105 protein-coding genes, 4 tRNA genes, 6 rRNA genes and 1 riboswitch (2 of these 116 cut by a window edge) are annotated in these 115343 nt (G+C 36.7%); of the genes, 22 read left to right on the top strand and 93 right to left on the bottom strand.

The window, feature by feature from the left end:
• A protein-coding gene (locus tag KIK00_RS18150) for a GNAT family N-acetyltransferase (RefSeq protein ID WP_255813726.1) crosses the window boundary here: on the top strand, positions 1–244 show its end. The gene continues 269 nt to the left of window position 1, outside the view; only the last 244 of its 513 coding nucleotides appear in the window; its start codon lies off the left edge, out of view; the stop codon is at positions 242–244.
• Positions 245–383: 139 nt separating this feature from the next.
• On the opposite strand, the gene KIK00_RS18145 is transcribed toward KIK00_RS18150, so the two are convergent.
• The 4 genes from KIK00_RS18145 to KIK00_RS18130 form a co-directional block, all read right to left on the bottom strand.
• Complete coding sequence (locus KIK00_RS18145; protein WP_255813725.1) at positions 384–1118, bottom strand: SIMPL domain-containing protein; 735 nt, start codon at positions 1116–1118, stop codon at positions 384–386.
• Between the two features lie 128 nt (positions 1119–1246).
• Positions 1247–2059 (bottom strand): carboxypeptidase-like regulatory domain-containing protein, encoded by an 813-nt coding sequence (locus KIK00_RS18140; protein ID WP_255813724.1) that lies wholly within the window; start codon positions 2057–2059, stop codon positions 1247–1249.
• A gap of 12 nt (positions 2060–2071) precedes the next feature.
• Entirely contained in the window at positions 2072–2884 is an 813-nt protein-coding gene (locus tag KIK00_RS18135) for a hypothetical protein (RefSeq protein WP_255813723.1), read from the bottom strand.
• A gap of 6 nt (positions 2885–2890) precedes the next feature.
• Positions 2891–3637, bottom strand: a complete 747-nt coding sequence (locus KIK00_RS18130; protein ID WP_255813722.1) for a hypothetical protein — start codon at positions 3635–3637, stop codon at positions 2891–2893.
• A gap of 183 nt (positions 3638–3820) precedes the next feature.
• Here KIK00_RS18130 and KIK00_RS18125 point away from each other — a divergent pair, with 183 nt between their 5' ends.
• Positions 3821–6961 carry an exodeoxyribonuclease V subunit beta gene (locus KIK00_RS18125; RefSeq protein ID WP_255813721.1) on the top strand — a complete coding sequence of 1047 codons (3141 nt, stop codon included), beginning with the start codon at positions 3821–3823 and terminating at the stop codon, positions 6959–6961.
• 120 nt (positions 6962–7081) lie between these two features.
• On the opposite strand, the gene KIK00_RS18120 is transcribed toward KIK00_RS18125, so the two are convergent.
• The 18 genes from KIK00_RS18120 to folE all read right to left on the bottom strand — a co-directional run bounded on the left by KIK00_RS18120 (position 7082) and on the right by folE (position 29539).
• Positions 7082–7591, bottom strand: a complete 510-nt coding sequence (locus tag KIK00_RS18120) for a ferritin (protein ID WP_047374012.1) — start codon at positions 7589–7591, stop codon at positions 7082–7084.
• A gap of 127 nt (positions 7592–7718) precedes the next feature.
• Positions 7719–8168 (bottom strand): hypothetical protein, encoded by a 450-nt coding sequence (locus KIK00_RS18115; protein ID WP_255813720.1) that lies wholly within the window; start codon positions 8166–8168, stop codon positions 7719–7721.
• Between the two features lie 186 nt (positions 8169–8354).
• Complete coding sequence (locus KIK00_RS18110; RefSeq protein ID WP_255813719.1) at positions 8355–9362, bottom strand: hypothetical protein; 1008 nt, start codon at positions 9360–9362, stop codon at positions 8355–8357.
• A 139-nt stretch (positions 9363–9501) separates the two neighbouring features.
• Positions 9502–12156: a 4-alpha-glucanotransferase gene (locus KIK00_RS18105; RefSeq protein WP_255813718.1), complete on the bottom strand. Its 2655-nt coding sequence runs from the start codon at positions 12154–12156 to the stop codon at positions 9502–9504.
• 126 nt (positions 12157–12282) lie between these two features.
• Positions 12283–13449 carry a T9SS type A sorting domain-containing protein gene (locus KIK00_RS18100; protein ID WP_255813717.1) on the bottom strand — a complete coding sequence of 389 codons (1167 nt, stop codon included), beginning with the start codon at positions 13447–13449 and terminating at the stop codon, positions 12283–12285.
• Positions 13450–14251: 802 nt separating this feature from the next.
• Positions 14252–14359: ribosomal RNA gene (rrf, locus tag KIK00_RS18095) — 5S ribosomal RNA — on the bottom strand.
• Between the two features lie 155 nt (positions 14360–14514).
• A 23S ribosomal RNA gene (locus KIK00_RS18090) occupies positions 14515–17272 on the bottom strand.
• 153 nt (positions 17273–17425) lie between these two features.
• Positions 17426–17499 (bottom strand) — tRNA-Ala (locus tag KIK00_RS18085).
• A gap of 83 nt (positions 17500–17582) precedes the next feature.
• Positions 17583–17656 (bottom strand) — tRNA-Ile (locus KIK00_RS18080).
• Positions 17657–17852: 196 nt separating this feature from the next.
• Positions 17853–19369 (bottom strand): 16S ribosomal RNA (locus KIK00_RS18075).
• 1320 nt (positions 19370–20689) lie between these two features.
• Positions 20690–20797: ribosomal RNA gene (rrf, locus tag KIK00_RS18070) — 5S ribosomal RNA — on the bottom strand.
• 154 nt (positions 20798–20951) lie between these two features.
• Positions 20952–23709: ribosomal RNA gene (locus KIK00_RS18065) — 23S ribosomal RNA — on the bottom strand.
• Between the two features lie 152 nt (positions 23710–23861).
• A tRNA-Ala gene (locus KIK00_RS18060) sits at positions 23862–23935 on the bottom strand.
• An 83-nt stretch (positions 23936–24018) separates the two neighbouring features.
• Positions 24019–24092 (bottom strand) — tRNA-Ile (locus KIK00_RS18055).
• Between the two features lie 197 nt (positions 24093–24289).
• Positions 24290–25806, bottom strand: a 16S ribosomal RNA gene (locus KIK00_RS18050).
• The 16S, 23S and 5S rRNA genes sit together here with 4 tRNA genes alongside, the layout of an rRNA operon.
• A gap of 1037 nt (positions 25807–26843) precedes the next feature.
• The gene (cysS, locus tag KIK00_RS18045) at positions 26844–28310 is read right to left on the bottom strand and encodes a cysteine--tRNA ligase (protein WP_255813715.1); all 1467 of its coding nucleotides are present in this window, start codon (positions 28308–28310) and stop codon (positions 26844–26846) included.
• Positions 28311–28435: 125 nt separating this feature from the next.
• Complete coding sequence (locus KIK00_RS18040; RefSeq protein ID WP_255813713.1) at positions 28436–28867, bottom strand: DinB family protein; 432 nt, start codon at positions 28865–28867, stop codon at positions 28436–28438.
• Positions 28868–28870: 3 nt separating this feature from the next.
• On the bottom strand, positions 28871–29539 hold the full coding sequence (gene folE / locus KIK00_RS18035) for a GTP cyclohydrolase I FolE (RefSeq protein WP_047376638.1): 669 nt from the start codon (positions 29537–29539) through the stop codon (positions 28871–28873).
• Between the two features lie 102 nt (positions 29540–29641).
• Between folE and KIK00_RS18030 the strand changes: the two genes are divergently transcribed.
• Together KIK00_RS18030 and KIK00_RS18025 are read left to right on the top strand one after the other, a co-directional pair.
• The gene (locus KIK00_RS18030) at positions 29642–30793 is read left to right on the top strand and encodes a hypothetical protein (RefSeq protein WP_255813710.1); all 1152 of its coding nucleotides are present in this window, start codon (positions 29642–29644) and stop codon (positions 30791–30793) included.
• A 91-nt stretch (positions 30794–30884) separates the two neighbouring features.
• The gene (locus KIK00_RS18025; protein WP_255813709.1) at positions 30885–31568 is read left to right on the top strand and encodes a hypothetical protein; all 684 of its coding nucleotides are present in this window, start codon (positions 30885–30887) and stop codon (positions 31566–31568) included.
• A 53-nt stretch (positions 31569–31621) separates the two neighbouring features.
• Here KIK00_RS18025 and metF read toward each other — a convergent pair whose 3' ends face one another.
• The 7 genes from metF to KIK00_RS17990 form a co-directional block, all read right to left on the bottom strand.
• Entirely contained in the window at positions 31622–32581 is a 960-nt protein-coding gene (gene metF, locus KIK00_RS18020; RefSeq protein ID WP_123320601.1) for a methylenetetrahydrofolate reductase [NAD(P)H], read from the bottom strand.
• A 7-nt stretch (positions 32582–32588) separates the two neighbouring features.
• Entirely contained in the window at positions 32589–35249 is a 2661-nt protein-coding gene (metH, locus tag KIK00_RS18015) for a methionine synthase (RefSeq protein WP_255813708.1), read from the bottom strand.
• Between the two features lies 1 nt (position 35250).
• Complete coding sequence (locus KIK00_RS18010) at positions 35251–36342, bottom strand: fatty acid desaturase (RefSeq protein ID WP_255813707.1); 1092 nt, start codon at positions 36340–36342, stop codon at positions 35251–35253.
• 82 nt (positions 36343–36424) lie between these two features.
• Entirely contained in the window at positions 36425–37435 is a 1011-nt protein-coding gene (locus KIK00_RS18005) for a homocysteine S-methyltransferase family protein (protein ID WP_255813706.1), read from the bottom strand.
• A 36-nt stretch (positions 37436–37471) separates the two neighbouring features.
• Entirely contained in the window at positions 37472–38632 is a 1161-nt protein-coding gene (locus tag KIK00_RS18000; protein ID WP_255813705.1) for an O-succinylhomoserine sulfhydrylase, read from the bottom strand.
• Between the two features lie 120 nt (positions 38633–38752).
• A complete protein-coding gene (locus KIK00_RS17995) occupies positions 38753–40291 on the bottom strand; it encodes an ACT domain-containing protein (protein WP_255813704.1) in 1539 nt (512 codons plus the stop codon).
• A gap of 5 nt (positions 40292–40296) precedes the next feature.
• Positions 40297–41235, bottom strand: coding sequence for an alpha/beta fold hydrolase (locus KIK00_RS17990; protein WP_255813703.1), 939 nt, complete (start codon positions 41233–41235; stop codon positions 40297–40299).
• 66 nt (positions 41236–41301) lie between these two features.
• A riboswitch (SAM riboswitch) is annotated at positions 41302–41408 on the bottom strand.
• A gap of 188 nt (positions 41409–41596) precedes the next feature.
• Between KIK00_RS17990 and KIK00_RS17985 the strand changes: the two genes are divergently transcribed.
• Positions 41597–44212 carry a glucosidase gene (locus KIK00_RS17985; RefSeq protein ID WP_255813702.1) on the top strand — a complete coding sequence of 872 codons (2616 nt, stop codon included), beginning with the start codon at positions 41597–41599 and terminating at the stop codon, positions 44210–44212.
• A 71-nt stretch (positions 44213–44283) separates the two neighbouring features.
• Here KIK00_RS17985 and KIK00_RS17980 read toward each other — a convergent pair whose 3' ends face one another.
• The 8 genes from KIK00_RS17980 to KIK00_RS17945 all read right to left on the bottom strand — a co-directional run bounded on the left by KIK00_RS17980 (position 44284) and on the right by KIK00_RS17945 (position 51584).
• Positions 44284–44703 carry an OsmC family protein gene (locus KIK00_RS17980; protein ID WP_255813701.1) on the bottom strand — a complete coding sequence of 140 codons (420 nt, stop codon included), beginning with the start codon at positions 44701–44703 and terminating at the stop codon, positions 44284–44286.
• Positions 44704–44793: 90 nt separating this feature from the next.
• Complete coding sequence (locus KIK00_RS17975; RefSeq protein WP_255813700.1) at positions 44794–46116, bottom strand: DUF58 domain-containing protein; 1323 nt, start codon at positions 46114–46116, stop codon at positions 44794–44796.
• A gap of 80 nt (positions 46117–46196) precedes the next feature.
• On the bottom strand, positions 46197–46502 hold the full coding sequence (locus KIK00_RS17970) for a four helix bundle protein (RefSeq protein ID WP_255813699.1): 306 nt from the start codon (positions 46500–46502) through the stop codon (positions 46197–46199).
• Positions 46503–46558: 56 nt separating this feature from the next.
• A complete protein-coding gene (locus KIK00_RS17965; protein WP_370647714.1) occupies positions 46559–47590 on the bottom strand; it encodes an AAA family ATPase in 1032 nt (343 codons plus the stop codon).
• A gap of 111 nt (positions 47591–47701) precedes the next feature.
• On the bottom strand, positions 47702–48859 hold the full coding sequence (locus KIK00_RS17960; RefSeq protein WP_255813698.1) for a hypothetical protein: 1158 nt from the start codon (positions 48857–48859) through the stop codon (positions 47702–47704).
• Positions 48860–48870: 11 nt separating this feature from the next.
• Positions 48871–49662 (bottom strand): DUF4129 domain-containing protein, encoded by a 792-nt coding sequence (locus KIK00_RS17955; protein ID WP_255813697.1) that lies wholly within the window; start codon positions 49660–49662, stop codon positions 48871–48873.
• A complete protein-coding gene (locus KIK00_RS17950; RefSeq protein WP_255813696.1) occupies positions 49655–50617 on the bottom strand; it encodes a DUF4013 domain-containing protein in 963 nt (320 codons plus the stop codon). Before KIK00_RS17950 ends, KIK00_RS17955 begins: the two co-directional genes overlap by 8 nt.
• Positions 50601–51584 (bottom strand): stage II sporulation protein M, encoded by a 984-nt coding sequence (locus tag KIK00_RS17945; protein ID WP_255813695.1) that lies wholly within the window; start codon positions 51582–51584, stop codon positions 50601–50603. Before KIK00_RS17945 ends, KIK00_RS17950 begins: the two co-directional genes overlap by 17 nt.
• 28 nt (positions 51585–51612) lie before the next feature.
• Here KIK00_RS17945 and KIK00_RS17940 point away from each other — a divergent pair, with 28 nt between their 5' ends.
• On the top strand, positions 51613–52362 hold the full coding sequence (locus tag KIK00_RS17940) for an RDD family protein (protein ID WP_255813694.1): 750 nt from the start codon (positions 51613–51615) through the stop codon (positions 52360–52362).
• Positions 52363–52505: 143 nt separating this feature from the next.
• Positions 52506–52796, top strand: coding sequence for a GNAT family N-acetyltransferase (locus KIK00_RS17935; RefSeq protein ID WP_223598580.1), 291 nt, complete (start codon positions 52506–52508; stop codon positions 52794–52796).
• Here the strand turns inward: KIK00_RS17935 and KIK00_RS17930 are convergent.
• From KIK00_RS17930 to smpB, 5 genes are all read right to left on the bottom strand, one after another.
• The gene (locus KIK00_RS17930; protein WP_255813693.1) at positions 52785–53756 is read right to left on the bottom strand and encodes a glycosyltransferase family protein; all 972 of its coding nucleotides are present in this window, start codon (positions 53754–53756) and stop codon (positions 52785–52787) included. The two genes, KIK00_RS17935 and KIK00_RS17930, sit on opposite strands and share 12 nt — an antisense overlap.
• Complete coding sequence (locus tag KIK00_RS17925) at positions 53757–54581, bottom strand: UDP-2,3-diacylglucosamine diphosphatase (RefSeq protein WP_255813692.1); 825 nt, start codon at positions 54579–54581, stop codon at positions 53757–53759. It lies immediately after the preceding gene.
• 57 nt (positions 54582–54638) lie between these two features.
• Positions 54639–55379 (bottom strand): YebC/PmpR family DNA-binding transcriptional regulator, encoded by a 741-nt coding sequence (locus KIK00_RS17920; RefSeq protein WP_047380661.1) that lies wholly within the window; start codon positions 55377–55379, stop codon positions 54639–54641.
• Positions 55380–55474: 95 nt separating this feature from the next.
• Positions 55475–56986 carry an OmpA family protein gene (locus tag KIK00_RS17915; protein WP_255813691.1) on the bottom strand — a complete coding sequence of 504 codons (1512 nt, stop codon included), beginning with the start codon at positions 56984–56986 and terminating at the stop codon, positions 55475–55477.
• Positions 56987–57063: 77 nt separating this feature from the next.
• Positions 57064–57522 carry an SsrA-binding protein SmpB gene (smpB, locus tag KIK00_RS17910; RefSeq protein WP_045501613.1) on the bottom strand — a complete coding sequence of 153 codons (459 nt, stop codon included), beginning with the start codon at positions 57520–57522 and terminating at the stop codon, positions 57064–57066.
• Positions 57523–57643: 121 nt separating this feature from the next.
• Between smpB and KIK00_RS17905 the strand changes: the two genes are divergently transcribed.
• Positions 57644–59266 carry an ABC-F family ATP-binding cassette domain-containing protein gene (locus KIK00_RS17905; RefSeq protein WP_255813690.1) on the top strand — a complete coding sequence of 541 codons (1623 nt, stop codon included), beginning with the start codon at positions 57644–57646 and terminating at the stop codon, positions 59264–59266.
• Positions 59267–59347: 81 nt separating this feature from the next.
• Here the strand turns inward: KIK00_RS17905 and KIK00_RS17900 are convergent, their stop codons facing one another.
• Positions 59348–60160, bottom strand: coding sequence for a M48 family metalloprotease (locus KIK00_RS17900; RefSeq protein ID WP_255813689.1), 813 nt, complete (start codon positions 60158–60160; stop codon positions 59348–59350).
• 108 nt (positions 60161–60268) lie between these two features.
• Between KIK00_RS17900 and recJ the strand changes: the two genes are divergently transcribed.
• The 3 genes from recJ to KIK00_RS17885 all read left to right on the top strand — a co-directional run bounded on the left by recJ (position 60269) and on the right by KIK00_RS17885 (position 63111).
• Positions 60269–61981: a single-stranded-DNA-specific exonuclease RecJ gene (gene recJ / locus KIK00_RS17895; protein ID WP_255813688.1), complete on the top strand. Its 1713-nt coding sequence runs from the start codon at positions 60269–60271 to the stop codon at positions 61979–61981.
• A gap of 134 nt (positions 61982–62115) precedes the next feature.
• On the top strand, positions 62116–62700 hold the full coding sequence (gene nadD / locus KIK00_RS17890; protein ID WP_255813687.1) for a nicotinate (nicotinamide) nucleotide adenylyltransferase: 585 nt from the start codon (positions 62116–62118) through the stop codon (positions 62698–62700).
• Between the two features lie 72 nt (positions 62701–62772).
• Positions 62773–63111 (top strand): DUF3817 domain-containing protein, encoded by a 339-nt coding sequence (locus KIK00_RS17885; RefSeq protein WP_255813686.1) that lies wholly within the window; start codon positions 62773–62775, stop codon positions 63109–63111.
• A gap of 52 nt (positions 63112–63163) precedes the next feature.
• On the opposite strand, the gene KIK00_RS17880 is transcribed toward KIK00_RS17885, so the two are convergent.
• Positions 63164–64945 carry a carboxypeptidase-like regulatory domain-containing protein gene (locus KIK00_RS17880; RefSeq protein ID WP_255813685.1) on the bottom strand — a complete coding sequence of 594 codons (1782 nt, stop codon included), beginning with the start codon at positions 64943–64945 and terminating at the stop codon, positions 63164–63166.
• A gap of 322 nt (positions 64946–65267) precedes the next feature.
• Here KIK00_RS17880 and KIK00_RS17875 point away from each other — a divergent pair, with 322 nt between their 5' ends.
• Together KIK00_RS17875 and KIK00_RS17870 are read left to right on the top strand one after the other, a co-directional pair.
• Positions 65268–67529 (top strand): outer membrane beta-barrel family protein, encoded by a 2262-nt coding sequence (locus KIK00_RS17875; RefSeq protein ID WP_255813684.1) that lies wholly within the window; start codon positions 65268–65270, stop codon positions 67527–67529.
• Positions 67530–67575: 46 nt separating this feature from the next.
• Positions 67576–69828, top strand: a complete 2253-nt coding sequence (locus tag KIK00_RS17870) for a TonB-dependent receptor domain-containing protein (protein ID WP_255813683.1) — start codon at positions 67576–67578, stop codon at positions 69826–69828.
• 141 nt (positions 69829–69969) lie between these two features.
• Here the strand turns inward: KIK00_RS17870 and KIK00_RS17865 are convergent, their stop codons facing one another.
• The 9 genes from KIK00_RS17865 to KIK00_RS17825 all read right to left on the bottom strand — a co-directional run bounded on the left by KIK00_RS17865 (position 69970) and on the right by KIK00_RS17825 (position 80054).
• On the bottom strand, positions 69970–71724 hold the full coding sequence (locus KIK00_RS17865) for a discoidin domain-containing protein (protein WP_255813682.1): 1755 nt from the start codon (positions 71722–71724) through the stop codon (positions 69970–69972).
• 27 nt (positions 71725–71751) lie between these two features.
• Positions 71752–72777, bottom strand: a complete 1026-nt coding sequence (locus KIK00_RS17860) for a hypothetical protein (protein WP_255813681.1) — start codon at positions 72775–72777, stop codon at positions 71752–71754.
• A gap of 10 nt (positions 72778–72787) precedes the next feature.
• Positions 72788–75868: a polyamine aminopropyltransferase gene (locus KIK00_RS17855; RefSeq protein WP_255813680.1), complete on the bottom strand. Its 3081-nt coding sequence runs from the start codon at positions 75866–75868 to the stop codon at positions 72788–72790.
• Positions 75861–76076 carry a DUF350 domain-containing protein gene (locus tag KIK00_RS17850; protein ID WP_045491052.1) on the bottom strand — a complete coding sequence of 72 codons (216 nt, stop codon included), beginning with the start codon at positions 76074–76076 and terminating at the stop codon, positions 75861–75863. The genes KIK00_RS17855 and KIK00_RS17850 overlap by 8 nt, the downstream gene beginning before the upstream one ends.
• 13 nt (positions 76077–76089) lie before the next feature.
• Positions 76090–76284, bottom strand: coding sequence for a hypothetical protein (locus tag KIK00_RS17845; protein WP_255813679.1), 195 nt, complete (start codon positions 76282–76284; stop codon positions 76090–76092).
• On the bottom strand, positions 76281–77738 hold the full coding sequence (locus KIK00_RS17840; RefSeq protein ID WP_255813678.1) for a DUF4178 domain-containing protein: 1458 nt from the start codon (positions 77736–77738) through the stop codon (positions 76281–76283). Before KIK00_RS17840 ends, KIK00_RS17845 begins: the two co-directional genes overlap by 4 nt.
• A gap of 3 nt (positions 77739–77741) precedes the next feature.
• Positions 77742–78101 (bottom strand): S-adenosylmethionine decarboxylase family protein, encoded by a 360-nt coding sequence (locus KIK00_RS17835; RefSeq protein WP_255813677.1) that lies wholly within the window; start codon positions 78099–78101, stop codon positions 77742–77744.
• Positions 78102–78122: 21 nt separating this feature from the next.
• Positions 78123–79046, bottom strand: coding sequence for a citrulline utilization hydrolase CtlX (gene ctlX / locus KIK00_RS17830; protein WP_255813676.1), 924 nt, complete (start codon positions 79044–79046; stop codon positions 78123–78125).
• 93 nt (positions 79047–79139) lie between these two features.
• Positions 79140–80054 carry a dimethylarginine dimethylaminohydrolase family protein gene (locus KIK00_RS17825; RefSeq protein WP_034694718.1) on the bottom strand — a complete coding sequence of 305 codons (915 nt, stop codon included), beginning with the start codon at positions 80052–80054 and terminating at the stop codon, positions 79140–79142.
• A 290-nt stretch (positions 80055–80344) separates the two neighbouring features.
• Between KIK00_RS17825 and KIK00_RS17820 the strand changes: the two genes are divergently transcribed.
• Positions 80345–80509: a hypothetical protein gene (locus KIK00_RS17820; RefSeq protein WP_156121012.1), complete on the top strand. Its 165-nt coding sequence runs from the start codon at positions 80345–80347 to the stop codon at positions 80507–80509.
• Between the two features lie 36 nt (positions 80510–80545).
• Here KIK00_RS17820 and KIK00_RS17815 read toward each other — a convergent pair whose 3' ends face one another.
• From KIK00_RS17815 to KIK00_RS17805, 3 genes are all read right to left on the bottom strand, one after another.
• Positions 80546–82720, bottom strand: a complete 2175-nt coding sequence (locus KIK00_RS17815) for a TonB-dependent receptor domain-containing protein (RefSeq protein ID WP_255813675.1) — start codon at positions 82718–82720, stop codon at positions 80546–80548.
• 80 nt (positions 82721–82800) lie between these two features.
• Positions 82801–83862 (bottom strand): AraC family transcriptional regulator, encoded by a 1062-nt coding sequence (locus KIK00_RS17810; RefSeq protein ID WP_255813674.1) that lies wholly within the window; start codon positions 83860–83862, stop codon positions 82801–82803.
• Between the two features lie 184 nt (positions 83863–84046).
• Positions 84047–84424 carry a helix-turn-helix domain-containing protein gene (locus KIK00_RS17805; protein WP_045491075.1) on the bottom strand — a complete coding sequence of 126 codons (378 nt, stop codon included), beginning with the start codon at positions 84422–84424 and terminating at the stop codon, positions 84047–84049.
• A gap of 85 nt (positions 84425–84509) precedes the next feature.
• Between KIK00_RS17805 and KIK00_RS17800 the strand changes: the two genes are divergently transcribed.
• Positions 84510–85328 (top strand): alpha/beta hydrolase family protein, encoded by an 819-nt coding sequence (locus KIK00_RS17800; RefSeq protein ID WP_255813672.1) that lies wholly within the window; start codon positions 84510–84512, stop codon positions 85326–85328.
• Positions 85329–85406: 78 nt separating this feature from the next.
• Here KIK00_RS17800 and KIK00_RS17795 read toward each other — a convergent pair whose 3' ends face one another.
• From KIK00_RS17795 to KIK00_RS17760, 8 genes are all read right to left on the bottom strand, one after another.
• Positions 85407–86693, bottom strand: coding sequence for a citrate synthase (locus KIK00_RS17795; RefSeq protein ID WP_255813671.1), 1287 nt, complete (start codon positions 86691–86693; stop codon positions 85407–85409).
• An 84-nt stretch (positions 86694–86777) separates the two neighbouring features.
• Positions 86778–88070, bottom strand: a complete 1293-nt coding sequence (eno, locus tag KIK00_RS17790) for a phosphopyruvate hydratase (RefSeq protein ID WP_105702132.1) — start codon at positions 88068–88070, stop codon at positions 86778–86780.
• 223 nt (positions 88071–88293) lie between these two features.
• Positions 88294–89442, bottom strand: a complete 1149-nt coding sequence (locus KIK00_RS17785; RefSeq protein ID WP_255813669.1) for a hypothetical protein — start codon at positions 89440–89442, stop codon at positions 88294–88296.
• Between the two features lie 12 nt (positions 89443–89454).
• Positions 89455–89769: a hypothetical protein gene (locus KIK00_RS17780; RefSeq protein WP_255813667.1), complete on the bottom strand. Its 315-nt coding sequence runs from the start codon at positions 89767–89769 to the stop codon at positions 89455–89457.
• 28 nt (positions 89770–89797) lie between these two features.
• On the bottom strand, positions 89798–89962 hold the full coding sequence (locus KIK00_RS17775) for a hypothetical protein (protein WP_255813666.1): 165 nt from the start codon (positions 89960–89962) through the stop codon (positions 89798–89800).
• Between the two features lie 88 nt (positions 89963–90050).
• Positions 90051–90839: a sensor histidine kinase gene (locus tag KIK00_RS17770; protein ID WP_255813665.1), complete on the bottom strand. Its 789-nt coding sequence runs from the start codon at positions 90837–90839 to the stop codon at positions 90051–90053.
• A gap of 633 nt (positions 90840–91472) precedes the next feature.
• Positions 91473–92261 carry a hypothetical protein gene (locus KIK00_RS17765; RefSeq protein WP_255813664.1) on the bottom strand — a complete coding sequence of 263 codons (789 nt, stop codon included), beginning with the start codon at positions 92259–92261 and terminating at the stop codon, positions 91473–91475.
• Between the two features lie 6 nt (positions 92262–92267).
• A complete protein-coding gene (locus KIK00_RS17760; RefSeq protein WP_255813663.1) occupies positions 92268–92900 on the bottom strand; it encodes a response regulator transcription factor in 633 nt (210 codons plus the stop codon).
• 444 nt (positions 92901–93344) lie between these two features.
• On the opposite strand from KIK00_RS17760, the gene KIK00_RS17755 reads away from it, so the two are divergent.
• Complete coding sequence (locus KIK00_RS17755; RefSeq protein ID WP_255813662.1) at positions 93345–93779, top strand: hypothetical protein; 435 nt, start codon at positions 93345–93347, stop codon at positions 93777–93779.
• Positions 93780–93936: 157 nt separating this feature from the next.
• Here KIK00_RS17755 and rplQ read toward each other — a convergent pair whose 3' ends face one another.
• From rplQ to KIK00_RS17610, 29 genes are all read right to left on the bottom strand, one after another.
• Positions 93937–94458, bottom strand: coding sequence for a 50S ribosomal protein L17 (gene rplQ / locus KIK00_RS17750; RefSeq protein WP_047376583.1), 522 nt, complete (start codon positions 94456–94458; stop codon positions 93937–93939).
• 6 nt (positions 94459–94464) lie between these two features.
• A complete protein-coding gene (locus tag KIK00_RS17745; RefSeq protein WP_255813661.1) occupies positions 94465–95460 on the bottom strand; it encodes a DNA-directed RNA polymerase subunit alpha in 996 nt (331 codons plus the stop codon).
• A gap of 33 nt (positions 95461–95493) precedes the next feature.
• Positions 95494–96102: a 30S ribosomal protein S4 gene (gene rpsD / locus KIK00_RS17740; protein ID WP_047096812.1), complete on the bottom strand. Its 609-nt coding sequence runs from the start codon at positions 96100–96102 to the stop codon at positions 95494–95496.
• Between the two features lie 19 nt (positions 96103–96121).
• On the bottom strand, positions 96122–96511 hold the full coding sequence (gene rpsK / locus KIK00_RS17735) for a 30S ribosomal protein S11 (RefSeq protein WP_047376581.1): 390 nt from the start codon (positions 96509–96511) through the stop codon (positions 96122–96124).
• Positions 96512–96523: 12 nt separating this feature from the next.
• Positions 96524–96901 (bottom strand): 30S ribosomal protein S13, encoded by a 378-nt coding sequence (gene rpsM / locus KIK00_RS17730; protein ID WP_002983260.1) that lies wholly within the window; start codon positions 96899–96901, stop codon positions 96524–96526.
• A 9-nt stretch (positions 96902–96910) separates the two neighbouring features.
• Positions 96911–97027: a 50S ribosomal protein L36 gene (gene rpmJ / locus KIK00_RS17725; RefSeq protein WP_007839480.1), complete on the bottom strand. Its 117-nt coding sequence runs from the start codon at positions 97025–97027 to the stop codon at positions 96911–96913.
• 62 nt (positions 97028–97089) lie between these two features.
• The gene (gene infA, locus KIK00_RS17720) at positions 97090–97305 is read right to left on the bottom strand and encodes a translation initiation factor IF-1 (protein WP_034684855.1); all 216 of its coding nucleotides are present in this window, start codon (positions 97303–97305) and stop codon (positions 97090–97092) included.
• 3 nt (positions 97306–97308) lie between these two features.
• Entirely contained in the window at positions 97309–98688 is a 1380-nt protein-coding gene (gene secY, locus KIK00_RS17715; RefSeq protein ID WP_047376580.1) for a preprotein translocase subunit SecY, read from the bottom strand.
• Between the two features lie 9 nt (positions 98689–98697).
• Entirely contained in the window at positions 98698–99147 is a 450-nt protein-coding gene (rplO, locus tag KIK00_RS17710; RefSeq protein WP_047376579.1) for a 50S ribosomal protein L15, read from the bottom strand.
• Positions 99148–99167: 20 nt separating this feature from the next.
• Positions 99168–99344 (bottom strand): 50S ribosomal protein L30, encoded by a 177-nt coding sequence (gene rpmD / locus KIK00_RS17705; protein WP_047376578.1) that lies wholly within the window; start codon positions 99342–99344, stop codon positions 99168–99170.
• A gap of 10 nt (positions 99345–99354) precedes the next feature.
• Positions 99355–99876 (bottom strand): 30S ribosomal protein S5, encoded by a 522-nt coding sequence (gene rpsE, locus KIK00_RS17700; RefSeq protein ID WP_047376577.1) that lies wholly within the window; start codon positions 99874–99876, stop codon positions 99355–99357.
• Between the two features lie 19 nt (positions 99877–99895).
• Positions 99896–100249, bottom strand: a complete 354-nt coding sequence (rplR, locus tag KIK00_RS17695) for a 50S ribosomal protein L18 (RefSeq protein WP_034694689.1) — start codon at positions 100247–100249, stop codon at positions 99896–99898.
• 15 nt (positions 100250–100264) lie between these two features.
• The gene (gene rplF / locus KIK00_RS17690) at positions 100265–100810 is read right to left on the bottom strand and encodes a 50S ribosomal protein L6 (RefSeq protein ID WP_047376576.1); all 546 of its coding nucleotides are present in this window, start codon (positions 100808–100810) and stop codon (positions 100265–100267) included.
• A gap of 17 nt (positions 100811–100827) precedes the next feature.
• Positions 100828–101226, bottom strand: a complete 399-nt coding sequence (rpsH, locus tag KIK00_RS17685) for a 30S ribosomal protein S8 (RefSeq protein WP_047376575.1) — start codon at positions 101224–101226, stop codon at positions 100828–100830.
• 146 nt (positions 101227–101372) lie between these two features.
• Positions 101373–101642, bottom strand: coding sequence for a 30S ribosomal protein S14 (gene rpsN / locus KIK00_RS17680; protein ID WP_047376574.1), 270 nt, complete (start codon positions 101640–101642; stop codon positions 101373–101375).
• A gap of 3 nt (positions 101643–101645) precedes the next feature.
• Positions 101646–102197, bottom strand: a complete 552-nt coding sequence (rplE, locus tag KIK00_RS17675) for a 50S ribosomal protein L5 (RefSeq protein ID WP_047376573.1) — start codon at positions 102195–102197, stop codon at positions 101646–101648.
• A gap of 11 nt (positions 102198–102208) precedes the next feature.
• On the bottom strand, positions 102209–102535 hold the full coding sequence (gene rplX, locus KIK00_RS17670; protein WP_047376572.1) for a 50S ribosomal protein L24: 327 nt from the start codon (positions 102533–102535) through the stop codon (positions 102209–102211).
• 21 nt (positions 102536–102556) lie between these two features.
• The gene (gene rplN, locus KIK00_RS17665) at positions 102557–102925 is read right to left on the bottom strand and encodes a 50S ribosomal protein L14 (RefSeq protein ID WP_002983226.1); all 369 of its coding nucleotides are present in this window, start codon (positions 102923–102925) and stop codon (positions 102557–102559) included.
• 2 nt (positions 102926–102927) lie between these two features.
• On the bottom strand, positions 102928–103182 hold the full coding sequence (rpsQ, locus tag KIK00_RS17660) for a 30S ribosomal protein S17 (protein ID WP_027371715.1): 255 nt from the start codon (positions 103180–103182) through the stop codon (positions 102928–102930).
• A gap of 12 nt (positions 103183–103194) precedes the next feature.
• Complete coding sequence (gene rpmC, locus KIK00_RS17655; protein WP_034694678.1) at positions 103195–103380, bottom strand: 50S ribosomal protein L29; 186 nt, start codon at positions 103378–103380, stop codon at positions 103195–103197.
• A 12-nt stretch (positions 103381–103392) separates the two neighbouring features.
• Positions 103393–103818, bottom strand: a complete 426-nt coding sequence (gene rplP, locus KIK00_RS17650) for a 50S ribosomal protein L16 (protein WP_029297776.1) — start codon at positions 103816–103818, stop codon at positions 103393–103395.
• Positions 103819–103916: 98 nt separating this feature from the next.
• A complete protein-coding gene (gene rpsC, locus KIK00_RS17645; RefSeq protein ID WP_034694675.1) occupies positions 103917–104666 on the bottom strand; it encodes a 30S ribosomal protein S3 in 750 nt (249 codons plus the stop codon).
• 7 nt (positions 104667–104673) lie between these two features.
• Positions 104674–105072 (bottom strand): 50S ribosomal protein L22, encoded by a 399-nt coding sequence (gene rplV / locus KIK00_RS17640; protein WP_047096818.1) that lies wholly within the window; start codon positions 105070–105072, stop codon positions 104674–104676.
• 2 nt (positions 105073–105074) lie between these two features.
• Positions 105075–105353, bottom strand: a complete 279-nt coding sequence (gene rpsS, locus KIK00_RS17635) for a 30S ribosomal protein S19 (protein WP_034678015.1) — start codon at positions 105351–105353, stop codon at positions 105075–105077.
• A gap of 2 nt (positions 105354–105355) precedes the next feature.
• Positions 105356–106177, bottom strand: a complete 822-nt coding sequence (rplB, locus tag KIK00_RS17630; RefSeq protein ID WP_034678013.1) for a 50S ribosomal protein L2 — start codon at positions 106175–106177, stop codon at positions 105356–105358.
• A 22-nt stretch (positions 106178–106199) separates the two neighbouring features.
• The gene (rplW, locus tag KIK00_RS17625) at positions 106200–106490 is read right to left on the bottom strand and encodes a 50S ribosomal protein L23 (protein ID WP_047376571.1); all 291 of its coding nucleotides are present in this window, start codon (positions 106488–106490) and stop codon (positions 106200–106202) included.
• Between the two features lie 3 nt (positions 106491–106493).
• Positions 106494–107123: a 50S ribosomal protein L4 gene (gene rplD / locus KIK00_RS17620; RefSeq protein WP_255813660.1), complete on the bottom strand. Its 630-nt coding sequence runs from the start codon at positions 107121–107123 to the stop codon at positions 106494–106496.
• Entirely contained in the window at positions 107114–107737 is a 624-nt protein-coding gene (rplC, locus tag KIK00_RS17615) for a 50S ribosomal protein L3 (RefSeq protein WP_047376569.1), read from the bottom strand. Before rplC ends, rplD begins: the two co-directional genes overlap by 10 nt.
• 249 nt (positions 107738–107986) lie before the next feature.
• Positions 107987–108751: a DeoR/GlpR family DNA-binding transcription regulator gene (locus KIK00_RS17610; protein WP_255813659.1), complete on the bottom strand. Its 765-nt coding sequence runs from the start codon at positions 108749–108751 to the stop codon at positions 107987–107989.
• A gap of 116 nt (positions 108752–108867) precedes the next feature.
• On the opposite strand from KIK00_RS17610, the gene KIK00_RS17605 reads away from it, so the two are divergent.
• The 6 genes from KIK00_RS17605 to KIK00_RS17580 form a co-directional block, all read left to right on the top strand.
• Positions 108868–110466 carry a glycerol-3-phosphate dehydrogenase/oxidase gene (locus KIK00_RS17605; RefSeq protein ID WP_255813658.1) on the top strand — a complete coding sequence of 533 codons (1599 nt, stop codon included), beginning with the start codon at positions 108868–108870 and terminating at the stop codon, positions 110464–110466.
• Positions 110467–110476: 10 nt separating this feature from the next.
• The gene (gene glpK / locus KIK00_RS17600; protein ID WP_255813657.1) at positions 110477–111973 is read left to right on the top strand and encodes a glycerol kinase GlpK; all 1497 of its coding nucleotides are present in this window, start codon (positions 110477–110479) and stop codon (positions 111971–111973) included.
• A 23-nt stretch (positions 111974–111996) separates the two neighbouring features.
• Positions 111997–112728, top strand: a complete 732-nt coding sequence (locus KIK00_RS17595) for an MIP/aquaporin family protein (protein WP_255813656.1) — start codon at positions 111997–111999, stop codon at positions 112726–112728.
• A 5-nt stretch (positions 112729–112733) separates the two neighbouring features.
• Positions 112734–113546 carry a hypothetical protein gene (locus tag KIK00_RS17590; RefSeq protein WP_370647713.1) on the top strand — a complete coding sequence of 271 codons (813 nt, stop codon included), beginning with the start codon at positions 112734–112736 and terminating at the stop codon, positions 113544–113546.
• A gap of 164 nt (positions 113547–113710) precedes the next feature.
• The gene (locus tag KIK00_RS17585; protein ID WP_255813655.1) at positions 113711–114136 is read left to right on the top strand and encodes a hypothetical protein; all 426 of its coding nucleotides are present in this window, start codon (positions 113711–113713) and stop codon (positions 114134–114136) included.
• Positions 114137–114401: 265 nt separating this feature from the next.
• Positions 114402–115343, top strand: the 5' portion of a protein-coding gene (locus KIK00_RS17580) for a hypothetical protein (protein ID WP_255813654.1). It continues 36 nt past the right edge of the window; 942 of the gene's 978 nt are visible here — the first part of the coding sequence; it begins with the start codon at positions 114402–114404; the stop codon falls past the right edge of the window.

Genomic DNA, 115343 nt, shown 5'->3' with positions numbered 1-115343 from the left:
CAATCATATCTCAGAAAACTATCCGGGCGTTATTTTAGAAATTGAGCCTGCAGATTTGAGTGAAGATGCTGCAAGACGTTATTCTTTTTATCAGAGAAATAATTTCAGTCTGATTGATGACACTCATATTCAGCCAAGTTATGGAGAAGGGAAAAAATCTTTGAATTTATGGCTGCTTGCTAATTACACTCCTGAAAATGTAGAAGAAACCAAAAAAGAAATTTACGATATTATTTATCGTTAAAATATAAAACGCCGGAACTGTTTTCCGGCGTTTTTCTTTTATATTTTTTGACCACAGATCTGCGCAGATTTTCACAGGTGCTTGTGTAATATTTTGGTTAAGCTTAAATCTTAATTCTGAAGCTGCCTAAACTTTTCTGTTAATTTACTTCGTACTCAAGTTTTATTGTGATACTGGCTTCTTTTTCTTTAGAAGAAGTATTGAAAGTTCCTCCATATGAATAGTCTTCATTAGAATTGGGAGCTGTAATCTGGATTACGCCCATTGTTGCTTTCTTTAGGTTTCCCAAACTGCTCCCTGAGTTTTCAGCAATTTTCTCAGCACGTTCTTTGGCATCTTTTGTTGCACTGGCAATCATTTCCTGCTTCACGGTAGCCAATTTAGTATAAAAATACGCTGGTGAAGAAGAGGTGAATTCAATTCCGCGATTGATAATTTCCGTAATATTTCTGGAAAGATTTTCTATTTTGCTAACTTCTTTACTTTCAATAGAAACTTTTTGGGTAAGGTTATAACCAGAGAATTCTCCTTGTACATAATTTCCGTTGGCATCATTATAACTTCTGAACTGTTTTTGGATATCTACGGAAGAAAATACAATCTCCTTCTGCTGTATACCTTTTGAAAGCAGGTAGTCATTGATTACTTTTCTGTCTGTCGCCAGTTCATCATAAGCTGATTTCAAATCAGCATTATTTTTGGAAAAACTTCCGGACCAAGTGATCAGGTCTGATGTAAACTGTTTTGTACCGAGCCCTGTTACGGAAATTGTATTTTCAGATTTGTTTCTGTTTTTAATGGCATTTCCTAAAAATCCTAGCCCGATTATGAAACCCAGCGCGGCTATAGCTATTGCAAAAATATTTTTATTCATAAAACTTGTGAATTGAGTTGTTGTTACAATAAAGATTGTATCAATTTCTATTCCAATATTTTAAGATTTTCTTAACATTTTAAAGAATGAAGAATTATTCAATCCGGATGAATATTTCTTTCTTTAAACTACTTTTCGTTTTCTTTCAATCTTTCTATAAAAAGGGGTGCCGTTTCTTCTAACCTCAGCATTACTCCTGAAAGATTTTTTGCTTTCACGTAAGTTCGTACCTGAGGCTTCGCTAAAAATGAAAACTGAATAAATTCTGAAATTCTATCGGCCGGGATTCCTGTTTTTACAAAGTACTCATCATCTATCCTATCCCGAATCCATACAATGTGTTCCTGGAGATCATCATATTTATACTGTCTTTTCTGCCTTCTGGCTTTACCGCTTATCAGATCATATACTCCCTGAACATTCAGGTTTCCTAAAAGTATGGGTAAAAGAACACTTTTCACTTCTGCAGGCTTCTCTCTCATTTTTCCAACCGGCTGCGGAAGTCCTACAGCATCTCTCACCTGTTCTCCTTTATCTACTTTTGCCACAATCCGGGAATCCACTTCCAAATCTCCGGTAAGCTTTTTTACGATCTTTACTTCTCCTACATCTCTCGGAATCTGATAAAGAGTAATGAATAAGGGAGGATTAATACCATTGATAAGAACTCTTCTGGATGTTCTGTTGAAGTCTTCTTTTACAAATCTCAGTTCATCATTGGGATTGGCTTCTATAGAAAACACACCTTCTGAATCAGAATATACTTTTTTGTCGGAAGACATGTTAATAACAATTACTTTACTCAAGTTTTCCCCATTATCATCCACTACTCGCCCGGTTACTGTCTGCTGAGAAAAAATAAAAGTACTGCACAGAAGCATAAGGAAAAGAAGAAATTTTCTCTGCCCCAATATTTCTATATTTTTAATGAAATAATTCAATTTTTATTAAAGTTATTCTTTAGTTCCTTCCAGTTTATTTGTTTTACTGTACTCTCCAAAGGCGATTTTAAGCTCATATTCTACCACACTTATCTGAAAATCCTTTCTGTATCTTTTTGCCAGTGAACGTGTTTTTTCCGCATAAAGAAGAAAAGCATCAATCTGTTCTTCATTCATTCCGTATTTTTTCAGAAAACTCAGATTGACCTGATTTTTTACTCTCTTAAGGAAATCCTGGGTTTCATTGTAATTCGCTTTGGTAATTTTTGGTTTTGTTGCTTTCTTTACCAAGCCTGATACAGCATTAAATACGCCAAACAGGTTTACCTGCCCCGCATTGTAATCATGTCCTGTAAAAGTTTTTGAAATGGTATTAGTAGGCAAAGGCTGATTAAGCGGACTTTTCATATACTCCTCCATATCAGATTTCAAAGACTGAAGCTTTCTGGATTCATTCAAATGCTGATTATCTTTCACTAAATTTCCTGTAGGTTTATAGGTAATTTTCACTTCAGGAATCTGGATTTCCATTCTTTTGAGAATGATATTCAATGGAGAATTCATCTCTTCTCCGGTAATCTTCTTATCAACACGGTAGTACCCTTCTCTGACAAATCTGATCTCGTCATTTTCTTTTGCTTCAATTTCAAATTTCCCGGACATATCACTTAGAATACTTTTGCCTTCTGAAATATTGACAATGAGTATGGGAGTTAAATCCAGTTCGTTCCCTGTGATCACTTTTCCTGATATTTTTTGCTGCGCCCACAATCCTGAAGCGATACAAAACAGCATCAGGAATAGAATCTTTCTGATATACTTCATCTCCATCTATTTTTGAGTTTGTGGAGCACGATAGGATGAAATTCTTGTCAGAACAAAACTTTGAAACCTGTTCAGATCTGCATCACTACAGAATCCGTATTTCAGTATTTTTTTTCTCTCGAAGCCACCTGCAAAAACATAGTAAATAAAATGGTCTATCAGAGGTTTTTCTATCTTAAGATTGGTAAAATAGTCATCTCCAAGACTTGCTCTGATATATTGCATCAAATCTACATCATCCCATTTGTTTTTCACTTTTCCAATAGAGAATCCCTGCCCTTTTGGCTGTACAAATTCCCCCGGTTTGGCTGCCAATATTCTTGGATCAGATTTCTGAGCAATATACCGATCTAGGTCTTTGATCAGTTTTTCAACCTTTTTAGGTTTGTTATAGAGTTTTGAATCTATTTTCAGGTTTCCGGTAAGCCCTTGCTTCACTTCCACTTCAGGAATTTGAATGGTTTGCCGAACAAGGCTTATATTCATAGGAGACTGTATATTTTCCTGAGAAACTTTTCTCATCAGCCGTTCGTACCCTGCTTTTATAAAACGTAATTCATCCCCTTGTCTTCCGGAAATCATAAAATGACCGTCACTGTTTGAAACTACTATTTCATTAGTCCGGATGTTGATTACATTCACATCCTGCATTTCAGCACCATCTTCAGTAGTAATCTTTCCGAATATATAACTTTGGGCATGGGTATGGATAAAAAAAATAAAGGATAAAAAAAAGAATAGTTTGAGTTTCACTGGCTGTTTTTTATAAAGCAAAGCTAAAATTATTTTTAATTTATACCATAAGTTTAACCACAGTTAACGCGTTTTAATATTTCTTTTTGATTTTTGCCTTTACAAACTGTTAAATAGCCCAATTAAATTGTTAAAATTTCTTTTAAATTTTAGCTAACTTGCAGTCTCAATTCTCTTTTTACAATGCAAAATTCTTACACAGTCATCAATGCTTCTGCCGGATCCGGGAAAACATATGCCCTGGTACAAAGGCTTCTGATGATCTGTCTCCGCTATCCTAATCAACAGCAGTCGATCAGGAATATTCTCGCTTTGACTTTTACCAATAAAGCAGCAAACGAGATGAAGGAAAGAATTTTATCATGGTTAGGAAATTTCTCTTCTAAAGATTATGTAGAGAATACGGATCTGAAAAATATCCAGAAAGCTTTTGAAGAAGAAGGGCTAAAAATTACAATTGATGAACTTCATCACCGTTCTAAGAAGCTACTGGATTATGTTCTCCACAATTATTCCACATTGAATATAGGAACCATTGACCGTTTTAATTCAAGGCTGGTAAGAAGCTTTTCTTATGAATTGGGATTGGCTAAAAATTTTAATCTTGAAATTGAAGCTGAACCCTTTTTGATAGAAGCGGTTGATAAAATGCTGGACCAGATCGGGGAAAATGAAACAATTTCCAATTCTTTCATGGATTATGTAGATTATAGTCTTGAAAATAATGAAAGAATCAATCTTAACAAAAACCTTTATGATTCGGCAAAAGAATTTGTAAAGGATATTCACTATGAACATCTGAAAAGCAATAAAAGTTTTGATGATGCAAATTATGAGAATATAAAGAATACCCTTCGTAAAGAAATTGTTCTCAATAAAAAACAGTCTGCAGAACTTGCGGCCAGTTCTATTGAATTATTCAAATCCAGAAATATTGATATTGAGGATTTTGCTCAGGGCAAAAACGGAATCGGAGGTTTCTTTACGAAGGTCATAGATTTTTACCAACAGAAAAGAACAGGTTTTCCTTTTCCTACCACTCAGGAAGAATCTGTCATCAACAATTACAGAAAAGGAGCATCATCCAAGTCAAAGCATAAAGAGTCTGAGATTTTTGAGATTCTTGACCAACTTCTTGATAACAGAATGAAACTCATTCTTCTGTACATTGAGACTCAAAAGAAAGAGAAAGTTTTGTCTGCTCTTCTTCCCTTAAAGGTAAATAAGGATATTCAGGATGAGCTTCAAAAAATTGAGGAGGAAAATGATCTTGTTCTTCTTTCTAAATTTAATATTCTGATCAATGAAAATCTTAAGAATGAACCTTCCGCTTTTATCTATGAAAAGGTAGGATCACAATTTCAACATTATTTCTTTGATGAGTTTCAGGATACATCAGAACTGCAGTGGCAGAATTTTGTTCCGCTGAGAGATCATAGTGTTTCTACGGAAAATACTTCATTTACATTGGTAGGTGATCCCAAGCAGAGCATTTATAGATTCCGTGGTGGAGAGAGTAAACTGATGCTGGATATTATCAACAAAAAGGAATTCTCACCTAAGGAAGCTGATCTTTTGGTATTAAAGGACAACTGGAGAAGTGCAAAAAATATTGTACAGTTCAACAATGAGCTGTATCGTTTCCATTCTGAAGGGCTTTTGGAAGAGCATAAAAATATTTTTGGGGAAGATGCTGAGCAAAGCCCAAAATCAAAGATTGACGGACGGGTAAAGGTGAACCTGATTGACAATCTTACCAATGAGGAGTTTTACAATGATACTTCAGAAAGAATGCGGAAAGACATCCAGGAATGCCTGGATAATGGTTTTAAGTTTTCTGATATCACTATCCTTTGTCGTGGAAATTTTGATATTTTCAGTTACTCTCAAAAACTGGGAAATTTAAAAGTTAAATATCACGGTGAGGAAACAAATATTAAAACGATTTCCGATAAAGGTCTTACACTGGAACTTTCCAATACGTTAAAAGCTGTCATTGAATTTCTGCGATGGGAACTTAATCCTAAAAATAAACATTGTCTGATCATGATGATGTATCATCTGAATACCTTGGGGAAAATTCAAATGCCGGATTTCACTTTAAACATGAAAGAAATTCTGGATATTGAAGGCCATGAAGAGATACTTCAGTTTATTCAGGAGAAATATTCACTGCAGCTTAAGCAGGATAATTTTCCGAGGTTTAATCTGTATAATTTCATAGAATATTACATCAACGAATTTTCTGTTAAAAACAAGGAAACTGATTTTTTACTGAACTTTCTGGAAATGCTTTTCAACTTTACCCAGAATGCGGGTGCCAGTACGAAAGAATTTTTAAAATATTGGGATGAAGAAGCTTCTTCCTACACCATTCAGGCTTCAGAAAATATTGATGCAATCCAGATCATGACCATCCATAAATCTAAAGGGCTGGAATTCCCTATTGTTTTTATTCCTATGATTAATAAAAACCGGGACAGCGAATTTACCAACTGGTTTGATACGAATGAGAATGAAGCTTTAAAATCCGTCAATATCAATCAGTTTAATAAGAACCTGGAAGTTTATGACGAGGAAATTTTGTTTTTCAACACCAAAAACTCTTATAAAAATATGATTGACAGGCTTTGCCTGCAATATGTGGCTACAACAAGACCTGTTGAACAGCTGTTTTTCTATCTTCAGAAAGCCAATAAGACTTCAAATAATCTTGAGCTTCTTGAATTCCTTCAAACAAAAAATCCGGAACAGGCTGATGAGTTTGATGTGTATGAAGTGAATCCTGAAATGCTGAAAAAATACTCGAAAGATAAAAGTTCATCTTTTAAAACACAGAATATTCAGGATCTTAAGAATGTTAATGAAAAAAGTACTTCTATCAAGATTGCTACTCCATCTAAAAACTATCAGGTAAGAAATGAAAAGGTAAGAATCGGGCTTTTTGTACATGAGCTTTTATCAAAGATCAATAGTGAAAAGGATATTTCAAAAGTGTTGGAAGGATATGCTTTGGAAGGTCAAATCACTTTGGAGGAAAAAAATGAAATACAGCTCACTTTAGAGGAGATCGTAAAAACTTATGCGGAATTTTTTGATGAAAAATGGGAAGTGATTAACGAAAAAGATATTATGATTTCTGAAAATGGGGAAAGTCATATCTTCAGACCTGACCGTATTTTAAAAGGTGAAGAGGGTTATATCATTGTTGATTTTAAGACTGGTGAACAGAAAGCCAAAGATGAGGCCCAGGTAGAAGGCTATAAAAATATTCTTGAGCGTCTAGGTAAAAAGGTTCTTAAAACTCAGATTATTTATCTGTAGATTTTCTAATCCTGCGTTACCACAAGGTTTAATTCTTTCGATTTTAATAGATTTTCAGATAAAAAAATAAAAACCGCTATCTCATTGGATAGCGGTTTTATATTTTTAGAAGTTTCAGTCTTAAGCTGTTGTAGCAGGAACAAATACTCTCTGAGATAATTCCTGGTCAAAAAGGTATAGTGCTGATGGATTATCACATACCATTTTGATTTTCGTAACATATTGAGAAGCGCTGGCTTCTTCTTCTACCTGTTCGTTAATAAACCACTGCAGGAATGACGTTGTTGCAAAATCTCCTTCATCGTTTGCATTTTTTACAATATTGAAAATACTTTTAGTTACTATTTTCTCATGTGCTAATGCTTTCTCAAAAATATCTGTTGCATTTTCGAACTCATGTGGAGGTTTTGGAATTTCTCCGATGATAATTTCCCCGCCTACATCGTTCAAATAATCAAACATTTTATCTGCATGCATCAATTCTTCCTTGCTCTGTACTCTAAAGTAGTTGGCAATTCCATCCAGATCTTTTCCAGAAAACCATGCAGACATTGAAAGATAATATTGAGCGGCGTATTGTTCGTGGGCAATTTGTTCGTTAATTAATTTTGCAATTTTTTCGCTAACCATAAGTATTAAATTTATAGTCAAAAATAGGGAATAAAAGCCCGAAATCAAAAGTTTTAAAGAAAATTAATACAAAAAGGATGGAAAAATATCCATCCTTAACACATTAAAAAACTAAAATTACAGGCTGTTATTTTACGTCAGCAGCTCCTGTATTCATCGGCTTTTTCATCATTCTTCTTTCTTTCATTGCCATCTTCATTTTTTCTGCTTTTGCTTTTCTGTCAGCCTGCCATTTATCATATTGTTCAGGGTTTAGAATTTTCTTCATGTCAGCATCCATTTGTGCTCTTTTGGCCATCATCTCCTGCATCTTAGCTTGTCTGTCTCCTTTATTTTTCTCGAACTCAGCTTTCCTTTCAGCGTTTCTTTTGTCCTGAAGGTCTTTTATCTGAGCTACCTGCGACTGGTTCAGATTAAGGTCTTTTTGCATTTCTGCAAGACGTTCCTGTTGTTTTTGTTCCATTCTCTGCTTCATTTCAACGGCTCTTGCCTGTCTGTCCTGTGGAGTTGTAGTTTGTTGTGCCATTGCAAAACTTCCCATTCCGATAAATGCTATTGCTAAAACTAATTTTTTCATCTTTTTAAAATTTAATTAATTGTTATTTTGTTGTTATACCTTTTTGATTATTAATTAAAACATAAGTTAAATTAACAAATTCATAAATAATGTTAAATTTTAATAAAAATAAATCAATAAACAAACAAAAAAAGGACAGATTATAAAAACCTGCCCTTCACACCACTTAAATATAATATATGAAAATTAATTCTTTACTAAGCAACCTCTAAAGCCTCCATTATTACCACGGTTGTGTTGGCTTGGAGCAGAACTTTCAGATCTTTGTCTGGAGCCACCGCCATTTCCTCTGAATCCGCCGTTATCTTCTCTTTTAGGAGTTTCTCTTCTCACTTCACTGTTTCCTCTGAAGCCGCCTCCGTTATTGTTTCTGAAACCTCCATTATTATCAGCATTTCCTCTGGTTCCGCCATTATCAGAATTCCCTCTGAATCCACCACTGTTATTACTTCTGAAACCTCCATTATTGTCAGTGTTTCCTCTGTTTCCTCCATTGCTATTTCTAAAGCCTCCGTTGTTATCACGGATGCCACCTGAGTTTTCTGAGCTTCTCGTATTTTTGAAACCATTTCCACCTCTGTTGTCTCTTCTGACAATATCAAAAGTTGGATTATCCATCCTACGGAATCTTGATCTGTCTACCCTGTAAATATTGATATTGATATTTCTATATCTTGGCATTACAGTATATCTCGGTACATAATATGATCTTCTGTAATTCTGGAAATATACAATAGGACTTGAACCTCTGTAATAGTTATTTTGAAAAACAACAAATACTCTTGGTCCTAAAATTCTTTCCAATGCGTAAAACCTGTCATAATACCATCTGTCTGGATTATATCTGTAGAAATTATCCCATGCTGTAAAACTTGCATACAGATTATTAAGCCTCATAATCTGATCCACCTGCCAGCGATTTAATCTGTTCTGTACGAAAAATCCGTTCCAGTCAATATTAATGATACTTCCTCTGTAGTCGTTATAATAGCTCTGATAATAATCACTTGGATAATAATCCTGAGGATAATTATAATAATAATCATCAGGGAAATAATTTCTGTCATCTTCATCGCTGTAATAACCATCTCCATTCTGATAATAACCATCATCACCCCAACCATTGTTCGGATACTGCTGAGCTGACGTCAAAACGCCCAACCCAAAAGCTAATCCTAAAAATATTTTTTTCATCTCTATAGTCGTTAATTGGTTAATATATAGCAGAATATCTTAATTCTATCTTTTTGATACAAATAAAAAAAAGAAGTTAAATCTTAAGATCAAACTTCTTTTAAATTATTTGTAACTAATTGAAAATCAATTGTTAAATTTACATTCTACCACTATCTTTTATCCAAAAAGCAATCTTTTCATTGAAAGATTCTTTCTTTTTAAGGTCTTCTAGCTTTATGTGCATTCTGTAGCGCCAATAATGTGGAAAAACTGCAGGATTATTAATTCTTTCATTGTCAATTTTCTTATTGGTAAGCTCAGCATCTGTTGCCAGAAATTCCTGAATCGGGAAAATAGCCAGCATAGCATCGTTATATAGATGCTGCTTCATAATAATCTCCGCAAGATGAGGATTCAGATCTGCAGGGGCTTTGCCATACTGTATGAGCTGCTGGTTGAAATATTTTTGTGTAAGAGCAGGATCTTCTTTCCACCATTGTCTCAAGGTTGAGCTGTCGTGTGAAGATGCTGTCACTACATTCATATAGTTTGCATGTTTAGGATTATAGAACGGAATATTTTCAGAAGGCATTCTTTGTACTTTAAGTGCTATAATGGCAAGCTCATCCATCACAACCGGTACACAGGCAGGAACCATTCCCAAGTCTTCTCCGCAGATCAGCATTTTGGTAGCGTTTAGGATAACGGGAAGTTTTTCCATTGCTTTTTCAGACCAAAGATGATCCTGTCTTCTGAAGAAATAATCGTGATACAGATCATAAATACTCTTCTGCTCCAATTCCGGAAGATGTTTGTAAGATTCTGTATTGTATACATTAAACCTTGGATGATAAACTGTTTTCCCGTTTTTCTCTTCTGTTAAAAACAAAACATTGGCACAAAGTGAAATTAATTGCTCTTCAAGCGGGCCATATGATTTTTTCTTAAAGAAATTAACCAGTTTTCTCTGGGTATCAAATTCTTCTTTGAAGAAATAGGTTCCGTCTGCATTACGGTTCATAAATTCGAGGGCTTTTCCGCTATCTTTTCCAAAATAATCCCATAAGATCTGATTGTTGATAAAAGGTTTACAATACCTGTCAAAATTAAACGGAATCTGCCATGCCTTAAATTCCTCCGCTACAATAGGAACAGCCGGATAAAAGTACCCTAAAATTCCTTGTACGGCTGAAACTGGCATTCTCCATATTCTGAAGAAACCAAGAATATGGTCAATCCTCATTGCATCAAAATACTGTTCCAACGCTTTGAACCTGTTTTTCCACCATCTATAATCATCTGCTTTCATAGCTTCCCAATTGTAAGTCGGGAATTCCCAGTTCTGTCCCAGTTCTGTAAACTGATCAGGAGGTGCTCCTGCCTGAAAATCCATCCCGAATAATTCCGGTTCTGTCCAGGCTTCTACGGAAAATCTGTAAATTCCAATCGGAAGATCTCCCTTCAACGAAATTCCCAGGTTATGGGCATAATCAACCGCATCTTTCAGCTGCACATGCAATTGATATTGTACCCAGGCATGAAGCATTGAGATATCATAATCTTTATTTTTCGTTGTAAAAAACTGTAAGATTTTTCCTGCAATATATTTTTTATGAGTTTTCCACTCGGTGAAATTGGGTGTTTTATATTTGTCCCTCAATACACAGAATGCAGAATAAGGAACAAGCCAATGTTCATTATCTTTGATGAATTTTTTAAAGTTTCTGTCTTTATAAATTTTATCTTTTTCTGCATAGAAAACGGCTGTAAGATATTTCCATTTACCTTCGATCATTCTTTCATAATCGATCAAATCCAGAGCGTTTAAATTCTCTTTTTCATCTGAATACGACTCAACTAATTCTTTAGGTAAAGAATAATCAAGCTTTTCTATAGAGATATATTGTGGATGCAGAGCATAGACAGATACCGCGGCATAAGGATAAGAATCAGTCCAGGAATAATTCGCTGTTGTATCATTGATCGGAAGAATCTGAATAATACCAAGATTCGTTTCTTTTGTCCAATCTGCTAATTTTTTAATGTCTGCAAATTCTCCTACACCGAAACCGTCTTCGCTTCTCAAAGAGAATACGGGAACAGCAACTCCGGCATCATGATACATCTGATATCCTTTAAATCTAAAATAATGATTGGAAACAATCTGCAGAACATCACTTAATGGATTAGCAACCGTAAATCTGTTCTCTCCCGTTTCTACATCAATGACTCTATTTTCTTTGGTATTATAAATACAGTATTTGAATTGGATAAATTCATTTTCCGGAATTTCTACAGAAGCTTCCCACATTCCGAAATCTGTCTGATACAGATGAATAACTTTTTCATAGCTCCAGTTTCCTAAAGATTCCGTACTTCCAAAGAGTACAATCCTCCAATCCGGATTATAAATAGGAGCTTCTATTCTGAATAAATGGGTATGTTTTTTTAAAACTGTTATTTTTTCGGGAACAAAATCATGCAGCTTATTGTAAAGAATCTTGTTGTTTAAATAGTTTTCAGGAAAATTTTTGTTATTCCATTCGTCAAAAACTATAAACTCCTTATAATTATGGGGAAAACTAAGATGATGCGGAACAAATTCCTCTCTTAATACATGGCCTTTCTCATTGACTACCCGGTATTGATATGAAATCGATTTTGAGAAATTGTCAACTTCACATTTCCACAATCCATTCTCAGCATAAAACATAGTATGGATATGTACTGCAGCTCCTCCCTCTTCTCCAATTACCAACTGCAAATTTTCTCCAGCCTTTACAATATATCCTACATTAAAGTATAGTTTCATCTATATTTTTTTATAAAAATACATTTTAATATTGAAAAATAAAACTTATTAAATATCAAATAATCATTAAAAAACCTTCTCAAATTGATTTGAAAAGGTCTTCCTATTTTTCATTATATTTTGTAATTATCTTGTTACGAGAATCTTCTTATTAAATATTGCTTTTCCGGATTCATCAGTAATATTTACAATATAAGCTCCACTCACCAATCCTTTAAGATATACTTTCTCATCCAGTGAAGCATCTTTTACAGATAGATCCTGAATCATCACATTCTTCCCTGACATATCGAAGATATTCAGTTTAATATTACCTTTCAGATTCTTATTAACATGAACGTAAATATAGTGCTCATCTACCTTTGTTGGATAAATATCCAGATTAGCTGCCATAGCATTGATACCGGAAGCCTTATCATTCACAAAATATTTACTTGCCAAATCATAAATATGCAATCCCTGTTCTCCCGGAAGCTGTTTTGCCTGTAAAGTTGTAAGGTCTACCTCATATAAGGCAGCACCTTTTGCACTTGCAATCACCGCTTTTCCTTGAGCATTTACAGCGGATCCATTAACAGAGTAATTCTCTGGAATCCCAGTGATTTTACCAACAAATTTAGCTTTTAGATCTTTTGTCAGAACCTTGAAAACATTTCCTGAAGCTGCGAAAACATAGAAGTTATTATCTGCATCAGCTATCATATCTCCACCAAACCCCGTTTCCATAGCTGTAAATGAATTTCTACCGTTAGATGGATCGTCCTTGATAATCCCAAGATCATTTACCACATATTGGCCACCATTTTTACTAATTTCCAAAAACTGTGTTCCGGCATTATTCACAGCATAAATATTACCATTATACCCTGTTGCCATTCTTGTAATATGAGAATTGATATCACACGAGGATACTCTTGCAACAGTATTTTCTACCAATGTAATCTCTTTAGTCTGTGGGTTTAAAACATAGATATTAGAAGAAAACATAGGCATATACACCAAATTGTTATTCGAAGAATCATAGGCAAGGGCAGCCAAAGTTGTTGCTTGAGAATTACTGTAAGTGTTTTTATCTTCAGCTACAATACCTCTTCTAGTCTGGGAAAATACTTTTGTTGAAGAATCGGCTGTAAAGACTTTTTCTCCGGAAGTTCCATTAGCTGCATCAATTGTGCGAAAATCATTGAAAGTAATACTCTGAGTCTCTTTTCCAGCAATCGCAAAGAAATCTTGCTGTGCTTGTGCATTCACACCGAATAACAATAAAAATAGAGGGAATAAATGTTTTTTCATAATATATATTTTTAGATTCGTAATCATTTTGATATTACTAAGTTACACAATTTTCAAACTAAAAAACAAAAATCCCGGATATTTGAATAAATTTGATGATAAATTAATGAATACACAGCTCTTATCAGTCATTACTTCCTCCTGCTTAATTAATTTATAAAAATAATTAATGCGATTAATTATAAATGATAATATAGGAGTAATAAGTGACTCATGATCTATTCTATTTCAGGAGCCTTCTCCCGCTATCCATTCATACTCCTCACGCCAGCGCTCTCCCGAGCTCCAACCACCTGCTCTCCCACACATGCTGCGGGGTAACCATTACTATCGGGGCTATAAGGAAGAGAATTATGAATGATAAGTTATGAATTAGGAGATCTGGATTTCAGGCTGCAAATGATCAACTTTGATTATTCTACATTTATGATATTCCATAGGTACGGGCTTTAGCCAAAACTTATGATTTGATGAGTTCTTAGAAAAGATAAAATACGGTTCCTGGATTGTATAGATATAGATTCGGAGTAAGAAGTTGGGGATAATAAACGGTAATAGTGACAGCAAAGAGGTATCAGCTAGTAAGATGAAGAATGGTTAATGAGAATGGATAATCAGTAACGGGCAATAATAGCGATCTATTTACATATTGATGATTGCTTATTATCTATTACTTATTGCTCATCATTTATCTGTAAGTTGGGCTGGGTTGGGTCGAACTGGGCTTAGCCGGATAGGTGGGGTTATACAACAAAAAAAAATCCTTTATCATAAGATAAAGGATTTTTAAAAATAAAATAAAAACTGGCGGCGGCCTACTCTCCCGCTTTCGCAGTACCATCGGCGCTGGTGGGCTTAACTTCTGTGTTCGGAATGGGAACAGGTGAGCCCCACCGCTAAAACCACCCTAAAGAAGGTATATAGCATCTGGCTTTTTGCTCATTGCTTTTGGCTTTTTGCCAATCGCTAACTGCTAGTTGCCAATTGCGTTTTTAAGCGATAAAAACTTTCACAAAGACAAAACCTTCAATGCACATAAAGCACCTGGTTTATATAGTAACCATAGACTATAAATCTACGGGTAATTAGTACTACTCGGCTATGACATTACTGTCTTTACACCTGTAGCCTATCAACGTCGTCATCTCCAACGACCCTTAAAAGATGTCTCATCTTGAGGCGAGTTTCGCACTTATATGCTTTCAGTGCTTATCTCTTCCAAACGTAGCTACTCAGCGGTGCACCTGGCGGTACAACTGATACACCAGAGGTTTGTTCAATTCGGTCCTCTCGTACTAGAATCAAGCCCTCTCAAACATCTAACGCCCGCAATAGATAGAGACCGAACTGTCTCACGACGTTCTGAACCCAGCTCGCGTGCCACTTTAATGGGCGAACAGCCCAACCCTTGGGACCTTCTCCAGCCCCAGGATGTGACGAGCCGACATCGAGGTGCCGAACCTCCCCGTCGATGTGAGCTCTTGGGGGAGACTAGCCTGTTATCCCCGGAGTACCTTTTATCCTATGAGCGATGGCCCTTCCATACGGAACCACCGGATCACTATGTCCTGCTTTCGCACCTGATCGACTTGTAGGTCTCACAGTCAAGCACCCTTATGCCATTACACTCTACGCACGGTTACCAAGCGTGCTGAGGGTACCTTTGAAAGCCTCCGTTACTCTTTTGGAGGCGACCACCCCAGTCAAACTACCCACCACGCAATGTCCTTCTAAAAGAAGTTAGGCTCCAAGTAAGTAAAGGGTGGTATTTCAACGTTGGCTCCACCTACACTAGCGTGCAAGCTTCAAAGCCTCCCACCTATCCTACACATTACTTACTCAAAGTCAATACGAAGTTATAGTAAAGGTTCACAGGGTCTTTTCGTCCCATTGCGGGTAATCGGCATCTTCACCGATACTACAATTTCACCGAGCTCGTGGCTGAGACAGTGCCCAGATCGTTACACCATTCGTGCAGGTCGGAACTTACCCGACAAGGAATTTCGCTACCTTAGGACCGTTATAGTTACGGCCGCCGTTTACTGGGGCTTCAGTTAATGCCTTCGGTTTAACCCTAAGCACCTTCCTTAACCTTCCAGCACCGGGCAGGTGTCAGACCCTATACAGCATCTTTCGATTTAGCAGAGTCCTGTGTTTTTGATAAACAGTCGCCTGGGCCTCTTCACTGCGGCCACCATTGCTGATGGCGTCTCTTCTTCCGAAGTTACGAGACTATTTTGCCTAGTTCCTTAGCCACGACTCACTCGAGCACCTTAGGATTCTCTCCTCGACCACCTGTGTCGGTTTTGGTACGGGTTGCTTCACTTCGGCTTTTCTTGGATCAGATTACACTACAGCAGCTTCGCCCGAAGGCTAGGCCTTGACTATTCCGTCAGTCTTTAGCAGCTACATCCAACCGTCCCCTTTTTAGTGTGAGCAAGTATGGGAATATTAACCCATTGTCCATCCACTACCCCTTTCGGGTTCGCGTTAGGTCCCGACTAACCCTCAGCTGATTAGCATGGCTGAGGAAGCCTTGGTCTTTCGGTGAGCAGGTTTCTCGCCTGCTTTATCGTTACTTATGCCTACATTTTCTTTTCTATCCGCTCCACAATACCTCACGATACTGCTTCGGCGCAAATAGAATGCTCTCCTACCAGATATATCTAAAATATAAATCCATAGCTTCGGTAATATGTTTATGCCCGATTATTATCCATGCCGGACCGCTCGACTAGTGAGCTGTTACGCACTCTTTAAATGAATGGCTGCTTCCAAGCCAACATCCTAGCTGTCAATGCAGTCCAACCGCGTTGTTTCAACTTAACATATATTTTGGGACCTTAGCTGTTGGTCTGGGTTCTTTCCCTCTCGGACATGGACCTTAGCACCCATGCCCTCACTGCCGTAGAACATTTATTAGCATTCGGAGTTTGTCAGGAATTGGTAGGCGATGAAACCCCCGCATCCAATCAGTAGCTCTACCTCTAATAAACTTATATACGACGCTGCACCTAAATGCATTTCGGAGAGTACGAGCTATCTCCCAGTTTGATTGGCCTTTCACCCCTACCCACAGGTCATCCGAAGACTTTTCAACGTCAACCGGTTCGGTCCTCCACTCTGTGTTACCAGAGCTTCAACCTGCCCATGGGTAGATCACAAGGTTTCGCGTCTAATCCTACTAACTATGCGCCCTATTCAGACTCGCTTTCGCTCCGGCTCCGGTACTTAATACCTTAACCTCGCTAGTAAAATTAACTCGTAGGCTCATTATGCAAAAGGCACGCCGTCACAGCTTAATGCTGCTCCGACCGCTTGTAGGCGTACGGTTTCAGGTTCTATTTCACCCTTCTATTCGAAGTGCTTTTCACCTTTCCTTCACAGTACTTGTTCACTATCGGTCTTTCAGGAGTATTTAGCCTTGGAGGATGGTCCCCCCATATTCAGACAGGATTTCACGTGTCCCGCCCTACTCATTTATCACTCAAATATGCCTTTCATATACGGGGCTATCACCCTCTACGGCCGTTCTTTCCAGAACATTCTATTAAACATATATCAGCTTTTGGGCTAATCCGCTTTCGCTCGCCACTACTTACGGAATCTCTTCGATTTCTTTTCCTCCGGGTACTTAGATGTTTCAGTTCTCCGGGTTTGCTTCCCCTAAGGGATGACTGGTCTTCAACCAGACGGGTTGCCCCATTCGGACATCTGCGGATCAATTCGTGTGTGCCAATCCCCGCAGCTTTTCGCAGCTTACCACGTCCTTCTTCGCCTCTGAAAGCCTAGGCATCCGCCATACGCCCTTAACGATTTCTTTCCTATTGGTTACTCAAGCGCTTTATGCGCTCGGTTTTCTCTTTGTGATGTCTTTACCGTTAATGTCAATGATCTTAATGTCTTCTTGTTCAACTGATGAACAGATGTTGTTTTTGGCTCCATCCGTAACTTTTAAATCAGTCTTCCAAAACTGTGGAGAATAAGGGAGTCGAACCCTTGACCTCCTGCGTGCAAGGCAGGCGCTCTAGCCAGCTGAGCTAATTCCCCCTCTAGGTGCTGTTGGCGATTTGCTCCTTGCTGTTGGCTTTATTGCCTTCAGCTATAAGCTATTTGCCAGCCGCTTTAATTAGTAGTCTCGGGCAGGCTCGAACTGCCGACCTCTACATTATCAGTGTAGCGCTCTAACCAGCTGAGCTACGAGACTTTGTATGAGTAATGATCCATGAGTAATAAGTAATCCCTTTTCCTCTTCTGCATTTCTCAATCTCTTTCCCTTTACTAATTTCTAGTGGGTTTTGTATTGTTAATATAACCAACCAAACAAAAAACTAAAGCTTTACTTTAAGTAAGTACTTTGTACTTGCGTACTAATTTTGTTTATCGTCCCTAAAGACGCTCTAAAATGAGATGATCCAGCCGCACCTTCCGGTACGGCTACCTTGTTACGACTTAGCCCTAGTTACCTGTTTTACCCTAGGCAGCTCCTGTTACGGTCACCGACTTCAGGTACCCCAGACTTCCATGGCTTGACGGGCGGTGTGTACAAGGCCCGGGAACGTATTCACCGCGCCATGGCTGATGCGCGATTACTAGCGATTCCAGCTTCATAGAGTCGAGTTGCAGACTCCAATCCGAACTGAGACCGGCTTTCGAGATTTGCATCACTTCGCAGTGTAGCTGCCCTCTGTACCGGCCATTGTATTACGTGTGTGGCCCAAGGCGTAAGGGCCGTGATGATTTGACGTCATCCCCACCTTCCTCTCTACTTGCGTAGGCAGTCTCACTAGAGTCCCCAACTTAATGATGGCAACTAGTGACAGGGGTTGCGCTCGTTGCAGGACTTAACCTAACACCTCACGGCACGAGCTGACGACAACCATGCAGCACCTTGAAAAATGTCCGAAGAAAAGTCTATTTCTAAACCTGTCATTTCCCATTTAAGCCTTGGTAAGGTTCCTCGCGTATCATCGAATTAAACCACATAATCCACCGCTTGTGCGGGCCCCCGTCAATTCCTTTGAGTTTCATTCTTGCGAACGTACTCCCCAGGTGGCTAACTTATCACTTTCGCTTAGTCTCTGAACCCGAAAGCCCAAAAACGAGTTAGCATCGTTTACGGCGTGGACTACCAGGGTATCTAATCCTGTTCGCTCCCCACGCTTTCGTCCATCAGCGTCAGTTGTTGCTTAGTAACCTGCCTTCGCAATTGGTGTTCTAAGTAATATCTATGCATTTCACCGCTACACTACTTATTCCAGCTACTTCAACAACACTCAAGACATGCAGTATCAATGGCAGTTTCACAGTTAAGCTGTGAGATTTCACCACTGACTTACACATCCGCCTACGGACCCTTTAAACCCAATAAATCCGGATAACGCTTGCACCCTCCGTATTACCGCGGCTGCTGGCACGGAGTTAGCCGGTGCTTATTCGTATAGTACCTTCAGCTACCCTCACGAGGGTAGGTTTATCCCTATACAAAAGAAGTTTACAACCCATAGGGCCGTCGTCCTTCACGCGGGATGGCTGGATCAGGCTCTCACCCATTGTCCAATATTCCTCACTGCTGCCTCCCGTAGGAGTCTGGTCCGTGTCTCAGTACCAGTGTGGGGGATCACCCTCTCAGGCCCCCTAAAGATCGTAGACTTGGTGAGCCGTTACCTCACCAACTATCTAATCTTGCGCGTGCCCATCTCTATCCACCGGAGTTTTCAATATCAAATGATGCCATCTGATATATTATGGGGTATTAATCTCCCTTTCGAAAGGCTATCCCCCAGATAAAGGCAGGTTGCACACGTGTTCCGCACCCGTACGCCGCTCTCTAGATCCCGAAAGATCTATACCGCTCGGCTTGCATGTGTTAGGCCTCCCGCTAGCGTTCATCCTGAGCCAGGATCAAACTCTCCATTGTATGTTTGTCTGACTCACTCAAAGTTTTTTAACGCTTTAGTTTTTCCTTACTTGGTTGTTATATTGTATGTCAATGATCTTTATATCTTTCGCTTTGTAACGAAGCACTCTCTTCTGTCAGTGGCGCTCCGTATTTGCGAGTGCAAAAGTAAAACTTTATTTTGATTTGACCAAATGTTTCTGAAGAAAATTTTAAAGTTTTTTAAGTAACCTTAATCCTCTTCCAAAACCTCAATCTCTATACTCCTGCGCTCCCTGTAATTGGGACTGCAAAGATACAAACTCTTTTTAAACCCGCAACTCTTTTTGTGAAAAATTTTGAAGTTTTTTTACCCGTCTCTTCTTGAAGTATATCAATGTTTTATGCTTAGCTAAAAGCTCCTCTGCGCTACTGTTATACTCTCGTTTTTCAGTGGGGCAAAGATAGAAACTTAACTACACACCACGCAACTTTATTTAACATAAAAATATACAAAGTGGATAACTATTCCTATATCTATTTAGTATTCAAATAATTAATTATAATTTATACTTATCCACAATGAGTATTTATAAATGTATATCATTAAAATAAATACATAAGATTTAATTCTAATATACAAATCTCCAAAATGATGACTTGAAAAACATTAAGTAATTACGTTATATAGACACTTATTATAGCAATGTGCTTTTAATCCAACATCTCAAAACAGACAAAGATCTTATAGAATATAATTTAATATTGGAAATATATTAACCTATAAATCTATTGGGTGCTAAGATTCAAACGTGAAATTAATTAAAGATAGATTATATACATTATAGAACGTATAGAACGTACTAGCAACGCAGCAATTATAGCATGTACAGAATATAGATAAAAATTTATGTGAGTCCTATGAGAAGAGGTATAATGATCTGGATTTCAGGCTGCAAATGATCAACTTTGATTATTCTACATTTATGATATTCCATAGGTACGGGCTTTAGCCAAAACTTATGATTTGATGAGTTCTTAGAAAAGATAAAATACGGTTCCTGGATTGTATAGATATAGATTCGGAGTAAGAAGTTGGGGATAATAAACGGTAATAGTGACAGCAAAGAGGTATCAGCTAGTAAGATGAAGAATGGTTAATGAGAATGGATAATCAGTAACGGGCAATAATAGCGATCTATTTACATATTGATGATTGCTTATTATCTATTACTTATTGCTCATCATTTATCTGTAAGTTGGGCTGGGTTGGGTCGAACTGGGCTTAGCCGGATAGGTGGGGTTATACAACAAAAAAAAATCCTTTATCATAAGATAAAGGATTTTTAAAAATAAAATAAAAACTGGCGGCGGCCTACTCTCCCGCTTTCGCAGTACCATCGGCGCTGGTGGGCTTAACTTCTGTGTTCGGAATGGGAACAGGTGAGCCCCACCGCTAAAACCACCCTAAAGAAGGTATATAGCATCTGGCTTTTTGCTCATTGCTTTTGGCTTTTTGCCAATCGCTAACTGCTAGTTGCCAATTGCGTTTTTAAGCGATAAAACTTTCACAAAGACAAAACCTTCAATGCACATAAAGCACCTGGTTTATATAGTAACCATAGACTATAAATCTACGGGTAATTAGTACTACTCGGCTATGACATTACTGTCTTTACACCTGTAGCCTATCAACGTCGTCATCTCCAACGACCCTTAAAAGATGTCTCATCTTGAGGCGAGTTTCGCACTTATATGCTTTCAGTGCTTATCTCTTCCAAACGTAGCTACTCAGCGGTGCACCTGGCGGTACAACTGATACACCAGAGGTTTGTTCAATTCGGTCCTCTCGTACTAGAATCAAGCCCTCTCAAACATCTAACGCCCGCAATAGATAGAGACCGAACTGTCTCACGACGTTCTGAACCCAGCTCGCGTACCACTTTAATGGGCGAACAGCCCAACCCTTGGGACCTTCTCCAGCCCCAGGATGTGACGAGCCGACATCGAGGTGCCGAACCTCCCCGTCGATGTGAGCTCTTGGGGGAGACTAGCCTGTTATCCCCGGAGTACCTTTTATCCTATGAGCGATGGCCCTTCCATACGGAACCACCGGATCACTATGTCCTGCTTTCGCACCTGATCGACTTGTAGGTCTCACAGTCAAGCACCCTTATGCCATTACACTCTACGCACGGTTACCAAGCGTGCTGAGGGTACCTTTGAAAGCCTCCGTTACTCTTTTGGAGGCGACCACCCCAGTCAAACTACCCACCACGCAATGTCCTTCTAAAAGAAGTTAGGCTCCAAGTAAGTAAAGGGTGGTATTTCAACGTTGGCTCCACCTACACTAGCGTGCAAGCTTCAAAGCCTCCCACCTATCCTACACATTACTTACTCAAAGTCAATACGAAGTTATAGTAAAGGTTCACAGGGTCTTTTCGTCCCATTGCGGGTAATCGGCATCTTCACCGATACTACAATTTCACCGAGCTCGTGGCTGAGACAGTGCCCAGATCGTTACACCATTCGTGCAGGTCGGAACTTACCCGACAAGGAATTTCGCTACCTTAGGACCGTTATAGTTACGGCCGCCGTTTACTGGGGCTTCAGTTAATGCCTTCGGTTTAACCCTAAGCACCTTCCTTAACCTTCCAGCACCGGGCAGGTGTCAGACCCTATACAGCATCTTTCGATTTAGCAGAGTCCTGTGTTTTTGATAAACAGTCGCCTGGGCCTCTTCACTGCGGCCACCATTGCTGATGGCGTCTCTTCTTCCGAAGTTACGAGACTATTTTGCCTAGTTCCTTAGCCACGACTCACTCGAGCACCTTAGGATTCTCTCCTCGACCACCTGTGTCGGTTTTGGTACGGGTTGCTTCACTTCGGCTTTTCTTGGATCAGATTACACTACAGCAGCTTCGCCCGAAGGCTAGGCCTTGACTATTCCGTCAGTCTTTAGCAGCTACATCCAACCGTCCCCTTTTTAGTGTGAGCAAGTATGGGAATATTAACCCATTGTCCATCCACTACCCCTTTCGGGTTCGCGTTAGGTCCCGACTAACCCTCAGCTGATTAGCATGGCTGAGGAAGCCTTGGTCTTTCGGTGAGCAGGTTTCTCGCCTGCTTTATCGTTACTTATGCCTACATTTTCTTTTCTATCCGCTCCACAATACCTCACGATACTGCTTCGGCGCAAATAGAATGCTCTCCTACCAGATATATCTAAAATATAAATCCATAGCTTCGGTAATATGTTTATGCCCGATTATTATCCATGCCGGACCGCTCGACTAGTGAGCTGTTACGCACTCTTTAAATGAATGGCTGCTTCCAAGCCAACATCCTAGCTGTCAATGCAGTCCAACCGCGTTGTTTCAACTTAACATATATTTTGGGACCTTAGCTGTTGGTCTGGGTTCTTTCCCTCTCGGACATGGACCTTAGCACCCATGCCCTCACTGCCGTAGAACATTTATTAGCATTCGGAGTTTGTCAGGAATTGGTAGGCGATGAAACCCCCGCATCCAATCAGTAGCTCTACCTCTAATAAACTTATATACGACGCTGCACCTAAATGCATTTCGGAGAGTACGAGCTATCTCCCAGTTTGATTGGCCTTTCACCCCTACCCACAGGTCATCCGAAGACTTTTCAACGTCAACCGGTTCGGTCCTCCACTCTGTGTTACCAGAGCTTCAACCTGCCCATGGGTAGATCACAAGGTTTCGCGTCTAATCCTACTAACTATGCGCCCTATTCAGACTCGCTTTCGCTCCGGCTCCGGTACTTAATACCTTAACCTCGCTAGTAAAATTAACTCGTAGGCTCATTATGCAAAAGGCACGCCGTCACAGCTTAATGCTGCTCCGACCGCTTGTAGGCGTACGGTTTCAGGTTCTATTTCACCCTTCTATTCGAAGTGCTTTTCACCTTTCCTTCACAGTACTTGTTCACTATCGGTCTTTCAGGAGTATTTAGCCTTGGAGGATGGTCCCCCCATATTCAGACAGGATTTCACGTGTCCCGCCCTACTCATTTATCACTCAAATATGCCTTTCATATACGGGGCTATCACCCTCTACGGCCGTTCTTTCCAGAACATTCTATTAAACATATATCAGCTTTTGGGCTAATCCGCTTTCGCTCGCCACTACTTACGGAATCTCTTCGATTTCTTTTCCTCCGGGTACTTAGATGTTTCAGTTCTCCGGGTTTGCTTCCCCTAAGGGATGACTGGTCTTCAACCAGACGGGTTGCCCCATTCGGACATCTGCGGATCAATTCGTGTGTGCCAATCCCCGCAGCTTTTCGCAGCTTACCACGTCCTTCTTCGCCTCTGAAAGCCTAGGCATCCGCCATACGCCCTTAACGATTTCTTTCCTATTGGTTACTCAAGCGCTTTATGCGCTCGGTTTTCTCTTTGTGATGTCTTTACCGTTAATGTCAATGATCTTAATGTCTTCTTGTTCAACTGATGAACAGATGTTGTTTTTGGCTCCATCCGTAACTTTTAAATCAGTTTCCAAAACTGTGGAGAATAAGGGAGTCGAACCCTTGACCTCCTGCGTGCAAGGCAGGCGCTCTAGCCAGCTGAGCTAATTCCCCCTCTAGGTGCTGTTGGCGATTTGCTCCTTGCTGTTGGCTTTATTGCCTTCAGCTATAAGCTATTTGCCAGCCGCTTTAATTAGTAGTCTCGGGCAGGCTCGAACTGCCGACCTCTACATTATCAGTGTAGCGCTCTAACCAGCTGAGCTACGAGACTTTGTATGAGTAATGATCCATGAGTAATAAGTAATCCCTTTTCCTCTTCTGCATTTCTCAATCTCTTTCCCTTTACTAATTTCTAGTGGGTTTTGTATTGTTAATATAACCAACCAAACAAAAAAACTAAAGCTTTACTTTAAGTAAGTACTTTGTACTTGCGTACTAATTTTGTTTATCGTCCCTAAAGACGCTCTAAAATGAGATGTTCCAGCCGCACCTTCCGGTACGGCTACCTTGTTACGACTTAGCCCTAGTTACCTGTTTTACCCTAGGCAGCTCCTGTTACGGTCACCGACTTCAGGTACCCCAGACTTCCATGGCTTGACGGGCGGTGTGTACAAGGCCCGGGAACGTATTCACCGCGCCATGGCTGATGCGCGATTACTAGCGATTCCAGCTTCATAGAGTCGAGTTGCAGACTCCAATCCGAACTGAGACCGGCTTTCGAGATTTGCATCACTTCGCAGTGTAGCTGCCCTCTGTACCGGCCATTGTATTACGTGTGTGGCCCAAGGCGTAAGGGCCGTGATGATTTGACGTCATCCCCACCTTCCTCTCTACTTGCGTAGGCAGTCTCACTAGAGTCCCCAACTTAATGATGGCAACTAGTGACAGGGGTTGCGCTCGTTGCAGGACTTAACCTAACACCTCACGGCACGAGCTGACGACAACCATGCAGCACCTTGAAAAATGTCCGAAGAAAAGTCTATTTCTAAACCTGTCATTTCCCATTTAAGCCTTGGTAAGGTTCCTCGCGTATCATCGAATTAAACCACATAATCCACCGCTTGTGCGGGCCCCCGTCAATTCCTTTGAGTTTCATTCTTGCGAACGTACTCCCCAGGTGGCTAACTTATCACTTTCGCTTAGTCTCTGAACCCGAAAGCCCAAAAACGAGTTAGCATCGTTTACGGCGTGGACTACCAGGGTATCTAATCCTGTTCGCTCCCCACGCTTTCGTCCATCAGCGTCAGTTGTTGCTTAGTAACCTGCCTTCGCAATTGGTGTTCTAAGTAATATCTATGCATTTCACCGCTACACTACTTATTCCAGCTACTTCAACAACACTCAAGACATGCAGTATCAATGGCAGTTTCACAGTTAAGCTGTGAGATTTCACCACTGACTTACACATCCGCCTACGGACCCTTTAAACCCAATAAATCCGGATAACGCTTGCACCCTCCGTATTACCGCGGCTGCTGGCACGGAGTTAGCCGGTGCTTATTCGTATAGTACCTTCAGCTACCCTCACGAGGGTAGGTTTATCCCTATACAAAAGAAGTTTACAACCCATAGGGCCGTCGTCCTTCACGCGGGATGGCTGGATCAGGCTCTCACCCATTGTCCAATATTCCTCACTGCTGCCTCCCGTAGGAGTCTGGTCCGTGTCTCAGTACCAGTGTGGGGGATCACCCTCTCAGGCCCCCTAAAGATCGTAGACTTGGTGAGCCGTTACCTCACCAACTATCTAATCTTGCGCGTGCCCATCTCTATCCACCGGAGTTTTCAATATCAAATGATGCCATCTGATATATTATGGGGTATTAATCTCCCTTTCGAAAGGCTATCCCCCAGATAAAGGCAGGTTGCACACGTGTTCCGCACCCGTACGCCGCTCTCTAGATCCCGAAAGATCTATACCGCTCGGCTTGCATGTGTTAGGCCTCCCGCTAGCGTTCATCCTGAGCCAGGATCAAACTCTCCATTGTATGTTTGTCTGACTCACTCAAAGTTTTTTAACGCTTTAGTTTTTCCTTACTTGGTTGTTATATTGTATGTCAATGATCTTTATATCTTTCGCTTTGTAACGAAGCACTCTCTTCTGTCAGTGGCGCTCCGTATTTGCGAGTGCAAAAGTAAAACTTTATTTTGATTTGACCAAATGTTTCTGAAGAAAATTTTAAAGTTTTTTAAGTAACCTTAATCCTCTTCCAAAACCTCAATCTCTATACTCCTGCGCTCCCTGTAATTGGGACTGCAAAGATACAAACTCTTTTTAAACCCGCAACTCTTTTTGTGAAAAATTTTGAAGTTTTTTTACCCGTCTCTTCTTGAAGTATATCAATGTTTTATGCTTAGCTAAAAGCTCCTCTGCGCTACTGTTATACTCTCGTTTTTCAGTGGGGCAAAGATAACAACTTATAACAACACAAAACAATTTTATTTAACATAAATTTTACCTTTATGTAATATTAAGCCCTAATCAACTGGAACGCAGTGAGAAAAATTTTAAACATTTGTTTGGACAGAGGGAGGGATGCGGGAGAGGCATGGAGAATGGGTAATGAAAGGTATACATATATATAATAGCTAATGCTGTTTTAAAACAAACATGCTTTATATAAGTTGGGGATAATGTTCCTTCTATTGAATAGAATGAACCCGGTATTTTGTAATCTGATCCTCATAACACGAACCCTGGATCATCATTCATAACTTATCATTCATAATTGGTCTCATACCCTAGCCCTGATAGAAATGATTACCCCGCAGCAGAGGTTAGAGAGATGATGCATGAAGTGCGGGAGAGCAAAGGCGCGAGGAGTAAAAATGAATAGCAGGATTAAGCTCCTTATAAAAGTTAGAGGGTTTGAAGGTGGAAGGATCAAAGAGTTTGGATAAGTGAGGGACTAAGGGAAGAGGTATGAAATTCTTATGTATTTTCTTAAGGGAATAAAAAAGACATTCCGTAAGAATCCTAAGTGTGGGACTCCTACGGAATGGTTTATAAAACGAAGTTATATTTTTAGTTCAGAACGTATGATGTTCCGTCTCTTCCATCTTTTAATTCGATTCCTTCTGCAAGCAGCTTGTCTCTGATCTGATCTGAAAGGTCAAAATTTTTGGATTTTCTTGCCTGATTTCTCAATTCGATCAAAACTTTTAGTGTCTGATCCAGCTTTTCATTGTTGTTTTCTTCTACAGTCTGCAATCCTAAAACATCAAAGATAAAGGCATTAAGTGTAGATTTTAAATCTTCAAGATCTGCAGTTGAAATTGTTTCTTTACCATCGTTTAAGGCAAAGATGTATTTCACAGCTTCAAACAGGTGAGCAATCAGAATTGGTGAATTGAAATCATCCGTCAAAGCTTCATATGCTTTATCTTTCCATTCTTTCAGACTGAAACCAGATGTTTTTGTATCATCAGGGGTAATTGAATTCAGTACTTTCACTGCTTCCATCAGTCTGATGAATCCTTTTTCACTGGCAATCATGGCATCGTTTGAAATATCCAGCACACTTCTGTAATGTGCCTGCAGGAAGCAGAAACGTACAATTGAAGGGTGGAAAGGTTTTTCAAAGAAGTCATTATCTCCGGTAACCAATTGCATTGGAAGGATATAGTTTCCTGTAGATTTGCTCATACGCTGAGAATTCATTGTCAACATATTGGCATGCATCCAGTAATTTACTGGCGCTGCATCATTGCAAGCTTTTCCTTGTGCTATTTCACATTCGTGGTGAGGGAATTTAAGGTCCATCCCTCCTCCATGGATATCGAAGGTTTCACCCAAATACTTTGTACTCATTGCAGTACATTCAAGGTGCCATCCCGGGAAACCTTCTCCCCACGGAGAGTTCCATCTCATGATGTGAGCCGGCGATGCTTTTTTCCACAATGCAAAATCCTGTGGGTTTTTCTTTTCTCCCTGCCCGTCAAGGTCTCTAGTATTGGCAAACAGTTCTTCTATATTACGTTTTGAAAGTTCTCCATAGTTCAATCCTCTTTTGTTGTATTCTAATACATCGAAGTATACTGAACCGTTGCTTTCGTAAGCAAAGCCTCTTTCAATGAGTTTTTGAGTCAACTCGATCTGTTCTACAATATGTCCTGTTGCTGTAGGTTCGATATTGGGTGGCAAAAGATTGAACATATCCAATACTTTGTGGAAATCTACTGTATATTTCTGTACAATTTCCATAGGCTCCAGTTTTTCAAGCCTGGTCTGCTTTACGAATCTGTCATTATCTACATTTCCATCATCTGTAAGGTGGCCCGCATCAGTAATATTTCTCACATATCTTACTTTATACCCCAAATGCATTAAGGTACGGTAGATAAAATCGAAGGAAAGGAAGGTTCTTACATTCCCTAAATGCACATTGCTGTACACGGTAGGTCCGCAGACATACATACCGACATTTCCGTCTAAAATAGGTTTGAATATTTCTTTTTCCGCTGTAAGGGAGTTATATATTTTTAATTGCATTTATTTTTAAGTTAAAAGATTCAATAATTTTAAAGATTCAAAAATTAGTTAAAAAATAATTCTGTCACAACAAATAATTGTTGTGATAAAAATTTTATCTGAAACTTTTTTAAATTTTATCATAATTAAATCGCTTTTAAATGATGCTGTAAATGATCTACATAATCATTAATAATAAACTCCAATGTAAAAACCTGAGGTTCCGTTTTGGTTGTATCACAAGTTCTCTGTAATGCTTCATCAGGGATATTTTCTACTACATGAACAATCTGGTAGTTCAAAGACTTCCACAGATCAATAAGATCCGAAGTAGGAACATTCTGATAGTTCTGAGCTTTTACCCAGATATTCTGATCATATACGATATTCTCGTTCTCTTTATATTGAGTGACAACAAATCTACGAATATTTGTAAAAGCGCTGTCACAAAGATGTCCTATAATTTCTTTTTTGGACCATTTTTCCGGAGAGCTTCTATATGACCATTCTTCTTCAGGGATGTTTTGAAATCTCTGAAGTTCGTTATCAATAATGTTTTTAAGGATTTGGTAGTTCATTGTTTAATAATCAAGTTTTGCGTGGCTTCCTACATAATGTAAGAATTCCTGTCTTGTAATAGGATTCGTTCTGAAAATACCACTTAATTCTGCGGTAATTGTAGAACTTGCAGTATCTTTTATTCCTCTGCAGTTGACACAAAGGTGTTTTGCATCAATGATACAAGCTACGTCTTTTGTTCCTAGAGCTTCTTTCAAAGCATCTACAATCTGCATCGTAAGTCTTTCCTGAACCTGTGGTCTTTTCGCATAATAATCAACAATTCTATTGATTTTTGAAAGGCCGATTACTTCTCCATTGGAAATATAAGCTACATGGGCTCTTCCTATGATAGGTAAGAAGTGGTGTTCACAGAAAGAATATACTGTAATATCCTTCTCCACAAGCATCTGACGATATTTGTATTTATTGGAGAAAGTGGAAATTCCTGGTTTATTTTCAGGAAGAAGTCCTCCGAAAATCTCGTTCACATACATTTTGGCAACACGTCTGGGAGAATCTTTCAGAGAATCATCTGTCATGTCCATTCCTAACGTTTCCATAATCTCACCAAAAAGCTCAGTAATTTTTTCTATTTTTTCCTGTGGCGATTTATCAAAAGCATCTTTCCTTATAGGCGTATGTTCTTTTCCAGTGAAAATATCATCGTCGTTATCAGTAAAATCAACCATTTTTATTTAATTTGCAGCAAAAATACGGATAATATCTATTTCTCTATTTCAAATAAGGTGAAAAACATTATCTTTTATAGCCATTTCTGATTAAAAACGCCTATGATAATTGTCGAAGAAGTACAAAACCGACTCCATAAAAGGGAATTTCTTGAATTCCCGGCACAACTTTATCAACGTGACAAAAATTATATACGCCCTTTAGATAAGCATATTGAGGAAATTTTTGAGCCTGAAAAGAATAAATTCTTTAAAAACGGTGAGTGTAAAAGATTCTTATTTAAAAAGAATCACAAAACGGTTGGTAAAGTAGCTGTTTTCATTAACCATTATTATGAGCAAAAGCAACCTACGGGAGGAATTGGTTTTTTCGACTGTATTAATGATCAGGAAACGGCCAATTTTATTTTTGACCATTGTAAAAACTGGCTTCAGGAAAAAGGAATGGAGGCTATGGATGGTCCTATCAATTTTGGGGAACGGGACAAATTCTGGGGACTTTTAATTGAAGGCTTTATTGAGCCTTTGTTTGGAATGAATTATAACTTCCCTTACTACAAAGAACTTTTTGAAAATTATGGGTTTCAGGTTTATTTTGAGCAGCTTTGTTTTACCAGACCTGTTTTTGCTGAAGTTTCGCGAATCTTCACAATTGCCCATGAAAAAAACAGAAGAAACCCTGCAATTTCAGCCCTACCTATGAAAAAGAATAATCTGGCCAAGTTTGCAAAAGATTTTACTGAAGTTTATAATAAGGCATGGGCTTGCCACGGGGAAGGAAAACATCTGGAAGAAATAAAGGTTCTGAAAATGTTCAATACCATGAAACCTATTATCAATGAACATATCTCCTGGTTTGTATATGAAAATGAAAAACCTATTGCCATGTGGATCAACATTCCGGACCTCAACCCGTGGTTTAAATATCTGAATGGAAAGTTCGGACTTTTTGAAAAACTCAAGTTCTTGTTTTTAAAACGATTTAAGAAGAATGAGAAAATGGTAGGGCTTGTTTTTGGTGTAGTTCCGGAATGGCAAAAGAAAGGTATTGATGGATATATGATTTGGGAAGGAACCCAGCATTTGAGAAAACATACAGATTTTAAGATTACAGAACTACAATGGATTGGTGATTTTAATCCTAAAATGATTAAGATTGCTGAAACTCTGGATACCACAGTAACGCGAAAGCTGGCTACGTACCGATATCTGTTTGACAGAAATAAAGAGTTTGAGAGACATCCCTATTTATAATTAAAGATCAATTATTTCTTTTCATTTAATTTAGTTGAATAGTTGTATTTTTGAAAGTAAATTTTTAGTAAACTAAATAAAACCATATACAATGAGAAAAATCATTATAAGTATCTTATTAGTATCATTCATTCCTCTTTCTGCACAGCAGATGACTACATTGAGTTATGATGGATCACGATTACTGAACCATACGTTTTATCAGAATGGAGATTCAACCGGTAAAGGAATCAGCTATGATGACATACAGGGTACTCCGTACTATGATAAAGCATTTTCACCTGCTAAATTTATTGTTGCTGATAGAGCTGAAACTGCTGTAGCACGTTATAATATGTACTTTGATGAAGTAGAGTTCAAGAAAGATGAAGAAACGTATTCTTTAGTTCCAGACAGCCCTTTTACAAGAATTGAATTTACAAGAACAAAAGAAGTATTGGTAAAACTTGATACTGGTGATGATCTAAAGGGATACTTTTTTGAACTTGTAGGTGGTAAAAATACACTTTATAAAAAAGTAAAAACAGAGTTTAAGAATGCTTTTACCGCCCGAAATTCATATGAAATGGATAGACCGGCGAGCTTTAATGCACTGGATCCTGTTTACTATATCAAAACAGAATCAGGATATATTAAAAATCCAAAGAAAATAAAAGAGATAACAGAAGCTTTTCCGGCGAAAAAAGATGATATTGAAAAATTCGTAAAATCAAATAACATTAAAATAAATAAAGAAGCAGACCTCATCAAACTGGTTAAGTTCTTAAATCAGTAAAAAATAAACCCCTGTGAAAATTCACAGGGGTTCCTTCATTTTTGATACTTTTATTAGAATAGCTCACCGGCTACTTTTTTGATGTTATCACTCTTTCCCATTGAGTAAAAGTGCAGAACAGGAACTCCGAAATCCAGAAGCTCTTTGCATTGTGCAATGGCCCACTCTACTCCGATCTGCTTTACAGCTTCATTGTTTTTTGCGTTCTCTACCTCATTGATGAGTTCTTCGGGAAGGTCTATTTTGAATACTTGCGGCAGGATTTTCAAATGTTTCTTTGTTGCAATAGGTTTGATTCCCGGAATAATCGGAACTGTAATTCCCATTTCTCTTGCTTTCTGAACGAATTCTATATACTTTTTATTGTCAAAGAACATTTGAGTAACAATATAATCTGCTCCGGCATCTACTTTTTGTTTCAACCATTTCAGGTCGTAATTCATGGAAGGTGCTTCCATATGTTTTTCCGGATATCCTGCAACACCAATGCAGAACTTATTCAATTCATCACAAACCTGCTCTTCATTATGAAGATACTTCCCTCTTCCAAGGTTATTGATCTGGTCCACAAGATCCATAGCACTAGCATGTCCTCCCTGAGTAGGCTCAAAATACTGATGTCCCTTCATAGCATCTCCTCTTAGGGCCATTACATTATCAATTCCAAGGTACATACAGTCTACCAAAAGATATTCTGTTTCTTCTTTCGTAAAACCTCCGCAAAGAAGATGAGGAACAGTATCCACATTATATTTATGTTGAATAGCAGCACAAATTCCTAAAGTTCCCGGACGCATTCTTGTAATACGACGTTCCATGAGGCCATTTCCTTTGTCCAAGTAAATATATTCTTCCCTTGATGTCGTAACATCAATGAAAGGTGGTTTGAACTCCATCAACGGATCTATATTTGTGTACAGGTCTTCAATCCCGATTCCTTTCTGTGGTGGAACAACTTCTAAGGAGAATAAAGTTTTTCCATTTGCGTTTTTAATGTGTTCTGTTATCTTCATGTCAATATTAATCTGCTAAATTGGGTGACAACCATTTTCTTGCTTCCTGGATGCTACAACCTCTTCTTGCTGCATAATCTTTAAGCTGGTCTTCTGTAATTTTTCCTAATCCGAAATATTTGGCATGCGGGCTTCCAAAATAGTATCCTGAAACAGATGCTGTCGGGAACATCGCAAGGCTTTCTGTAAGGAAAACGCCTGTATTTTCTTCTACTTTCAGAAGATCCCAGATGGTTTTCTTTTCCAGATGGTCTGGGCAAGCCGGATAACCTGGTGCCGGACGGATTCCTTTATATTTTTCGGCAATAAGCTCTTCGTTGCTTAAACTTTCCTGATTGGCATATCCCCAGTATTCTGTTCTTACTTTTTTGTGTAAAAATTCGGCATAGGCTTCTGCAAAACGGTCTGCCAGGGCTTTCACCATGATAGAATTATAATCATCATTGGCTTTTTCGTATTCATTGGACAGTTCATCGGTTCCAAATCCGGTTGTTACACAGAATGCTCCCACGTAATCTGTTTTTCCAGAGCTTTGAGGGGCGATGAAATCACTTAGAGCGAGATAATCTTTTCCTTTTGATCTCTGAGCCTGCTGTCTTAAGGTTAAAAACTTCGTCTGCTCATTATTATTTTCATCAAAAATTAATATATCATCAGATTCGTTGGAATTCGCTTTAAAAATTCCAAAGATTGCTTTTGCTGTCAATAGCTTTTCATCTAAAATTCTCTTTAGAATAACCTGGGCATCTTTGAATAATTCTTTCGCCTGAGCTCCTACTACCTCATCTTCCAAGATATTAGGATATTTTCCATGGAGATCCCAGCTTCTGAAAAACGGGGACCAGTCGATAAAAGGAAGAAGTTCATTCAGATCCTGATTTTCGATTACTTTTATTCCTACCATATTCGGAGTGAAAATATCTTCATTTTCCCAATCAATTTTAAAATGATTTTCTCTTGCCTCTTGAATGGATACATAATCTTTATCTACCTGTCTGTTCAGAAACTTTTCTCTGAAATCAGAATAGTCATTCTTTAGATCCGAAACATATTCTTTATTTCTGTCACCCAATAATGAACTTACTACGTTTACTGCTCTTGATGCATCATTCACGTGAACGACTGCATTTTTATATTTTAAATCGATTTTCACAGCGGTATGTGCCTTTGAAGTTGTAGCACCACCAATTAATAAAGGAAAATCTAAGTTTTGTCTTTCTAATTCTGAAGCGATATACACCATTTCATCCAAGCTTGGTGTAATCAGTCCGCTTAATCCTATTACGTCTACTTTTTCTGCAATGGCTGTCTGGATAATCTTTTCGGCAGGAACCATTACTCCAAGGTCAACAATTTCATAGTTGTTACAACCCAGAACAACGCTCACAATATTTTTTCCGATATCATGTACGTCACCTTTTACTGTTGCCATTAATATTTTTCCATTAGCCGGTCTTGATCCGTCTTTTTCTGCTTCAATGAAAGGCTGTAAATAAGCTACGGCTTTTTTCATTACCCTTGCAGACTTTACTACCTGAGGCAAAAACATTTTTCCACTTCCGAATAAATCTCCTACTACTCCCATCCCGGTCATCAGGTTAATTTCGATAACATGAAGTGGCCGCGCAGCTGATTGTCTTGCTTCTTCTACATCTTCTTCAATAAAACGGTCGATACCTTTTACCAATGCATAGGTAATTCTTTCCTGTAATGGATTGTTTCTCCATTCTAAGTCTTCGGTCTTTTCTTTTTTGACCGATTTGTGTTTTTCTGAATAGTCAAGAAGTCTTTCTGTAGCATCTTCTCTTTTATCCAGGATTACGTCTTCTACAAGCTCAAGTAATTCCTTATTGATTTCATCATAAACTTCCAGCATCGCCGGGTTTACAATACCAATGTTCATTCCTGCCTGAATGGCGTGGTAAAGAAAAACAGAGTGCATTGCTTCTCTCACAGTATCATTTCCACGGAAAGAGAAGGAAACATTACTCACTCCTCCACTCACGGATGCATAAGGAAGATTTTGTCTTACCCAGCGCGTAGCTTCAATAAAGTCGATGGCATTTCTTCTGTGCTCATCCATTCCCGTTGCCACCGGAAAGATATTCAAATCGAAAATGATATCTTCTGCCGGAAAGCCAAGCTGGTTGACTAAAATATCATAAGAACGTTTTGAAATTTCAATTCTTCGGTCAAAACTGTCAGCCTGCCCTACCTCATCAAATGCCATTACAATGACTGCAGCTCCGTATCTTTTAATTGCTTTTGCATGTTTGATAAATTCTTCCTCACCTTCTTTCAAGCTGATAGAATTTACCACACATTTTCCCTGAGCTACCTGAAGACCAGCCTCCAGAATTTCCCATTTGGAAGAGTCTACCATGATCGGGATTCTTGCGATATCCGGTTCAGAGGCAATTAAGTTCAGAAATTTGATCATGGATGCTTTTCCATCAATCAATCCATCATCAAAATTGACATCCAAAATCTGGGCACCTCCTTCTACCTGATGGCGGGCAATATCCAATGCTTCAGAGAATTTTTCCTCTTTGATCAGTCTTAAAAACTTTTTAGAACCGGCAACGTTAGTCCTTTCACCAACATTGATGAAATTACTCTCCGGCGTTATGATAAGAGGCTCAAGGCCTGATAATCTTAAATATTTCATTTTATTCTTCTAAAATATAGTAGGCATTATTGGCATTCTGCTTCAATAAATCCCTATGCTTGCTTAAAGCTGTAATCAACGGAAATCTTTTGTAAGCTAAACCATGTTCTTTAGCAAATTCCTCAATTTCCTCTGTGATCTCATTGTAATACATATAACTGTAATTGGGAAACAAATGATGGGCTACATGAAAATTGAAATTTCCCAACACATTTCTTACTAACCAGTTATTTTCTTTTAAATCATTGGTCACTTCAAACTGATGACGAAGCCAGCTGAATGGAAGACCTTTTTCTTTATTTAATTTCGGAAAGGCATTATCAGGAAGCGGATGCAAAGGCAGTAAAACAAACAATGCAAAAATACTTGCTGAAATTACCTGTAAAAACCACGCTCCTAAAGCCAATCCTATTGATACTTTAAAGAACACCACAGGAACCACAATCTGATAAAAGAAATAGAACAGCTTATAACTTATCATTTTCACTTTTTCAATAACGGGTATTTTCCCCTGGGTTTTCAAAATCACTCTTTCCTTATCAAAGAAGTCTCTGAAGTCTCTTATAAACATCCAATTGAACAAATACAACGGATATACTAAAAAGAAGAACTTATCCTGATACTTCTGTACTCCTTTCGCTTTGATCCATGGTACAATTAAAAGCAATCCGCTCTGTTCGATATCTGTGTCCCATCCGTCTACATTCGGGTAAGCATGATGGCTTGCGATATGTCTTTTTTTCCAGATATAGGAATTGGCTCCTATAAAATCAAAAATGTGAAGAACCAGCCCGTTCAGTCTTTTACTTTTATAGATATTGTTATGAGCTGCTTCGTGGATTAAGTTTAAATAAATTAAAACCAAAGAAATTCCCATTAAAACAAAACTCAGAATATAGATCCAATGTTTTTCGGCATTCACAAGAGCCAAAAAATATAAACCAATATAGACCAGCGGCAGAATAACCGCTTTGATCTGAATGTAGATATCTCTGTTCTCAGAAATGGTTTCTACTCTTTGGTTCACTTTCTTTCTCAGCTCATTAAATAATCTGACATCCTCCGAATTTTTTAAATAAATTGGCTTTTCCATATGTTTAACTTTGTGGTTTACTTAAAGTTAACATTTATATTTCAGCCTTCATTCTTGATTTTAATTAAAAAAATCTATCAAATCACACAAATTTCTTCAATTTTCTTGGCTCATATTTCTCTACCAGCTCAGCAATCGCTTTAATATGTTCAGGAGTTGTACCACAGCATCCTCCGATAATATTGATCAGTCCTTTTTCCACATATTCTTTGATCTGTCTTGCCATATCTTCAGGAGTTTCATCATATTTTCCGAAAGCATTCGGTAAACCTGCATTCGGATAAGCTGAAACGTAGAATTCTGAATTATGAGCCAGTGTTTCAAGATAAGGAGTCAGCTGATCTGCTCCCAATGCACAGTTGAAACCTACGCTTAATAAATTCAGGTGGGAAACTGAAATCAGGAAAGCTTCTGCTGTCTGTCCGCTCAATGTTCTTCCGGAAGCATCCGTAATGGTTCCTGACACCATGATTGGGATTTTTATTCCTCTTTCATCCTGCAGCTCATCAATGGCGAATAAAGCAGCTTTTGCGTTCAAAGTATCAAAGATGGTTTCTACCAAAAGGATATCTGAACCTCCGTCAAGCAGTGCTTCACATTGTTGTTTATAAGCTACTCTCAATTCTTCAAAAGTGATGGCTCTGTATCCGGGATCATTCACATCAGGACTTAAACTTGCCGTTCTGTTCGTGGGCCCGATAGATCCGGCTACAAATCTCGGTTTATCCGGATTTTTCGCAGTGTACTCATCACAGGCTTTTCTTGCAATTTTTGCTGACTCGTAATTCAGGTCATATACAAGGTCTTCCATATGATAATCTGCCATTGCGATTGTAGTTCCTGAAAACGTATTGGTTTCAATGATGTCTGCTCCTGCTTCCAGATACTTCTTGTGAACTTCTTCAATCGCCTGAGGCTGAGTCAGAGAAAGCAGATCATTGTTTCCTTTTACCGGATGTTCCCAGTCTTTGAAACGCTCTCCGCGGTAATCTTCTTCTTCGAATTTATATCTCTGAAGCATTGTTCCCATGGCTCCGTCAAGAATTAAAATTCTTTCGGATAAAGCTTTATATAATTTTTCTGAATTTTTCATTTTTATCTATTTTGGCTAAAGTCCTTTATTATTGAGTTAATCCAAAGCCTGCTTAAGATCTGCAATAATATCATCTACATTTTCCAAACCTACTGAACAGCGAACCAATCCTGCGGTAATACCTACTTCATTTCTTTCTTCATCTGACAGTTTGGAGTGTGTAGTGGATGCCGGGTGAGTAACGATCGTTCTTGTATCACCTAAGTTAGCAGACAGCGAACACATTTGTATCTTGTCTAAAAAGTTTCTTCCTCCTTCTATTCCTCCTTTTATTTCAAATGCTACGATATTTCCTCCAAGCTTCATCTGTTTTTTGGCTACTTCATAACTTGGATGGGATTTCAGGAAAGGGTATTTTACTAATTCCACGTTGGGATGGCTTTCTAAGAACTCAGCTACTTTCAATGCATTCTCACAGTGTTTTTCTACACGGATAGCCAATGTTTCAAGGCTTTTTGATAATACCCAGGCATTAAAAGGAGATAATGCAGGTCCTGTATTTCTTGCGAAAAGATAAATTTCTCTGATTAAGTCTTCTTTTCCTACTGCTATTCCTCCTAGCACTCTTCCCTGGCCATCAATCAGTTTTGTTGCTGAGTGTACAACAATATCTGCACCGTATTTGATTGGCTGCTGAAGATAAGGTGTTGCAAAACAGTTATCTACAATAAAGATAAGATTATGTTTTTTCGCGATCTGTCCGAAGAATTCAAGATCCAGAATTTCAATAGCCGGATTGGTAGGAGTTTCAAGATATAAGATCTTTGTATTGGGCTTGATGTACTGTTCTACATTTTCTGCATCTCCTGCTTTGAAGTAAGAAGTTTCAATATTCCATTTCGGGAAATACTTAGTAAATAAAGTATGTGTAGATCCGAAAACTGACTGGCAGCTTACGATATGGTCTCCAGCATTCAATAAAGCAGCAAATGTAGAATAAATAGCAGCCATTCCTGTAGCAAAGGCATATCCTGCTTCCGCACCTTCCATCTTAGCAATCTTATCTGTAAATTCTGTTACGTTTGGATTAGAGAAGCGGCTGTATAAATTTTTTGGTTTTTCTTCTGCAAAGCTTGCTCTCATGTCTTCCGCATCCTGAAATATAAAACTGGAGGTAAGATATAATGGTGTAGAATGCTCATCAAACTGGGTTCTTTCAGTCTGGGTTCTTATTGCTGATGTTTCAAAATTTTCCATATAGTTTTAATTTGTCAATTTACCAATGTATCAGTCTAACAGTGCAACAATGATATTCTTTGCTATGCTCAGAATGACAATAATCAATATTGGTAAACTGTTAGATTGTTACATTAAATATTATTTCGTTTCACTTACTCTTAAAATATCTCCGAATACTCCTCTGGCTGTTACCTGTGCTCCGGCTCCGGCTCCCATGATAACGATAGGATTTTCACCATAGCTTTCTGTGTAAATCTCAAAGATTGAATCAGAACCTTTTAATTGGCCTAAAGCTGAAGTTGCCGGAACAGAAATCAGTTTTACATCTAATTCACCTTTATCTTTCTGCAGATCACCATGCAAATCACCTACATATCTCAATACATGCCCAGGTTCCTGATTTTCTTTTATTTTCTGATACTCTTCGTCCAATTCTTCAAGTCTGGAAAGGAATTCTGATTTTGAAACCTCGAGCAGACTTTCCGGCACCAGATTTTGAATCTTTATATCTCCGAATTCATTGATTAAGTCTAATTCTCTCGCCAGAATCAATAGTTTTCTTGCTACATCATTACCTGATAAATCTTCTCTTGGATCAGGTTCTGTGTATCCTTTTTCTAATGCTTCGTTGATGATGGTTGAGAATTTATCCTCTCTCAAAGAAAAATTATTGAAAACGTAGCTCAATGTTCCGGAAAATACTCCTTTGATTCTTGTGATATTTTCTCCTGAAAGGTGTAATAATTTGATGGTGTCAATTAATGGTAAACCTGCTCCCACATTGGTTTCATACAAATAACGTCTGTTGTTTTTATTCAACGTATATCTTAGTTTTCTGTATTCTTCAATCGGAAGGGTATTAAAAATCTTGTTTGAAGAAACCAGATCGAATCCGTTTTCTGCCAACGCATGATAGTTTTTCACAAAATCCTTACTTGCCGTGTTATCTACAACGATAAGGTTCTCTAGTTGATTTTCATTTGAGAAATTAATTAGCTCCTGAACACTTGAAGGATGTTCTGCTGTCAAAACCTCATCACTCCAATTCGCATCAAATCCTTTTTTGTTGAAAGCTATTTTCTTTGAATTGGCTACTGCCACTACTTTAAGATCTATTTTCTTACGTCTTTTAATCTCTTCAGAAGATTCTAGTACCTGCTCTATCAGGGTTTTTCCTACATTTCCGTGTCCGATGATCGCCAGATGAACGGTCTTTGGCTTTTTGAAAATTTCAGATTCTATGATGTTTTTTGTTTTTTCATCCTGTGAAGAAGTTACTACGATGTTGACTCTGTTTTCTCCTGCCACCTGATTCAAAAGCAATGGGAAAACATTGTTTCTTGCCAGTTCAGCAAAGACTTTATTGAAATCTTCTGCTACAAAACCGATAACAGAAACATTATTGATACTGTAAATCTGGGAAACTTTTCCTGATTTTCTTTCTGCTTCAAATTCATCAATAAGACATGCTACTGCTTTTTCTGCATCATTTTCCTGAACCAGGATAGAAATTCCGTTCTCTACGGCTTGCTGGGAAATTACTCCTACACTGATGCGCGCTAAAGTAAGCGCTTTAAAAATTCGTCCGTCAATTCCGATTTCTCCCAGGAAATCTTCTCCTTCAAATTTGATGATTGATCTGTTCTTCAAAAATTTTATTTCGTTAGCATTTTTCATTACTTCTATAAAATGTTTTTAATGATATTATTTAATTGTTGATATTCCATTAGGAAGGCATCATGCCCGTGTATAGATTGGATCTCGTGATAAGAAACATCCTTATTTTTCTCTTTTAAGTTTTCAAAACACATTCGGATTTCAGAAGCCGGAAAGAATAAGTCTGTATCTACAGAGATCATGTGCATTCGTGCCTGTATGTTCTCCAGTGCTGTTTCATCAGCATTTATATTCATCAAGAGATGATTCATCAGCCTGTAAGCTTTTAAACTAAACCTTTCGTTTAGTGCGTTACCATGATAAATCAACCAGTCTTCTGATTCCAGGCGTTGTTTTTCCTGATTATATTGGTTTTGAAATCTGTCATTGAGCGACTGTGGCGTTCTGTAACAAAGCATAGCATGAATTCTTGCTTTCTGTAATGGTTCCTCTTTATCATTCAATAAAAATTTCTGAACCAGGCATTGTGCATGAAGCCAGTCGTGTGTTCTATAATCACAAGCTATGGGAATAAATATTTCTGCGAGGTCCGGCTGCTTGGCAAGCATTTCCCAGGCAATCCCTCCTCCCAGAGAGCCTCCAATAATGGCATATAGGTTTTTGATATGTAAAGCTTCAAGTCCTTTCAGAAATATCGCAGCAATATCCGAAGGCGTGAAATCTTCATAGTCTTCAATTAAAAAATCGTTATAACCGTTTCCGGGTATGTTGAAACACAGAACTGTATATTGATCAGTATCAACAATCTGCTTTTCTCCTACCAATTGTTTCCACCAACCTTTTTCTCCGGATACATCTGAGTTTCCGGTAAGTGCATGATTGATTAAAATAATGGGTGCTGTAAACAGATCTTTCCCAAAAAGCTGATAGCTTAACGGGATATGGTATTCCTTTTGGGAATTGGTTTGATACGAAAGATTTATATAGTTTAGTTCTGTTTTCAATTCTATTATATTTTAATACAAATACAATTGAAAATGCCACAGGAAATGGCTGAAAAGAACTTCAGTAAGTTATCTGTCCAAAATACTTTGGTAGAACGTAGCACCTTCTCTGCTTGCGCAAAGGGTTGCTAAGGTTTCATAGGGTCTAATCCCTCAACCTTTCTTGATAACATTTTCAATATTTGAATGAACGAATGGTGCAAAGGTAGTTCTTTTCTTTTAATTTCAAAAAAAAATTATTTTAATATTTAAAAAAGCCCTTAAATACAAGTATTTCAAAACCATATTAATAATTGTTCAGATGAAAAAAATTGGAATTATTTTTCAAAAAAACTAACTTCGTATGGAAAAATGATGAGATATGACCGCCGAAAAAGAAAGATTACAAGATTCCAAATGGAAAAACTGGGGACCTTATGTAAGCAACCGACAGTGGGGAAATGTACGTGAAGATTACAGCTCAAACGGGAATGCCTGGGATTTTACCAATCATAATAACGCCGAAAGCTATGCTTACCGCTGGGGAGAGGAAGGCATAGCTGGAATTTCTGATGTAAAACAGTTGTTCTGTTTTGCTTTTTCATTTTGGAACAGGAAAGATAAAATGATAAAAGAACGGTTCTTCGGATTGAGCAACCCACAGGGAAATCATGGTGAAGACATCAAAGAAATATTTTATTATCTGGATAATACACCTACTCATAGCTATATGAAAATGGTGTATAAATACCCAATCAATGAGTTTCCTTATGATGAACTTCTTACTGAAAACGGAAGACGGAGTAAAAAGGAGCCGGAATATGAGATTTTCGATACCGGAATTTTTGATAACGATGAATATTTTGATATTTTCATTGAATACTGTAAAGCTGATCACAATGATATTCTGGCCAGAGTAACTGTCTGTAACCGAAGCCAGCATGATGCTCCCATTGTAGTGGCTCCTACTGCCTGGTTCAGAAACAACTGGAAATGGGGATACAATACTTATAAAGGAGAACTGAATGCTTCTCATGACGGAAGTATTAACATTGGACATGACAGTATTTCTATCAAAAAAATCTATTCCCGAAACTCAAATGCACAAAGCATATTTTGTGACAATGAAACAAATACATCCAGACTTTACGGAACTCCTAAAACGGAGAATATGTATTTCAAAGATGGCATCAATAATTTCATTATTCGTCAAGGAAACACTGTAAACCCTGAAAAAAAGGGTACAAAAGCTTCTTTTCTGATTGATGAAATTGTAGAAGCAGGAGAATCTAAAATTTTTGAATTCAGATTATGTCCTGATGAAACAGATGAACCTTTTGAAAATTTTGATACTATTTTCAATACGCGACAAGCGGAAGCTGAAGAATTTTATAACGATATTCAGAATGATACCGTCAATGAGGATGAGAGAAATGTTCAGAGACAGGCTTTTGCCGGGCTTCTCTGGAATAAGCAATTCTATCATTACAATATTGGAAAATGGCTGAAAGGTGATCCTAACTTTGAAGCTCCGAGAAATTTCAATGAATATGTACGAAATACGGAATGGAACCACCTTCACAACAAGGATATTATTTCCATGCCTGATAAATGGGAATATCCATGGTATGCTACCTGGGATCTGGCATTTCACTGTGTACCTTTTTCTATCATAGATGCAGAATTTGCCAAGGGACAGCTTTTATTGCTTACCAAAGAATGGTACATGCATCCCAACGGACAGCTTCCTGCCTATGAATGGAATATGAGTGACGTGAATCCGCCTGTACATGCATGGTCATGTTTCCGTGTTTTTAAAATTGATGAAAAAAATAACGGAAAGCCGGATTTATTATTTTTAGAAAAGGTATTCCAGAAGCTGCTGCTGAATTTTACGTGGTGGGTGAACCGAAAGGATAAAAACGGTAAAAATATTTTCGGAGGCGGTTTCCTTGGTCTCGATAATATTGGAGCTTTTGACCGGAATATAGAACTTAAAGACGGTCAGCACCTCGAACAGGCAGACGGAACAAGCTGGATGGCCATGTATGCATTGAATATGATGCGAATTGCTATGGAACTTGCCCAGTATTATCAGGTGTATGAAGATATGGCGATCAAGTTTTTTGAACATTATCTTTATATCGCTGAAGCTATGGAAAACCTGGGTGAAGGAACGAAAGGCCTGTGGAATGAAGAAGACGGTTTCTTTTATGATGTATTACAGCTTGGAAACGGAGACAGTGTTTCTTTGAGATTAAGAAGTATTGTAGGTTTGATCCCATTATTTGCTGTTGAGATAGTGGACCATCGTCTATTGGAAAAGATGCCGAATTTCAGAAGCAGAATGGAATGGATTTTAAAAAATAAACCGGAGCTTACTAAACTTGTTTCTCACTGGGACGAGGAAGGCCATGGAAGAAAACACCTGATGAGCATCCTCCGCAAAAACAGACTGACAAAGGTTCTGACCAGAATGCTTGATGAAAATGAGTTTCTAAGTTCTTACGGAATCCGTGCCATGTCTAAAGTATATGAAGAAAATCCTTTTGTTTTCTCCGTGCATGGTAATGAAAATATGGTTTATTATACTCCTGCAGAAAGTGACAGCCGAATGTTTGGCGGAAACAGCAACTGGCGCGGACCTATTTGGTTTCCTATCAATTTCCTGATTGTGGAAAGCCTTCAGCGCTTTCATTATTATTATGGAAACAGTCTTAAAGTAGAACTTCCAACGGGTAGTGGAGATAAAAGAAATCTTGATGAAGTAGCTCAGAATATCAGCAAAAGACTTTGTTCGATATTTTTAAAGGATGAGCATGGGCAACGGGCTTTCAATGGAGGTAATCCAAAGTTCAATTATGATGAACATTTCAGAGATTATATTACGTTTTTTGAATATTTCCACGGGGATAACGGCCGTGGTGTAGGAGCTTCCCATCAGACCGGATGGACTGCCACTGTGGCAAAACTAATAAAACCAAGACTTACCTTCTAATGAGCAATAGGTAATAAGTAATAAAAAAGCCGGATGAATCATCCGGCTTTTTCTATGTTTTAAATAAGAGATTAAATTTTCTCTCCATTCACGTATACTTCATATCCGATTTCTACATTCGGTTCTAAAGTTTTTGATACGGAACAGTATTTTTCAAAAGATAATTCAGCAGCTTTTGATGCTTTTTTAGGATCAATTTCACCTTCTAAAAGAAATTTTACATTGATAGTCTTGAAAGGTTTCGCATCGTCTACCTGTACTCTCTCTCCTTCCACCTCTGCCTGAAAGCCTGTAATGTTCTGACGTTGCTTCTTTAAAATAGAAACTACATCAATTCCGCTGCAGCCTGCCACAGCCATCAGTACACTTTCCATTGGAGAAACTCCTTTTGCTCCCGGCTGGGAAGTATTATCCAAAAGAATAGAATTTCCCTGAGCATTTGTACATTCAAATAAAAAATCGTCGTTTATTCTGTTAAGTGTAATTTTCATTGCTTATTGCTTATTGCTTATTGCTTATTGCTTATTGCTTATTGCTTATTGCTTATTGCTTATTGCTTATTGCTTATTGCTTATGCAAAGTTATAAAATTCCTCTTGCTTTTATCTCCAGATATTTATTGATAACGTCAATATTCAAATTTTCCGGAAGTGTATATACGGTATAGATTCCATACTTACGAAGTTCCTGAATGATCAATTTCTTTTCAAACTCAAATTTTTCAGCAATGATCTCATCATAGATTTCCTGCATATTTTCAGGATTTTTGTTAATCAGCGTCTGCAGTTCAGAATTTTTAAAGAATACAACTACCAGCAAATGGTTTTTAGCAATTCCGCGAAGATATTTCAGCTGTCGGTTGAGCCCGTCCAGTGTTTCAAAGTTGGTAAAAAGCAGAATTAAACTTCTTTGATTGATGGAATATTTTACATCCTGATACAAACGGTTGAAATCACTTTCAAAGAAATCTGTCTTAATATTATAAAGTGCTTCAGAAATTTTCTTCAACTGTCCGGATTTGTTATCAGCAGCAATTTTATTTTCTGCTTTCTTGGAAAAGGTCATCATTCCGGCTCTGTCTCCTTTTCTTAAGATAATATGTGACAATGCCATGGTTGCATTGATGGAATAATCCAGTAAACTTAATCCGTTGAAAGGCATTTTCATGGTTCTTCCTTTATCAATCAGCATAAAAATACGCTGAGATTTTTCATCCTGAAACTGGTTTACCATCAGACGGCTGGTCTTGGATGTTGCTTTCCAGTTGATCGTTCTGATATCATCACCGGGAACATATTCTTTGATCTGCTCAAATTCCATAGTGTGTCCCAACTTTCTGACTCTCTTGATTCCGCCTAATAAAAATTCACTCTGAATGGCCATAAGCTCATATTTTCTGAGATGAATAAAGGATGGATAAGAAGGAAGCATAGCATCTTTCTGGAAAATAAATCTTTTTGAGATGAAGCCCAATGGTGATGATGCATAGACATTTAAACCTCCGAAATGATATTCTCCTCTTTCTTTAGGTTCTAATGAATATTGAAAGAAGGTATTCGCTCCTGAAACGATCTGTTTTTCGATCAAAAAATCTCTTTTCTGAAACTGGAACGGAATTTCATCAATAATTTTAGTGGCTATGGTAAAGCTGTAATTATTTTTAATATCAATTTTCACAAAATTCTCATCTCCGTTGGACAGTTTTTCCGGCAAAATTCTTTGAACCTGTAATGCATTCTTTTGATTAAAAAGCAACAGAAAATCTACCATTACCGCAAGAAAGCAAATCAGGAGCGCGATATGGGCTACCCACATCAGCACTGGAAAGAAAAATGTCAGGACATACAGAATCCCCACTCCGATGAGCGTAAAAAAGAAACGTGTATTGATGTATAAGTTTTTCATTGGTTAGGTTGCAGGTTGCAGATGCAAGGTTTTAGGTGGTCGTTCATTAGCTTTTTCACATTCATTATTATTGTAGGGAATTAATGAGCCCGTTCAACATTTTGGATATTTCTATAATTAAAAAAATTAAGATTTTTTGAAATAATTAATTGTGTTTCCACTTCTGCACAACTGCCTCTTGATATTTTTAAAAATTGCAGATAATCAGGTTTGCTTCTTCTCGAGTTTCCCTCAGCAATATTGGAGGGTATAGAAACAGCCGCCCTCCTTATTTGTGATATTAATCCGTAGATTTCGGTGTTGGGAAATGTTTCAGTAATCCTATAAATTTCAGTAACAAAAACAATAGACTTCTGCCAAACTAAAAGCTCTTTAAAATTTGCCATATGTAATATTTTGCACTAAATTAACTTAGAACCATTCATTAACTGCTACCTGCTACCTATCTCGGAATCTCTATTCCTTCTAAAATCTGCCGGATAATTTCATCTGCGGTAAGACCTTCCATTTCTCTTTCAGGAGATACGATTACTCTGTGTCTTAAAACAGCGTAGCTAGCTTCTTTAATATCTTCAGGAGTTACAAAGTCTCTTCCTCTTAGCGCTGCAAATGCTTTTGATGCTGTAAGAAGCGCCAGTGATGCTCTTGGTGAAGCTCCCAGATATAAGAATTGATTTTCTCTGGTATTGATGATAATTTTAGCGATATATTCCATCAGCTGAGCTTCCACAATAATTTCTTTTACCAGATGCTGGTAGTTTTTCAATTGTTCAGCTGTGATAACACGGTTTATCCCTTCTGTTTTATCTTCTTTTTTACTTTCGTGCTGATTTTTAATGATCGCTATTTCCTGCTCAAGATTAGGATATCCTACATTGATTTTGAATAAGAAACGGTCCAGCTGAGCTTCCGGAAGTCTGTACGTTCCCTCATGTTCAATAGGGTTTTGTGTAGCTATAACCAGGAAAGGCTCTTCTAAAATATAACGGGTACCATCCATGGTGATCTGTCTTTCTTCCATTACTTCAAATAATGCAGACTGCGTTTTGGCAGGTGACCTATTGATCTCATCAATCAGTATAAAGTTGGAGAAAATAGGTCCTTTTTTAAATTCAAATTCTGAATTTTTCACATTGAATATGGATGTTCCCAAAATATCGGAAGGCATAAGATCCGGAGTAAACTGAATTCTGCTGAAACCTACGTCAATGGTTTTGGCTAATAATTTTGCAGTAATTGTCTTCGCTACTCCCGGAACTCCTTCAATAAGAACGTGACCGTTTGAAAGTAATGCCGCCAAAAGATGCTCAATCATCTTCTCCTGCCCTACAATTACTTTTCCGATCTCAGATTTTACTTTCTCCAGGCTTGCACGAAGTTCAATCATATCTATTCTCGACTGAAACTGCTCTTCCTGTTTATTAAGGTTTATAGAGCTTGGGTTTTCTATATTAGGGTTATCAAAGTTTTCCATAATAAATTTTAATTTGCCGATCTAACAATGGGTGTCAATATAATAATTAAATCTTTTCCTTGGAAAAGTCATCATTAGCATTGGTAATTGTTACATCATTATATTGTTGTATTATTTAAATATTTCATCAAGGAGTTTATTGATCCTTGTAAGGTCATCCTTCATTACACTGGCGTAAGGGTCCTGAGCTTTTTTTACAAGCGTTATCGCTTCATTAATCATCTCCATGGTTTTCCCGGTTTTCAGCTGTAGTTTTTTTGCAAATTCTTCATCTAAATTCTGGGTATCTATCAACAGATCCATTCTCACTTTGTTCAGAAAATACTGAGCTTTCTTTGCCATCATATCATGAAAATCACCTTCCTGAAGATACAGATTTCCAATACTTTTTACAAAATCCAGGGAAGTATTCCTTAGTGGCTCTGTTACAGGTACTATTCTCTGTTTTCTTTTTGCATTAAAGAAAATAAAAAGAATAAGTCCACCCAAAAACACCCACCAAGCATACTTTAAAGCCGGATTTGACAATACAAATCTCATGAAGAAACGTGATGTTGAACTTTTTTTGGATACAAACCAAAGGGTTTCTCTATCCGGAAGATATGAAAACACATCCTGTGTATATTTTACGTTCCCGGGTTTCAGAAGATAATAATTGGTCAGAAAGAGGGGTTCAGTATGAGCGTAAATATATCCTTTCCCAAACTTCACTTTGATAAAGTTGGCTTGGTCAGTATTCTTTTTTTCCACAGTTTTTCCAAGTACTTCAACTTTAGGTTTAATGAATGAAAATCCTCTTCCTGACGGAAACTTATCTAACTTAATAAAATCATTCTGATATTTTTTGTCTGTAAGTTTCAGTACATTTTCCTCTTCAAAAGAGATTTCGGAATCATAATATCCTATACTGTCTGAAATTTCTTTAGGCATACGAGCTACCATTAAAAATGCATCAGAACCTTCAGATACCTGGGTCAGAATTTTATTCCAGGACTCTTTGTCAAGATTATTTTCAATAACAACAATATTGTGAGGATCCTTTTTATGCTGACTGTAGTATTCGTAAGGTGCCTGTTCAATCTTCTTAAGGTTATTTTTAAAAAGATTTTTAGCTTCATTATTAAAAACAAATAGTCCGAACGGAGACTTTTCATTAATGTCAAAATTCTTGCGCCAGTCTGTCGTTTCTTTTTTGTTAACTTCAAGCAATGCCAGAACAATCATCACAATGACGAAAATTACAGCATATGTTTTGAAAGTTTTATTCATGGTTACTATTGTTAGGGTTTAAATGCCTGATATTGGTTTTTAAATTTCTGGTAGCTCTGTTCTTCAATACTGAATTCTCCATACCAGACATAATCAAAAATATAAGAAAGATTAGAGAAGTCATTTTTCAGATGAGGAGCTTTCAACTCTGCAGCATAATCTTTATTGGTTTTTTCCGGATTCCAGTTGATCAGCTTTTTATCACTAAGTTTTTTAAGGATAAACAGAAATTGGTAACGAACTGCCGAACGATAATCTCCCGCCATCTCAAATTTTGCAATACTTTCAGGGAAATTGATTTCGTGGATATTCTCATGGAGTTCCTGCACATTGATATCCAGTTTTTTATTCTTTTTACCAAAAATAAAACTCCCGTCTTTTCCCATGACATATTTAATGATAAAATAAAGCAGAAAACCTACAAGAATGATAGCAAACAGCCGGATAAGGACCGTTGTAAATTCTGCTGACTTATTCAATGCAGTTTCCCCGAAAATCCCCTGTATAATCTGATTGAGCTTCCGCATCAGCTTTTGAAAGAAAGATTCTCTTGGCTTTGATACAGAATAGTCAAATTCATTTCCTTTATATCTTGATGGAATATTTTCTTTGAATGTTTTCGGATAGGCGGTGTTCTCCGATACCGGGTTTTTCATCAGTACAGAATCTGCGCGCAGCATATTTCTGTAATGCCCGGTTGTATACAGGGAATCCCCCAGATATTCATCAGCAGGATTATCGTCCTGAGCCTGAACCAGCCCAAGAGAGAGAAAAAGCAGTAAAAAAAAGAAAATTCTATTCATTGATTCCAATAGTGTCTATTTCTGCCAATTCTACTTTCTGGTGAAGATCTGTTCTGCTGTCATAATACATCAGTCCTGCATTCACATACATCAGGTTTGAAAGAAAAAATGAAATCAGCATTGAAACTCCATAAAATACAAAAAACAAAATTCCGGCAGTTCCGGTAAAAGGATTTTGCTCAAAATTTCCGTCTGGTGTAGAAGTAAGAAGTGATCCGTAAAAAAACATCATCGGGATCAATGTGAATATGGATGTTATCATATAAATAATAATAAACATCACAAATGCAGATCCCCAATATTTCCAGTATGGTGATTTTTCACTACCATTCGGGTAAGAAAACTGAGAACGTAAAGCATAGCTCAAGCTTCCCCAGAAACCTCTGTCCGAATTAAAATAATCATACATCAGAAATGTAGTAAAATTAAATATCGTTGGGTAGAGAAGCAGTATCAGAAACAATCCGATAATAATGAAAATGAGGATATAAGAAAATCCTACGACAAACAATACCATTGGAGTAACAATAAAAATCATTCCAAGGCACAGTTTCGCTATTCTCCCTGCATTGCTTTTAAAATCATTCAGAATCTCATCTGCTTTTATTTTTTCTGCACCTTCTGCAATTCTTTTTAAATAAAAAACAGGATACAGATAATTGACAATCATCAGAACCATGAAAAGCAGAAAAGTCAGTAATCCTACTGTAATCAGCATGCCGGCGTTATCCGAAAAATACTGTTCAAAATAATACGTTTCTCCTCCAAGATTAGACCCGAATATCTGCGAAAAGAGTTCTTTATATCCGAAGATCACAACGGTTACCATTAAGATCAAAAGCAAGCCATTGATCAGAATATAGTTCTTAAAATAATTCTTCCCATATAATTTGAAGAAATTAAAACTATCGCTGATAAAGTTTCCAAAATCTCTTTTTTTATAAAATTGTATCATTGATGTATTTATTAGTTTTTTTGTTGACAATAGACGGGTATACAAAATAATAGAATCCTATAATTGCCAATGAGCCAAAAATAATGACCAGGTTCAGAAACAAAGGCATCTTCAAAGCATGTCTTGTAACATAACCTTCTATAATCCCTGCACAGATGGTGAAAGGAATAGTACTTAAAAATATTTTAAATGAATCTTTAAATCCTTTTTTAAAAGAATTAAACCTTGAAAACGTTCTCGGAAATAAAATAGAAGCTCCCAGGATCAGTCCGCACATCGCTTCCACCACCATGGCAAAGATCTCAAAAACTCCGTGAAGCCATATTCCTCTGGCACTGTCTTTCAATGCTCCATAATCATAGAAAAAGTATTGGAAAGCTCCCAGCATCACACTGTTGGAAAGCAATGCAAACAATGTTCCTACTCCTCCTGCAATTCCGTAAATATACAGTTTCGCTCCTACCTGAATATTATTAAAAATAATCCCGATGGTACTTCCCCATGTGCTTCCACTCTGATAAACCCCTACAGCATTATTATTTTTAATATTTTCAACAGTTTCATTCACATATCCTTCACCCAGAATAATATTTACAAAGCCTTTATCATAGATTGCAGAAAGTACACCTATTGACGTAAACAAAATAAAAAAGAGAAAAGCATACATCAGATATCTCCTGTACTGATACATCAGCAACGGAACTTCCGTTTTGAAAAAATAAACAAGCCTGTTTTCCTCAACCCTTTTTGTTTTATAAATCTTTTGAAAAATCTGTGCAGATAGATGGTTAAGGTAAACAGTAGTGTTACTTTTCGGATAATAGGTCTGGGCAAAAGAAAGATCATTGATCAGGTTTATATATAACGAAGACAGGTCATCAGGATTTTTTTTAATTTTCCCTTGAATAACCTGTTCTATTCCCAACCATTTTTCTTTATTTTGTTTAATGAAATAAACTTCTCTCATAATTGTTAAGGCTAAAATAATAAAAAATATGTCTCAAATTGCGATAAATACCTCACAAAATGTAAATATTAATTTTAATATTGCAGGCGTAGGAGAAAGGATGCTTGCCTTCATTATTGATCTTCTGATCAGGATAGCTTATGTAGTGATTACCCTGTATTTGTTCTTCAATATTTTTGACTTGGGATATTTATTAGACGGCCTTGATGAATGGTCTATAAGAGCTGTATATCTTATCCTTACTTTTCCTATTTACATTTATCCGCTTGTATTGGAAAGTTTAATGGAAGGCCAGACACCCGGCAAAAAGCTGATGAAAATCAAAGTGGTAAAGATTGACGGTTACCAAGCCAGTTTTGCAGATTATATGATCCGCTGGGTTTTCAGAATTGTTGATGTTTCATTCGCCGGAGTTATAGGACTTATCTCTATGATTGTTTCTAAAAACAACCAGCGCTTAGGGGACATTGCTTCCGGAACCGCTGTCATTTCTCTCAAAAACAACATCAATATCTCGCATACAATCCTGGAAAATATCCATGAAGATTATATCCCTTCTTTTCCGCAAGTCATTGCTTTGAGTGATAATGATATGAGAATCATCAAAGATAACTACACCAAAGCGTTAAAAGTAGACGACCGCCAGATTATCAATAAACTATCCAATAAAATTAAAAGTATCCTGAAACTGGAAATAGATGCTACTAAAATGACGGAAAGGCAGTTTATCAATGTAATTATCAAAGACTACAACTATTACACCGGAAAAGACAATTAAAAGTCAATCGTCAATTTTGCTTCGCAAGTGAATTGTCAATCAGAATCGACCATTCCCGATTGCTTATTGCTTATTGCTTATTGCTTATTGCTTATGTAAAGCTCGGTGCAATTTTTGTATATTTATTATTAAAGTCCTGAATCATGAAATTTGAAAACAATAAATCCGGAAACGGCGGAGTTCTTACCCTAAATAATGAAATAAAAGAAGTAGGCAGGCTTACCTATACTATTTTTCCTGAAGATCATAAACTGATTATCTCTTTTGTATTGGTACACCCTGAATTTGAAGGCAGAGGAATGGGAAAATTCTTAGTGGAAGAAGCCATCAAATTTGCAAGAGAAAACAACTGGAAAGTATACCCACACTGTTCTTACGCAAGATCTGTAATGATGAGAATGAGCGATGTGGATGATATATTTTTAAAGAATTAAAACCTCATTCAATAGAATATCTTCAATATCATCCGGGTAATCTACTCTGAGATGATGATCAGAAGCAACCCATTCCATAATTTCCTGAAGATTTAAAACCTTGGAGTTGGGTATTCCCATTTTGTCAAGAGCACATGCATTACATTCCTGTTCATATTGATTATGGATGGGAATCACGAACAGTTTTTTATCCATAAACAATGCCTCTGCAGGAGATTCGAAACCTGCATTGCATAAAATCCCTTCACAGCCTTCAAAATATTTCAGATATTGGCTTTCATCAATAGGAAATACTTCCACATTTTTTACTTTGACCTGAACTTTGCTGTATTTTGAAAACACTTTCCATTCAACAGGAATTTTTCTTAAAACCTTGATGATATTTTCATCAGCAAAACTGGGAAGATATACAAGATAATATCCCTGTTTATAAGGATTAAGGTTTCTGATTTTTTTTCTGATCACAGGTTTTTTGATCTGAGGATGATAGTTTTCAAAATGAAACCCTATTTTCCTTTCACTGGGAACATAGTATTTTAAAATCATTTCTCCCAGAAAATCCTTTTTCTTGGGTTTTGGTGTTTCCGGAAAACTCATGGAAGCCTGGTGGCTAAGCTCTATCATCGGAAGTTTTTTCAGTTTGGAAGCCCAGCCTGTTAAAGGCTCATAATCGTTAATGATTAAATCATATTGTGAAAGCTCCAATTCTCTTATTGTTTTGGCTGCTTCAAAGAATTTATTTTCTGTAAACGTTTTTCGGTAGGATAAACCTCCTGTTTTGTTATAAAGAAGGGAAATACCCCTGTATTGGAAATTGATGTCAAAATCAGCCTTTAATTGCGATTGGTGCCCACTGATCAGTGTATCAACAGATGCATATTTTTTGAGAAGAGGAATAATTTCCTGTGCTCTGGCAATGTGACCGTTTCCAGTACCCTGGAATGCGTACAAAATCTTCATCTAGGAAAAGTTGGTTACAATTTTTAAAAGAGCAGAATTATCCATTTCCTGAATTTCTTCCACTTCATCATCTTTCAGCAAATGTTTATGCTCGTCATAATAAAAAATTGTCCATTCTTTATTATTGTATTCTAAGGCAGAGAGATTTTCAATCCAATCCCCCGAATTCAAATAAGTACAGGATCCTTTTTTATTAACAACCTCACGTATCTGTGGCTGGTGGATATGTCCGCAAACTACATAATCATAATTATTGTCAATAGCCAGCTCAGAAGCTGTAAGTTCAAAATCTCCGATATATTTTACCGCTTTTTTCACATTGTTTTTGATCTTTTTCGAAAACGAGTATTTCTCTTTACCCATTTTTTCTAAGAACCAATTTACAACATTATTGATAATAATCAGGAGGTCATATCCTTTTCCGCCAAGTTTGGCAATCCATTTTGAGTGCTGGACGGATGCATCGAAAACATCACCGTGAAATATCCAGGTTTTTTTCTCATCAATATTCAGACAGATTTTATTACAGACTTTAAGTTTCCCAAGTTCAAAATCTGTGAACTTTCGAAACATTTCATCATGATTACCCGTGATGTAATAGACGTCTGTATTCTTGGTTGCCAATGAAAGAATCTTTCTGATTACTTTCAAATGAGGTTTAGGGAAGTAAGACTTTTTAAACTGCCAGATATCAATAATATCACCGTTCAAAACTAAAGTTTTAGGCTGGATAGAATTGAGATATCTCAACAATTCTTTAGCCTTACATCCATAAGTTCCCAAATGAACATCCGATATAACAACTAATTCAACGTTTCTTTTCATAGTTTTGTACAAAGAAACTAATTGAAAGTTAACTGTATATGAATGCTATATTATTTTTTATAAAGAGTCCATCAGCTCTTCTGTGATTTCCATATTGTGGTAAACGTTTTGAACGTCATCATCCTCTTCGAAACGCTCAAGCATTTTCATATTAGCTTTGAACTGTTCCGCATTTACTTCTTTTGTATTGTTTGGAATTCTTTGAAGTTCTGCACTCTTCGCTTCAATACCCAGCTCATCTAATTTGTGTGATAAAGAACCGAAATCTTCAAAAGCAGTTGTAATCATTACTTCTTCTTCATCTTTTTCTACATCTTCTGCTCCGCCATCAATCATTTCCATTTCAAAATCATCCCAATCCATTTTGATCTGAGCCAAATCAAGTGTGAAAATTCCTTTTCTATCGAAGATAAATGCCAATTCACCATTTTTCCCGAGGTTACCATCAAACTTGTTAAAAACAGCTCTCACGTTCGCTACAGTTCTTGTTGTATTGTTTGTAGTACATTCTACAAAAAAAGCAACACCACCTTGCCCATAGCCTTCATACGTGATTTCTTCATAGTTCTCTGCATCGGCACCGCTCGCTTTCTTAATCGCACGTTCTACGTTGTCCTTAGGCATGTTTGCCCCTTTCGCATTCTGGATACATCTTCTCAGCGCCGGATTGGCTTCAGGATCTGTTCCGCCTGCTTTTACAGCTAATGCAATGTCTTTACCTATTTTGGAGAATGTTTTGGCCATTTTATCCCATCTGGCCATTTTAGAAGCTTTTCTATATTCAAATGCTCTTCCCATTTTAATTTTTATATTTCCAACAAAATTACTCAAAAGTCAACAAAAAAAAAATACCTCCAAAAAAATTGGAGGTATTCATTATTTAGAAAAATTAATTATTTTTTCTTTTTAGCAGCAGCTTTTTTCTTAGCTGGAGCTTTTTTTGCTTTTTTCACTACAGTCTTCTTCTCTACAACGTCTAGATCAGATTTCTTAAGTGCATCCCAAGCAGCACCATTAACAGCCTCAACAACTACTTTTCTATCAACAATTCTTTCTGCATCAGAAGCTTTTTCAGAAACAGTAGCGTCTCTTTCACCAACTCCTACAGATTTTAATTGATTTGCACTTACACCTCTTGCTTCTAGAGCACCAACTACTGAAGCAGCTCTTTGTCTAGAAAGTTTCAAGTTATAAGAATCAGCACCTTTCTTATCAGTGTGACCTGTTACTAAGAATGTACCGTCGTTAGATTGCTTAATGATTGTTGCAGCTTGATCTAATTTACCGCTAGATTCAGGTCTGATTGTAGCCTTATTGAAATCAAATAAGATATCTTTAAGAGCTCCTGTAGCTTCTTTAGCGATTACATCTTTTGGCTTAGGACATCCGTTGTATTCAGGAAGACCTGGAACAGTAGGACAAGCATCATCTTTATCTAAGATACCGTCACCGTCTGTATCTGGCCAAGGACAACCGTTGTTTTCAGCAGGACCTGCTACTGTAGGACAAGCGTCATCTTTGTCGATTACACCATCACCGTCAGTATCTGGCCAAGGGCATCCGTTGTTTTCAACTGGACCAGCCACTTCTGGACATTGATCGTCTTTATCTGGAACTCCGTCACCGTCAGTGTCAGGACATCCTTGGAATTCTGGTAGACCTGGAGTATCTGGACAAAGATCATCTTTATCTAGGATACCATCCTTATCTCTGTCTCTGTTTCCGAATCTGAATAAGATAGAAGCAGAAGCTTGCCAGAAGTTAGCCACTGTAGAGTGGTCACCTGGAGTTGATACATAATCTCCTTGAACACCAAGACCGAAGTTCTTAGTTACCCAGAAGTTAGCACCAGCACCTGTAGCTACAGTAAAGTGGTTAGCTTTACCATTCTCATTACCGTCTTTTCCGTTAACAATGTTTTCGATTGGATTACCGTTAGCGTCAACAGCAGTTCTTGGGAAAGTAAGAGCAGTATAGTCATGTCTTAAGTAGTTAGCACCAACTCTTAAATATGGATCAAACCAAGATTCTTCGTTCCATAAAAGACCTGCAGCGTGAGCCTGGAAACCAAGACCTGTCATTAGGAAAAATTCTTTCCCCATGTTGAATCTTTTGTTTTCAACATTCCCAACAGAAGTCTGCCAGTCAATTACTAAACCTTTACCAACATTTCTAGCAACTGTTAACTTAGACAATGGAGGTGTAATAGAGAAGTTGTTCACATTGAACATGTTCTTTGTCAAATTGTTAGCAGAGAACGTATTACTGAAAGTACCTCTCGCTGCTACGTGGTTTTCTGCATGAGCACCAACCCCGATTAACCACGGATTGTTGGTAGTCTGTGCGAAAACAGTAGAGGCAACAGTAAGCGCCAATGCTGAAATTCCTAATTTTAGATTTTTCATAGAATTAAATGATTAAATAATTGATAATGCAAAATAAATATAATTTTTCTTTATATACAAAGTTTTTCAAATGATTTTTAACTTTTCTTTAATATTCTGTCCAGGTTCCGTTTGTTTTCTCTATCTTTTATTGCCTCTCTTTTATCGAAAAGTTTTTTCCCTCTACCAAGCGCTATTAGCACCTTTGCTTTACCTCGGTCAGTGATATATAATTTTAAAGGTATTATGGTGTTCCCAGCATCCTTTAACTTTTTTTCAAGTTTTTGTAATTCTTTTTTGTGCAAGAGCAATTTCCGTTCCCTTTTTGTTTTATGATTGTAAAAAGTTCCTAATTTATACTCATCAATCATCATGTTAATGATGTACAATTCCCCATCAATAAACTGACAGAACGATTCTGTGATAGATGCTTTGGATGAACGTAAAGATTTTATTTCGGTACCCGTCAAAACCATTCCTGCTTCATATTCTTCAAGAATTTCATATTCAAAACGGGCTCTTCTGTTTAATATACTAACTGTTTTCTCAATCTTCATCATTTTAAAATTTCGTTAATGAAATATATAAAAAATACCATACAATTAAAAACTTGACTATTATATTATTACAAAATACCCAAATTCTTTTCGTATTTTTGCGCCAAATTTACAAAACTATATGTTAACAGTATCTAACTTATCTTTACAATTCGGGAAAAGAGTTCTTTTTGACGAGGTAAATATTATGTTTACCAAAGGAAACTGCTACGGAATCATCGGAGCAAACGGTGCGGGAAAGTCTACATTCCTTAAAATATTAACAGGAAAGCAGGATCCTACAACAGGGCATGTATCTCTGGAACCAGGGAAAAGAATGTCAGTTTTGGAGCAGGATCACTTTGCTTATGATCAGTATACTGTTCTTGAAGCTGTTTTGAGAGGTAACAAGAAATTATTTGAGATAAAAGAGGAAATGGATGCGTTATACGCAAAAGAAGATTTCTCTGACGAAGACGGAATAAAAGCGGGTGAACTAGGTGTAATCTATGATGAAATGGGAGGTTGGACTGCAGAATCTGATGCACAGACAATGCTTTCAAACGTTGGAGTTAAAGATGATATGCACTGGCAGATGATGAGCGAACTTGAGAATAAGGACAAAGTAAAGGTTCTTTTGGCTCAGGCTCTTTTCGGAAACCCGGATGTATTGATTCTGGATGAACCTACCAACGACCTTGATATTGATACCATCTCATGGCTGGAAGATTTCCTTGCAGATTATGAAAATACAGTAATCGTTGTATCTCACGACCGTCACTTCTTAGATACGGTTTGTACGCACATCGGTGACCTGGATTATGCTAAACTTAACCTTTACACGGGTAACTATTCTTTCTGGTACCAAGCTTCTCAATTGGCAACAAGACAAAGAGCTCAGGCAAATAAGAAAGCTGAAGAGAAGAAAAAAGAACTTCAGGACTTCATTGCAAGATTCAGCTCGAACGTTGCTAAAGCAAAGCAGGCTACTGCAAGAAAGAAAATGATCGACAAATTAAACATTGACGATATTAAACCATCTTCAAGAAGATATCCGGCTATTATTTTCGAAATGGAAAGAGAGGCTGGTGATCAGATTTTAGATGTAAAAGGTCTTGAAAAAACAAAAGACGGAGAGCTTTTATTCTCTAATATTGATTTGAATCTTAAGAAAGGAGATAAAGTAGCTGTACTTTCCAAAAACTCTTTAGCGATTACAGAATTCTTCGAAATTTTAGCAGGAAACGTAGAAGCTGATAAAGGAAATGTTGCCTGGGGAGTTACAACCAATCAGTCTCACATGCCATTGGACAATACCAACTTCTTCCAGGAAGATCTAAGCCTGGTTGACTGGTTGAGACAATTTACAAAAAATGACGAAGAGCGTCACGAAGAGTTTGTAAGAGGATTCCTTGGAAGAATGCTTTTCTCAGGTGATGAAGCTTTAAAGTCTTGTAAAGTACTTTCAGGAGGTGAAAAAATGAGATGTATGTTCAGCAGAATGATGCTTCAGAAAGCAAACGTTCTTTTATTAGATGAACCTACCAACCACTTAGACCTTGAAAGTATCACCACTTTAAACAACTCTTTATCTAACTTCAAAGGAAATCTTTTATTGGCCTCTCATGACCACGAAATGCTTTCAACAGTCTGTAACAGAATCATTGAACTGACTCCTTCCGGAATTATCGACAGAGAAATGACTTATGACGAATACCTTGCTGACAAAAAGGTAAAAGAATTAAGAGAAAAAATGTATTCTTAATCTGATCTAAATACGGAATCAAATAAAAATACCTCAAAGCAGTGCTTTGAGGTATTTTATTTTCAACAATAAATAAAATAATTATTTTGTAAGTTTTGCTGTTGGAAGAGCAACAGTTCCCGGATCTTTCCATAATCCATCTTTTTCTGCTCTTTTCTTGATTGCCTGTGCTCTTTTCTCGCTATCAGGGTGAGAGTTGAACATCTTTTCAAAACCGGTCTGTGTACTCCCCTGTGAAAGCAATGCCAGTTTTTTGAAAGCTGTATAAGCTCCTACAACATCATATTTGTTAGCTTTCATAAAATCGTATGAGTAAGTATCTGCTTCTGATTCCTGTTTTTTGCTGTGTGAAGCATCCAAAAATGCATTTGCCATTTTTCCTACCTGGCTCTCATTAAGAGTAGCTACAGCAGAAGAAGCTGATGATGCTGCATCTAATGCCGCCGCTTTCAGATAAGCAGATTTCATTGCATCTTTTGTATCCTGATTTTTCACGTGTCCTATTTCATGTCCGATAACGGCAAGCAGCTCATTATCTGTCATGATATCCATCAGAGAAGAGAACACACGTACACTTCCGTCTGCGCAGGCAAACGCATTGATATCTTTTACTTTATAAACTTTATAATTCAAATTAAGACCGTCTTGAGATTTGTGTTTTCCAAACAGTTTGTTCAGTCTCACGGTATATGGATCTTTCGGTCCTGCTACGGCATTATTTTTATCCATCCAGTCTACTGATTCTTTGGATAATTTAACCGCATCTTCGTTCGTAAATGTTAGAGCTTTTGCACCATTTGAAACCATTCCGGCAGCTTTACCAAGATTAATTTTTTGTGCACTGATCGAATTCATTGCCCCTAAAAGTGAAAGGCACACGATAATTTTTTTCATAGTCATTTAAATTTGGAGCACGAAGATAGCCTTTTTTTAACAATTATTAAGTCGAAACTTCATTCCAGTTCTTTCCGGAATGCTATTTTTTTTCCTTATTTTTGTGAAATGAGTCAAAAATGGATTTATAAGCCTGAACCCGATGAGGAAGTTGTGGACAGACTAAGTTCGTCACTTGGTTTTGGTACTTTTGAATCTAAGATCCTCGTTTTAAGAGGGATTGACAATTATCAAAAGGCCAGAGAATTCTTCAAACCGAACCTTAACGATATACATAACCCGTTTTTAATGGCAGATATGCAAAAGGCTGTAGAGCGTATTGCAACAGCAATTGAAAATGGTGAAAAAATATTGGTATATGGAGACTATGATGTGGACGGAACCACAGCGGTTGCTTTAATGTACCTTTATCTCAGCAAAATTGTTGAGAAAAAATATCTGGACTATTATATTCCGGACAGAAATTCTGAAGGATATGGAATTTCTACTGAAGGAATTGATTTTGCCAAAGAAAATGGGTTCTCACTAATCATTGCTCTGGATTGTGGAATAAAGGCCCTTGATATGATCAACTATGCCAGTAAACTGGGTATAGATTTTATTATTTGCGACCATCACCTTCCGGGTGAAGAAATTCCGGATGCTGCGGCTGTACTTGATCCTAAAAGAAATGACTGCCGATATCCTTTCAAAGAACTTTCGGGATGTGGTGTTGGTTTTAAGCTTTGCCAGGGATTAAATACAATTTATAAATTACCGGAAGCAGAATTATTTGAACTGACTGATCTCCTAGCCATTTCTATTGCAGCTGATATTGTTTCCATGACAGGAGAAAACAGAGTGCTGGCTAAAATGGGATTAAAAACTCTTAGAAAGACCAGAAATCTGGGATTAAGATTGTTAATTCCTGAGGATAAACTTTCTCATTTTGAAATTTCCAATATTGTTTTTGAAATAGCTCCTAAAATTAATGCAGCCGGAAGGATTTCTCATGGCAAAGCTGCCGTAGAGCTTATGGTTTCCGACAATCTGAAACATGCCAACCAGATTGTGAGCGATATCATGAATCTTAACGATGAAAGAAGAGAGCTGGATATGAATTCCACTCTTTCTGCATTAAACCAAATTATAGAGTCTCAGCAAGAAACCAAGCATACAACAATCGTTTATCATCCTGAATGGAATAAAGGAGTGATTGGTATTGTAGCTTCCCGGCTTATTGAAACTTATTATAAGCCCACACTGGTATTTACTGATGGTAATAATGGAGAAATGGTAGCTTCTGCGAGATCTGTTTCTGATTTCGATGTGCATGAAGCTCTTGATATGTGTTCAGAATATTTCCTTAAGTTTGGGGGTCATCATGCAGCTGCCGGACTTTCTATGGAAAAAGATAAGTTTGATGCTTTCAAAGAAAGATTTGAAAAAATTGTTTCTGAAAAAATTAAAGACCATCAAAAAGAGCCTTCCATTGCTATTGATACTGAAATTACAGTTGATGAAATCAACAGAGAGTTTATCAATTTCCACAGAAAATTGGCTCCATTTGGACCTCACAATATGAAACCTATTTTTACATTGACGAATCAGAAACTGTCAGGTTATGTGAAAACAATGGGGAAAGATAATAACCACCTGAAGTTTTATATTAAGCAGGAATCTACAGGACGAAATATTGAATGTGTAGGATTTAAGCTAGGACCATTTGTTGAAGATTTTAAAAATAAAAATTTCGACCTTGCTTTTACCCTTGAAGAAAATCACTGGAAGGGCAATGTCACGCATTATCTAAATATTAAGGATGTGAAATTCAGGGATTGATAGAGGTTGCAGGATTTAGGTTGCAGGTAATAGAAATCAGAATAAATATTATCACCCGCTAACCTTAAAAAGAATCCTGATTCAAATTTTGAAGTACTATCACCTGCTATCCGCTACTTACTACCTAACAAAAAATGAAAAAAATCGGTTTATTTTTCGGGTCATTCAATCCTATTCATATCGGGCATCTTATTCTGGCGAATTATATTCTGGAAAATTCTGATATGGATGAGCTTTGGTTTGTAGTGAGCCCACAAAATCCGTTTAAAGATAAAAAGTCTTTACTAAAAGACCATAACAGGCTTGATATGGTACAGCTTGCAGTTAAACATTATCCGAATATGAGAGCTTCTAATGTAGAATTTTCTCTTCCGATGCCAAGCTATACTATCGATACACTTACCTATCTCCATGAGAAGTATCCTGAATATTCTTTCAGCCTGATTATGGGAGAAGATAATCTGAAAAGTCTTCACAAGTGGAAAAATTCTGATGTTCTGATCAAAAATCATCATATCATTGTTTACCCAAGAGTATTTGAAGGAGAAAAGGCAGATTCTGAATATTTACAGCATGAAAACATTTCTCTGATAAAGGCACCGGTCATAGAACTTTCTGCCACAGAAATCCGTAATATGATTAAAGATGGCAAAAATGTAAGGCCGATGTTACCTCCTGAAGTTTTTGAATATTTGGATGGTAGCAGTTTTTATAAGTAATTTTGCAAATCAGAAAAATGAGAGGTTAGAGAAAGACTCTTTACTATTAACTCTCAACTTACAACTAAAGGAATGGACTTCATCGAAAAATTTTTCTCAAAATACCCTCAGGAAAAAATCATCAAATGGTTTAAACAGATTTGTGTTGCAGAAGCTGTTTCATGTCTTTTACTGTATTGTGTTGCGATGATTTGGATCCGATATGATGAAAATCTATATTCTATTATCTTCATCAGTGTTATTGGCAGTTTACACGGATTATTTTTTACGCTTTACCTTATACTCTGCCTTCCTGCAAGAAAAATTTATAACTGGGATGATGAAGATTTTGTTTTTGCCTTATTATCTGCATTCTTCCCTTTTGCAACGGTTTGGGTAGATAAAAAGCTAGCCCGTTTTGACAGAGAATAAATATACCGCATAAAAAAAGGACTTTTTCGGTCCTTTTATATTTTTACGGTTATTACAAATCCCGTTTTACGTGTCCTGTTGCAGTGAAGGTATGATTTCCTGAATTATCGGTGTAGGTTCCATTAATTGTGAAATCAATGTAGTCTCCCACAGCTCCAAAAGAAGTTACATTTACAACGAGGTTTCCATTATTTGATGTAATAGCGCCTCCTGAAAATTCAAACCCATAATTTGAAGTAAAACTTGCAGCAACTCCCAGCATATTATTCTGAGCCATAGAAAAAAATGGTCCCGCAGCATTCATTGAATTTATTTTCAATTGTTTAGGTGGCATATTAGGTGATGTAGGTGTAAGCCCTGTCCATTGTGCATTGATCAGTCCTAACACATAAACAATAGGCTGATTATCAATCTTATAATTTATAAATTCACTCAAAGAATTACAAGCCATAATATTCCCCAGATTTACATTATTAGATGTTGCTGTAAAAGTAATTTCATTGGTTGTCTGAAAATTAACAGTATCAAATCCTTCATACTTAAACTGTGGATTTGCCGTACATGAATAGGTATTGAAGGTAAAACTTCCGGTACTGTTTACCGGTGATGATAAATACTGGAAATAGTTTGTATTTAAGGCAGATCTCAATATTACATAACCATCAGTAACATCAGTATTTGCACAGGTTTTAAGACTTCCCTGAATAGTATAACTGGTAGATGTAGAAGGATTTACTGTAACATCCGGAATAGTTGTTATGATTCCAGCCGTAAATGGTCCAACGTTAGAAGTATACATTACATTATTACAGGCATCATAAACTTTTAAAGCAAGAACCTCACCTGCCGGAACAATTCCAGATACTGTTCCTGTATTATCTGTGATTCCGTAAGTTTCATAGGATTGAGAACTTCTCTTTAAAGTTACTTTAATATTAGGTAAAACCTGCCCTGCAGAATTTTTTACAGTTACTTTCATTGTTGCCTGTGGAAACTGTGCATCAAAGTTCCACCAGGAAAAATGGTTTACTGTTCCTACATAGGTATTTCCAATCTTTGTTGCAGAACCCTCTTCTTTCCACATCCCCGTGTCTTCATTATAAGACCATAAGGGTATTGTGGCTGGTGAGCTGGAAGTTTGTGCAGCATCCACAGGAACGGTGATTTCTGCGTTATGTCCATTTGCAATCTGAAGGTTTTGTCCGGAACTACCTGTTAATTGTACATGCAGCATCCCAAAAGTTTCCATCACTCTGGAATTACCTCCTGAATTGGTTGCCAAAAATGATCCAGGCATTAATTCATTAAGATATTGGTTGGATGGTGCTAAATGAAAGATACCCACACTCACATTTCCTGAATAAGCATTTCCATTCGCATCTTTGAAACTTCCGTCAAATTTTACTTTTGTTCCGTTTGGTAGTGAAACTGTGGATGTAGAACCTGTGATAATTGTAGATGTCGTTGTTACAGGAATCATCATGATGTTCACCCTATTTATTCCGTTAGTAGGCACCAAAACCCGCGATGCATTTATATAGCCAGATTTTGTCACTTTTATATGGGCGAAATTTTCTTTTACTGAAGCATTTTTAAATGTGAAGAAACCTTTAAGATTGGTTGTAACGGTACTTGTTCCGATTGTAACCGTTGCTCCTGATACCGGAAGCCCGTTTGTATCAAGAACTATACCTTGAAAGCTTTTTTGCGCAGTATTTCCAAAATTATAATTGGATGGAGGATTTGTTGTGTTCTCATCTATTTCTGAGAAAGTTTCATTTTTACATGAAATTATCAACACAAAAAGCAATAATAAGAGGTAAAATTTTCTCATATGGTATTAATTTTTAGTTTTCACTAAATTAATAATAAAATACAATCATGATTATTTTTTCTGATTTCTCTTCAAATATTTTTTCAATTTTCCATCAATTTCATTTTATCATGTAACAAAAATGAACTTTAAATTGTCTAATTAAGTAACAAAGTCGTTGAAACTTAAAAATTGACATAAAATTTTAGCAACTGATAATCAGTTATTTAAATGTAAATTAAAAACATTTTAAGTACTTTGCATTGCATGATACTAAATTTATTATATATCTTTGCAATGTAAAATAACAAACCATACAAGCTATTAATTAAAAAATAATATCATGAAAACTCAAATTCTTATTGCAGCACTATTTTTCGGTGGACTTGTAACTGCCCAGCAGAAAAAAGACAGTTTGAAAGTAAATGCTATTGATGCAGTGAATATCAAGAAGCAGGTTTTCAAAAAACAAGGGGACCGTTTAGTTTACGATGTAGCTTCTTCATCTATCGCGAAAGGAACCAACACTTTTAATCTTTTAAAACAAACTCCAATGATTTCCAGCATCGATGGAAAAACACTGAAGATTTTGGGAAAAAATGATGCGGTGATCTACATTAACAATAAGAAAACAAATATGGATTCTGAGGCATTAATTGAAATGCTGAAGTCTACTCCATCAGAGGATATACAGAAAATTGAAGTGATTACTGTTCCGGGAAGTGAATTCCAGGTTGAATCCAAAGAAGGTGTGATTAATATTGTAATGAAAAAAAGCAAAAACAACGGTTACAACGGAACGTTGAAAATGCAGAATGAGCAGGCTTATTACAACAACCCTAATGCAGGAGCTTCTTTTAACTTCAGACAAGGAAAGTGGTCCGGTAATTCAAACTTCAGAACAGGAAGCTGGACAGACAGACAAAGATATACGCTATCTAACGGAGATCCAACTTTCAAAAATGAATCATTTGGGTTTAATGATGATCCTAATAAAAATTTTGGCGGAGGTTTTAATGTTGATTATGAGATCAATAAAAAACACAGTCTGGGATTCTCATACAACATGAGATATAATAAAAGTTTCAATTCTGTATTGGATATTACCAACTGGCAAAATGGGGTTTTAAATAACAGAACTGTCAATAATGAAGATGCACAGACCAGAAATCATTCATTTAATTTAAATTATGAAATGAAAACCGATTCTCTGGGAAGCAGGCTTACCTCAAACGTTTCTTACCTGTGGTTCAACAGAGATAAAGTAAGTTTTAATGAAAGTCTTCCTTTAACTAATGATACGATCAACAAGTATTCGGCACTTCATCAATCAGTCCCTCAGATCATTAACAACTATGCGGCAAATATCGACTATCTGAAAAAAACGACTAAAGGTGCAACATGGTTAATGGGAATCAGCTACAATCATACGAACACGGATAATGATACTAAACAAGACAAATTAATAGGCGGTGATTTTGTGATAGATCCTAAACAAACCAATCACTTCATTTATAAAGAAAATATTTTAGGTATTTATCTGAACTATGAACGCAAACTGACTGAGAAAATATCCGGAAAAATAGGAGCCCGATACGAAATGACCAGAAGCACCGGAGAGATTCTGGAAAAAACAGGGTTTGAAAGAAATTATAACAATCTTTTACCTTATCTGAATTTAAATTATGCCATCAATTCTGATCACAACCTGAGCTATACTTTCTCGAGCAGAATCCGAAGACCAAGATTCTGGGAACTGAACCCATCCAGAACGTATTTCACTCCTACGAATTATACACAGAACAATCCATTTGTTCTTGCATCAAAATTTTATAATCAGGAACTGAACTATATGTACAAAAATGCATTCTACGCTAATCTTAGCTTTAATATGGTGGAAGATGCCTCTGCTTCTGATATGCTTCCGTTACAAGGGACTTTAACAGCTCCAGAAAGGGATAAAAATGGAAATATAATCTATGGCCCAGACGGAAAAATGATCATGCGAACAACTAGATTCCTAAGATATATAAGAACCAATTACGGTAAAAACAGAGAGCTTGCTCTTACGCTGGGAATGAACAAATCATGGTTTAAAGACATATGGACAACCAACTACTCTGTCAATTTGGGCTATGTTACCTACAAAGGCGGAGTATGGGAAGATCCGACATCTCAGCTTGGCCAGTACGAATCCGAGTCACTGGATCCTTATATCATTGATGTAAAAAACTACAATATGTCTGCAACCATCAATAACATTATCAGACTTTCATCCAAAAAAGACTGGTTTTTAGGAGTCAACTACTTCTTTGCAAGCCAGACAGCGATGGAAGGTGGTATGATAGGCGCAAGACAAAGCTTCGATCTCAGTCTGAAAAAAATTGCAGGCGACTGGACTATCGTAGCGGAAGTAAGTGATGTATTTAACCAAAGCTTTTACAGGATCAAAGGAGTACAGCCAAATGGAAAATATAACAATATCACCAATTTCAACTATCCAAGGTTAATGAGCATCGGAGTTACTTACAATTTCGGAAATCAGAAACTTAAAAAAGCAAGGGAAATGAAATCAGCTAATGATGCTGTAAAATCAAGAACCTAATCTATAAAACTTATATCACTAAATCCACTCTTAAATAAAAACAAACATGAAACGTATAATTTTGTCAATGGCAATCGTATTTGGCACTTGTGCATTCGCTCAGGAGAAGAAATCTGATACGGCAAAAACAAAAAATATAGAAGGAGTTACTATTACAAAACAGGTTTTCAAAAAGCAAAGTGACCGTTTTGTATATGATGTAGCGGCATCACCTGTAGCTAAAGGAAATACCACTTTCGACCTTCTGAAGCAGACTCCTCTATTATCTTCCACAGATGATAAAACATTAAAAATTGCAGGAAAAAATAATGCCCTGATCTATATCAACGGAAGAAAAAGCAATATGGATTCTGAGTCTCTGGCTCAGTTCCTGAAAAATACTCCGGCAGAAAACATCCAGAAAATTGAAGTGATTACCGTTCCGGGAAGTGAATTTCAGGTAGAATCATCAGATGGGATCATCAATATCGTTTTAAAGAAAAAAATGAGTGACGGTCTCAACGGAAATATGAGGATGTCTAATACTACCGGTAAATACAACGGAAGCCAGGCTAGTTTCTCTGCCAACTACCGAAAAGGTAAACTGGGAGTGAGTGCTAACCTTAGCGGTGGTGAAAATATAGAGGCACAAACCTACACGTTAAGAAACGGAACTGCCAAGACTTCTAACGAATCCACAGGAGATGTTGACGATCCGAACAAAAACATCGGAGGTTATGTGAATATTGATTATCAGCTGAATGACAAAAGCAATCTGGCTTTATCATGGAATACCTGGGCCAATAAAAGCTATAATTCTACGGTAAACCTTTTCAATACCATCAAGACAGAAAACGATACAAAATATACATGGTCTAAAAATAAAGAAGACTCAAGATCATACAACAATTCTGTAAATTTAAATTATGAATTAAAAACCGATTCTTTAGGTAGTAAGCTTAATGTAAATGCCGCTTATCTTAATTACAAAAGATTCCAGTTTACAGACAACAGAACATATAAATCTGATGTGAATATGGGATTAGGAAATATGACCACACAGGTATTCCAGGATCTTCCTCAGATTATTAATAACTTTTCCGGAATGGTAGATTATAATCAGAAATTTAAAAATGATCTGACCGTTTCAATAGGAGGAAATTACAACAAAACCAAAACGGACAACGATTCTAAGAACATAAGCTATTTCTTTGATCCCGCAAAAAAACCGGATCCAAGACCCAATCATTTTATCTATGATGAAAACATCTACGGTATGTATGTCACTGTTGAAAAGAAATTCTCGGATAAAATTTCCGGAAAAGTAGGAGCAAGATATGAGATTACAAACAGCCTTGGAACTTCTGACAATGCTCCTACAGACGAGCTTAAAAGGATTGAAAGAAATTACAACAATATCCTTCCTTATCTGAGTTTCAACTACGCAATCAATGATAAAAACAATATTTCGTACTCTTTTTCCAGCAGAATGAGAAGACCGAGCTTCTGGGAAATCAATCCGGTAAGAAACATTCTTACAGATGATAACTACACGCAGAATAACCCATTTGTAAAGGCTTCATCTACCTATAATCAGGAACTTACGTATATGTACAAAAATTCATACTTCCTGATTTTAAACCATTCTTACATTCAGGACGCTATCACTCAGGTTCCACTGCAGGGTTATCCGGTATCACCTGATGGTAAAGTAGGAGAAAATCCTGTTCTTAGATATATCAGAACCAATTTTGGAAATAAGCAGGAAATGTCTGCCATGGTAGGAATTCAGAAATCATTCTTTAAACAATACTGGACAACCAACTTTAATATTGGGGTACAGCATAATATCAACAACGGAAGCCTTGATACAGATCCTACTACCGGAGACCGATTCAGAAATCAGGAGGGTAAAGATATTGTTTATACCAATAAAACAAATTCTACCAGTCTTTTGATTCAGACCAACAACACGATCCGTCTTGATAAAAAGAAAACATGGTTCTTTGGTGTTAATTATTTCTTCGTAGACAAACAGCAGATCGAACTTGGATTACTGAAAGGTTTAATGAGCTTAGACCTTAGCATCAAGAAAATGTGGAACGACTGGACTTTTGCAGTGAATGTGAATGATGTCCTGAATACCAACATCGTTAAAATTGAAGACTTTCAGGAGAATGGAAACTATAATTACATTCACCAAAACCGTTATAACAGAAATCTAACAGTAAGCCTAACCTACAATTTCGGGAACCAGAAAGTAAAAAAGGTAAGAGACATCGAGGGTGCATCAGATGCTATTAAAAGCAGAACGAGATAAAGAGAAGTATCTTTCTTCATATTCAATTATTCTTACGGTATCCGCTGTTTTTTTACAGCGGATTTTTATTATAAATTTCCGACAAAAAATAACACGTTCTGATGATTCAAAACGTGTTATTTTTTTATCTTTTAATTGGATTTATTCAGACTTTGCAACGGCTGTTCTTTCAGAAACCCCATTGGCATTGAAAGCTTCAATCTGGAAATAGTATGCATCTGTTCTGTCTGCTCCAGTGAAGAAATATTCATTCTTTCCATAGACCATAATGCTTCCATACAATTTATCAGGAGACTTTCCGAAATAGATCACATAGCCGTCTGCTTCAGGGTTCTGCTGCCATTTCATCCAGATACTTCTTCTTTCCCCATATTTCTTAGGATCAGCTCTTAAAGGCACAAAACCTTCTACTTTGGCAGGTTGCTTTCCTGCTCCTTTTCCGAATACTCTGAAACCGCTTAATGCAAATTTTCCGGTTGGCATTTTCAGGTTTTCCATTTTCAGGAAACGGGCTTTTGCAGGCTGTTCAAGCTCAACATAATCATGAGGAACATCTTTAGTATTTTTGCTTTTATCTACAATCACGTTCCATTTCTTCCCATCATTGGAACCGTAGATTTTATACTGATGCATTTTCCCTAAGGTTTTTCCCATAAACTCTGCATCCTGATCAGCATAATTGATCTGAATGGCATTGATGGTGGAAACTTCTCCCAGATCCGTCTGGAACCATTCTCCGGAATTTCCGGTTTTAGCACTCCAATATGTTTTGATATCTTCATCTACAGCATTGTTGGGCTGATAACCTCCTAAAGTAGATGAAACCTGAACCGGTTTATTATAATTCAACAGCATCCATCCGGCAAAAAGACCTTTTGTAAAATCTTTTCCCTGTGCATACTGCGGAAGATAGGTAGGATAATCACCATATGCCGTATTACAATACATCACATCATCTTTATCAAAACCAGCAGGCCAGATTCCGAGTCGTCTTTCAAAATTATTTTTAGTAGAAATAAAAATAGTGGAAATGTGCCACCAGTTTTTATAATTGTCTTCAAAGGTAGCACCATGCCCTGCTCCTCTGGCAAAACCTCCCGGCTTGTAAGAAAATGGATTATGCTGCTGATATTCGAAGCCTTCCAGAGGGCTTTTGCTGACATATACTCCATCAGAATATCCGCTGAATTCTGTTGCCGGAGCACCATACTGCATGTAATATTTTCCGTTGTGTTTCGTCATCCACGCCCCTTCTACAAAAGGCTGAAGAAAAACATTATCATTGTATTCCCCGAAACGTTCCCATCCATGGTCTTCAGGTTTTAGTTTAATAATAGGTTTTACGAAACCTTCGGATTGAAGATTTTTCACTTTCACTTCTGTTCCCAGCAATGGCCATTCGTTACTCGAGCCCCAATACAGATACAATTTATTTTTGTCTTCATCATAATGAAATGCAGGATCCCACGCTCCTACTTTTAAAGTATCCACTGCAATTTTCCAGTCATCTTTGGTGGGGTTCGTACTTTTCCAGATCGGAAAATCCTGTTCCCAGGTAGAACCATAGACGTACAAAGTATCTTTCATTGCCCAGACAGCCGGAGCATTAAGGTCATGGGTATATTTATTGTCCCTGAGAAATTTCCTCTTTACAAACTTCCAGTCCAGCATATCATCACTGTACCAGTACCCTTCCTGATTGGTAGAAAAAAGAAAAAGTTTATTCTTAAAATTAACAATCACCGGATCTGCTGTAGCACGGTGTTTCCCCTGTTTTGAAAAAACTTCGAAAGGCGTATAACCATAATCAATATTAATGGGATTACAGAAAGTTTTCTGCTGAGCCCCTACAATCATTCCAAGAAAAATTGCCAGTGACAGAAAATATTGTCTCATTTTTAGATTTTAAAGATTATGGCAAAGTTAATTAACTTTTTTTGGTTTTCTCCAAATAAAGCCATCAAGCAGATAATGAGTAAGCTGGGGAACAACCAGCAACGGAACGAGGAACTGAAACAATTTTTCTGGAATAATTATATTCAGAGAAAAATGTTCATTCCATACTAAAGTTTCCCATAAAAATTCTTCCAAAAAGGCGAAACCTAAAATAACGCCTATAAATAAAAATATTCCTGAAAAAGATTTAAAAACCTGCATCCAGTTCATCTGATGATTTTCCTTTTGCTGTATTTCCCGGATATAAATCAATGTGATATAAGGAATCCCGTGAGAAACCACATTCAGAAAAGTAAAAAGGAGATCATTGTTAAAGTAAACAATCCCGAAATACCAGGAAAGGAAAGTTCCGGTAATCAATGCAGTTTTGGGAATATTAATATTTTTTGTTTTAAAAGCTTCAAAAGCAGTTTTAACGATCCAAACGATCAGAATTATAAAATATATTACCGTAATCAAAGGAATATAATCCGGAAGATTTTGAAGCCAGTTAAACTCATTATTGACAAACCAGGTAAAGGCGCGGGGAGTCTTAAACCAGTACAACATCGGATAAATGGTCGCAGAATAAACAGCAACCTCATCTATTTTTTTGCTCCAGTTATTCTGTTCAAAGCGCGCATAGATCCTCATAAAGCCATACTGCTGGCGTATAAAATGAAAAACGGCAACCAATGCCAGTACCGACCAAAATGTCAGACTTCCGAACTGAAACAGAATAATCCCCAAAATCCAGCTTACAGCAGGAATTCCGAGATAAAGCAGCTTGTTTTTTTGTGTTTCTCCTTTTACAAAATAGGTCTTAAACAAGGTAGAATATACATGAGCCACATCCACAAAAACAATCAGAAAAAGCCATGTATAAAAAGAGTAATGATTTTCCAGCCCCTGAATCTGTTTCTGAAAAAGAAAAACAATCAACAATACAACAAAAGGCGGTGATAGAATAAACCACCAGTCTGTTTTTGCATTATGTATCCAGGGCTGTTTCATTGTATTATTTTTATATCATTTGTTCCGCAGTCCGAATTCCCTGATAGAATGCTTCTTCAAAAATAGATATTCCCGAAAGATCGGAATGGGCAAAGAAAATTTTACCCTCTACAGGCTCTTTCGCAGTTCTGGTTTCTTCTCCAAAAATCTGATTGGGAACCGGAGCAATCATGGCATGTCCTATTTTATGAAACTGCATTTCCAGAATGAAATCTTCTATCAATGGGTGGGCTTTCCTCAGATCATCCAAAACTAAAGTTTTAAGTTCAGATTCTTTCATAGCATAAAGCTTTTTCCTTGCTTTTTTACAGTCTGCTGTTGAAAAGCTTTTATAGTGGGTAATCACTTTCTCACCAATAATCTGGTTCAGATTCTGATGTTGGTCAAAGATATAGCCCAAACCGGAAGATCCATAGATCACATTATCCCAGGCGAGTTCTTCATCTCCTCCAAATTCATTCTTCAGCGTAATGGTTGTTAAAAGCCAGGGTACATAATGAAATGAAGATGCTTTTTTATGATTAAAAATTCTTTCATTCACAAATTGTGGTGTTGCAAACAGTACTTTATCAGCAATGATTTTTTTGGTTTTCTTTTGGGTATTATCAAAACTCAGTACCTCAACTTTATCATTGATTTTCACATCAAAAACCAGATTTCCTGATCTATGTTTTCCCTCTGTATATTTTGAAAAGTGTTTGGCAAGCCTTGCATTTCCTTCCGGCCATGTGAATACCTGATCTTTATACTTCGTGCTCCAGTTGTTTTTTCTACCGGCAAAATAATGAATTCCCGCCCACGCTGAAACGTAATCTATTCCTAATCCGAAATCATCTCTGCAGGAGTAATCCAGAAGCCAGAGAAGTTCTTCGGAATGATAGTTATTTTCCTTGAGCCAGTCTTTGAAAATGATTTTTTCAAACTTTAAAACCTCATCTTCCTTGCTTGAATCATGCACCGGAATAGCAAACCAATATTTTCCCTGTGGATCTTTCTTTACACGAAATTCATCCATTAACTTAAAAAAGCGGTTAAGCTCTTGCTGAGTTTCTTTTGAAATACCTTTTTGAGGAACAATATCGCTCTGCCAGGAGTTTTTATAGAACAGTCTTTCCTGCTGTGGAAAAGTCATTTGGTATTCATCAAGAATAGGTTCCCTATCCTCTTCAGTTCCCAGGCAAATTTTACATTCTTTCAGAAATTTTATGATTTCAAGGTTTTCCTTATTGGGTAAGGGTAAATAATGTGCTCCCAAAGGAAATTTTGAAAATGAATTCTGTCCGTTGGAAGAATTTCCTCCAAGATGGTTTTCCATTTCAAGGAGAAGGTAATCCTGTTCATTATTCTGGCTGAAGAATCTGCATGCCGAAAGTCCGGAAATTCCGCCACCCACAATAAGATATTTGGTGTGGATAACTTCTGAAAATTGTGGAAAATCTTTTGCCCATAGCTTATGGCCGAGAACATGGTTTGTCCCGGTAATTTTCAGCAGCAAAGATTTTACTTTCTTTCCGCAATACTGCAAAAAGGGAAGCATCAGGCTACCTAAAAATATAGTTTTAAGAAAATCCTTTCTACTGTACTTTCCCCCCCACTCTTCATCGAAATAACGGACTAATATCTGGTTATCCAGACGGTTAACTTCTACGTCTTTCACTTTCATATCTTTATTAAAATAGGCCATTTGCGAAAAATTATAATCATAATATTTTAACCCAGGCAGCTTTCTGTAGATTCTGTTGTTGACAGGTTCAAATGAAGCCATAGAAAACCCCCATTCTCCAAAAGACGGAACATAGGTATGGTATGCTGCAGTGAAAGGAAAAATCTGATTGATTGTTTTTTCGATGCACCAGAAAGATTTCGGAGCAAAATACGGAGAAGTGGTCTGAACCACAATCTTTGTATCAAGAGTTGTTAATCTCTCCAATTCTTTATAAAACTGCAGGGAATATAGTTTTCCTAAGCTGTAATTTGACGGATCCGGAAAGTCTATGATGATGACATCAAACTTCTTTTTACTGTCTTTTACCCAAGTGTAAGCGTCTTTATTGATGACTTCCACTTTCGGATTGGAAAAAGAATTTTGGTTCAGCCTGCGCATGGTTTCGTTGGTCTTGAAAAACCTGGTCATTTCCCCATCAAGATCTACAAGTGTTACTTTTTTAACGTCTTTGTATTCTAATACTTCTCTGGCTGCAAAACCATCACCGCCACCAAGAATGAGAACGTTATCAATGTTTTTTGCCATAGACATCGCAGGATGTACCAATGCTTCATGATAGCGGTATTCATCGGTGGATGAAAACTGTAAGTTGTTATTCAGATATAAACGAAACTCGTGAGTATTTCTCGTTAAAACGATTCTTTGATAGGGTGAGCTTTTGGTATAGACTACATTTTCACCGTATAGTTTTTCTTCAGAGTAAGATAAAATCGTATCAGAGAAAAAGAAAAGCCCCAACAGAAAAGCAAATGCGGCAATAGATTTTACTTTTAATGATAAGGGTTTTGACAATTCCTTTGTAAGGTAATAGCATAGAAATATCGCAATCGAGATATTGATTAACCCAAAAAACAAAGGCGTTTTTACAATTCCCAGCTTCGGAATCAAAACCAACGGAAAAAGGATAGATGCGAGTAAAGCTCCGATATAATCGAATGCGAAGACGTTTGAAACTAAATCTTTAAACTGTACTCTGTCTTTCAGAATGTTCATCAGAAGCGGGATTTCCACTCCAACGAGACAGCCTGTGAAAAAGACAAAGAGGTATAGAACGCTTTCAAAGTGTGCGAGTGTATTAAACAAAATAAACAGCACCACAGAGCTGATTCCGCCTACAATTCCTACAAGGATTTCGATCTCAATGAATTTATCAATAAGATTTCCTTTGATGAATTTCGCAAGATAGGAGCCTACTCCCATTGAAAAAAGATATACCCCAATAATGAAAGAAAACTGCTTTACAGAGTCTCCTAAAAGATAGCTCGCCAGGGCTCCAGCCACCAGCTCATAAATCAATCCACATGTAGCAATGACGAATACTGAAAACAATAAAAGCAGCTCAAGAGGAATCCTCTTCTTATCCATGAATTGCAGCGCTTATAATCATTGAAATTCCGATGATAAATGCCCCGAAGACAATAGCCAGTGCTATATTTTTGTTCTGAGCGATCTCATGCCATGTTTTCTCCGGTGTAAGTTTTTCGATAATGAAATAGCACACGAGAAGAATTGCGATTCCTAAGAATGAGTAAAGAACCGAGTTTAATATGGGTAAGAAATTGATGTTGTCCATAGTTTTTATATTTTTATTTGTGATAGTATCTGTAGAATCCTACTCTGGAATGGCTTCTGGTAGTTCCGTCACGGTATGTTTCCGTTTTAGCACAGTCGCATACCTGATTTCCCTGATAAGTAAGGTATACGAACCAAGTCATGAAAAATCCTCCAATCAGACAGAGAATCCAGTTTTGTCTTATGTAATTTAATATTTTGCTCATCATGATGTGGGATAAGGGGAGTTTGAACTGTTCTTCCATTTATTTACATTAAAGAAATGTCTTCCTATCAATATAGCCACAAAGAGAACAACCATTATGAATAAAATAAATCCGAAGTTCCAGAATGAAACGGGAAGCCAGGTTGCTTTGAGCTGTACATAGGTATTGCTTGAAATGGGATCTGTAGTGAGTTTAAGTGCTTCAGTATTAATAAGGGAGTCCAGCTTTTGAGTTCCGAACGATGTTTTGGCAAGTCTGATTACTTCCGAGGTATCTTTTTCCAGCGTCTGTCCGTCTGTAAAAGTTTTGGTCTGCACCTTGAATATATCAGTAATCTCAATGATTCCTGATTTATCCCGTGATATCATGACCTTTGAATCAGGCGATGTAAGACCTGAAAATGAAGGTAAGCCTCCTTCTTTTTCGGCTGAAATAATGAAGTGATATTTTCCGGAGCCTACTCCACAGAGATTAAAATCTTCGGACTGACTTCCTTCTGACCAGCTTTCTCCATCTTCGTAACCATGATATTGTTCGATATCTTTGGAGGTATAGATAATTTCATTGGTATTTTCATTCACAAGACTCAACTGGATATTTGCCCAGGAATTATCAACTCCTGAAAATGCATTGACCTTTAATGGAGCTGAGCCTCCTGAAAGTGTAAAACTTTTACTGACCAATTCCTTATCTTTTACATCTGTAAAATTGATGGTCTCCGCAAAAACGGTTTCGTTAGTTCTTGATGTATAAACATACAGCTGAAGCAAACATATCATCAATGCTGCCACACAAAAGATGTTGACCAACTGTCTGATGTTGAAATAATACGGCTGAACGATTCCAACTCCCGTATAATAGGGCATATGAGCTATTTTAAAAGCTCTTTTAACATCATATTTTGATATGTGGACTCCGTAGAAGTACTGGCTTTTCTTGCTCGTCTTCTCCTGTGAGATCATACGGGTTCCATTGACGTATTCTTTGTAAGTAGCAATACTGAAATCCAGATGTTCATCAAAAAAACCAGCTGCCGCTTCGATACTGCATGGAGTATTTTCATACCAGCGATAAGTTCTTCCGAGATAGGTTGGTAATTTTGAATTTTTACTTTTAAAATCATCAGGGTGCATTGAGAGCAGGAAAACCCAATGCCCGTCACTTTCACTCAGGAAAGCATCATTTCCTTTGCTGTCTTTTAAATAATATTCGCGCCAGAAAATGCTGTTTCCATATTTCTTAACAATAATCGCAACGACCGTATATTCTACACCTTCAATTTTCCCTTTTTGTCCGACATCCAATACAACATTTTCTGTCGGCACTTTCAAATGTTTGGTATGCTTGTTTCCTGCTACATCAATGAGATGGGAGCAGGTTTGGCAAACATATTCCTCGATAGGAAAAGTAAGATCTAATTTATTTTCTGATTCGCATGCTGGGCAGACATAGTGCATTTCTTATCTGTAAATTTTGTGTTTCTGAATGGTATTAGCTTTAAAATACTGAACCACTTCATCTGCAATCTGCTCTACTTTTGTGGTATTATTCTGCGTATAATTGCAAAGAAAAACATCAAAAGTAAGCTGTTTAAATTCCGGCCACGTATGGATACAAAGGTGAGACTCTTTAAGGATCACTGCGGAAGTAAAGCTATCATTCTCAAAAATATGATTGGTTATTCCTACAATTTCCACATCCTTGGTTTTCAGAATCTCTTCTGTAAATGTGAGAAAACCTTTGCTGTCTAATAACAAATCTTCTGACTCTGTTTCCAAAGTCAGAAGAATATGTAAACCTTTACTTGATAATGGGTTCAATTAATTTTTTCCGTAAATATATTATTTTTTTGGAAGAAAAACCTCAGCAAGCATACATCTTGCGCTTCCTCCTCCATTTACTTCAATGGTATTCAGGTCTGAATAGATAATTTCGCAGTATTTTTCAATAGCAGCTACCTGTTCTGAAGATAAAGACTGATAAGCTGTCTGGCTCATCACCAGGAATTTTTCACCTTCTTTGTTCTGAACCTGAAGCATATTTCCTGCAAACTGCTGCATTTGGTCTTCTGAAATTTCGATGATTTCTTTTCCTGAGCCTTTAATCGTTTCTATTACTTTTTCTCTTTCCAGCTCATCATCAATACAATCAAGACAGATTACTACAAACTTGTCTGCCACACACATCATTACGTTGGTATGATAGATAGGAAGTCTTTCTGTTCCTACCGTCTGAAATGAATGGAAAACAACCGGAGTGAATCCGAATTTTGCACAGAATTCTCGGAACAGTTTTTCATCCAGCCTCAAAGAAACAGAACCGTAAGCAATTTTATTATCGTGATCGAAAATCATACTTCCCGTTCCTTCCAGAAAATGTCCCTGAGTTTCAGGAAAAGACCAGTCATCAATTTCAGCAACTTCAAAGCCCTGATTTTTGATGCTTTCAATAATATCTTCTCTTCTTTCTACTCTTCTGTTGGATGCGAACATCGGGTATAAAACCACCTTCCCGTCTTTATGGAAACTCACCCAGTTATTCGGGAAAATAGAATCCGGAGTATGAGGATCCAATGTATCTTTTATAGTAATCACATTGATTCCTTTTCCTCTCAGCTTTCCGACAAAGGTATTGAACTCTGCCAAGGCTTTTGACTGGATATCCGACCCTGTCTGTTCTACCTGAAAGTAATTATTTTTTGCTGTTTCAGCGTTGTAACCGAATGCAATCGGCTCTATCATTAATACTGTATCTGTTGTTTGCATTTTTTTTGATTAAAAGATTGAAAAATTAAAAGATTGAAAGATTGAAAGATTAAAAACTCTCTCACTTTCAAACACTAAAACTCTCCCACTCCGCTATTCTCTCACAAGCGGCATTGTAGAGCATCTCAACAATCCACCCATTTTAGAAATTTCTCTGTAAGGGATTTCTTCAACGGTCATTCCCCACTCGTTTCTCAAATGGTCATTCATTCTGGTGAATGCTTTGTCTGAAACTACTACATCAGGAGAAATAGAGAAGATATTCGGGAACATTTCAAACATTTCTTCATCATTGATATGGAAACAGTTTTCTTCTCCGAAAATGTCGATGATTAAGCGGTAGTCACTTTCATCTACGAATCCGTTTTTATAAATGATACACTTGTCTTCTCCTACCGGATTAAATGTGCAATCCAAATGCAGAATTCCTTCAAACGGAACTTTATCATTCTTCTTCAGTTCCAGGTCAATGATTCTTTTCTTTGGAAAATATTCTTTTAAGATTTCAATGGCATACTCATTTGTTCTTGCCGTCTTATAGTTTCTGTAATCTTCGCTGAAGCAGGTTCCGATAAAAATAAAATCATTCCATACAATTACATCTCCTCCTTCAATGTGTGCTGTTTCCGGAAGATTGATGATCTTTCTCCATGCTACTTTCTCAAAAACGCTTTTGTATGCTTCCTGTTCGTCTGCTCTGTCCGCAATCACATTTGAAATGATCATCTTGTCATCAATCACAAAGGCCACATCTCTGGAAAAAACCTGGTTGTAATCTTTAATGATACTTGGACGCAGTACTTCAACGTCATACTTTTTTAGAACTGCTTCAAAAGCGTTCATTTCATTGATAATATCCTCTTCTTTAGGATAAATGTTGTGTTCGATTGAGTAATATGACTTTGCGTCATAACTTTCCTCTAGTGTAGGAACTGCTCCCAGTGAATTAGGCTGGCCTAAAACTACTGACTTCAGCCTGCCCGTTTCGTTTTTAATGTTTAGTCTCATAAAGATTTATGCAATACTACAAATATAAGTAAAGGTCTCTACCTATAAAACTTTTGGATTATTTTATGTAGTAAATTTGATTTCTAAAATCAACACTCTTCAACAAAATTTCCTTGTCTGTTCAGCCAACTGCAGTGAATAGCTCCAAAAACATCTACAACTTACTATTTTCCATCTACATAAGAACCAAAAAACAGATAATTATATTATTTAATTTCCTATATTAGTGATATAATTTTCGCGAAATTATAAACAATAAAACTTAACTATTAACACCAAAAATCAAAGTTATGAACAAGAACAATCCGGTGCTTAAAAATGCACAAAAATTAGGAAGAGAGCAACAAAAATCAGTAATGGGAGGTGCTCCAATCTCAACAGGCAGAAGATGCTGCGAATGGGATGATGCAGGAAACTGTTATATCTGGACATGTGACAGATGTCAATGTCCATAATAAAAACGAAAGCCTGCTTTTTCAAGCAGGTTTTTTTTATCTCGCTCTGTTTTCTTCCTCTGTTTTCTGGGTTTCTTTTACCTGATATTTTGAACTGCCTATACTATAACTAAACGAAAGCACCAATCTACTGCTGTCCCACCAGTGTGTAAGACGGTTATCCATAATCTGTTTATGCCGAAATTCTAATCTCTGCTCATAAGAATCAAAGAGATTATTAAAACCAATCTTCGTGTTCAGTTTATTATCAAACCATGACTTTTGAACTGATACATCTATGGTATACCTTGGCTTGATAATATAAAGACTGTTCCCCGTTTTTGATTCATAACTGGCAAATACATTCATGGTAAATCCTTCTGGAAGCGAAAACACCTGGCTTAGCCTTACTTCATAATTATAAATATTCAATGCAAAAATCTCATCCAGATAGGGTCTGAATTCATAATTATAATATCCTGTAATCTGGCTGGTGAGATTCCACCATTTTGTAATTCTGATTGGAAAGCTGGTTTCCAGAACAGCAAAATTTCGATATGGAAGATTCGTTCCTAAATATTCCAGAACATTCGTTTCCGGATTGTAAAGGGGATAGCGAGTCATCACATCTTTCTCTTTCCCAACTGTGAAACTTGTGATCCAGTTTTTATAGCGATAGGTTGCTTTGATCTGGCTTGTAAAGGAAGGAAGCAGATAAGGATTTCCAATCCAATAATTTAACGGACTGAAATAAAACCGGAACGGATTAAGCTGAGAAAAAACCGGTCTCGTCATTTTCCTGCTGTAAGAAAGGGAAAGTTCACTGGACTTGTTAAAAGTATAATTTGCACTTAATGACGGCAGCCATTTCAGATAGTTTCTTGCAACAACTGAATCCACAGTAATTGCATTGGAAATGCTGTTTGTATTTTCAAATCTTAAGCCTGCATTGATTTGTAAGCTTCCCATTTTCTGCCTGTATGCCAGATAGCCTGCCCAGATTTTTTCTTTATATGAAAATACATTACTTCTCGAAGGATCAAAGACAAACTGGTTTCCAACAGACAATGTATCATACCTGATATTGTTTTGGGTGTCTGAACTGCTGTATTTAACTCCCGCTTCAACATCTGCATTATCAATTTTCTGCGAAACATCTATCTGAGCAGTATAGATATTAATTTTATTAATCAAATCAGATTTCCAATAAGAAAGAAGATTTGCTGTAGCCTGATCCTTATTGATAAAATCATCATTCTGCTTATTTTTAACTGAAAGATAGTTTCCTAAAAAACTGAGTTTAAATCCTTTATTTTGAAAAGAATAATCGGTGGTAATGCCATAATTATCCTGTAAATAATAGGTGGGATTTTCACTGGCGGTATTCAATACTGTTTGGGTTTCACTTTTATCGGTAGTAAAAAGTGATCCATTTCGTGTACGTTCATTGTTCCTGAAATTACCTCTCAGATTGATCGCTAATCTGTTTTTATCATTCAGTCTGAAATCAGCTCCCGCCTGAATATTGTACACCTTCCCAAAATCTTCCTGATAGGTATGGGTGCGCATTATATTGGTATTTGCCAGCCGCTGCAAAGCCTGATAACGATAGGTTGAAATACCTTCATTATAGCCTGCCTGAAGGCTGTACGTCACTTTTCCCGTATGATAAGATGTATTGAATGCATTTTCCCTGTAGTTGAATTTATTAATATACACATTACCATTATAGCTTGCTTTCCAGCCAAGACTGGTATTCTTCTTTAATTTGATATCAATTATTCCTTTAAATTCTGCATCATATTTTGAAGACGGATTGGTATTCACTTCTACAGATTCTACCATTTCAGGTGATAAAGACCGTAAATATGCCTGCAGCTCCTGATTACTCATCACAACAGGTTTTCCATCAATAAGAACAGCCGGGGCAATTCTCCCTCCAATAAAAATTCCGTCTTCCTGATCTACTGTAACACCGGGTGTTTTTTTTAAAACATCAAGAAGATGGGTAGAGGTTTTAAAGTCTTTGTTTCCGGCAACAGATACAACCAGGTTCCCATCATTCAATTTCATCCTTCGCGGAGCTGATTGAAGAATGACTTCTGAAATATTCGTGGTAGAAGATTTTGTTTGAGTCAGAGAATCCGAAACGTTCCTTTTTACAATTTCCTGTGCCTTACCAAAAATTGAGAAAAATAACAGGAGTAACAAAAGCCACAATTTGACTATCATAAGTTTTAAATTTTATGATATCAAAAGTATTAGCTTGCTCTAAAAAAGAGGTTTTAATATTGAAATTCCGCAGTACTGAATTATAAATTTGAACTCTGAAATCTAGGTTCAGTCAGGGTTTGAGACTGTTTATACAAAAGAGGGGTTGTATTTTTAATTTTCTTGAAGGTTGAAAAGAAAGTTGACTTGGAATTAAATCCTACTTCATACCCGATCTCCTCAATTTTCAGATAGGAACCATTTTCTATTTTTTCGCAGGCTTCATTGATCCTGTATTCATTGATGCAGGTCGCAAAGCTTTTCCCCAAATTATCATTCAGCAATTGGGAAAGCTGATGAGCTGATATATTCATTTTTGAAGCAAGATCGCTCAATTTTAAATTCGGATTTTTATAGAGCTCTTCTGTATCCATCAACCTTTCTAATCTTGATACAAAACTATCCACCTGTTCTCCGGAAATCTTTTTATTGGAATATTTTTCTGTTTCTTTTACCGGAAGCTGCTGATATTTTTTATTGAATAAAATCAAAAAGTTGGCATATAGCACAAACGAGAACACAAGGCTTCCACCTGCACAATAGATTTGTACCCAACCTGTAGAAATCAATTGATACGTTAAAAAGATAATCACATTACTAACCAGAACCGGAAGAACAAATTTGTTTGGACTTTTATGATTCTGTTTAATGAAAATATAATACTGATAGACCGCAAGAAACACAAATACAGACCAGACAGTATAGATAAAAGTACCAAAATAATGATCCCAGGTAATAGGAAACACCAAATATAGCAACCCTACCACTCCTAAAATAAGGGTTAAAATTCCAAACCATTTCTGGCAGTTCTTCCAATCAAACCGGTCTTGCTGAAATGAAGCTTTAACATAGTAATAGAGAGCTGGTCCGGTGAAAAACAATGCTGAGAGCCCCAAATGCGGGATAATTCTGGGTAAATCCGGATAAAAATAAATGCATACAGAAATTCCTACTCTTGAGCTTAGCATCAGAAGAAGAAGTCCAAGAAAAAAATCTGGCAGGTATTTCAGCTTTTTAACAAACAGCAGATAAATTCCCAGCAGAAGTCCGTTGAATGCTCCTACTGCACTGAAGAAAAATAGCATCTGTTCCCCAAAAGTCATTGTCAATTAGTTTTTTATTTTTAAACACAAATTACACTATGGTTGCTTCCATTGTACTAATATCAGATTAACTGCAACAGATTTAAGTCTGTTTAATCAACAAACCGGCTTACTGAAACTTATTAATCTAACTACAGTAAATGTAATAAATTATTGAATTCAATTTCAGTCCCATTTGTATTTTCTATAAAAAGGTAGTTATTAATATCTCTTTCCCTTCGGCGTATGTCTTTCCCCATTCACATAAGTTCCTTAGAATCGGGACTACATCTTTGCCCTTGTTTGTAAGTATATACTCAATTCCTGCAGGGATACTGCCAGGGATTTCCTTCTTTATAATAAGTTGATGAGTTTCCAGTTCTTTTAACTGTCTTCCCAGTACCTGTTCCGAAATATTCGTTAATTCTTTTTTCAATAAATGAAACCGGTTGTTCCCTTCCGATATAGAATAGATAATCTGTGATTTCCAACGTCCGCTGATGATGCTCACCGCAGAATTTAATTCACATATCCCAAACAAAAACTCTTCATTTATGGCATTGGTTGAATTTTCCTTTCTCATAATTCAAAGATTTTACGACTCACAATTTTGTTAGTTATTGCACCTCACAAAGGACTTACAGAAATTTACACTAAAATACAAAAAAATGCACATAAAGAATATAATACTGATAATCAGTATTATTACAAGCATCACATTAGTAAAGGCTCAGGAAAAATGGGTTTTTAAATCTGAATTCCTTTCAAAACCCGATACGGTATTAATTTTTAAACCTAAAACTTATATGCCAAAAGAAAAATATCCTTTGGTGTATTTACTCCATGGATATAGTGAAAATTACCGCCAATGGTCACAAACGACAGACCTTCAAAAGTTATCCGATCAATATAAAATGATTATTGTATGCCCTGATGGTTTTGTGACATGGTACATTAACAGTCCTTATGATAAAGGTTCACAAGCCGAAGATTTCTTTTTTAAAGAGCTTGTTCCCAAGCTGCATACCAAATTTAGTATTGATGACAGAAATATCTTTATAAGCGGACTGAGTATGGGAGGCTATGGAGCCATACGCTACTTCCTGCTTCATCAGGAGTATTTTAATACTGCTGGCAGTACAAGTGGTGCATTTTCTTTAGATATAAATATTCTTACAAAGGCAAGTTTATCGTTCTTTCAAACCACAAGAATAATTAAAGATCTATCTCACTCATTAGGGTCCTCAAAAGAATGGAATCAATATAGTACTTCAAGTCTTGTAAAAGCTTATAACAAAGGAAATCCTTTTCTAATAGACTGTGGGACTGATGATATCCTTTATTCTTCTACACTCGAAGTTAAAAATCTGGCTGACAGTTTAAAAATCCCAATAACATTTATTTCTCAACCAGGAAATCATAATACAGAATATTGGAGGAAATCTATTGAACATCATTTTATTTTTTTCAAAGAGCATTTAAAATAAAATTTTCAGCAGTCCTCCTATTTCATAATGAAAAATCCCAAAGCTTGCTTTGGGATTCTTTTATATTGTAAGCAAATATTATCTGCTTGCGATGTCGATGTAGTTTCTTTCCTGAGCACCTTGGTAAACCTGTCTTGGTCTTCCGATTGGGTCTCCTTTCAGTCTCATTTCTTTCCATTGAGAAATCCATCCTGGAAGTCTTCCTAATGCAAACATTACTGTAAACATTTCTGTAGGAATTCCTAACGCTCTGTAGATAATACCTGAATAGAAGTCTACGTTTGGATATAGTTTTCTTTCTACGAAGTACTCATCTTCAAGAGCTACTCTTTCTAACTGCATTGCAATGTCAAGAGCTTTATCCTGAATACCTAATGCTTTAAGGATATCATCAGCAGCTTTCTTGATAATTTTCGCTCTTGGGTCAAAGTTTTTGTAAACTCTGTGTCCGAATCCCATTAGACGGAAATTGTCAGCTTTATCTTTAGCTTTAGCAACGTATTTAGATACATCACCACCATCTTTTTCGATAAGTTCAAGCATTTCGATTACAGCCTGGTTAGCACCACCGTGAAGCGGCCCCCAAAGTGCAGATACCCCAGCAGAGATAGAAGCGAAAAGACCTGTGTGAGCAGAGCCTACCATTCTTACTGTAGAAGTAGAACAGTTTTGTTCGTGATCTGCGTGAAGGATTAATAATTTATCTAAAGCATTTACAACTACCGGATCGATTTCGAAATCAGCGTTTGGTAATCTGAATGCCATTTTGTAGAAGTTTTCTACGTAATTCAGGTTGTTATCCCCGTGGTTTAATGGTAAACCTTGAGTTTTTCTGTAAGTCCAAGCACAAAGGTGAGAGAACTTAGCAATCATCAGCTCAGCTGCGTGATCCATTTCTTCTTTAGAGTTTACGTTAACTGCTTTTGGGTTGAAAGCTGTCAATGCAGATGTCATAGAAGATAAAACTCCCATAGGGTGAGCAGAACGAGGAAAAACATCAATGATTTTTTTCATTTCGTCTGCGATGAAGTTATATTTTTTAATATTATTGTCGAATGAAGTAAACTGATCCTGAGTAGGTAATTCTCCATGTAATAAAAGATACATTACTTCTGTAAAGTTAGATTTTTCAGCAATCTGTTCGATTGGATAACCTCTGTAGAATAATTCTCCTTTATCTCCGTCTAAGTAAGTGATGTCGCTAATGGTAGCTCCTGTATTTTTATAACCTAAATCCAGAGTGATCAAACCTGTCTGGTCTCTTAATTTTGAAATATCAATCCCTCTGTCTCCGATAGTACTATCCACGATAGGATATTCATATGAATTACCGTCGTAATTCAATATTACTTTGTTGTCTGACATTATTTATTTATTTTTTTTAAATATACCACTTTCCATAAAATACGGCAAACAAAAAATATCGCTTGCCGTTATTTATAAATTCAATTATCTTTTTATTTTAAATGCTTCTAAACCTGGGAAAATTGCTGTTTCACCAAGAGCTTCTTCAATTCTCAATAACTGGTTATATTTTGCCATTCTGTCTGATCTTGAAGCTGAACCTGTTTTGATCTGTCCGCAGTTCATTGCTACTGCTAAATCAGCGATGGTAGAGTCTTCAGTTTCTCCTGATCTGTGAGACATTACTGAAGTGAACTTGTTGTTCTGAGCCATTTGTACGGCTGCCATTGTTTCAGAAAGAGAACCGATCTGGTTTACTTTTACAAGGATTGAGTTCGCAATATTTTCTTTTACTCCTCTTGATAATCTCTCTACGTTAGTCACAAATAAATCATCTCCTACCAATTGTACTCTGTCACCAATTTTATCAGTTAACATTTTCCAACCTTCCCAGTCATTTTCCTGCATACCGTCTTCGATAGAAATGATTGGATATTTAGCAGCCAATTCTGCAAGGTAAGAAACCTGCTCGCTGCTTGAAAACTGAGCCGCATCCGGAGTCTGGAATTTTCTGTAATCATAAATTCCGTCTTTGTAGAATTCTGAAGCCGCACAGTCTAATGCCAACATAATGTCGTCACCAGGCTTGTATCCTGCTTTTTCAATTGCCTGAAGTAAGGTATCCAAAGCATCTTCAGTTCCTTTGAAAGTAGGAGCAAAACCACCTTCGTCACCTACTGCAGTAGATAAACCTCTTGAATGAAGAATAGATTTAAGATTGTGGAAAATCTCAGTTCCTTTTCTCAATGCATGAGAGAAAGAATCTGCTTTTACCGGCATAACCATAAATTCCTGGAATGCGATAGGAGCATCTGAGTGAGATCCACCATTGATTACATTCATCATTGGAACAGGAAGTGTGTTTGCGTTTACTCCTCCTACATATTTATAAAGTGGCATTCCCAACTCTGCAGCCGCAGCTCTTGCTACAGCCAAAGAAACACCAAGAATAGCATTAGCACCAAGATTTCCTTTGTTAGCCGTTCCGTCAAGATCAATCATAATCTGATCGATATAGTTTTGTTCGAAAACCGGCTGTCCAACTAAATTCTCTGCAATTACTTCTTTTACATTTTCAACAGCTTTCAGAACTCCTTTCCCTTGATATTCTGAACCACCATCACGTAATTCTACCGCTTCGTGTTCTCCTGTGGATGCTCCTGAAGGTACAGCAGCACGGCCCATTGCCCCGCTTTCTGTAAATACATCTACTTCGATGGTAGGATTACCTCTGGAATCTAAAATCTGTCTTGCTTCTATATAAGAAATTGCACTCATTTTTTATTTTTTTTAGTTTAGACAAATTTAATCAAAATTTAACTTTTAGGGCTATTTCGAGGGATTTTTTTGAAATAAATCCAAGTTAAATTTTAGTTAATTTATATTATGATAATTCTACAATTTCTTTGTGTTGGATTGAGGGTTTAAAATAAAGAAACAATGATAAAAAAACTCACCTTTTAAAATTGTAAAGGTGAGTTTTTATTCAGTAATTATTATACTATTCTTTTTTCATTGCATCAAAATTGAAACTAACATTTAAGAAACCAAAAAGATTATTGTTTTTAATGTCATATTTTAAAATCAATGGAACCCAGAGATTTTTTAAAATTCTTATTCTTAAATCTGCATTGGCTAAAAACTGGTCATTTTTTTCATCAGCCATTATTCCTGAAACAATTCTTTTATATTCAAAATTAGGTTTAAGTTCTACGATGGATTTATCTTTAGTTTCCCAAATCGAAATATTCAGTCCTAATTGTGACGAAAATTCTTTTCGTTTTATAATAGATGTTGTGATACTGTCTTTTGCTTTAAACTGATTACGGAAGTCTATTTCCAATTTACTTCCCTTCTTAGATTTCAATCCTTGCAGATAAACCAAATTGGCATCAAACTCGTCCAAGAACTTAGAATCCTTTTGAAAATTACTATGGAATCCTACAGTTAATAAAGGTCGCCTTTTTAACTTCCCTAATTCATCTTGAAAAGTATCTAAAAATTGTTTAGCATCTATCCCATCTTGCTCTTTCAGCAATATCTTTTTAAAATCCTCCGGCAGGTTATCTATTGACAAATAATATTGTTTTTCAATAGAAGCCTTTGCTAATTTCTCAATTTTCTGGTAGTTTTCAGGAGTTGCTATATTTCTATATTTTTGTAAAGCAAAAATTAAAGCAGAACTAAGCTTTTCAAAATTTTCACCTGATTCATACTCTTTTCTAGCTAAACTGGCTACGGTTGTATCTCTTTTATTAATGATTGCCCAATCAAACCCATAATTAAATCCTTTAAACTTATAATCATTATCAAGATTTAACCCTATTTGAATCTGGAAATTTCTGTAAAATGTTTCTCGTTTACTTGTATAGTTATAGTCAATTAATAAAGTACTATCAGCTTTTGATCTCAATGAAAAAATGTTTGCTTTAAATTGAAAAGATTTGTTTTCACTTGTTAATCCTTTAAAAGAAGCCTGCATATAATCAGTCAATACATCTTTCCAGTTTCCTGATTTTGTTTCTTCAATCTTTTTATAAAAACCATCTGATTTTAAATCGTTTTTTGCAAAACCTCCATTCTGGGCACAAACCAATAATGTATTAAAGAAAAACAGAACAATCCCTAATTTATGTATAAATGTTTTCATGATTCCTTTTTATTACTTTACTTTAAAATGATACGTTAACAAATACCCATTCCCTTTTCTATTTGCTGGATTTAAATCAGAATCCTCACTAAGGACAATATCTCCATCAATTTTCACTCTTGTATTTCTATCTGCTGATAATGGATTCGACCCAATTATATAAAGATCATAATCTGCTCCCTCTTCTAATTCAAATTCTTCAGAAAAAGATCCTTTTTCTGTTTGTTCAAAAAGTGGTTCTGTTCTACCTTTTTTAAAAATTTTATAGATAATTCCTAAAATTGAAGTGCCACCTGTTACTGTAATATTTAATGTTAAAGTTTTCATGACATATAGTTTTTTAAGTTATTATTATTTATTTTCCGGGTATAGGGTATAAAAGACCCGCTAAAGCTCTTATAGCTCCTGATGAAATGGTAGCAAAGATCGTCACCAGCTGATTATCTTTAGGTTCTCTGCCACTCCATGCAGAAATAAGAATAAGCCCTGCAATGATTGCAATAATTGCCAGCCCAAGCATCGTTAATAAGAGTTTTCATAGCTTTTAGTTTTATAGATCAAATTTCCCTCTAAAAAACACACCAGTCAATTACACAAAGGGGTAATTTTCAAACTATTATTTTAAAAATCAGGCAGGTTCCAGAGTTTTCGGATAAAATATTACATTCACCGGATAATTCATTCATTCTTCTTTTCATATTTCTGAGTCCATTTCCTTTTGGCTGCTCATCCGGAATACCGATTCCGTTATCTGATATTTTCATAGAAAAACTATTATTTTTCTGTGAAAATGAAAGTTTCAATGTATCTGCATGACTGTGTTTGTATACGTTATTCACCGATTCTTTTAAGCAGAGAAAAAGATTACGCCTCATTTCTGTAGAAACAGGAGTTTCGGCAGTGATGTCTTCACATTCTGAAAGCAATACTATTTTTGTTTTCTTTAAAAAATTCCCAGTATATAATATCGCATAATCGATAAAACTGCCCAAAGTATCATTTCCTGAGTTCAGACTCCAAAGCATTTCCCGCATGGAAATATTCATCTCTTCTGACGTTTTCAGAAGTTCATCAATGTCACTCTGCAAATCTTCATCTTCGGCTTTCTGCCTTAGAAATTCTGCCTGAAGTTTCAATGCTGAAATTCCGGCTCCAAGATCGTCATGCATATCGTGGGAAATACGTTCGCGTTCCTGTTCAAGAACTTTTTGTTTTTCGAGTTCTTTCTGCAGGAGCTGGTTCTGATGTTCGGCTTCTTTGAGCTGTTGCTGCTGAATAAAAAAAAGTTGTCTTTTATTATACAAAACAACTATTAAAATAATAAAAATGACAAAAGTTATCAACAAAATAACAGCAATAATATAAGCCAGTTTTATTGTATCCGGTAGTTGCTTCATCTTGTATTTTTATTTTCAAATTTCCTTAAAGCAATATAGAACATTCCATACATAATGATATTAACACAATACTGTATGACTTTTAAAATTTGCAGAAACCCCGGGTCATTGTCTCGAAGAAAAAACATTGGGATTGACCTGAAAATAAAAAAAATACTCCAAAAAAGTAATCCACAGGAGACCCAGAAATTCGGATCGTTAAAAATTTTTACTTCATCGAAGTTTTTCAGTCTGACATAAAACCAAACCAGCGCATTAATAATGAAATAAAAGCAAACTAATATTCCGAGTATATTCTCATAGTTTTCACTATAAAATTTCACAAACAGGACGATATATACTAGAATAGCAATGAGTACAGATAAAAAAAATATTCTAATTTTTTGAGGAAAGATTTTAGCGTAATAGATATTAAAAAAAATGATCAGAAAAATACTGTAGTAATTAAATAGATAAGCAAAGTCAAATTCTTTACTATATATTTTATAATGCCCGTAGAGCTCTAGACAAAGTGAGATGAATAGGTAAACAGCAAAATAGTTTTGGCTGGAAAGACCTTTCTTTCCAGCTAAAACTATAGACTTTACAGTAGCTGCCAAGAGTACTGCAATGTATAATATTTGAATTAACATTTTATGGATATAATGAACCCATGTCGTAATATCCTTTTTCTGTACTAAAAACAAGTGTCATTTGTTTTTCGTGTGTTTCAAAGTGTTTTTTATATTGATCTTCCCGAAATCTATCACCAAGATTATTTTCAAAAATCACTTTCTTAACATCACTGATCTCGCAAAGATTGATAATAAATGTATCACTACCATCTTTTGACAAGGTATCTATCAGATCAACGATATGATAACTGATATAAAATGTATTGTTTCGCCCTAGATAATTAGTTAGCACTCGATGTCCATTCTCAAGATAAAAATCATTAAGCCCTTTTAAACTCTCATTGGAAATTTTCAGATCTTTAAGTGTAAGATCCTGACTGGCATTAATGATGAGATAATTATTTCCATCAACCGTATTTTTACCTTGTGTTTGCAAAGAGGCCACCATGTAAATCGCCCTGTTTTCAGAATATGATGTGAGTCTTACCCTGGAATCCTGAGGATCTATCTGTACGAAAGTAAATGTTAAATAGGTTGCCTTAATTTCATTCATAATCTCGCAAATATCTTTTAGGAGTGAATGTTTTACAGCATAAATACCTCCGAGATTAAAATTCACATTTTGATTTTGCATAAATGGCAAAACTCCCTTTTTAGCACTATCAATAAAACTTTCTGCCAGAATACGGCTAATAGGCAGCATTTCCACCCCATCCACTAACTGATCAAGTTTATTACCGATAGGGCCTTCTCTGTAAGATAAATTATCATCAAGAACTTCCTGACTTGTTTCATTTAAATTTTCCATAATTTCTTAGTTTTTTGATTGGTTAAATTTATTAATAGCCTCCACTTTATTGTTTACGTGAAGTTTTCTGTAGATATTTCCGACGTGTTTTTTTACTGTATCAATGCTGATGCATTTTTTATCTGCAATTTCTTTGTAAAGGAGTCCTTCTGAAAGAAGTTCAAGAATTTCCTTTTCACGTTCTGTAAGTTCATCAAAACCTTTAATTTCCGGAAGTTTTCTTTCAAAATGTTTAAGAACTCTTCGGGCAATTGAAAAACTCATAGGAGCTCCACCCTGGTATACATCCCGGATAGAAGAGAGGATTTTGTCCATACTTTCTCCTTTTACAAGATAACCCATAGCGCCGGCTTTTAAAGAATTAAAGATTTTTTCATCGTCATCAAAACTGGTACACATGATAAATTGTGTATTGGGCATTTCTTTTCGCAACTTTTCTATGATTTCAATTCCGAGCATATCCTGCAACTGGATATCCATCATCACAACATCCGGTGAAATAGCGGGGAGATTTTGCATCGCATCATTTCCGTCAAAGAACTGAGCAATTACCTTCATATCCTGTTGATAATTGATTACTTTCTTCAACGCATTGTTGTAGTTTTTTTCATCTTCTACTATGGCTATGGAAATGCTCATGACTTTGTTTGTTTGAAGCAAATTTCAACAGAAAACAATTTGAAATCAATTACACCTTTGGGTAATATTGTCATTTGAATTCATAGTGGTTGTTTAGTCTTTTTAGTTTTAATAAATTTAATCAATTTTTTATTCAAAAATCAATATTAATTTAAATTAATGCCAACATAATAAAACAAACAATAAATAAATGATAATCCAACATTTGAAAATCAGGTATTAATGCATAAAAAATCATTTCTTTGGAGCATATGTTGGCTGAACATTCATTTATCAGTTAATATTCATTTCATTTTTAAAATTACCTTGTTGGGGAAACATGTTATTTAAAGAGAAAAAGAAGAAAATTATATTTCAAAATCAACAGAAATTCCTCATATTGTAAGGCATGATTTTTGTAAAATTTAAAGAATAAAATCATTGTAACTATCAAATAATATAATCATGAAAAAAAGTCTTTTAGCATTAGGTGCTGTATTGGCATTAGCTGTAATCAGCTGTAAAAAAAGTGAAAGTGGAAACAAAAGTGTTATCAAAACAGACAGCTCAGAAACTGTAGTTACAGACAATAATGGAAAAATAGATTCCGTAACGCAAAGTTCTTCGACAGTAGATATCAACGGTCAGAAAACTGAGAAAACAGATTTTGTTTATAAAGCTACAGACGGAACATTGGTAAAGGTAGTATTCAAAAACGATCCGAAAGAAAGTACAGTAGCCATTACCAGCAACAAGAAAACATTTACATTACCTAAGACTGAAACCAAAGGTGATGAAACGATTTACAAGAAAGATGATATGACAGCAAGGGTAAAAGGAGACAGCCTTCATCTTGAACAGGGTAATAATCTTATTGAATTGAAAAGAACAAAAATATAAATAGCAATGTCCCTCAATATAGAGGGACATTTTATTTTTATACATTTTAAATCGTTTTAAGCTGCCGTTTATATCAACAAAAATATAATTGCTCAAATATTCTAAATAAAAAAACCATCCGGAATCCGGATGGTTTTTTTATATATCTGAATGAATATTATTCTTCAGTTTTTTCTTCAGTAGTATCAGCTTTAGCTTCTTCTACTTTCTCTTCTACTGCAGGTGCTTCAGCTACTACAGCTTCAGCTTTTTTAGGTGCAGCAGTTGATCTTCTGCTTCTTCTTGTAGCTTTTTTCTCTTCAGCATTAGGGTTGTAAAGCTCGTTGAAATCTACTAATTCGATAAGAGCCATATCAGCAGCATCACCTGGTCTGAAACCTGTCTTAATGATTCTTGTATAACCACCGTTTCTTTCAGCGATTTTAGGAGCTACAGTTCTGAATAATTCAGCAACCGCAAATTTATTTTGAAGATAAGAGAATACTATTCTTCTGTTGTGTGTAGTATCTTCTTTTGCTTTTGTTAATAGAGGCTCAACATATACTCTTAAAGCTTTAGCTTTAGCTACAGTAGTGTTGATTCTTTTATGCTCAATTAGAGAACAAGCCATATTAGAAAGTAAAGCACTTCTGTGAGAAGCTGTTCTTCCTAAGTGATTGAATTTTTTACCGTGTCTCATTATTAATTATTTATCAGCGTCTAACTTATATTTTGCAACGTCGAAACCGAAGTTAAGACCTTTTGAATGCACTAATTCTTCTAGTTCTGTCAAAGATTTTTTACCAAAATTTCTGAATTTCATCAAATCAGACTTACTGTAAGAAACCAATTCTCCAAGAGTTTCTACTTCAGCTGCTTTTAGACAGTTAAGGGCTCTTACTGAAAGATCCATATCTGCTAATTTAGACTTAAGAAGTTGTCTTGTGTGAAGAGTTTCTTCATCATATTGGATAGATGCTTTTACAGCTTCAGTTTCAAGCGTGATTCTCTCATCAGAGAATAACATGAAGTGATAAATTAATATCTTAGAAGCTTCTGTTAAAGCATTCTGAGGGCTGATAGACCCATCAGTTTCTATATCTAATACAAGTTTTTCGTAGTCTGTTTTTTGCTCTACACGATAATTTTCAATGCTATATTGTACTTTCTTGATCGGCGTAAAAATAGAGTCAATAGCAATAGTTCCTACAGGAGCATTGTTTGACTTATTTTGTTCAGAAGGCACATACCCTCTACCTTTTTCAATATTGAAAGTAATTTCGAAAGTTACATCACTGTTTAGGTTGCAAATCACTAAATCTGGGTTTAAAACCTCAAATCCATTGATAGACTTTCCTAAATCACCAGCAGTAATAACCGTCTGACCTGAAACTTTAGCAATAACCTGCTCGTTAGCCTGGCCTTCTGCTGCAGCTTTTAATCTTACCTGCTTAAGGTTAAGAATAATTTCGGTAACATCTTCGATTACTCCTGGAATAGTTGAAAATTCGTGCTCTACACCTTCTATTTTGATAGATGAAATAGCGTATCCTTCCAGAGAAGAAAGCAACACTCTTCTCAAAGCATTACCGATTGTAAGCCCGAAACCTGGTTCTAAAGGTCTGAATTCGAATTGACCTTTAAATTCATCAGAGTTAAGTAAAATTACTTTATCGGGTTTTATGAATTGTAAAATTGCCATATTATTGGGTTGAGCAAAAATTTGATTAAAAAATTATTTAGAGTAAAGTTCCACGATAAGGTTCTCCTTAATGTCCTCCGGAATTTGGATTCTTTCAGGAGCAGAAATGAAAGTACCTTCTTTCTTCTCATCGTTGAATTGTAACCACTCATAGTTTGACTTAGAAGCCAATGCATTGGTAACAACTTCAAGAGACTTAGACTTTTCTCTTACAGTGATTACATCACCAGCTTTTACCAAGTAAGAAGGGATATTAAGAATTTCTCCGTTCACAGTGATGTGTCTGTGAGAAACTAATTGTCTTGCACCAGATCTAGTTTTAGCAAAACCTAATCTGTATACTACGTTATCCAATCTTGATTCACAAAGTTGTAATAGGACTTCACCTGTTACTCCTTTGCTTCTGTGTGCTTTTTCAAATAAGTTAGCAAACTGTCTTTCTAAAATACCGTAAGTATATTTAGCTTTTTGTTTTTCAGCTAACTGAACTGCATATTCTGATTTTTTAGCACCTCTTCTTTTGTTAGGACCATGTTGTCCTGGCGGTTGGTTCTTTCTTTTTTCGAAGTTTTTATCATCTCCGTAGATTGCAGCACCAAACTTTCTAGCAATCTTAGTTTTAGGTCCAATATATCTTGCCATAATGGGTAAATTCTAAAAATTAAACTCTTCTTCTTTTTGGTGGTCTACATCCATTGTGTGGCATTGGAGTCACATCAATGATTTCGCTAACTTCAATTCCTGAATTGTGAATAGATCTGATTGCAGATTCTCTACCTGCACCTGGACCTTTCACAAACACCTTTACTCTTCTTAATCCAGCTTCATGAGCTACAGCAGAGCAATTTTCAGCTGCCATTTGAGCAGCAAAAGGAGTGTTCTTTTTAGAACCTCTGAATCCCATTTTACCGGCAGATGCCCAAGAGATAACCTCTCCACTTTTATTTGTTAAAGAAATGATGATGTTATTGAAAGAAGCTTGAATATGTGCTTCACCAATAGCTTCAACTTTTACTTTTCTTTTTTTAACTACTTTACTTTGTTTTGCCATAATTCCTAACGATTATTTACTTGCCTTTTTCTTGTTAGCAACTGTTTTTCTCTTTCCTTTACGGGTTCTAGAGTTGTTTTTCGTTCTCTGGCCTCTTAAAGGTAATCCTAGTCTGTGACGTATTCCTCGTTGGCATCCTATGTCCATCAATCTCTTGATGTTCAATTGCACTTCAGATCTTAATTCTCCTTCTACTTTAACGTTTTCAGAGATATATGTTCTGATTGCAGCCAATTCATCGTCATTCCATTCGTTGACTTTCTTGTCTTCGCTGATACCGGCAGCTTTAAGGATTTCAGAAGAAGTACTTCTTCCTACTCCGTAGATGTAAGTTAAACCGATAACACCTCTTTTGTTTTTTGGTAAATCAATACCTGCAATTCTCGCCATAATTTAATGTTAGCCTTGTCTTTGTTTAAATTTTGGGTTCTTCTTGTTGATTACGAATAGTACACCTTTTCTGCGTACGATTTTGCAATCAGCGCTTCTTTTTTTAATTGATGCTCTTACTTTCATTTTGATAGTATTTATTTTTTACAAATGCCAAATGGAAAGTGTTTTCCATTTGGCTAATTGTTTTAATATCTAAATGTGATCCTCCCTTTCGTTAAATCATAGGGAGACATTTCTAGTTTTACCTTATCACCAGGTAAAAGTTTAATATAGTGCATTCGCATTTTACCGGAAATATGAGCGATAAGGATATGCCCATTTTCAAGTTCTACACGGAACTGAGCGTTCGAAAGTGCTTCCGTTATAACGCCGTCTTGTTCAATATGTTTTTGTTTTGCCATAAATTAATATCCAGTCGTTCTAGACAGTTTAGACTGCATTAAGCCATCATAATGATGATTCAGCAGATATGTATTAATCTGTTGAACAGTATCCAAAATTACACCTACCATAATTAATAGTGACGTTCCCCCGAAAAATAGGGCAAACGCATCTGTCTGAACAAAGCTTCCATGCACAATTGCTGGAAGGACTGCAAAGATAGATAAAAAAATTGCACCTGGCAAGGTAATTTTTGATAAAATATCATCTAAATAATCTGCTGTCTCTTTCCCGGGTCTTACTTTCGGTACTAAACCTCCATTTCTCTTCAAATCATCAGCCATCTGGTTTACCGGAATTGTAATTGCAGTATAGAAAAACGAGAAGATAATAATTAATAGCGCAAACAATACATTGTACTGCCAGCTAAAAACATTCTTGAAACCTGCAAGAAAGGTGTTAGACTCATCGAATTTTGTTAATAATCCTGGTACGAACATCAATGCCTGAGCAAAGATAATCGGCATTACACCAGCAGCATTTACTTTCAATGGAATCCATTGTCTTGCGCCCTGCATAAGATTCTTGTTTACACCTCCTCTTGCTTGAGCTCTGCTTACATACTGAATTGGAATTTTTCTAACAGCCACAGATAAAATCACGGCTAGAAGAACAACTACCATCCAGAATAATACTTCAATAAGGATCATGATAGATCCCATTCCTCCTTTTCCGTTCTGCACGGCCATCTCCTGTACGAATGCTTCAGGTAATCTTGAAAGAATACCTACCATAATAAGGATGGAAATACCATTTCCGATTCCTTTGTCGGTAATCTTTTCACCTAACCACATTGCGAATACTGAACCAGCAACCAAGATTACAATACTTGGCAACCAGAACATGATAGAATTTGGCTCTACAAAATATGCAGATTGGAACTGAGCATACGGTAAGAATAATTGAGTAATAGAAGTTAAATAAGAAGGTGCCTGTACCAGACAAACTCCAATTGTTAACCATCTTGTAATTTGGTTCAATGTATTTCTACCTGACTCTCCATCTTTCTGAAGCTTCTGAAGATAAGGAATAGCCATTCCCATCAACTGAACAATAATAGAAGCAGAAATATAAGGCATGATACCCAACGCCATTACGGAAGCGTGGCTGAAAGCTCCCCCCGTAAACGACGAAAGCAAGCCAAGGAGACCTGCTCCTTGCTTGTTACCGCCTTGATTTTTATAATGCTCTAAGAGATCTCCCACCTCTGCAAGGTTAATTGCAGGAAGTGAGATATAAGATGCGAATCTATACACAAGGATAATACCTAACGTAAAGAGAATTTTATCTCTTAATTCCTTTAGGCTCCATATATTTTTAAGTGTTTGTATAAATTCTTTCATTAGTAAGTATTATAAGGTAATTGCTTTTCCACCTGCCTTAGCAATAAGCTCTTCAGCAGATTTAGTGAATTTGTCAGCAGAGATTGAAACCGCTGATTTCAATTCTCCTCTACCCATAATTTTCACTAATTCGTTTTTAGAAACTATCCCGTTTGCTACTAAAACTTCTTTCGTGATATCTCCAGTGATGGATTTGTTCTCGATTAAAGTTTGAATAGTATCAAGGTTAATTCCTCTAAACTCTTTTCTATTTACGTTTTTGAATCCGAATTTAGGTAATCTTCTTTGTAAAGGCATCTGTCCACCTTCGAAACCGATTTTCTGAGAATAACCAGCTCTAGCTTTCTGACCTTTGTGTCCTTTTGTTGAAGTACCTCCTTTTCCACTACCTTGACCTCTACCAATTCTTTTTGAGTTGAAAGTAGATCCTGCAGCAGGTTGTATATTGTTTAAATTCATTTTAATTCTCTTTTATAAAATTATTTTTGAACTTCAAGTAAGTGACTTACTGCAGCTACCATTCCTAAGATAGAAGGAGTAGCTTCATGTTCTACAACTTGGTGAAGTTTTTTTAATCCTAATGCTTCAAGCGTTCTCTTTTGGGTTTTTGTTCTACCAATAGCGCTTCTTACTTGCTTTACTTTAATTGTTGCCATTGTTTTAATATTAACCGTTAAACACTTTACTTAGAGAAATTCCTCTCATTCTTGCGATCTCTTCAGGTCTTCTGATATCCAATAACGCTTTGAAAGTAGCTTTCACCACGTTGTGAGGGTTAGAAGATCCTTTAGATTTTGAAAGGATATCGTGAATACCAGCAGATTCCAATACCGCTCTTACCGCACCACCGGCGATAAGTCCTGTACCGTGAGAAGCAGGTCTTAAGAAGATATCTGCACCACCGTATCTAGCAGTAGTTTGGTGAGGAATAGTATGGTTCATTACAGGAACTTTCACAAGGTTTTTCTTAGCGTCTTCAACTGCTTTAGCAATTGCAGAAGCAACCTCTTTAGATTTTCCTAAACCGAAACCGATAATACCTTCTTCATTACCTACTACAACAATAGCAGAAAATCCGAAAGCTCTACCTCCTTTAGTTACTTTTGTTACTCTGTTAACAGCTACGAGACGATCTTTTAATTCTAATCCTCCCGGTTTTACTCTTTCTATATTATCTAGTCCTAACATATTTTCCGAAATTTAATGATTAGAATTTAAGTCCACCTTCTCTCGCACCATCAGCTAGAGCTTTTACTCTACCGTGATATACGAAACCGTTTCTGTCAAATACAATACTTTCAATTCCTGCAGCGATAGCTTTAGCAGCGATAGCTTTACCAACAGCAGCAGAAACTTCAGTCTTAGTACCTTTAGCGTCTACACCTTTTTCTCTAGAAGAAGCTGATGCTAAAGTTTTACCATTTTTATCGTCGATTAACTGAGCGTAAATTTCCTTATTACTTTTATATACAGATAATCTTGGCAATTCAGAAGATCCAGAGATTTTCCCTCTTACTCTTCTTTTGATTCTTATTCTTTTTTCTAATTTACTTAATGCCATAATACTTATAATTTATTAAGCAGATTTACCAGCTTTACGTCTAACAATTTCTCCTACGAATCTTACACCTTTTCCTTTGTATGGCTCAGGCTTTCTGAAAGAACGGATCTTTGCAGTAACCATTCCTAGAAGTTGCTTGTCGTGAGACGCTAAAGTAATAATTGGGTTTTTACCTTTTTCAGTCAATGTATCAACTTTTACTTCACTTGGAAGTTCTAATACGATACCGTGAGAGAATCCTAAAGCTAACTCAAGTTTTTGACCTGCGTGAGAAGCTCTGTATCCTACCCCTACTAGTTCTAGTTTCTTTTCGAAACCTTCTGATACTCCAACGATCATGTTGGCGATCAACGCTCTGTATAAACCGTGAAGCGCTTTGTGTTGTTTAGAATCAGATGGTCTGTTTACATTAAGCTCACCATCTTTTTGTTCTAAAGTAATTCCTGCTGTAAGCTCCTGAGAAAGTTCTCCTTTCGCTCCTTTTACAGTTACTACACCGTTGTTTTCAGTGATTGTAACTCCAGCTGGAATTGTTATAATTGCTTTACCAATTCTTGACATTTTCCTCTGATTAAAAATTAATAAACATAGCAGATTACTTCACCGCCTACTTTCTCTTCTCTAGCTTTCTTGTCAGTCATTACTCCTTTAGAAGTAGAGATGATAGAAATACCCAAACCGTTTAGTACTCTTGGAAGTTCAGTAGAACCTTTGTACTGTCTCAAACCTGGTCTAGAAGCTCTTTGAATAGACTTAATAGCAGGTTTGTTAGTTTGCTTATCGTACTTTAAAGCGATTTTGATCACTCCTTGAACAGCGTTATCTTCAAACTTGAAGTTTAAGATATACCCTTGATCAAATAGGATCTTAGTAATCTCCTTTTTGATTTTCGATGCAGGAATTTCCACCACTTTGTGGCCTGCGCTTTGTGCGTTCCTTACTCTTGTTAGGAAATCTGAAATTGGATCTGTTACCATTTTTCTTTTATAAATTATTGGTTAAAGACAATCAGTATTGAAAAGACTTGAAGAGAAAAATATCAGACTTCAGAAAACTTCAGTCTGATATTATTGTTCTTTAGTATCCTGACAACTTAATTGTCCCGATTTTTAATTAGTAATTATTACCAACTAGCTTTTCTTACACCTGGGATAAGACCGTTGTTAGCCATTTCTCTGAAAGTTACTCTGGAAATACCAAACGTTCTCATGTATCCTCTTGGTCTACCTGTTAGTTTACATCTGTTGTGTAATCTTACAGGAGAAGCATTTTTAGGTAATTTTTGAAGTCCTTCGTAATCACCTGCTTCTTTAAGAGCTTTTCTTTTGTCAGCGTATTTAGCAACTAGTGCTTCTCTTTTGCGCTCACGCGCTTTCATTGATTCTTTAGCCATTTCTTAGTTCTTTTTAAATGGTAAACCGAAGTGAGTTAATAATGCTTTAGCTTCTTTATCTGTCTTCGCAGTTGTAACGAAAGTGATGTCCATCCCTTGGATTTTTTTCACTTTGTCAATTACGATTTCAGGGAAGATAATTTGCTCAGTAATACCTAAGTTGTAGTTACCTCTACCATCGAAACCATCTGCTTTGATACCAGAGAAATCTCTGATACGTGGTAAAGCAGAAGAAGTAAGTCTGTCTAAGAACTCATACATTCTGTGAGCTCTCAATGTTACTTTTGCTCCTACAGGCATTCCTTTTCTTAGTTTGAATGCAGCTTCATCTTTCTTAGAGATTGTACCTACTGCTTTCTGACCTGTAATGTTTGTCAATTCTTCTACAGCATAATCAATGATTTTCTTATCTGCAGTAGCATCTCCTAAACCTTGTGATACAACAATTTTCTCTAATCTAGGTACTTGCATGATAGACTTGTACCCAAATTCTTCCATCATTGCAGGAACAATTTGCTCTTTGTATATTTTTTTGGGTCTTGCTATAAATTCCATGTTAATTCAAATTATAAAGTTTCACCCGTTTTTTTGTTAACTCTCACTTTCTTATCTCCTTCGATTTTGTAACCGATTTTGATAGCTTTTCCGTCTTTACCAACTAAAGCTACGTTTGAGATATGAATAGAAGCTTCCTTTTCAGTAATTCCTCCTTGAGGATTTGAAGCTGAAGGCTTAACGTGTTTTTTAACGATGTTAAGTCCTGCAACGATTACTCTAGGGTCTTTTCCTTCTTTCTTAATCACTTCAATAACTTCACCAGTTTTACCTTTGATATCTTTCTTACCAGTAGTAATGATTACGTTATCTCCTCTTTTTATTTTTAACTTTGACATTTCTTTTAAAAATTTTAAAAATTAAAGTACTTCAGGAGCTAATGAAATGATTTTCATATATTCTTTGTCTCTCAACTCACGAGCAACCGGTCCGAAAACACGTGTTCCTCTCATTTCTCCCGCTGCGTTTAGTAATACACAAGCATTGTCGTCGAATTTGATGTATGAACCATCTTTTCTTCTTACTGCTTTTTTAGTTCTTACTACTACAGCTTTAGATACCTGACCTTTTTTAGCGTTTCCTGATGGTGTAGAATCCTTGATAGTAACAACGATTTTATCACCAACTGAAGCATATCTTCTTCTGGTTCCTCCCAGAACTCTAATAACTAGTACTTCTTTAGCACCTGTGTTATCAGCAACTTTTAATCTTGATTCTGTTTGTAACATTATTACTTAGCTTTTTCAATGATTCTTACTAATCTCCATCTCTTGCTCTTGCTCAAAGGTCTAGTTTCTTGGATCAAAACTGTATCACCTTCTGTGCATTCGTTGTTCTCGTCGTGTGCAGTATATTTTTTCGTTTTCAAAACGAATTTACCGTACATCGGGTGCTTTACTCTTGTAGTTTCACTAACAACAATAGTTTTTTCCATTTTATTGCTGGAAACCACTCCGATTCTTTCTTTTCTTAAATTTCTATCCATTGTAAAATGAAATTATTGTTTGTTAGTTAACTCAGTGTTTAGTCTTGCGATTGTCTTTCTCAAATCTCTGATTTGAATCGGGTTTTCAATTGGGCTGATGGCATGAGCTAATTTCAATTTAGAATATTGAGCTTTTGCTTCAGTTAATTGAGCTTGAATATCACCCGCGCTTAAATTTTTAATATCAGCATTTTTCATTGTATTCAAAGATTATAGAGGTTTAACAAAATCGTTAGCAACGATGAATTTAGTAACTACTGGTAATTTTTGTGCAGCAAGTCTTAAAGCTTCCTTAGCGATATCGTAAGGTACTCCTCCGATTTCGAACATAATCTTACCTGGTTTTACTACAGCTACCCAGTATTCAACAGCACCCTTACCTTTACCCATACGTACTTCCGCTGGTTTCTTAGTAATTGGCTTATCTGGGAAGATTTTGATCCATAGTTGACCTTCTCTCTTCATATATCTTGTCGCAGCGATACGAGCTGCTTCAATCTGTCTTGCAGTGATCCAAGCTCCTTCCGTTGCTTTGATCCCAAAAGTTCCGTAAGCAAGTTGACTACCTCTCTGGGCATTCCCCTTCATCTTCATCTTGTGAACTCTACGGAATTTGGTTCTTTTTGGTTGTAACATAATTTCTAAATTTTAGATTTTAGATTTTAGATTTTAGATTTTTTTTAATTTTAAAAAAGTAACGGTAATTTAAAATTCAAAATTTCTAATCTAAAATTTTAATTATTATTGTTATTGTTGTTGTTTTTTCTAGGTCTTCTGTTGTCTCTGTCTCCTCCTCTGTTTCCTCTGTCTGACTGACCTCCTTTTTTCTGTTGTCCCACTAGTGGAGAAAGTTCTCTTTTACCGTAAACTTCACCTTTCATGATCCAAACTTTTACACCTAGTCTACCGTAAGTAGTGTGAGCTTCTGCCCAGTGGTAATCAATATCAGCTCTGAAAGTTGACAATGGAATTCTTCCTTCTTTGAAAGATTCAGATCTTGCCATTTCAGCACCGTTCAATCTACCAGAGATTTGAACTTTGATACCTTCAGCACCCATTCTCATAGTACTTGCCATTGCCATTTTAACAGCTCTTCTGTAAGAAATTCTGTTTTCAATTTGCTTAGAAATACTATCAGCAACTAATACAGCATCTAATTCAGGTCTTTTGATTTCGAAGATGTTGATTTGAATATCCTTACCTGTAAGTTTCTTCAATTCTTCTTTCAATTTATCAACTTCCTGACCTCCTTTACCGATGATAAGTCCCGGTCTAGCAGTAGTAATTGTAACTGTTACTAATTTTAGTGTTCTTTCAATATAGATTTTTGAAATACCACCTTTAGATAATCTAGCCTCAAGGTATCTTCTGATTTTGTAGTCTTCAGCGATTCTGTCTCCATAATCGTTTCCACCAAACCAGTTAGAATCCCATCCTCTGATGATACCTAATCTATTACCAATTGGATTTGTCTTCTGTCCCATACCTTGATTAATTTTCTTTGTTACCTAAGATTAATGTAACGTGGTTAGATCTTTTTCTGATTCTATACCCTCTACCTTGTGGAGCTGGTCTTAGTCTCTTCAATTGTCTTGCACTATCCACGAAGATTTCTTTAACGATAAGGTTTGCCTCTTCAATATCAGCACCTTCGTTTTTAGTCTGCCAGTTTGCCATAGCAGAAAGAAGTAATTTTTCTAACTTGTTAGAAGCATCCTTCTTAGAATATTTTAGGATATAAAGTGCTTTGTCTACCTGCTCTCCTCTAATGATATCAGCAACTAATCTCATTTTTCTTGGAGAAGACGGGCAATTATTTAATGAAGCTTTTACAACGTCTTTGTTAGCTTCTTTTCTTGCGATTGAACTATCTTGTTTTCTTGATCCCATGATTATCTGCTTCCTTTATTTTTGTTACCACCATGACCTCTGAAAGATCTTGTTGGAGAAAATTCGCCTAACTTGTGACCAACCATGTTTTCTGTAACGTAAACAGGGATAAAAGATTTCCCGTTGTGTACAGCAATAGTTTGTCCTACGAAGTCCGGAGAGATCATCGATGCTCTAGACCAAGTTTTGATAACAGTTTTTTTGTTAGCTTCTATATTTGCCTGAACCTTCTTATCTAAAGTATGATGAATGAACGGTCCTTTCTTAAGTGATCTTGCCATAATTATTTTCTTTTAGATACGATGTAACGGTTAGACACTTTGTTTTTCTTTCTAGTTTTGTAACCTTTAGACGGCATACCGTTTCTAGATCTTGGGTGACCTCCAGAAGAACGTCCTTCACCACCACCCATTGGGTGATCTACTGGGTTCATTACAACCGCTCTTGTTCTTGGTCTTCTACCTAACCATCTGCTTCTACCAGCCTTACCTGATACAGTTAATTGGTGATCTGAGTTGGAAACTGAACCAATCATTGCCATACATTCAGTAAGGATCATTCTTGATTCTCCTGAAGGCAACTTGATGATTGCATATTTACCATCTCTAGAAGTTAATTGAGCTGAAGAACCAGCACTTCTTGCTAAAATTGCACCTTGACCAGGCTTCATTTCAACACAAGAGATTACAGTACCCAATGGAATGTTTTTCAATTTCATTGCGTTACCTACGTTTGGTTCAACGCTTTCTCCTGAAACTACTTTCTGATCAACTTTGATACCGTTTGGAGCGATGATATATCTCTTCTCTCCGTCTGCGTACTCTAATAAAGCGATAAATGCAGTTCTGTTTGGATCGTATTCTACAGATTTTACAGTTGCTTCAACATTTGCTTTGTTTCTTTTGAAGTCAATAATTCTGTATTTCTTTTTGTGTCCACCTCCGGTGTAACGCATGGTCATTTTACCTGTTTGGTTACGTCCACCTGACTTTTTAATACCAACTGTTAGAGACTTCTCTGGTTTGTTGGTAGTAATTTCCTCAAAATTGTTTACAATTCTGAATCTCTGTCCCGGGGTGATAGGTTTTAATTTTCTAACAGACATTACTATTATTTATAATTAATAATTAATTTACAGCAAAAATATCGATAACCTCACCTTCAGCAAGTTTGATTACCGCTTTTTTCAATTTGTTTGTCTTTCCTACTTGAAGACCTTTTTTAGTGTACTTTGAAGAAACCTTCGGAGCATAAATCATTGTGTTAACGTCTGCTACTTTTACACCGTAAGCTGCTTCAACAGCTTTTTTTATCTGGATTTTATTCGCCTTAGGATCAACTAAGAAAGAATAAGAACCTCTTAAATCTGTAAGGTAATTAGCCTTTTCTGAAATAACTGGTTTAATAATAATAGACATGACTTATTTCTTTAAATTTTCCTGGAATTTTTCAACTGCACCTTCGAAGAAAATAATTTCACCTGCATTTACTAAATCGTAAGAACTGATCTCGTTGAAGTTCATTACTTTAGTTTTAGGTAAGTTTCTTGAAGATAAATATACATTCTTGTTAGCTTCAGGAAGAACGAATAAAGATTTTTTACCGTTAAGTTCCAATGCATTCAATACATTGATGAAATCTTTAGTCTTAGGAGCAGCAAGGCTCACATCTTCTAAAACTTTAATGCTGTTGTCTCTCATTTTTTGAGATAAAACAGATTTTTTAGCTAATCTCTTAAGAGCTTTGTTCAATTTGAATCTGTAGTCTCTTGGTTTTGGTCCGAATACTCTACCTCCACCTCTGAAAGTTGGAGATTTGATATCCCCGTATCTAGCAGATCCAGATCCTTTTTGCTTCTTAAGCTTTTTAGTAGAAGCAGTAATTTCGCTTCTTTCTTTCGATTTATGAGTACCTTGTCTTTGTGCAGCAAGATACTGTTTAACTTCTAAGTAAACCGCGTGCTGATTTGGCTCAATTCCGAATACTGTTTCGTCTAGAGTTACTTTTCTTCCGGTCTCTTTTCCTGATGTATTTAATACTACTAGTTCCATTTTCTGATAATTACATAAGAATTTTTAGCTCCCGGAACAGCACCTTTTACTACTAAAAGATTTTGTTCTTGATCAACTTTTAACACTTGAAGGTTTTGAACAGTTACCTGCTCACCTCCCATTCTTCCAGCCATTCTCATCCCTTTGAATACTCTTGAAGGGTCTGAACCAGCACCGATAGAACCTGGAGCTCTAAGTCTGTTGTGCTGACCATGAGTTGCCTGCATTACACCTCCAAATCCGTGTCTTTTAACAACACCCTGGAAGCCTTTACCTTTTGAAGTTCCTGTTACATCTACATACTCACCTTCGATGAATAGATCAACACTTACTACTTCTCCTACTTTTGCTTCAGTAAATCCATCATGGAATTCTACTAATTTAGCTTTAGGAGTAGAACCAGCCTTTTTAAAATGACCAGCTAACGCTTTACCAACGTTCTTCTCACTCTTGTCATCGAAACCTAATTGAACAGCTGTATAACCGTCTTTTTCTAAGGTTCTGACCTGTAAAATCGAGCATGGACCAGCTTGAATAACTGTACAAGGAATGTTTTTTCCTTCTTCGTTAAACAAAGACGTCATACCGATTTTTTTACCAATAATACCTGACATTGTTTATATTATAATAAAATTTATCCTTTATTTATCACCATTTTTGGGAAGTCTGAAGTAATTTCTACTTTTGATATAGGCATACTACGCTCCTAAAATGAGTGTGCAAATTTATGAATAATTTTATAACTGACAAATATTTCAGGTAAAATATTTTGATTTTTAATCGATTAGGTGATTTTGAAAAAATTCAGAGGAGATTTCCCAAAGATTTATTTTGATTTTTAAAAAGAAATCAAGATGAAGACCTTATTGAGCCATCACTTTTACCCCAACTTCTTCCAGCCCAGCTCTATCTTCAGCACAAATTCCGTTATCAGTAATCAGATAATCCACCTGATCCAATGCCGCAATCTTTCCAAATCCTTTTTTATTTAGTTTGGAGGAATCTGCAAGAATTACAGTTTGATCAGCACATTCCATCATAATCTGATTCAGGTGAGCTTCCGCAGCATTGGAAGTACTAATCCCAAACTCCGGGTCAATACCGTCTACTCCCAGAAAAAGTTTATTGCAGGAAAACTGTTTTAGAATTCCTTCAGAAATAGATCCTACTATAGAAGTAGAGCTTTTTCGTACTTCTCCACCCAGCTGTATAATATTAATATTAGGATTATTGCAAAGTTCAATTGCCACCCTCAAAGAAGATGTGAGTACCGTAAGCGGCCCAAAGTTCACCAGCATCCTGGCAAGATAATGCATCGTTGTCCCGGAAGCTAATATAATACAGTCATTTTCCTGAATCAATGACAAAGCAGCTTTTGCAATAGCCTGTTTGGCTTCTACATTGATACTTTCTTTTTCTCCAACATTTTTTTCATAAGCATATCTTACCTGCTTACTTGCCCCTCCATGATTTCTGAAAAGAAGCCCCAGACTTTCGAGATAGTTCAGATCCTTTCGGATCGTAACCGAAGAAACATTGAGCTTCTCACACAGATCCTGTACAAGCACATGTCCTTTCTCGTCAAGCTCTTTCAGTATTTCATCCTGCCTTGGTAGTAGCTTTTCCATTTTATTCGTTTCATCAAAAATACCGATTTTTTTCCACATCTTAAAATTTCATTTATTTTCTTTTTGCTTTCATTTTTAATTTATATATTTGAAAACGAAACATAAACGAAACATTTATGAAACGAAACGAAGAACTCAGTAAGTTAACCCAAGTAAAAGAATGGGACTTTATTGTCATAGGAGGAGGAGCCAGTGGTTTAGGTTCGGCATTAGATGCAGTAAGCAGAGGATTCAAAACTTTATTACTTGAATCTCATGACTTTGCAAAAGCAACATCCAGCAGAAGTACCAAACTGGTACACGGTGGAGTTAGATATCTTGCCCAGGGAGATGTCGGATTGGTAAAAGAAGCATTAAAGGAAAGAGGACTCTTAGCAAAAAATGCAGCACATATCGTAAAAAATCAGTCTTTCATTATTCCAAATTACACATGGTGGGGAGGAATCTACTATAAAATAGGACTGTCCATTTATGATTTTCTTGCCGGAAAACTGAGTCTGGGTAAAACGAGATACATCAGCAAATCAAAAACCGTTGAAAAGCTTCCGACTATTGAACAAAATCACTTGATGAGTGGTGTTGTTTACCAGGACGGACAATTTGACGATGCCAGACTTGCGATCAACCTTACCCAAACTATTATTGAAAAAGGCGGAAGTGCGGTTAATTATGTAAAAGTAGTCAATCTTTTGAAAGATGCTTCTGATAAAGTAATCGGTGTGGTTGCAGAAGATCAGTTTTCTAAACAGCAATATCAGATTCATGGTAAGGTGGTCATCAACGCAACCGGTGTCTTTACGAACGACATCCTTAATATGAACAATCCTAAGCATGGTAAACTCGTTGTGCCAAGCCAGGGAATTCACCTTGTATTAGACAAGTCTTTCCTGAAAAGTGACGATGCGATCATGATTCCTAAAACTTCAGACGGAAGGGTTTTGTTTGTTGTTCCATGGCATGACAGAGCTTTAGTAGGAACTACTGACACTCTTTTAAAGGATGAAAGCTTTGAACCTCGTGCGCTGGAAGAAGAGATTAGCTTTGTTTTAAATACAGCAAGACAATATTTAGCTAAAAAACCCACTCGTGAAGACGTAAAATCTGTTTTTGCAGGACTACGACCTCTTGCCGCTCCTAAAGATGGCAGCAAAAGTACAAAAGAGGTTTCCCGAAGCCACAAAGTTATTACTTCAGAAACAGGATTGGTTTCTATCATCGGAGGAAAATGGACTACCTATCGTAAAATGGCAGAAGATACCATAGATGAAGCCATGAAAATTCACAGGTTGGGAAATAACCCATCTAAAACCGAGCACCTTTCCATCCATGGAAACATGAAACCAGAGCAGGTAGACAGAACAAATCACCTATACGTTTACGGATCTGATATTCCAGCCATAAAAGCATTACAGGAAAGCAATCCCCGCTATGCTCAAAAAATTCACCCTGATCACCCTTTCACTGTAGCAGAGATAGTATGGGCTGTAAGAACGGAGATGGCAGAAACCATTGAGGACATCCTGGCAAGAAGAGTACGTTTACTGTTCCTTGATGCAAGAGCTGCTATTGACACTGCTCATAACGTAGCAAGAATCATTGCTGAAGAAAAAGGATATTCTGAAGAATGGGCTCAGCAACAGGAAAATGAATTCATAGAATTAGCAAGAGGGTATTTATTAACGCCTTATTCACCTAAAGTTATCAACCTAAATTAGCATTATATACATGAATGAAAAACTAATTCTCGCTCTAGACCAGGGGACAACGTCCTCCAGAGCGATTCTCTTCAATCACAGTGGAGAAATCAAATATGTATCGCAAAAAGATTTCGAACAGATATTCCCTACCCCAGGCTGGGTAGAGCACGATCCCAACGAAATCTGGTCATCACAAATCTCTGTAGCTGCAGAAAGTATAGCGAAAGCAGGTATCTCCGGACTGGAAGTTGCTGCGATCGGTATTACAAATCAACGTGAAACTACAATCGTTTGGGACAAAGAAACCGGGGAACCCATTTACAATGCTATCGTATGGCAAGATCGCAGAACCTCAAAATACTGTGATGAACTGAAAGAACAAGGACACGCGGAAATGATCAAAGAAAAAACAGGACTTGTTCTGGATGCTTACTTTTCAGCGACCAAACTAAAATGGATTCTTGATAATGTAGAAGGAGCCAGACAAAAGGCGGAAGAAGGAAAATTATGTTTCGGAACTGTTGATACCTGGCTTGTCTGGAAACTTACCCGCGGAAAAATGTTTATCACGGACGTTTCCAATGCCAGCAGAACAATGCTTCTCAACATCCATACCTTAGAATGGGATAATGATTTATTAGAATTATTCAACATTCCGAAAGCTATTCTTCCCGCAGTAAAACAAAGCAGTGAAATATATGGCGAAACTGCCACTACTCTCTTCTCTACCAAAATCCCGATTGCCGGAATTGCAGGTGACCAACAAGCCGCTTTATTCGGGCAAATGTGTACCACTCCGGGAATGGTAAAAAATACCTATGGAACAGGATGTTTCTTGTTGATGAATACAGGAACTGAAGCAGTTTCTTCTAAAAACAATCTTCTTACTACAGTAGCCTGGAAAATCAATGGAGAGGTGAACTATGCACTCGAAGGAAGCGTATTTGTAGGAGGCGCGGCTATTCAATGGCTGAGAGATGGCCTTAAAATTATTCATTCTTCTGATCAGGTGAACGAACTGGCTGCATCTGTAGAAGATAATGGCGGTGTTTATTTCGTTCCTGCATTAACAGGGCTTGGTGCTCCTCATTGGGACCAGTATGCCCGTGGAACTATTGTAGGAATCACCCGCGGTACTACTGACGGACATATCGCCAGAGCAACACTGGAAGGAATTGCATTTCAGGTTTATGATATTGTAAAAGCCATGGAAGCAGATTCCGGAAGGGCAAGCCTTGAATTAAGAGTAGACGGTGGTGCCTCTGCAAGTGATCTTCTGATGCAGATACAGTCTGACCTCTTCGGCTTTAAAATCATACGCCCTAAAACACTTGAAACAACAGCATTAGGAGCAGCCTACCTTGCCGGCCTTGCTGTAGGATACTGGAAAGATGTAGCTGAAATTCAGTCTCAATGGATTGTTGATAAAGATTTCCATCCTCAGTTGGAAAAAGAACATGTTGATAAAATGGTACACTCATGGAGAAGAGCTGTATCACGTTCTCAAAGCTGGATAGAAGATTAATTTACTTATCAAAAAAAACTTATATGACCCCATTTATCGCAGAAGTTATCGGGACGATGCTTCTTATATTATTAGGCAACGGTGTTGTAGCCAATGTTGTCTTGAAAGATACGAAAGGAAATAATTCCGGATGGATTGTTATTACAACCGCATGGGCACTAGCCGTTTTTGTGGGGGTAACTGTTGCAGGGCCAATAAGTGGTGCCCACCTGAATCCAGCTGTAACCATTGGTCTGGCTATCGCAGGAAAATTTTCCTGGGACCTTGTTCCGTCCTATATCGCAGCTCAAATGATAGGAGGAATGCTGGGTGCATTTTTAGTATGGCTGTTCCACAAAGATCATTTTGCGATTACAGAAGATGAAGGGGCTAAACTGGCCTGCTTCAGTACTGGTCCGGCTATCAGGAAAACATCTTCTAATCTGATCAGTGAGATTATTGGAACATTTGTTCTGGTGTTTGTTATTTTTCATTTTTCTGACCCAAGTATTTCTTTACAGGCAGATCCAACCGCAAAAGTAGGATTAGGTACTGTAGGGGCTATTCCCGTTACCTTTCTTGTATGGGTAATAGGTTTATCTCTTGGTGGAACCACAGGATACGCGATCAACCCCGCGAGAGATCTTGCCCCAAGAATCATGCACGCCATCTTACCTGTAAAAGGAAGCAGTGATTGGGGATATGCCTGGATTCCTGTTATAGGCCCAATTACAGGAGCTATTATCGCAGCAGTTATATATGGATTTTTAAAATAAAACAAATGATGAAAAAAATCTTAAAGGGAATCTTTCTTCTTGCTATAGGCACAGGAAGATTATTTTCACAGGAAAATGGTGAAGCCAAGGAAACCAAAGAAGGAAGGCTTGATTTTACAGCCAATATTCAGAACAATCACTTATGGAGAGGGCTTATTATTACAGACAAACCTGTTGTGATGGGAAACCTTTCATATGCTTTGGATGCGGATAAGAAATGGAAAGTGGGAATATGGGGAGCTTCTGCATTAGCGGATGACAAAGACAATACCCATTATAAGGAGATCAATTACTATGTCCAGTATTCTGACAGGCGTTTTTATATTGGATTATGGGATCTTTATAACTCCAGAAATATCAATACTGCAGTGGCCGCTGATGATATCTTCAGCTATTCACAGAGAAGAACAGCCCATATTATTGATTTAAGAACAAATTATACTTTCGGGCCTTCTTTTCCGATCAATATTGAAGCTGACATTATGCTGTATGGAGGAGCCAATGCGGGAGAAGTCATTCTGGAAGCTGACGGAAGTTATAAGAAAAACAGATACTCTACGTATGTTCAGGCAAGTTATCCTGTCATCAGTGGTCAGAAAGTAAACCTGGATGCTTTTGTAGGAGCCGGATTTGCCCTTAATGACAAAACCTTTTTGTATGGTAACGGCAAAAACAGCTTCGATATTGTAAATGTAGGTGTAAAAGCAGGAAAAGTGGTTAAGATCACAGATCACTACAGTCTTCCTGTATCAATGATGGCCATGTGGAATCCGTCTAACAAATATGCCAGAATCCAGCTTGCAGCAACCGTTTTTTAATCTGAATTTAACTAAATTATAAAAGCCACTCCTTTGCGGGTGGTTTTTTATAGTTATGTTGAGAAGCCACCCTGTCGAATTATAGAAATTTCAATGCGCTTAATAACCGGGTTTTTACGGTATCTATTATTGATTAAATATATTTATTTTTGAAAAAAAAAAATATGAAAAAGATTTTCAGTTTACTCATTCTGTGTATCAGTATTTTTACATTGGCTCAAGAAGTAAAGCTTCCTTTTACAGGACACAGAAGTTTTGATATTATGAAAGGATATAGCGGTACCGGTACTCCTCACTACTATATGGATATTAAAAAGAATGGTGACGTTCATTTTGGATATGTTCAAATAAATCAGGCTGACGGAGAAGAAACAAAAGAGGAAGTAAATGCCGGAAAATATGCTCCAAATAAAGTAATGAAAGTAGTTTTCAAGAAATACGAAGAGACTTTTTTGGTAAAATTTGACAAAGATAAAATTTACCTTACCGATGAAAAGGGAAACATCTTACATCTTGATGGCTGCTGCTCTTCCAGGGAGAGTATCGACAAAGAAACCTGTAAGTGTGAAAGTGAATTGTATAAGCAGTAAAATAATATATGGAAAGCCACTCCTTATTTGGGGTGGTTTTCATATTTTGGGAAACCATCCTTCAAATTATAAAATTCCCCAATCAATAACCAATCACCGGGATTTTACGGTTTATATTCTCCCTAAATATCTTTATTTTTGAAAAAATAATTGACGAAAATTATTTTCAGCCCAGTGATTCTGTGCATCAGCATTTTATATTTTGTAGCTGCTCTGTTTCTGATATGACTGAAATGAATTCTGATGGCAAGAGCGATTTATACCAATGAAAAAAATTAAAATTTTACTTCTATTTCTTCTTTTTCTCGTTGTATCATGCAACAGGAAAGAGAATCATCCTTACACATTTTATTATTGGAAAACCAATCTAAAGCTGGACCGCGAAGAAAAGAAAACCTTAGACCAGGCAACCGTTCCTTACTTATATACCAGATTTTTTGATGTAGATAAAGTGAACGGAAAATTTCAGCCGGTGGCTGTCATCACAAAAGACAAGAGTTTTCAGACAAATAAACAGATAGTCCCAACGGTTTTCATTACCAATCAGACATTCCTGAGTATTTCCGCAGAAGAGATCAGGTTTCTTGCGGAAAGTATTCATCTTTTAATTCAAAAGAAAACGGAAGAATATCAGCTGAAAACAAACAGTGAAATTCAGATCGACTGTGACTGGACGGCCGGAACACGAAATGATTATTTTAAATTTCTGAAAGAGCTCAAAAAGATCTCCGGGAAAGAAGTCACCTGCACACTCCGTCTTCACCAGGTGAAAGATAAAAAGCAGACCGGAATTCCTCCTGTGGGAAAAGTATATCTGATGTGCTACTCCACTTCATCACCATTGGAAAAATCTGACAAAAACTCGATTCTGGATGTAAACATCCTAAAAAGTTATCTTTCAAAAATGGAAGACTACCCTATGAAAAAAATTGAAGTAGCACTTCCAATTTATTCATGGGGAATTGTCACCAATCATTTAGGTAAACATAAATTGATCAATGCTTTATCCAAAAGAGACCTGAAAAATCCAAATTTTAAGAAGATATCCGACCATGAAATTCAGGTTCTGAAAGATGGATTCTACTTTGGAAGTTATTTAAACAAAGGTTTCAAAATAAAGGCAGAAGAAATCTCTGAAGAACAACTTGAAGAGGTTATTACTTTTTTAGAGAAAAAAATACCACATTTTAATATTATTTATTATCAA

This window comes from Chryseobacterium sp. MA9, assembly GCF_024399315.1.
Taxonomy (GTDB): Bacteria; Bacteroidota; Bacteroidia; order Flavobacteriales; family Weeksellaceae; genus Chryseobacterium.
The sequence above is the reverse complement of the archived record's forward strand: the minus strand, read 5'-3'. Positions and strand labels throughout refer to the sequence as shown.

What these genes read in the sequence shown, in the direction of transcription:
- infA (WP_034684855.1), bottom strand. Translation starts at nt 97,305, where the DNA reads ATGGCAAAACAAAAACATATTGAACAAGACGGCGTTATAACGGAAGCA.
- KIK00_RS17920 (WP_047380661.1), bottom strand. Translation starts at nt 55,379, where the DNA reads ATGGGAAGAGCATTTGAATATAGAAAAGCTTCTAAAATGGCCAGATGG.
- KIK00_RS17980 (WP_255813701.1), bottom strand. Translation starts at nt 44,703, where the DNA reads ATGAAAATTACACTTAACAGAATAAACGACGATTTTTTATTTGAATGT.
- KIK00_RS17770 (WP_255813665.1), bottom strand. Translation starts at nt 90,839, where the DNA reads ATGAAGCAACTACCGGATACAATAAAACTGGCTTATATTATTGCTGTT.
- folE (WP_047376638.1), bottom strand. Translation starts at nt 29,539, where the DNA reads ATGGTTGATTTTACTGATAACGACGATGATATTTTCACTGGAAAAGAA.
- KIK00_RS17745 (WP_255813661.1), bottom strand. Translation starts at nt 95,460, where the DNA reads ATGGCAATTTTACAATTCATAAAACCCGATAAAGTAATTTTACTTAAC.
- rplD (WP_255813660.1), bottom strand. Translation starts at nt 107,123, where the DNA reads ATGGAACTAGTAGTATTAAATACATCAGGAAAAGAGACCGGAAGAAAA.
- KIK00_RS17610 (WP_255813659.1), bottom strand. Translation starts at nt 108,751, where the DNA reads ATGGAAAAGCTACTACCAAGGCAGGATGAAATACTGAAAGAGCTTGAC.
- KIK00_RS17870 (WP_255813683.1), top strand. Translation starts at nt 67,576, where the DNA reads ATGAAACGTATAATTTTGTCAATGGCAATCGTATTTGGCACTTGTGCA.
- rpsS (WP_034678015.1), bottom strand. Translation starts at nt 105,353, where the DNA reads ATGGCAAGATCACTTAAGAAAGGACCGTTCATTCATCATACTTTAGAT.
- KIK00_RS17765 (WP_255813664.1), bottom strand. Translation starts at nt 92,261, where the DNA reads ATGGAAAATTTAAATGAAACAAGTCAGGAAGTTCTTGATGATAATTTA.
- rplC (WP_047376569.1), bottom strand. Translation starts at nt 107,737, where the DNA reads ATGTCAGGTATTATTGGTAAAAAAATCGGTATGACGTCTTTGTTTAAC.
- KIK00_RS17855 (WP_255813680.1), bottom strand. Translation starts at nt 75,868, where the DNA reads ATGGATAAGAAGAGGATTCCTCTTGAGCTGCTTTTATTGTTTTCAGTA.
- KIK00_RS17865 (WP_255813682.1), bottom strand. Translation starts at nt 71,724, where the DNA reads ATGAGACAATATTTTCTGTCACTGGCAATTTTTCTTGGAATGATTGTA.
- KIK00_RS17755 (WP_255813662.1), top strand. Translation starts at nt 93,345, where the DNA reads ATGAAAAAAAGTCTTTTAGCATTAGGTGCTGTATTGGCATTAGCTGTA.
- KIK00_RS17785 (WP_255813669.1), bottom strand. Translation starts at nt 89,442, where the DNA reads ATGAAAACATTTATACATAAATTAGGGATTGTTCTGTTTTTCTTTAAT.
- KIK00_RS17935 (WP_223598580.1), top strand. Translation starts at nt 52,506, where the DNA reads ATGAAATTTGAAAACAATAAATCCGGAAACGGCGGAGTTCTTACCCTA.
- metF (WP_123320601.1), bottom strand. Translation starts at nt 32,581, where the DNA reads ATGAAGATAACAGAACACATTAAAAACGCAAATGGAAAAACTTTATTC.
- rpsM (WP_002983260.1), bottom strand. Translation starts at nt 96,901, where the DNA reads ATGGCGAGAATTGCAGGTATTGATTTACCAAAAAACAAAAGAGGTGTT.
- rpsH (WP_047376575.1), bottom strand. Translation starts at nt 101,226, where the DNA reads ATGGTAACAGATCCAATTTCAGATTTCCTAACAAGAGTAAGGAACGCA.
- KIK00_RS18105 (WP_255813718.1), bottom strand. Translation starts at nt 12,156, where the DNA reads ATGAAACTATACTTTAATGTAGGATATATTGTAAAGGCTGGAGAAAAT.
- rpsN (WP_047376574.1), bottom strand. Translation starts at nt 101,642, where the DNA reads ATGGCTAAAGAATCAATGAAAGCGCGTGAGCGCAAAAGAGAAGCACTA.
- rplN (WP_002983226.1), bottom strand. Translation starts at nt 102,925, where the DNA reads ATGTTACAAACAGAATCAAGATTAAAAGTTGCTGATAACACAGGTGCT.
- KIK00_RS17845 (WP_255813679.1), bottom strand. Translation starts at nt 76,284, where the DNA reads ATGATGAGCAAAATATTAAATTACATAAGACAAAACTGGATTCTCTGT.
- KIK00_RS17955 (WP_255813697.1), bottom strand. Translation starts at nt 49,662, where the DNA reads ATGAATAGAATTTTCTTTTTTTTACTGCTTTTTCTCTCTCTTGGGCTG.
- KIK00_RS17875 (WP_255813684.1), top strand. Translation starts at nt 65,268, where the DNA reads ATGAAAACTCAAATTCTTATTGCAGCACTATTTTTCGGTGGACTTGTA.
- ctlX (WP_255813676.1), bottom strand. Translation starts at nt 79,046, where the DNA reads ATGCAAACAACAGATACAGTATTAATGATAGAGCCGATTGCATTCGGT.
- smpB (WP_045501613.1), bottom strand. Translation starts at nt 57,522, where the DNA reads ATGAAGATTGAGAAAACAGTTAGTATATTAAACAGAAGAGCCCGTTTT.
- rpsD (WP_047096812.1), bottom strand. Translation starts at nt 96,102, where the DNA reads ATGGCAAGATATATTGGACCTAAAACTAAGATTGCTAGAAAGTTTGGT.
- rplV (WP_047096818.1), bottom strand. Translation starts at nt 105,072, where the DNA reads ATGGGATCAAGAAAACAAGATAGTTCAATCGCAAGAAAAGAAGCTAAC.
- KIK00_RS17885 (WP_255813686.1), top strand. Translation starts at nt 62,773, where the DNA reads ATGGACTTCATCGAAAAATTTTTCTCAAAATACCCTCAGGAAAAAATC.
- KIK00_RS17940 (WP_255813694.1), top strand. Translation starts at nt 51,613, where the DNA reads ATGTCTCAAATTGCGATAAATACCTCACAAAATGTAAATATTAATTTT.
- KIK00_RS18030 (WP_255813710.1), top strand. Translation starts at nt 29,642, where the DNA reads ATGATAATTGTCGAAGAAGTACAAAACCGACTCCATAAAAGGGAATTT.
- KIK00_RS17595 (WP_255813656.1), top strand. Translation starts at nt 111,997, where the DNA reads ATGACCCCATTTATCGCAGAAGTTATCGGGACGATGCTTCTTATATTA.
- rplF (WP_047376576.1), bottom strand. Translation starts at nt 100,810, where the DNA reads ATGTCAAGAATTGGTAAAGCAATTATAACAATTCCAGCTGGAGTTACA.
- nadD (WP_255813687.1), top strand. Translation starts at nt 62,116, where the DNA reads ATGAAAAAAATCGGTTTATTTTTCGGGTCATTCAATCCTATTCATATC.
- KIK00_RS17815 (WP_255813675.1), bottom strand. Translation starts at nt 82,720, where the DNA reads ATGATAGTCAAATTGTGGCTTTTGTTACTCCTGTTATTTTTCTCAATT.
- KIK00_RS17825 (WP_034694718.1), bottom strand. Translation starts at nt 80,054, where the DNA reads ATGAGACTAAACATTAAAAACGAAACGGGCAGGCTGAAGTCAGTAGTT.
- KIK00_RS17900 (WP_255813689.1), bottom strand. Translation starts at nt 60,160, where the DNA reads ATGAAAAAAATTATCGTGTGCCTTTCACTTTTAGGGGCAATGAATTCG.
- cysS (WP_255813715.1), bottom strand. Translation starts at nt 28,310, where the DNA reads ATGCAATTAAAAATATATAACTCCCTTACAGCGGAAAAAGAAATATTC.
- rplR (WP_034694689.1), bottom strand. Translation starts at nt 100,249, where the DNA reads ATGGCATTAAGTAAATTAGAAAAAAGAATAAGAATCAAAAGAAGAGTA.
- rplO (WP_047376579.1), bottom strand. Translation starts at nt 99,147, where the DNA reads ATGAATTTAAACAATATACAACCTGCTGCAGGATCTACTTTCAACTCA.
- KIK00_RS17805 (WP_045491075.1), bottom strand. Translation starts at nt 84,424, where the DNA reads ATGAGAAAGGAAAATTCAACCAATGCCATAAATGAAGAGTTTTTGTTT.
- rpsC (WP_034694675.1), bottom strand. Translation starts at nt 104,666, where the DNA reads ATGGGACAGAAGACAAATCCAATTGGTAATAGATTAGGTATCATCAGA.
- rplE (WP_047376573.1), bottom strand. Translation starts at nt 102,197, where the DNA reads ATGGAATTTATAGCAAGACCCAAAAAAATATACAAAGAGCAAATTGTT.
- rplX (WP_047376572.1), bottom strand. Translation starts at nt 102,535, where the DNA reads ATGTCAAAGTTAAAAATAAAAAGAGGAGATAACGTAATCATTACTACT.
- KIK00_RS18010 (WP_255813707.1), bottom strand. Translation starts at nt 36,342, where the DNA reads ATGGAAAAGCCAATTTATTTAAAAAATTCGGAGGATGTCAGATTATTT.
- KIK00_RS17965 (WP_370647714.1), bottom strand. Translation starts at nt 47,590, where the DNA reads ATGGAAAACTTTGATAACCCTAATATAGAAAACCCAAGCTCTATAAAC.
- KIK00_RS17970 (WP_255813699.1), bottom strand. Translation starts at nt 46,502, where the DNA reads ATGGCAAATTTTAAAGAGCTTTTAGTTTGGCAGAAGTCTATTGTTTTT.
- KIK00_RS17860 (WP_255813681.1), bottom strand. Translation starts at nt 72,777, where the DNA reads ATGAAACAGCCCTGGATACATAATGCAAAAACAGACTGGTGGTTTATT.
- KIK00_RS18025 (WP_255813709.1), top strand. Translation starts at nt 30,885, where the DNA reads ATGAGAAAAATCATTATAAGTATCTTATTAGTATCATTCATTCCTCTT.
- KIK00_RS17995 (WP_255813704.1), bottom strand. Translation starts at nt 40,291, where the DNA reads ATGAAAAATGCTAACGAAATAAAATTTTTGAAGAACAGATCAATCATC.
- rpsK (WP_047376581.1), bottom strand. Translation starts at nt 96,511, where the DNA reads ATGGCAAAACAAAGTAAAGTAGTTAAAAAAAGAAAAGTAAAAGTTGAA.
- KIK00_RS17880 (WP_255813685.1), bottom strand. Translation starts at nt 64,945, where the DNA reads ATGAGAAAATTTTACCTCTTATTATTGCTTTTTGTGTTGATAATTTCA.
- rplQ (WP_047376583.1), bottom strand. Translation starts at nt 94,458, where the DNA reads ATGAGACACGGTAAAAAATTCAATCACTTAGGAAGAACAGCTTCTCAC.
- glpK (WP_255813657.1), top strand. Translation starts at nt 110,477, where the DNA reads ATGAATGAAAAACTAATTCTCGCTCTAGACCAGGGGACAACGTCCTCC.
- KIK00_RS17925 (WP_255813692.1), bottom strand. Translation starts at nt 54,581, where the DNA reads ATGAAAAGAAACGTTGAATTAGTTGTTATATCGGATGTTCATTTGGGA.
- rplP (WP_029297776.1), bottom strand. Translation starts at nt 103,818, where the DNA reads ATGTTACAACCAAAAAGAACCAAATTCCGTAGAGTTCACAAGATGAAG.
- KIK00_RS17820 (WP_156121012.1), top strand. Translation starts at nt 80,345, where the DNA reads ATGAACAAGAACAATCCGGTGCTTAAAAATGCACAAAAATTAGGAAGA.
- KIK00_RS17840 (WP_255813678.1), bottom strand. Translation starts at nt 77,738, where the DNA reads ATGCACTATGTCTGCCCAGCATGCGAATCAGAAAATAAATTAGATCTT.
- rplW (WP_047376571.1), bottom strand. Translation starts at nt 106,490, where the DNA reads ATGTCTATTATTATTAAACCAGTTATTTCAGAAAAGGCTAATTACCTT.
- rplB (WP_034678013.1), bottom strand. Translation starts at nt 106,177, where the DNA reads ATGTCTGTTAGAAAATTAAAACCTATCACCCCGGGACAGAGATTCAGA.
- secY (WP_047376580.1), bottom strand. Translation starts at nt 98,688, where the DNA reads ATGAAAGAATTTATACAAACACTTAAAAATATATGGAGCCTAAAGGAA.
- KIK00_RS17945 (WP_255813695.1), bottom strand. Translation starts at nt 51,584, where the DNA reads ATGAGAGAAGTTTATTTCATTAAACAAAATAAAGAAAAATGGTTGGGA.
- KIK00_RS17985 (WP_255813702.1), top strand. Translation starts at nt 41,597, where the DNA reads ATGACCGCCGAAAAAGAAAGATTACAAGATTCCAAATGGAAAAACTGG.
- KIK00_RS17930 (WP_255813693.1), bottom strand. Translation starts at nt 53,756, where the DNA reads ATGAAGATTTTGTACGCATTCCAGGGTACTGGAAACGGTCACATTGCC.
- rpmJ (WP_007839480.1), bottom strand. Translation starts at nt 97,027, where the DNA reads ATGAAAGTAAGAGCATCAATTAAAAAAAGAAGCGCTGATTGCAAAATC.
- KIK00_RS17950 (WP_255813696.1), bottom strand. Translation starts at nt 50,617, where the DNA reads ATGATACAATTTTATAAAAAAAGAGATTTTGGAAACTTTATCAGCGAT.
- KIK00_RS18000 (WP_255813705.1), bottom strand. Translation starts at nt 38,632, where the DNA reads ATGGAAAATTTTGAAACATCAGCAATAAGAACCCAGACTGAAAGAACC.
- KIK00_RS17975 (WP_255813700.1), bottom strand. Translation starts at nt 46,116, where the DNA reads ATGAAAAACTTATACATCAATACACGTTTCTTTTTTACGCTCATCGGA.
- rpmC (WP_034694678.1), bottom strand. Translation starts at nt 103,380, where the DNA reads ATGAAAAATGCTGATATTAAAAATTTAAGCGCGGGTGATATTCAAGCT.
- KIK00_RS18135 (WP_255813723.1), bottom strand. Translation starts at nt 2,884, where the DNA reads ATGAAGTATATCAGAAAGATTCTATTCCTGATGCTGTTTTGTATCGCT.
- KIK00_RS17760 (WP_255813663.1), bottom strand. Translation starts at nt 92,900, where the DNA reads ATGAGCATTTCCATAGCCATAGTAGAAGATGAAAAAAACTACAACAAT.
- KIK00_RS17905 (WP_255813690.1), top strand. Translation starts at nt 57,644, where the DNA reads ATGTTAACAGTATCTAACTTATCTTTACAATTCGGGAAAAGAGTTCTT.
- KIK00_RS17780 (WP_255813667.1), bottom strand. Translation starts at nt 89,769, where the DNA reads ATGAAAACTTTAACATTAAATATTACAGTAACAGGTGGCACTTCAATT.
- KIK00_RS18040 (WP_255813713.1), bottom strand. Translation starts at nt 28,867, where the DNA reads ATGAACTACCAAATCCTTAAAAACATTATTGATAACGAACTTCAGAGA.
- metH (WP_255813708.1), bottom strand. Translation starts at nt 35,249, where the DNA reads ATGAAATATTTAAGATTATCAGGCCTTGAGCCTCTTATCATAACGCCG.
- KIK00_RS18115 (WP_255813720.1), bottom strand. Translation starts at nt 8,168, where the DNA reads ATGAAAAAATTAGTTTTAGCAATAGCATTTATCGGAATGGGAAGTTTT.
- KIK00_RS17590 (WP_370647713.1), top strand. Translation starts at nt 112,734, where the DNA reads ATGATGAAAAAAATCTTAAAGGGAATCTTTCTTCTTGCTATAGGCACA.
- KIK00_RS17915 (WP_255813691.1), bottom strand. Translation starts at nt 56,986, where the DNA reads ATGAAAAATCTAAAATTAGGAATTTCAGCATTGGCGCTTACTGTTGCC.
- KIK00_RS17585 (WP_255813655.1), top strand. Translation starts at nt 113,711, where the DNA reads ATGAAAAAGATTTTCAGTTTACTCATTCTGTGTATCAGTATTTTTACA.
- KIK00_RS17775 (WP_255813666.1), bottom strand. Translation starts at nt 89,962, where the DNA reads ATGCTTGGGCTGGCAATTATTGCAATCATTGCAGGGCTTATTCTTATT.
- KIK00_RS18125 (WP_255813721.1), top strand. Translation starts at nt 3,821, where the DNA reads ATGCAAAATTCTTACACAGTCATCAATGCTTCTGCCGGATCCGGGAAA.
- KIK00_RS17800 (WP_255813672.1), top strand. Translation starts at nt 84,510, where the DNA reads ATGCACATAAAGAATATAATACTGATAATCAGTATTATTACAAGCATC.
- KIK00_RS18120 (WP_047374012.1), bottom strand. Translation starts at nt 7,591, where the DNA reads ATGGTTAGCGAAAAAATTGCAAAATTAATTAACGAACAAATTGCCCAC.
- KIK00_RS17810 (WP_255813674.1), bottom strand. Translation starts at nt 83,862, where the DNA reads ATGACTTTTGGGGAACAGATGCTATTTTTCTTCAGTGCAGTAGGAGCA.
- eno (WP_105702132.1), bottom strand. Translation starts at nt 88,070, where the DNA reads ATGAGTGCAATTTCTTATATAGAAGCAAGACAGATTTTAGATTCCAGA.
- KIK00_RS18100 (WP_255813717.1), bottom strand. Translation starts at nt 13,449, where the DNA reads ATGAAAAAACATTTATTCCCTCTATTTTTATTGTTATTCGGTGTGAAT.
- KIK00_RS18005 (WP_255813706.1), bottom strand. Translation starts at nt 37,435, where the DNA reads ATGAAAAATTCAGAAAAATTATATAAAGCTTTATCCGAAAGAATTTTA.
- KIK00_RS17850 (WP_045491052.1), bottom strand. Translation starts at nt 76,076, where the DNA reads ATGGACAACATCAATTTCTTACCCATATTAAACTCGGTTCTTTACTCA.
- rpsQ (WP_027371715.1), bottom strand. Translation starts at nt 103,182, where the DNA reads ATGGATAGAAATTTAAGAAAAGAAAGAATCGGAGTGGTTTCCAGCAAT.
- KIK00_RS17795 (WP_255813671.1), bottom strand. Translation starts at nt 86,693, where the DNA reads ATGTCAGACAACAAAGTAATATTGAATTACGACGGTAATTCATATGAA.
- rpsE (WP_047376577.1), bottom strand. Translation starts at nt 99,876, where the DNA reads ATGTTAGGACTAGATAATATAGAAAGAGTAAAACCGGGAGGATTAGAA.
- KIK00_RS18145 (WP_255813725.1), bottom strand. Translation starts at nt 1,118, where the DNA reads ATGAATAAAAATATTTTTGCAATAGCTATAGCCGCGCTGGGTTTCATA.
- KIK00_RS17605 (WP_255813658.1), top strand. Translation starts at nt 108,868, where the DNA reads ATGAAACGAAACGAAGAACTCAGTAAGTTAACCCAAGTAAAAGAATGG.
- KIK00_RS17960 (WP_255813698.1), bottom strand. Translation starts at nt 48,859, where the DNA reads ATGAATAAAACTTTCAAAACATATGCTGTAATTTTCGTCATTGTGATG.
- KIK00_RS18110 (WP_255813719.1), bottom strand. Translation starts at nt 9,362, where the DNA reads ATGAAAAAAATATTTTTAGGATTAGCTTTTGGGTTGGGCGTTTTGACG.
- recJ (WP_255813688.1), top strand. Translation starts at nt 60,269, where the DNA reads ATGAGTCAAAAATGGATTTATAAGCCTGAACCCGATGAGGAAGTTGTG.
- rpmD (WP_047376578.1), bottom strand. Translation starts at nt 99,344, where the DNA reads ATGGCAACAATTAAAGTAAAGCAAGTAAGAAGCGCTATTGGTAGAACA.